The sequence below is a fragment of the Blautia schinkii genome, assembly GCF_013304825.1.
Lineage (GTDB): Bacteria > Bacillota > Clostridia > Lachnospirales > Lachnospiraceae > Blautia_A > Blautia_A schinkii_B.
On the sequence record NZ_JAAWUO010000015.1, the window covers coordinates 1 to 110,779 of the forward strand.

The 110,779-nt window shown below is 43.9% G+C and carries 96 protein-coding genes, 1 other RNA gene, 2 pseudogenes and 1 riboswitch; of the genes and pseudogenes, 84 read left to right on the forward strand and 15 right to left on the reverse strand.

Going from position 1 to position 110,779, the window contains the following annotated elements:
• Positions 1-67: 67 nt before the first annotated feature.
• The 6 genes from HFM85_RS11855 (at position 68) to HFM85_RS11880 (ending at position 4,841) form a co-directional block, all read left to right on the forward strand.
• Positions 68-595, forward strand: coding sequence for a DUF2318 domain-containing protein (locus HFM85_RS11855; RefSeq protein ID WP_173738395.1), 528 nt, complete (start codon positions 68-70; stop codon positions 593-595).
• A 146-nt stretch (positions 596-741) separates the two neighbouring features.
• Positions 742-1,578 carry a YitT family protein gene (locus HFM85_RS11860; protein WP_119240602.1) on the forward strand — a complete coding sequence of 279 codons (837 nt, stop codon included), beginning with the start codon at positions 742-744 and terminating at the stop codon, positions 1,576-1,578.
• A gap of 81 nt (positions 1,579-1,659) precedes the next feature.
• The gene (locus tag HFM85_RS11865; protein ID WP_173755404.1) at positions 1,660-2,169 is read left to right on the forward strand and encodes a GNAT family N-acetyltransferase; all 510 of its coding nucleotides are present in this window, start codon (positions 1,660-1,662) and stop codon (positions 2,167-2,169) included.
• 176 nt (positions 2,170-2,345) lie between these two features.
• Entirely contained in the window at positions 2,346-2,813 is a 468-nt protein-coding gene (locus HFM85_RS11870) for a hypothetical protein (protein WP_173738397.1), read from the forward strand.
• A gap of 182 nt (positions 2,814-2,995) precedes the next feature.
• Positions 2,996-3,808 carry a purine-nucleoside phosphorylase gene (locus HFM85_RS11875; RefSeq protein WP_173738398.1) on the forward strand — a complete coding sequence of 271 codons (813 nt, stop codon included), beginning with the start codon at positions 2,996-2,998 and terminating at the stop codon, positions 3,806-3,808.
• A 43-nt stretch (positions 3,809-3,851) separates the two neighbouring features.
• Entirely contained in the window at positions 3,852-4,841 is a 990-nt protein-coding gene (locus HFM85_RS11880) for a nucleotidyltransferase family protein (RefSeq protein ID WP_173738399.1), read from the forward strand.
• 147 nt (positions 4,842-4,988) lie between these two features.
• On the opposite strand, the gene HFM85_RS11885 is transcribed toward HFM85_RS11880, so the two are convergent.
• A complete protein-coding gene (locus HFM85_RS11885; RefSeq protein ID WP_173738400.1) occupies positions 4,989-5,480 on the reverse strand; it encodes a DUF2798 domain-containing protein in 492 nt (163 codons plus the stop codon).
• Positions 5,481-5,942: 462 nt separating this feature from the next.
• Between HFM85_RS11885 and eno the strand changes: the two genes are divergently transcribed.
• From eno to rlmD, 19 genes are all read left to right on the forward strand, one after another.
• Positions 5,943-7,238 (forward strand): phosphopyruvate hydratase, encoded by a 1,296-nt coding sequence (eno, locus tag HFM85_RS11890; protein ID WP_173738401.1) that lies wholly within the window; start codon positions 5,943-5,945, stop codon positions 7,236-7,238.
• Between the two features lie 151 nt (positions 7,239-7,389).
• On the forward strand, positions 7,390-8,166 hold the full coding sequence (locus HFM85_RS11895) for an ABC transporter permease (protein ID WP_119240596.1): 777 nt from the start codon (positions 7,390-7,392) through the stop codon (positions 8,164-8,166).
• Positions 8,167-8,189: 23 nt separating this feature from the next.
• Entirely contained in the window at positions 8,190-8,927 is a 738-nt protein-coding gene (locus tag HFM85_RS11900; protein WP_119240595.1) for an ABC transporter ATP-binding protein, read from the forward strand.
• 120 nt (positions 8,928-9,047) lie between these two features.
• Positions 9,048-9,791, forward strand: coding sequence for a nickel pincer cofactor biosynthesis protein LarB (larB, locus tag HFM85_RS11905; protein ID WP_119240594.1), 744 nt, complete (start codon positions 9,048-9,050; stop codon positions 9,789-9,791).
• The gene (gene larC / locus HFM85_RS11910) at positions 9,792-11,168 is read left to right on the forward strand and encodes a nickel pincer cofactor biosynthesis protein LarC (RefSeq protein ID WP_173738402.1); all 1,377 of its coding nucleotides are present in this window, start codon (positions 9,792-9,794) and stop codon (positions 11,166-11,168) included.
• A gap of 109 nt (positions 11,169-11,277) precedes the next feature.
• Positions 11,278-12,306 (forward strand): LacI family DNA-binding transcriptional regulator, encoded by a 1,029-nt coding sequence (locus HFM85_RS11915; RefSeq protein ID WP_173738403.1) that lies wholly within the window; start codon positions 11,278-11,280, stop codon positions 12,304-12,306.
• A 436-nt stretch (positions 12,307-12,742) separates the two neighbouring features.
• Positions 12,743-13,777 (forward strand): 5-dehydro-2-deoxygluconokinase, encoded by a 1,035-nt coding sequence (iolC, locus tag HFM85_RS11920; protein WP_173738404.1) that lies wholly within the window; start codon positions 12,743-12,745, stop codon positions 13,775-13,777.
• An 18-nt stretch (positions 13,778-13,795) separates the two neighbouring features.
• On the forward strand, positions 13,796-15,727 hold the full coding sequence (gene iolD, locus HFM85_RS11925) for a 3D-(3,5/4)-trihydroxycyclohexane-1,2-dione acylhydrolase (decyclizing) (RefSeq protein ID WP_173738405.1): 1,932 nt from the start codon (positions 13,796-13,798) through the stop codon (positions 15,725-15,727).
• A gap of 16 nt (positions 15,728-15,743) precedes the next feature.
• Entirely contained in the window at positions 15,744-16,529 is a 786-nt protein-coding gene (locus tag HFM85_RS11930; protein WP_173738406.1) for a 5-deoxy-glucuronate isomerase, read from the forward strand.
• Between the two features lie 180 nt (positions 16,530-16,709).
• A complete protein-coding gene (locus HFM85_RS11935) occupies positions 16,710-17,861 on the forward strand; it encodes an iron-containing alcohol dehydrogenase (protein ID WP_173738407.1) in 1,152 nt (383 codons plus the stop codon).
• Between the two features lie 123 nt (positions 17,862-17,984).
• A complete protein-coding gene (locus HFM85_RS11940; RefSeq protein WP_173738408.1) occupies positions 17,985-18,929 on the forward strand; it encodes a substrate-binding domain-containing protein in 945 nt (314 codons plus the stop codon).
• 246 nt (positions 18,930-19,175) lie between these two features.
• Positions 19,176-20,543 carry an MFS transporter gene (locus tag HFM85_RS11945; RefSeq protein WP_173738409.1) on the forward strand — a complete coding sequence of 456 codons (1,368 nt, stop codon included), beginning with the start codon at positions 19,176-19,178 and terminating at the stop codon, positions 20,541-20,543.
• 125 nt (positions 20,544-20,668) lie between these two features.
• Positions 20,669-22,408 carry a cache domain-containing sensor histidine kinase gene (locus HFM85_RS11950; RefSeq protein ID WP_173738410.1) on the forward strand — a complete coding sequence of 580 codons (1,740 nt, stop codon included), beginning with the start codon at positions 20,669-20,671 and terminating at the stop codon, positions 22,406-22,408.
• Positions 22,408-23,994 (forward strand): response regulator, encoded by a 1,587-nt coding sequence (locus tag HFM85_RS11955; RefSeq protein ID WP_173738411.1) that lies wholly within the window; start codon positions 22,408-22,410, stop codon positions 23,992-23,994. The genes HFM85_RS11950 and HFM85_RS11955 overlap by 1 nt, the downstream gene beginning before the upstream one ends.
• Positions 23,995-24,071: 77 nt before the next feature.
• Positions 24,072-25,115, forward strand: a complete 1,044-nt coding sequence (locus tag HFM85_RS11960) for a LacI family DNA-binding transcriptional regulator (RefSeq protein WP_173738412.1) — start codon at positions 24,072-24,074, stop codon at positions 25,113-25,115.
• Positions 25,116-25,386: 271 nt separating this feature from the next.
• Positions 25,387-26,400, forward strand: a complete 1,014-nt coding sequence (gene iolG, locus HFM85_RS11965) for an inositol 2-dehydrogenase (RefSeq protein WP_173738413.1) — start codon at positions 25,387-25,389, stop codon at positions 26,398-26,400.
• Between the two features lie 26 nt (positions 26,401-26,426).
• Complete coding sequence (gene iolE, locus HFM85_RS11970) at positions 26,427-27,326, forward strand: myo-inosose-2 dehydratase (RefSeq protein ID WP_119240084.1); 900 nt, start codon at positions 26,427-26,429, stop codon at positions 27,324-27,326.
• A 102-nt stretch (positions 27,327-27,428) separates the two neighbouring features.
• Positions 27,429-28,274 carry a class II fructose-bisphosphate aldolase gene (locus tag HFM85_RS11975; RefSeq protein ID WP_173738414.1) on the forward strand — a complete coding sequence of 282 codons (846 nt, stop codon included), beginning with the start codon at positions 27,429-27,431 and terminating at the stop codon, positions 28,272-28,274.
• Between the two features lie 106 nt (positions 28,275-28,380).
• On the forward strand, positions 28,381-29,550 hold the full coding sequence (rlmD, locus tag HFM85_RS11980; RefSeq protein ID WP_173738415.1) for a 23S rRNA (uracil(1939)-C(5))-methyltransferase RlmD: 1,170 nt from the start codon (positions 28,381-28,383) through the stop codon (positions 29,548-29,550).
• 137 nt (positions 29,551-29,687) lie between these two features.
• Here the strand turns inward: rlmD and eutJ are convergent, their stop codons facing one another.
• The gene (eutJ, locus tag HFM85_RS11985; RefSeq protein ID WP_173738416.1) at positions 29,688-30,512 is read right to left on the reverse strand and encodes an ethanolamine utilization protein EutJ; all 825 of its coding nucleotides are present in this window, start codon (positions 30,510-30,512) and stop codon (positions 29,688-29,690) included.
• 13 nt (positions 30,513-30,525) lie between these two features.
• Entirely contained in the window at positions 30,526-32,658 is a 2,133-nt protein-coding gene (locus HFM85_RS11990) for a glycogen debranching protein (RefSeq protein ID WP_173738417.1), read from the reverse strand.
• A gap of 165 nt (positions 32,659-32,823) precedes the next feature.
• Here HFM85_RS11990 and HFM85_RS11995 point away from each other — a divergent pair, with 165 nt between their 5' ends.
• From HFM85_RS11995 to HFM85_RS12005, 3 genes are all read left to right on the forward strand, one after another.
• Complete coding sequence (locus HFM85_RS11995) at positions 32,824-33,510, forward strand: Crp/Fnr family transcriptional regulator (RefSeq protein WP_173738418.1); 687 nt, start codon at positions 32,824-32,826, stop codon at positions 33,508-33,510.
• A gap of 102 nt (positions 33,511-33,612) precedes the next feature.
• Positions 33,613-34,356 carry an ATP-binding protein gene (locus HFM85_RS12000; protein ID WP_173738419.1) on the forward strand — a complete coding sequence of 248 codons (744 nt, stop codon included), beginning with the start codon at positions 33,613-33,615 and terminating at the stop codon, positions 34,354-34,356.
• Between the two features lie 19 nt (positions 34,357-34,375).
• Positions 34,376-35,560 carry an ATP-binding protein gene (locus HFM85_RS12005; RefSeq protein WP_173738420.1) on the forward strand — a complete coding sequence of 395 codons (1,185 nt, stop codon included), beginning with the start codon at positions 34,376-34,378 and terminating at the stop codon, positions 35,558-35,560.
• Here HFM85_RS12005 and HFM85_RS12010 read toward each other — a convergent pair.
• Positions 35,548-35,913, reverse strand: a complete 366-nt coding sequence (locus HFM85_RS12010) for a hypothetical protein (protein WP_119240076.1) — start codon at positions 35,911-35,913, stop codon at positions 35,548-35,550. The genes HFM85_RS12005 and HFM85_RS12010 overlap by 13 nt on opposite strands.
• A gap of 273 nt (positions 35,914-36,186) precedes the next feature.
• Here HFM85_RS12010 and pap point away from each other — a divergent pair, with 273 nt between their 5' ends.
• Entirely contained in the window at positions 36,187-37,659 is a 1,473-nt protein-coding gene (gene pap / locus HFM85_RS12015) for a polyphosphate:AMP phosphotransferase (RefSeq protein WP_173738421.1), read from the forward strand.
• A 169-nt stretch (positions 37,660-37,828) separates the two neighbouring features.
• On the opposite strand, the gene sigG is transcribed toward pap, so the two are convergent.
• Both sigG and HFM85_RS12025 read right to left on the reverse strand, forming a co-directional pair.
• On the reverse strand, positions 37,829-38,608 hold the full coding sequence (gene sigG, locus HFM85_RS12020; protein ID WP_173738422.1) for an RNA polymerase sporulation sigma factor SigG: 780 nt from the start codon (positions 38,606-38,608) through the stop codon (positions 37,829-37,831).
• 114 nt (positions 38,609-38,722) lie between these two features.
• A complete protein-coding gene (locus HFM85_RS12025; protein ID WP_173738423.1) occupies positions 38,723-38,977 on the reverse strand; it encodes a YlmC/YmxH family sporulation protein in 255 nt (84 codons plus the stop codon).
• A gap of 139 nt (positions 38,978-39,116) precedes the next feature.
• On the opposite strand from HFM85_RS12025, the gene nrdR reads away from it, so the two are divergent.
• A complete protein-coding gene (gene nrdR, locus HFM85_RS12030) occupies positions 39,117-39,566 on the forward strand; it encodes a transcriptional regulator NrdR (protein WP_021976805.1) in 450 nt (149 codons plus the stop codon).
• A 195-nt stretch (positions 39,567-39,761) separates the two neighbouring features.
• On the opposite strand, the gene gdhA is transcribed toward nrdR, so the two are convergent.
• Entirely contained in the window at positions 39,762-41,096 is a 1,335-nt protein-coding gene (gene gdhA, locus HFM85_RS12035; protein WP_118063057.1) for an NADP-specific glutamate dehydrogenase, read from the reverse strand.
• Positions 41,097-41,318: 222 nt separating this feature from the next.
• On the opposite strand from gdhA, the gene HFM85_RS12040 reads away from it, so the two are divergent.
• The 5 genes from HFM85_RS12040 (at position 41,319) to efp (ending at position 45,822) form a co-directional block, all read left to right on the forward strand.
• A complete protein-coding gene (locus HFM85_RS12040) occupies positions 41,319-42,536 on the forward strand; it encodes an aminotransferase class I/II-fold pyridoxal phosphate-dependent enzyme (RefSeq protein ID WP_173738424.1) in 1,218 nt (405 codons plus the stop codon).
• Positions 42,537-42,754: 218 nt separating this feature from the next.
• Positions 42,755-44,116 (forward strand): citrate/2-methylcitrate synthase, encoded by a 1,362-nt coding sequence (locus HFM85_RS12045; protein ID WP_173738425.1) that lies wholly within the window; start codon positions 42,755-42,757, stop codon positions 44,114-44,116.
• Positions 44,117-44,165: 49 nt separating this feature from the next.
• On the forward strand, positions 44,166-44,672 hold the full coding sequence (locus tag HFM85_RS12050) for a YqeG family HAD IIIA-type phosphatase (RefSeq protein ID WP_173738426.1): 507 nt from the start codon (positions 44,166-44,168) through the stop codon (positions 44,670-44,672).
• The gene (locus HFM85_RS12055; protein WP_173738427.1) at positions 44,669-45,178 is read left to right on the forward strand and encodes a shikimate kinase; all 510 of its coding nucleotides are present in this window, start codon (positions 44,669-44,671) and stop codon (positions 45,176-45,178) included. The genes HFM85_RS12050 and HFM85_RS12055 overlap by 4 nt, the downstream gene beginning before the upstream one ends.
• A gap of 86 nt (positions 45,179-45,264) precedes the next feature.
• Entirely contained in the window at positions 45,265-45,822 is a 558-nt protein-coding gene (gene efp / locus HFM85_RS12060; RefSeq protein WP_015524430.1) for an elongation factor P, read from the forward strand.
• A gap of 49 nt (positions 45,823-45,871) precedes the next feature.
• Here efp and HFM85_RS12065 read toward each other — a convergent pair whose 3' ends face one another.
• Entirely contained in the window at positions 45,872-47,386 is a 1,515-nt protein-coding gene (locus HFM85_RS12065) for a response regulator transcription factor (protein ID WP_173738428.1), read from the reverse strand.
• 159 nt (positions 47,387-47,545) lie between these two features.
• Here HFM85_RS12065 and HFM85_RS12070 point away from each other — a divergent pair, with 159 nt between their 5' ends.
• A complete protein-coding gene (locus HFM85_RS12070) occupies positions 47,546-49,861 on the forward strand; it encodes a glycoside hydrolase family 95 protein (protein WP_173738429.1) in 2,316 nt (771 codons plus the stop codon).
• A gap of 31 nt (positions 49,862-49,892) precedes the next feature.
• Here HFM85_RS12070 and HFM85_RS12075 read toward each other — a convergent pair whose 3' ends face one another.
• Positions 49,893-51,731 (reverse strand): cache domain-containing sensor histidine kinase, encoded by a 1,839-nt coding sequence (locus HFM85_RS12075; protein ID WP_119240068.1) that lies wholly within the window; start codon positions 51,729-51,731, stop codon positions 49,893-49,895.
• Positions 51,732-51,938: 207 nt separating this feature from the next.
• On the opposite strand from HFM85_RS12075, the gene HFM85_RS12080 reads away from it, so the two are divergent.
• From HFM85_RS12080 to feoB, 34 genes are all read left to right on the forward strand, one after another.
• Positions 51,939-53,207, forward strand: a complete 1,269-nt coding sequence (locus tag HFM85_RS12080; protein WP_173738430.1) for an ABC transporter substrate-binding protein — start codon at positions 51,939-51,941, stop codon at positions 53,205-53,207.
• 76 nt (positions 53,208-53,283) lie between these two features.
• The gene (locus tag HFM85_RS12085) at positions 53,284-54,153 is read left to right on the forward strand and encodes a carbohydrate ABC transporter permease (protein ID WP_148446671.1); all 870 of its coding nucleotides are present in this window, start codon (positions 53,284-53,286) and stop codon (positions 54,151-54,153) included.
• Position 54,154: 1 nt separating this feature from the next.
• Entirely contained in the window at positions 54,155-54,976 is an 822-nt protein-coding gene (locus HFM85_RS12090; RefSeq protein WP_173738431.1) for a carbohydrate ABC transporter permease, read from the forward strand.
• A gap of 29 nt (positions 54,977-55,005) precedes the next feature.
• Positions 55,006-56,334 (forward strand): alpha-L-fucosidase, encoded by a 1,329-nt coding sequence (locus HFM85_RS12095; RefSeq protein ID WP_173738432.1) that lies wholly within the window; start codon positions 55,006-55,008, stop codon positions 56,332-56,334.
• Positions 56,335-56,557: 223 nt separating this feature from the next.
• Positions 56,558-56,903, forward strand: a transfer-messenger RNA (tmRNA) gene (ssrA, locus tag HFM85_RS12100).
• A gap of 99 nt (positions 56,904-57,002) precedes the next feature.
• On the forward strand, positions 57,003-58,163 hold the full coding sequence (locus tag HFM85_RS12105; protein WP_173738433.1) for an FtsW/RodA/SpoVE family cell cycle protein: 1,161 nt from the start codon (positions 57,003-57,005) through the stop codon (positions 58,161-58,163).
• A gap of 141 nt (positions 58,164-58,304) precedes the next feature.
• On the forward strand, positions 58,305-58,538 hold the full coding sequence (gene acpP, locus HFM85_RS12110) for an acyl carrier protein (protein ID WP_119240064.1): 234 nt from the start codon (positions 58,305-58,307) through the stop codon (positions 58,536-58,538).
• Between the two features lie 175 nt (positions 58,539-58,713).
• Complete coding sequence (gene gltX, locus HFM85_RS12115) at positions 58,714-60,165, forward strand: glutamate--tRNA ligase (RefSeq protein ID WP_173738434.1); 1,452 nt, start codon at positions 58,714-58,716, stop codon at positions 60,163-60,165.
• Positions 60,166-60,172: 7 nt separating this feature from the next.
• Positions 60,173-61,999 (forward strand): ATP-dependent helicase, encoded by a 1,827-nt coding sequence (locus HFM85_RS12120; protein ID WP_173738435.1) that lies wholly within the window; start codon positions 60,173-60,175, stop codon positions 61,997-61,999.
• Positions 61,996-62,544: a 4'-phosphopantetheinyl transferase family protein gene (locus tag HFM85_RS12125; protein ID WP_173738436.1), complete on the forward strand. Its 549-nt coding sequence runs from the start codon at positions 61,996-61,998 to the stop codon at positions 62,542-62,544. The genes HFM85_RS12120 and HFM85_RS12125 overlap by 4 nt, the downstream gene beginning before the upstream one ends.
• Positions 62,545-62,564: 20 nt before the next feature.
• The gene (locus HFM85_RS12130) at positions 62,565-63,716 is read left to right on the forward strand and encodes a YncE family protein (RefSeq protein ID WP_173738437.1); all 1,152 of its coding nucleotides are present in this window, start codon (positions 62,565-62,567) and stop codon (positions 63,714-63,716) included.
• A gap of 84 nt (positions 63,717-63,800) precedes the next feature.
• The gene (spoIIIAA, locus tag HFM85_RS12135; RefSeq protein ID WP_173738438.1) at positions 63,801-64,733 is read left to right on the forward strand and encodes a stage III sporulation protein AA; all 933 of its coding nucleotides are present in this window, start codon (positions 63,801-63,803) and stop codon (positions 64,731-64,733) included.
• The gene (locus HFM85_RS12140; RefSeq protein WP_173738439.1) at positions 64,718-65,236 is read left to right on the forward strand and encodes a stage III sporulation protein AB; all 519 of its coding nucleotides are present in this window, start codon (positions 64,718-64,720) and stop codon (positions 65,234-65,236) included. Before spoIIIAA ends, HFM85_RS12140 begins: the two co-directional genes overlap by 16 nt.
• A 12-nt stretch (positions 65,237-65,248) precedes the next feature.
• Complete coding sequence (gene spoIIIAC, locus HFM85_RS12145; RefSeq protein WP_173738440.1) at positions 65,249-65,443, forward strand: stage III sporulation protein AC; 195 nt, start codon at positions 65,249-65,251, stop codon at positions 65,441-65,443.
• 15 nt (positions 65,444-65,458) lie between these two features.
• Positions 65,459-65,845, forward strand: coding sequence for a SpoIIIAC/SpoIIIAD family protein (locus HFM85_RS12150; RefSeq protein ID WP_173738441.1), 387 nt, complete (start codon positions 65,459-65,461; stop codon positions 65,843-65,845).
• Positions 65,842-67,038 (forward strand): stage III sporulation protein AE, encoded by a 1,197-nt coding sequence (locus tag HFM85_RS12155; RefSeq protein ID WP_243251574.1) that lies wholly within the window; start codon positions 65,842-65,844, stop codon positions 67,036-67,038. Before HFM85_RS12150 ends, HFM85_RS12155 begins: the two co-directional genes overlap by 4 nt.
• A 2-nt stretch (positions 67,039-67,040) precedes the next feature.
• Positions 67,041-67,628 carry a stage III sporulation protein AF gene (locus HFM85_RS12160; protein ID WP_173738443.1) on the forward strand — a complete coding sequence of 196 codons (588 nt, stop codon included), beginning with the start codon at positions 67,041-67,043 and terminating at the stop codon, positions 67,626-67,628.
• The gene (locus tag HFM85_RS12165; RefSeq protein ID WP_243251572.1) at positions 67,570-67,908 is read left to right on the forward strand and encodes a hypothetical protein; all 339 of its coding nucleotides are present in this window, start codon (positions 67,570-67,572) and stop codon (positions 67,906-67,908) included. Before HFM85_RS12160 ends, HFM85_RS12165 begins: the two co-directional genes overlap by 59 nt.
• Before the next feature lie 11 nt (positions 67,909-67,919).
• Positions 67,920-68,690: a SpoIIIAH-like family protein gene (locus HFM85_RS12170; RefSeq protein WP_173738444.1), complete on the forward strand. Its 771-nt coding sequence runs from the start codon at positions 67,920-67,922 to the stop codon at positions 68,688-68,690.
• An 88-nt stretch (positions 68,691-68,778) separates the two neighbouring features.
• Positions 68,779-70,368, forward strand: coding sequence for a peptide chain release factor 3 (locus HFM85_RS12175; protein WP_173738445.1), 1,590 nt, complete (start codon positions 68,779-68,781; stop codon positions 70,366-70,368).
• Positions 70,369-70,447: 79 nt separating this feature from the next.
• Complete coding sequence (locus HFM85_RS12180; protein WP_173738446.1) at positions 70,448-70,834, forward strand: Asp23/Gls24 family envelope stress response protein; 387 nt, start codon at positions 70,448-70,450, stop codon at positions 70,832-70,834.
• A 32-nt stretch (positions 70,835-70,866) separates the two neighbouring features.
• Complete coding sequence (gene nusB / locus HFM85_RS12185) at positions 70,867-71,343, forward strand: transcription antitermination factor NusB (protein WP_173738447.1); 477 nt, start codon at positions 70,867-70,869, stop codon at positions 71,341-71,343.
• Positions 71,340-72,545: an exodeoxyribonuclease VII large subunit gene (xseA, locus tag HFM85_RS12190; protein WP_173738448.1), complete on the forward strand. Its 1,206-nt coding sequence runs from the start codon at positions 71,340-71,342 to the stop codon at positions 72,543-72,545. Before nusB ends, xseA begins: the two co-directional genes overlap by 4 nt.
• Positions 72,545-72,769, forward strand: a complete 225-nt coding sequence (xseB, locus tag HFM85_RS12195; RefSeq protein ID WP_119240048.1) for an exodeoxyribonuclease VII small subunit — start codon at positions 72,545-72,547, stop codon at positions 72,767-72,769. The genes xseA and xseB overlap by 1 nt, the downstream gene beginning before the upstream one ends.
• Positions 72,759-73,646, forward strand: coding sequence for a polyprenyl synthetase family protein (locus HFM85_RS12200; RefSeq protein WP_173738449.1), 888 nt, complete (start codon positions 72,759-72,761; stop codon positions 73,644-73,646). The genes xseB and HFM85_RS12200 overlap by 11 nt, the downstream gene beginning before the upstream one ends.
• Positions 73,647-73,668: 22 nt before the next feature.
• The gene (dxs, locus tag HFM85_RS12205) at positions 73,669-75,555 is read left to right on the forward strand and encodes a 1-deoxy-D-xylulose-5-phosphate synthase (protein WP_173738450.1); all 1,887 of its coding nucleotides are present in this window, start codon (positions 73,669-73,671) and stop codon (positions 75,553-75,555) included.
• 84 nt (positions 75,556-75,639) lie between these two features.
• On the forward strand, positions 75,640-76,449 hold the full coding sequence (locus tag HFM85_RS12210; protein WP_173738451.1) for a TlyA family RNA methyltransferase: 810 nt from the start codon (positions 75,640-75,642) through the stop codon (positions 76,447-76,449).
• 24 nt (positions 76,450-76,473) lie between these two features.
• The gene (locus HFM85_RS12215; protein ID WP_173738452.1) at positions 76,474-77,334 is read left to right on the forward strand and encodes an NAD(+)/NADH kinase; all 861 of its coding nucleotides are present in this window, start codon (positions 76,474-76,476) and stop codon (positions 77,332-77,334) included.
• Between the two features lie 16 nt (positions 77,335-77,350).
• The gene (gene argR, locus HFM85_RS12220) at positions 77,351-77,812 is read left to right on the forward strand and encodes an arginine repressor (protein ID WP_173738453.1); all 462 of its coding nucleotides are present in this window, start codon (positions 77,351-77,353) and stop codon (positions 77,810-77,812) included.
• A gap of 34 nt (positions 77,813-77,846) precedes the next feature.
• Positions 77,847-79,532 (forward strand): DNA repair protein RecN, encoded by a 1,686-nt coding sequence (recN, locus tag HFM85_RS12225; protein WP_173738454.1) that lies wholly within the window; start codon positions 77,847-77,849, stop codon positions 79,530-79,532.
• 96 nt (positions 79,533-79,628) lie between these two features.
• The gene (gene spoIVB / locus HFM85_RS12230) at positions 79,629-80,837 is read left to right on the forward strand and encodes a SpoIVB peptidase (RefSeq protein WP_173738455.1); all 1,209 of its coding nucleotides are present in this window, start codon (positions 79,629-79,631) and stop codon (positions 80,835-80,837) included.
• Between the two features lie 266 nt (positions 80,838-81,103).
• Entirely contained in the window at positions 81,104-81,910 is an 807-nt protein-coding gene (gene spo0A / locus HFM85_RS12235; protein ID WP_173772928.1) for a sporulation transcription factor Spo0A, read from the forward strand.
• Between the two features lie 56 nt (positions 81,911-81,966).
• Positions 81,967-83,412, forward strand: coding sequence for a glycogen synthase GlgA (gene glgA, locus HFM85_RS12240; protein ID WP_173738457.1), 1,446 nt, complete (start codon positions 81,967-81,969; stop codon positions 83,410-83,412).
• A 271-nt stretch (positions 83,413-83,683) separates the two neighbouring features.
• On the forward strand, positions 83,684-86,062 hold the full coding sequence (gene feoB / locus HFM85_RS12245) for a ferrous iron transport protein B (protein ID WP_173738458.1): 2,379 nt from the start codon (positions 83,684-83,686) through the stop codon (positions 86,060-86,062).
• A gap of 4 nt (positions 86,063-86,066) precedes the next feature.
• Here feoB and HFM85_RS12250 read toward each other — a convergent pair whose 3' ends face one another.
• Positions 86,067-86,942: a LysR family transcriptional regulator gene (locus HFM85_RS12250; protein WP_173738459.1), complete on the reverse strand. Its 876-nt coding sequence runs from the start codon at positions 86,940-86,942 to the stop codon at positions 86,067-86,069.
• Between the two features lie 165 nt (positions 86,943-87,107).
• Between HFM85_RS12250 and HFM85_RS12255 the strand changes: the two genes are divergently transcribed.
• The 3 genes from HFM85_RS12255 to lpdD are packed head-to-tail and all read left to right on the forward strand — an operon-like array spanning position 87,108 to position 89,502.
• The gene (locus HFM85_RS12255; RefSeq protein WP_173738460.1) at positions 87,108-88,574 is read left to right on the forward strand and encodes a UbiD family decarboxylase; all 1,467 of its coding nucleotides are present in this window, start codon (positions 87,108-87,110) and stop codon (positions 88,572-88,574) included.
• The gene (locus tag HFM85_RS12260; protein WP_173738461.1) at positions 88,571-89,140 is read left to right on the forward strand and encodes a UbiX family flavin prenyltransferase; all 570 of its coding nucleotides are present in this window, start codon (positions 88,571-88,573) and stop codon (positions 89,138-89,140) included. The genes HFM85_RS12255 and HFM85_RS12260 overlap by 4 nt, the downstream gene beginning before the upstream one ends.
• Positions 89,125-89,502 (forward strand): prenylated flavin chaperone LpdD, encoded by a 378-nt coding sequence (lpdD, locus tag HFM85_RS12265; RefSeq protein WP_173738462.1) that lies wholly within the window; start codon positions 89,125-89,127, stop codon positions 89,500-89,502. Before HFM85_RS12260 ends, lpdD begins: the two co-directional genes overlap by 16 nt.
• Positions 89,503-89,512: 10 nt before the next feature.
• Here the strand turns inward: lpdD and HFM85_RS12270 are convergent.
• Positions 89,513-89,989 (reverse strand): annotated as a pseudogene (locus HFM85_RS12270) (MATE family efflux transporter); the annotation flags it as partial.
• A 392-nt stretch (positions 89,990-90,381) separates the two neighbouring features.
• On the opposite strand from HFM85_RS12270, the gene HFM85_RS12275 reads away from it, so the two are divergent.
• From HFM85_RS12275 to HFM85_RS12285, 3 genes are all read left to right on the forward strand, one after another.
• Positions 90,382-91,872, forward strand: coding sequence for an AAA family ATPase (locus HFM85_RS12275; RefSeq protein ID WP_173738463.1), 1,491 nt, complete (start codon positions 90,382-90,384; stop codon positions 91,870-91,872).
• A 118-nt stretch (positions 91,873-91,990) separates the two neighbouring features.
• Positions 91,991-93,022 carry a LacI family DNA-binding transcriptional regulator gene (locus HFM85_RS12280; protein WP_173738464.1) on the forward strand — a complete coding sequence of 344 codons (1,032 nt, stop codon included), beginning with the start codon at positions 91,991-91,993 and terminating at the stop codon, positions 93,020-93,022.
• A gap of 31 nt (positions 93,023-93,053) precedes the next feature.
• Complete coding sequence (locus HFM85_RS12285) at positions 93,054-93,557, forward strand: gamma carbonic anhydrase family protein (RefSeq protein ID WP_173738465.1); 504 nt, start codon at positions 93,054-93,056, stop codon at positions 93,555-93,557.
• Positions 93,558-93,601: 44 nt separating this feature from the next.
• Here the strand turns inward: HFM85_RS12285 and HFM85_RS12290 are convergent, their stop codons facing one another.
• Both HFM85_RS12290 and HFM85_RS12295 read right to left on the reverse strand, forming a co-directional pair.
• Positions 93,602-94,981: an alanine/glycine:cation symporter family protein gene (locus HFM85_RS12290; RefSeq protein ID WP_408609592.1), complete on the reverse strand. Its 1,380-nt coding sequence runs from the start codon at positions 94,979-94,981 to the stop codon at positions 93,602-93,604.
• A 245-nt stretch (positions 94,982-95,226) separates the two neighbouring features.
• Positions 95,227-96,612, reverse strand: a complete 1,386-nt coding sequence (locus HFM85_RS12295; RefSeq protein WP_173738467.1) for an MATE family efflux transporter — start codon at positions 96,610-96,612, stop codon at positions 95,227-95,229.
• A 301-nt stretch (positions 96,613-96,913) separates the two neighbouring features.
• Positions 96,914-96,989: riboswitch (cyclic di-GMP riboswitch) on the forward strand.
• A gap of 117 nt (positions 96,990-97,106) precedes the next feature.
• Here HFM85_RS12295 and HFM85_RS12300 point away from each other — a divergent pair.
• The 7 genes from HFM85_RS12300 (at position 97,107) to HFM85_RS12330 (ending at position 109,218) form a co-directional block, all read left to right on the forward strand.
• Complete coding sequence (locus HFM85_RS12300; RefSeq protein WP_173738468.1) at positions 97,107-97,922, forward strand: substrate-binding periplasmic protein; 816 nt, start codon at positions 97,107-97,109, stop codon at positions 97,920-97,922.
• Complete coding sequence (locus HFM85_RS12305) at positions 97,906-100,071, forward strand: ATP-binding protein (protein WP_173738476.1); 2,166 nt, start codon at positions 97,906-97,908, stop codon at positions 100,069-100,071. Before HFM85_RS12300 ends, HFM85_RS12305 begins: the two co-directional genes overlap by 17 nt.
• 27 nt (positions 100,072-100,098) lie before the next feature.
• Positions 100,099-101,949: an ABC transporter substrate-binding protein gene (locus HFM85_RS12310; RefSeq protein WP_173738469.1), complete on the forward strand. Its 1,851-nt coding sequence runs from the start codon at positions 100,099-100,101 to the stop codon at positions 101,947-101,949.
• Between the two features lie 5 nt (positions 101,950-101,954).
• Positions 101,955-104,906 carry a response regulator gene (locus HFM85_RS12315; RefSeq protein WP_173738470.1) on the forward strand — a complete coding sequence of 984 codons (2,952 nt, stop codon included), beginning with the start codon at positions 101,955-101,957 and terminating at the stop codon, positions 104,904-104,906.
• Between the two features lie 105 nt (positions 104,907-105,011).
• On the forward strand, positions 105,012-105,239 hold the full coding sequence (locus HFM85_RS12320; RefSeq protein WP_173738471.1) for a hypothetical protein: 228 nt from the start codon (positions 105,012-105,014) through the stop codon (positions 105,237-105,239).
• On the forward strand, positions 105,226-108,120 hold the full coding sequence (locus tag HFM85_RS12325) for an ATP-binding protein (protein ID WP_173738472.1): 2,895 nt from the start codon (positions 105,226-105,228) through the stop codon (positions 108,118-108,120). Before HFM85_RS12320 ends, HFM85_RS12325 begins: the two co-directional genes overlap by 14 nt.
• Positions 108,121-108,435: 315 nt before the next feature.
• Entirely contained in the window at positions 108,436-109,218 is a 783-nt protein-coding gene (locus tag HFM85_RS12330; protein WP_202020365.1) for a ZIP family metal transporter, read from the forward strand.
• Between the two features lie 411 nt (positions 109,219-109,629).
• On the opposite strand, the pseudogene HFM85_RS16850 reads toward HFM85_RS12330, so the two are convergent.
• Together HFM85_RS16850 and HFM85_RS12335 are read right to left on the reverse strand one after the other, a co-directional pair.
• Positions 109,630-109,905 (reverse strand): annotated as a pseudogene (locus HFM85_RS16850) (IS1634 family transposase); the annotation flags it as partial.
• Between the two features lie 64 nt (positions 109,906-109,969).
• Complete coding sequence (locus HFM85_RS12335; protein ID WP_055057071.1) at positions 109,970-110,206, reverse strand: DUF6061 family protein; 237 nt, start codon at positions 110,204-110,206, stop codon at positions 109,970-109,972.
• A 339-nt stretch (positions 110,207-110,545) separates the two neighbouring features.
• Here HFM85_RS12335 and HFM85_RS12340 point away from each other — a divergent pair.
• On the forward strand, positions 110,546-110,779 hold a 234-nt coding region (locus HFM85_RS12340), incomplete at its 3' end, for an LPS biosynthesis protein (RefSeq protein ID WP_173738474.1).

Consider the following 110,779-nt stretch of genomic DNA (forward strand, 5'->3'; position numbering starts at 1 on the left):
CAAAACAATATATGGTGAAAGGATGTGAAAAAGTCGAGACAAAGTCTACTCGACGTAAATAATGAAGATGAAAAAAATTATAGCAACAGGTATGGCGTTTCTTGCAGCGATGACAGTATTTGCAGGCTGCGGAAGTGCAGGAAAAGAAGAGACAAACATTGCAGAAGAAGCTTCCACAGCAGGTGAAAATGAAAATCAGGAAGTCAGCATCAGCTCCGGTGAGAGTTTGACCATATCGGTTTCTGAACTGACGGAAAATGCGGCTTTTTATCCTCTAAACGTAGATGGTACAGAGATGGAAGTGATCGCAGTGAAGACTTCTGATGGAACGATCCATACTGCGTTTAACACCTGTCAGGTCTGCTATGATTCCGGAAATGGTTATTACAAACAAGAAGGTGATAAACTGGTCTGCCAGAACTGCGGAACCTCTTTTACCATGGATCAGGTAGGGGAAAGCGCAGGCGGCTGCAATCCCTGGCCGATCCTGGAAAGTGACAGGACACTTGCTGATGATGAGATCCAGATATCCTATGATTTTCTGAAGGATTCTGCCGATATTTTTGCAAACTGGAAGGGCGTATACCAGAGTTAAGGTGGCATTGACAGGAAAAAGAAAACATAATATAATAAACCCATTCCAAAAGAGGGAAAACGAAGCTGTTACAATAGAAAAAGTCTATTATAACAGCTTTTTTGTTACTGTTGACAAACAATTTTGCTTACAAAGAGGAGGCCTTTATGAACAAAAAAATCAAGACAGTGTTTTCGTATCTGATGATCATCATAGGGGCGATATTGGCCAGCTTTTCGGTTGCCTGTATCCTGCTTCCCAATGATGCCATTGATTATGGAACTGCCGGAATCGCCATTATCATAAGCAAGCTGACCGGGTATAATCTGTCACTGTGTGTATTACTTGTTTTTCTTCCGTTTCTTGTTGCCGGGATCATTCTGATCGGCAAATACTTCTTTGCGAAAACATTCGTGGGTTTTGTTGTCTATACTATAGGCCTGTCGTACTTTGAAAAAATTCCCTTTGAACTTAATACGGAGCATTTTATTGCAGTGGCTTTCGGCGGTGCGATCCTTGGCGTGGGACTTTCCCTGATCCTTCGAAATGGCGGCTGTATTGACGGCTCTGAGATCTTTGCTAATATTATTGTAAAAAAAATCTACAATCATTCCGGCAAGGATTACAGTATTTCCTACATATTAATTGCATTCAATGCCTGTGTATACGGAGCTGTGTTCGTTCTTCTTGACCGGGATTCTGCACTGTTAAGTCTTCTTGTGTATATTGTGGCAACTTCCATTATCGATCATTTCACTGATCATTTCGAGGCATTGAAACAGGTAACGATCATCACAAAAGATCCGGATGCCATTATCCACGATATCAGGGAAGAACTGAACAAAACCTGTACCATTATCAATTCTTCAGGGGTGATCGCAGGGGAAAACAAAACGCTGATCTGTTATGTGAATTATTTTGAGCTGCAGAAAGTGAAAGAGATCATTTCCAGAAATAAAGGATCTTTCAGCACTGTTTCAACCATTGATGAGATTCTGAGATAAGAGTTTACAATAAAAGATAGGCTTTTCTCCGAAAAAATGTTATCCTGTATAAGGATGAGGAAAAAACAAAGGAGAAGGATTATGAATTTATCAGAGAAATATGAATTTCGTTCCATACGCAGGGAGGAAGCAGAGCAGGTGGCAGAACTCGAGCAGATCTGTTTTCCTCCGGCAGAGGCGATAAGCAGAGAGGATATTATAGACCGGGTGGAAAAAATCCCGGAGCTGTTTCTTGTGGCAGAAGACCGGGAAACAGGAAAACTGGCAGGATATCTTACGGGCCTTGCAACAGATGAGGAAGTTTTTCAGGATAAATTCTTCACAGATGCAGATCTGAGCACACCGAATGGTAAGAACAATATGCTCCTTGGACTGGGAGTTCTTCCGGAATACCGTGGACAGGGACTTGCCAGAGAACTAATGATGCGCTATCTCGCCAGGGAGCAGGCAAGGGGAAGAAAGAGAGCAATCCTTACCTGTGTGGATGGTAAAATTGGAATGTATGAGAGGATGGGATTTCAATATATGGGAACTTCTGCTTCTGTTCTCGGAAATGCGAAATGGAATGAGATGGGGTATATTTTTTCATAGAAACCGATAAATGTTATATTTCAGATAGTATGAGATGTGCTGTACTGTAAAATATCAAAAGGTGAAATATTTGAACATTTTCATCAAAAAAGTGCATAGCAATGCGGAGATAAAAATGCTATATTGAGTGCATCAAAAACGTGCGAGAAAATATAATATTTGGAGGTAGACTGAATATGAGAAGGGTAGAAGAGGTTATTTATGTTGTACCGGAAGAGAGAAAAGCATTCCTTGAGAAACAGCTGAATCCATCAGAGAAGACACGTAAATTTATGTGGCAGCATGGAATCCGCAATCAGTTTTTCTATGAGCTGGAGGAATTCATTCTGATGACATTTGAGTATGTCGGAGATGATTTTTACAAGGATATGGCAGTGCTCAGTGCAACTCTTGAGGATGAAGGCTATTTTATCAAAGAGAGAAGAAGAGATGTTGCCCCGGGGCAGTTGAAAACTACCAACTGGTGGGCACCTCTTAAGATTCTTGGCAGCAATTTTGTACAGACACCGTTCTCAAGTGAAGAGGATGTTGAGGCAGATGAGCTTGCATCAGAGGCTAAGAACGGATGCATTCATGATGAAGATGATATCCGAAGCAATATTGCTTTTGATGCTGATGACTGGAGTGAATCCATTCATTTTTAAACAGATGTAACCAACTAACGGAATCCCTGAAATAAACATGATAAATCCCAGGACAGGCTCTGCTTTTCTTAAATGGAAAACAGAGCCTGTTTCCCATATCCGGATTGTAAAAAAACAGGCAGCATGGTATCATAAGGGCAGAAGAAAAAGGAGAGGCTAAATTAAGAAAGGAAGCGGAAACTATGTATCAGAAATTAATGACATGTCTGGAAAGTGTAAGAAAGAAAACAGATTTCAAACCGGAAATCGCACTGGTTCTTGGATCTGGACTTGGTGATTTTGCAGAGCGGATCCAGATCGAACAGATCATTAAATATACAGATATTGAGGGATTTCCGGTATCTACAGTAGAAGGGCACAAAGGATGCTTTGTATTCGGCTATGTAGAGAAAACGCCGGTTGTGATCATGCAGGGTCGTGTTCATTATTATGAAGGATATCCAATGTCTGACGTAGTTCTTCCGATACGTCTGATGGGGCTGCTTGGGGCAAAAAAACTTCTTCTTACCAATGCGGCCGGAGGTGCAAATCCATCTTTTCATCCCGGCGATTTTATGCTGATCACAGATCATATCACAACAGGAGTTCCAAGTCCTCTCATCGGACCCAATATTGATGAACTGGGAACAAGATTTCCGGATATGAGTGAAGTATACAGCCGCCGTCTTCAGGACGTGATCCGCAAATGTGCGGCAGAATGCGGAATCAAACTCCAGGAAGGCGTTTACGTGCAGTTTACAGGCCCTAACTATGAGACTCCGGCAGAGATCAGGCTTGCTCAGAGGTGGGGCGGAGATGCTGTTGGAATGAGTACAGCATGCGAGGCTATGGCTGCACGCCATATGGGAATGGAAGTCTGTGGAATTTCCTGTATCACTAATATGGCAGCAGGAATTTCGAAAGAGGCACTGAATCATGAAGAAGTGCAGGAGACAGCAGACCGTGTGGCAATATATTTCCGGAAACTGGTTGAGAAAGTTGTTGTGAATATGTGATCCTGCAAAAGAAAATCAGAATAAAAGGAAAAGAGAAACACAAATGATAACATTAAATGATTACCTGTATTCCGGAGATACACTTCTTCGGATACTGAAAAGATATATCCGGAATCTGAGAGCAGAAGCAAAAGAAAAGCACAATGAGATTGATCTGGTGCACTGTAATTTTCTGATTCAGATTCAGGAACTTCTGGAGCATAATGATTTCCTTACAGCCCAGTCTCAAAAGATCCGGGAATTTTATAAATATATGGCCGGAGAGTATCCGTTTCTTGCATTTACATTCAAAGGCAGGATCAAATCACTGATCCGTGCAGAGGAGAAATTCAACGGATATGTTGTGGAATATATTTATGATTATTATAAAGATCACGGGAAATATCCGTCTGTATCCCAGATCAAAGAACGGTTAAGTTGCTTTCGGGATTTCATTGCATACAGGATTGTTATTGCAATGCCGAGATGTCACCTGAAAAATGGAGAGAATGCACAGGATGAGGAACTCCATTATCTTTATGAGATCGCGAACGTGCTTCCTGGATTTCTGGAGGAGAGAGGATTTACCGCGGAGCCTGCCAGAGGCGTTCAGGAAAGTACTTCTCCATTGCTCAGCGAGGATGCAAAACCTTATTACAGAGACTATGTCTGTCATAATAAAGAGGATGATTATCAGTCTTTACATATTACATTTTATGATAACAGTTCCAGAAGCTACATGGAGGTGCAGCTTCGCACAAAGGATATGGACGATGTGGCGGAGATCGGTTCTGCCAACCATTTAAGCTACGAGAAAAAACAGGAAAGTGAACGCAGAAGAAGAGATGCGATTCCGGAAGGGGAATGCATCTATTTTGATGAGGCCTATGAGAGGGGCATGAAGCTTCTTGGACTGGATCTTGCAAAGCTGGATGTGAATATGTTCGGTGCAGTGAACAACAGCCTGATCAATGATGGCTGCGGGCTTTTCCGCGGAAGGATGATCCTTCCCTATGAGCATCTTTCACGTTTTCAGAATGATATCATTGACTGAAGAAAAACTTTCACGCGGATCCTTTTGTCTGCGTTTCTTATTTTAGGGAGATCAGAGAAGAAAACTATTGATAAAAGAAATCAGCACATTGCTGCGGAACGAATCATTCCATAACATTGTGCTGATTTCTGTTTCTTTATATTGTAATTACATATTCAATGTAGCTTCTTTTGCATTTTCTTTCTCAGGAAAGATATGTCTGAAGATGAAGCGTACGATCGGGCCGGCGTAGATCAGCTGCCAGAAAAATGCTACCGGGAAGTTCATAAAAGTTGTCTGCAGCCAGACGGCGATAAACTGATTTCCTGCATGCTTAAAGAAAAGTGTTGCAAAAAAGCTCATCATCGGACACATGAAAGCAACAGAAGCAACGGAAATCGCAAGGATCATGCTGAACGGATGGCAGCTGCGGAAATCTACCATGCGGCTTGCGCAGGCAAAAGCAAGCTTGGATACAATAAAGAAATCAAGAACAAATGCAATCGGTCCCATAAATGTCAGTTCATGAAAAGCGGAAAGGAAAACCTGATTTGTCATTGCACCTGTGTTCAGTACAATGTTGTAGCAGATCATGGCATAAACCATGAAAAATACCATGATAATAGTAAAAATAACTTCCTGGAATTTGTTTTTTGGCATAAAAAATCCTCCTTTAAAATGATTAAATAATAATGTAAACCTTAGAGCATGTGTTGTTCGTTAATCATTCAGGAGAATGTGCGTTTCCAATATATGACAGGATTTTTGTCATAAACCATATTCGATTTTTAACCAAATTATATTTGGTTACAGGTAAGCAATAAAGTGGCCGGCATATACTGCCTGACATCGGCGATTATATTATCATAACAGGGAAAGAGTTGTCAATACGTAAAATTTACACGATTTCTTTAAATATTCTGATAATACTAAAGGACGTAAATGAGAAAAAACAGACAATAACTCCTCTTGACTGCGAGAGTTAGATTTGATAAACTTATAACTGGTTAGCAGGTTCTAACTATTGCGTGAATAATTGTGGCGGGCCGTATCCCTTGACAATAACGGCCGGGCAGTATTTGCGGACAGGGCGAAAAGGCCGGACAGGAGGATAAATATCAAATGGAATATTTAGAGATCGAGAAAGTCATTGGAAGAGAGATCATTGATTCAAGAGGAAATCCGACCGTAGAGGCGGAAGTATATCTGGCAGATGGAACTATCGGAAGAGGAGCAGCACCGAGCGGAGCGTCCACAGGAGAATTCGAGGCACTTGAGCTGAGAGATCAGGATAAGAGCCGTTTCGGAGGAAAAGGTGTTTCCAAAGCTGTTGAAAATATCAATACAGTTATCAACAATGCGTTGACAGGAATGGACGCATCTGATATTTATGCTGTAGACGCTGCCATGATCAAGGCAGATGGAACAAAAGATAAATCCAAACTTGGCGCAAATGCCATTCTTGCTGTATCTATCGCATGTGCACGTGCAGCAGCAATATCCCTTGACATTTCGCTTTACAGATTCCTTGGCGGCGTGAACGGAAACAGACTTCCTGTTCCGATGATGAATATCTTAAACGGCGGTGCACATGCTGCAAACACTGTAGATGTTCAGGAGTTCATGATCATGCCTGCAGGAGCACCAAGCTTCAAGGAAGGACTTCGCTGGTGTACAGAGGTTTTCCATGCACTTGCAGCACTTCTCAAAGAGAAAGGTCTTGCAACAAGCGTTGGTGATGAAGGTGGTTTTGCGCCAGATCTTGGAAGTGATGAGGAAGCCATCGAGTACATTCTTGAGGCAATAAAGAAAGCAGGATATGAGCCGGGAAAAGATTTCGTTCTTGCAATGGATGCTGCATCCAGTGAGTGGAAGGGAAGCCAGAAGGGCGAGTATGTTCTTCCGAAATGCGGAAAGAAATTTACCTCAGCCCAGCTTGTTGAGCACTGGAAGAACCTGATCGAGAAATACCCGATTTACTCCATCGAGGATGGTCTTGATGAGGAAGACTGGGAAGGATGGCAGATCATGACAAAAGAGCTCGGCGGAAAAGTGCAGCTTGTAGGTGATGACCTGTTCGTTACAAATACAGAGCGTCTTGAAAAAGGTATCAGCCTTGGCTGCGGAAACTCTATTCTGATCAAACTGAATCAGATCGGTTCTGTATCTGAGACATTGGAAGCAATCAAGATGGCACACAAGGCAGGCTACACAGCAATTTCTTCCCACCGTTCCGGCGAGACAGAAGATACAACTATCGCAGATCTTGCAGTAGCACTGAATACCTGCCAGATTAAGACAGGAGCACCGTCCAGAAGCGAGCGTGTTGCTAAATATAATCAGCTTCTCCGCATAGAGGAAGAGCTTGGTGAGGCAGCTGTATATCCGGGATTCCAGGCCTTCAATATTAAGCGATAATTCAGAAAGCTGCAAAGAATAACATATTTTTGAAAAAGGTGCGCTTTGGCGCATCTTTTTTTGGCAAAAATAAGGTTGCCAGATTTGTAAAAATGGTATATTATGTTTTACAGCCGCGTGAAAAAATATAAAATTGAATATTGGAGATGCTATGAAAGAATACGTAAATACTTTTCTGCATTACAGGTTTCTTTTGAAAGAACTTGTAAAAAAAGGAATCAAACTGAAGTACAGACGTTCCTATCTTGGTATCGTCTGGTCCCTTTTGGAGCCATTGCTTACCATGATGGTACTGACGATCGTGTTTGGTACTCTGTTTGGAAATAAGGATAAGACATTCCCTGTATATATCCTTACCGGACGTCTGATGTACAGCTATTTTTCAAGTTCCACAACACGGGCTCTGAAATCAGTCAGGGCAAATGCGGGAATGATCAAAAAAGTTTATGTGCCTAAGTATATTTACCCGTTGTCAAGTGTACTTTATAATTATGTGATCTTTTTGATTTCATTGATTGTGTTAGCTATCGTCAGTGTTGTATTAGGAATACAGCCTACTATTTACATGCTGCAGATACCAGTTGCACTGATATTGCTGCTGCTGCTTTCATATGGATTTGGAATGATACTTTCTACTATCGGTGTCTTTTTCAGAGACATGGAATATTTATGGTCAGTAGCGTTGATGATTATTATGTATACATGTGCGATTTTCTACTATCCGTCTAAACTCTTAAAAAGTGGATTTTCATGGATACTGAAATTCAATCCTCTGTATTGTACAATCAGCATTTTTCGTTCCGCTATGTTTGGCGAGATGATGAATATGCATTATTTTGCATATGCACTGGGATTTAGTGTAGTGTCGATTCTGATCGGAATGATCTGTTTCAAAAAGAAGCAGGATGAATTTATACTTTATATATAATTGCGGATCTACAGGAGAGAAAAATGGGAAAACCGGCAGTTGTAGTAGACAATGTGAGTATGAAATTTAATCTCAGCAAGGAAAAGGTTGATAACCTGAAAGATTATCTGATTAAATTCATAAAAAAAGAAATTAAATATAATGAATTCTGGGCTCTTCAGAATGTGAATTTTGAAGTCCAGAAGGGAGACCGTGTTGGAATCCTGGGACTGAACGGAGCTGGAAAAAGTACTCTGCTTAAAGTAATCGCAGGTGTATTCAAGCCTACTGAAGGCAAGGTTATCAGGAATGGAAGACTGGTACCGCTTCTTGAACTTGGGGCAGGATTTGATCCACAATATACAGGTCGTGAGAATATTTACCTTTATGGAGCAATGCTTGGATATTCCAAAAAGTTTATTGAAGAGAAATTTGATGAGATCGTTGAGTTTTCAGAGCTGAAGGAATTTATTGATGTACCGATCAAGAACTATTCTTCCGGTATGAAGGCGAGACTTGGATTTTCCATTGCAACGCTGATATCACCGGACATCCTGATTCTGGATGAGGTACTTTCCGTAGGAGATGCCAAATTCAGGAAAAAGAGTGAAAAAAAAGTTCTCAGTATGTTTGATAAAGGTGTGACTGTTTTATTTGTATCACATTCCCTGCAGCAGGTACAGCGCCTGTGCAATAAGGCGATGATCCTGGAAAAGGGAAAACTGATCGCATACGGTGATATTGATGAAGTTTCAGAAAAATATGAGAAAATGATTGAGTGATCGAAATTAAACAAAAGGGCAGGAATGCCCGACAGGCAGATAGCCAGACAATTTGCAGAAGTTTATGCAAAGGTCTGGCTATTGTGTTATGATATCGTGAAAGAACAGGGAGGAAAAATAATGACTTTACAGCAGATTCTTGAAGAAGTAAAAAACGGACAGCTCTCTGTGGAGCATGCAGAAAACCTTCTGAAAAAAGAAGGATACGAAGAAATGGATTATGCGAAACTGGATACCACAAGGAAAGAGCGTACCGGTTTTGCAGAAGTAGTTTACTGTGCGAGAAAAGCAGACGAACATCTTCTGAACATTTATCAGAAGCTTTATAAAGAGGATGGGGAGGTCTTTGGCACCAGGGCATCCCAGCATCAGTATGAGCTGGTGAAAAGTGTTCTTCCCCAGGTTGTCTATGATCCTGTTTCCGGGATACTGAAGATCGAGAAGGAAAGGAAACGTATCGGAAAAGTGGCAGTTTGTACAGCAGGAACTGCAGATATTTCTGTTGCCGAGGAAGCTGCCCAGACAGCAGAGTATTTCGGAACTCATGTGGAGCGGATCTATGATGTGGGAGTCAGTGGCATGCACAGGCTTTTTTCCAGGCTGGATACGATCCGGAATGCAAACTGTGTTGTTGCAATTGCCGGAATGGAAGGAGCACTGGCCAGTGTGATAGGTGGTCTTGTGAAACGCCCGGTGATCGCAGTTCCTACATCTGTAGGATATGGAGCCAGCTTCCACGGACTTTCGGCACTTTTGACCATGATTAATTCCTGTGCCAATGGAATTGCAGTAGTAAACATTGATAATGGATATGGTGCAGGATATCTTGCAACACAGATCAACAGACTTGCGGAGGGAAAATAGATGAAAAATAAATTATATCTGGAATGTACTTCCGGAATCAGCGGAGATATGGCAGTTGCCGCGCTTCTTGACCTGGGTGCAAGCAGGGAGAAACTTAAGAAAGCTTTAAAGAGTCTTCCTGTAAAAGGTTTCGATATTAAGATCAGCCGTGTGGTGAAATCCGGGATCGATGCCTGTGATTTTGATGTAGTGCTGGATAAAGAACATGAGAATCATGATCATGATATGGGATATCTGCATGGACACGAGCATGGAGAGCATAGCCGTGAACATGAAGAAGCACATGCCTGCAGGGCAAACCATCATCATGAGACAACAGGGTATGTCCATGAGCATGAAAACCATGATACTCATGCACATGCAGCAGAATCACATTCCCATCACGGACATCATCACCATGAGCACCGCGGACTTAACGAGATCATGGCTATTATTGATCATGCAGACATGACAGACCGTGCCAGATCTTATGCGAAAAAAATCTTTACCATCCTTGCCACAGCAGAAGCGAAAGCCCATAATGTACCGGCAGATCAGGTGCATTTCCATGAGGTAGGTGCAGTGGATTCCATTGTGGATATTCTTTTCGTGGCGGTGTGTATGGATGATCTGGACGTGGAGGAAGTGATCATTCCGAGACTTTGCGAGGGAAGCGGAACCATCCGCTGTCAGCACGGAATCCTTCCGGTGCCTGTTCCGGCAGTAAGCAATATTGTAAGTGCCCATCATCTGAAGCTGCATATCACGCCAGTTCAGGGCGAACTGGTGACACCTACCGGTGCAGCCATTGTGGCAGCATTTCTTACATCAGAGAAGCTTCCGGAAGATTTTACAGTGGAAAAGATCGGTATCGGAGCAGGCAAGCGCCAGTATGAATGCCCGGGCATCCTCCGTGCCATGCTGATCCGGGAAGCAGAGAAGAATACAGAGATACAGAAGTTTTCAGATACAGAATCCGATACGATTATCAAGCTGGAATCAAATATTGATGACTGCACAGGAGAAACTCTCGGCTATGTGATGGAGCTTCTTTATGAGGCAGGAGCCAGAGAAGCTAATTACATGCCTGTATTTATGAAGAAAAACCGTCCGGCATGGCTTCTCACAGTTATCTGTAAGGAAGATCAGGTTTCCGGGATGGAGAGGATCATTTTCAAAGAGACCACAACCATTGGGATACGCCGTCAGAAGATGGAGCGCACTGTCCTGAAAAGAGAAAAGAGAACAGTTGTAACACCACTGGGAGACGTAGAAGTAAAAGTATGCATCTTTGATGGCCAGGAATATATTTATCCGGAATATGAAAGCGTAAAAAAACTCTGTAAAAAAACAGGAGTTTCTTACAGGGAAGCTTATCATATGGCTGTTTGCGGATAGCGTTTTTTTCTATTGACACATTTTCAAAAAAACTATATAAATGTATATAGAACAATCATTGCAGATAAAAAGGCAGTGATGCAGTAAGGCGGAAGCAGGAGAATGATTTATGGCGGTAACGATACAGCAGATTGCAGAACGGGCAGGGGTTTCCAGAGGAACCGTAGACAGGGCATTGAACCACAGAGGACGGATCAATCCGGAGGTAGCAGAGAATATTTGCCGGCTGGCAGAAGAGATGGGCTATGTGCAGAAAGAACGGAAACGTTCCAGAACAGCGAAAGATCAGCAGGTAAAGATTGGAGTTGTCACTCAGCTGGCAAGATCTTCCTTTATGCAGGAAGTGAACAGAGGCATTGAGAAAGCCGCTCAGGAGCTTAAGGAGAAAGGAATCCAGCTGATCCTGAAAGAAGGGTTGTCTGTTGATGAGGAAGAACAGCTTCAGGCGATTGAAGAGCTGGAAAAAGAAGGGATTCGAGGCCTTGCAGTGATGCCTGTGGACAGTGAGGCTGTCCGCGAGAAGCTGAATTCTCTTATTGAAGAGAAAAATATTCCGGTAGTAACTTTCAACTCTGATATTGTTGGAACTAGAAGAGCATGTTTTGTGGGGATGGATAACCGCAAGAGTGGCCGTACAGCAGCAGGTCTTCTGGGAATGCTTACAAGAGGCAGCGGCAAGATTCTTATTATCACCGGATATTTCAGCAACCATGTTGATAACCAGCGTGTGGATGGTTTTGTAGAAGAAGTTAAGAAAGCTTTTCCGCATCTGGAGATTGCAGGTGTTCACGGAAGCTTCGATGAGGCATCTGAAGTGGAGCATATTATAGAGAATTCCATGATGAGCACATCAGGGATCAGCGGGATCCTGGTGGTATCCGGCGGCCAGGCAGGTGTTGGGAAAGCTTTTGAAAAGCTAAGACTGGATCGCAGGCCTTATGTTGTGATCTATGACCAGACACCGAAGAATGAACGCGCCTTAAAAAATGATTCTGTTGATTTCCTGATCGACCAGAATGGATATGTCCAGGGCTACGAACCGCCAAGGATCCTGGCGGATATCCTGACAAAAGGTCAGGAACCGGAGAGAGAATATCTTTTTACAGATATCAAGATCAAAACCAAATATAATCTGTGATTATAAGTTGCATTAAGTGAAAGATCACGTAGGAAAAATAGGAAAAAGTCTGCAGAATAAAAACTGCAGGCTTTTTTTGCGCTTTAAAAGAGCGGGGAATCATGGGGATTATAGCACTCACAGAAATTATTATAGTTAAACGGATATTCGCAATAGAAACAGGGGGCTTTAGGTATATGCCTGAAATGCGTGCTACTGGCGTGCTGTAATTTAAAACACGCAAAAGCACATATCAACAATATCTACTTTTACCAAAATAAAACCCATAAAATTGTACAGAATAACAGAAAACGAAGAAAATACAAAGAAGTACTTGCTCAATTTTAAAAAGAATGCTATATTAACATCATAAGGAAACACGCAAGAAAGCACGCATAACAAAATAAAGCACGCAAGTAAGTAAAAAACAATCATCAAACAAAACGGAGGTAAGATCATGAAGTATATCGAATTTGATGAATCCAGACCAATGGACCTGGTACTCCTTGGAAGAGTTGCCATTGATTTCAACCCTGCTTATAACGACCAGGTGAAAGAAGAGTTCAAGCCCCTGAAGAAGGTACATATGTTTGAGAAATTCGTAGGAGGCTCTCCTGCAAACATCGCTGTAGGTGTTACCAAACATGGCATGAAAGCAGGATTCATCGGAAAGGTTTCTGATGATCAGTTCGGTGAGTATGTTGTAGATTATTTTAATGAGAGAGGAATCGATACCTCACAGATCACCAAATGTACAAACGGAGAGAAACTGGGACTTACCTTTACAGAGATGCTTTCTCCGAAGGAAAGCAGCATCCTCATGTACCGTAACCGTATCGCAGACCTGCAGCTTCATGTAGACGACATCCACGAGGACTACATCAAAAATGCAAAAGCGATTCTCATCTCCGGAACTGCTCTTGCGGAGAGTCCGTCCAGAGAAGCAGCGATCAAAGCAGTTATGCTTGCAAAGAAAGTAAACACAAAGATCATCTTTGATATCGATTACAGAGAATACAACTGGAAGAACGCAGATGAGATTTCCATCTACTATTCCATCGTAGCAAAAGAAGCAGACATTATCATGGGCTCCAGAGAAGAGTTTGATCTTACAGAGAAGCTGATCAAAGAGGGCATGACTGACGAGGAGAGTGCAGCTTACTGGCAGGCAAAAAATGCAAAGATCGTTGTCATCAAACACGGTATGAAGGGTTCCACAGCATACACAGTTGACGGACAGAAGTTCAGCATTAAGCCTTTCCCGGTTGATGCAAGAAAAGGCTTCGGCGGCGGAGACGGATATGGCTCCGGATTCCTGTATGGACTGTACCAGGGCTGGGAGATCATTGACTGCCTGGAGTTCGGTTCCGCAGAGGCATCCATGATGGTTAAGAGTAACAACTGCTCCGATTCCCTTCCGGGACCGGATGAGGTTCACGCATTCATTAAAGATGAAAAAGAAAAATTCGGCGAAATGATCGCAAGAGTATAAAGAAAAGGAGTGGAAAAAATGGCAAAGACAGTAAGAATGACAACTGCACAGGCAATTGTAAAATTTCTGGATAATCAGTACGTTTCCATGGACGGAGTGGAGACAAAATTTGTAGAAGGCTTTTTCACGATCTTCGGACACGGCATTGCTGTAGGACTTGGAGAGGCACTGGATACCAATCCTGGCCAGTTAAAAGTTCTTCAGGGAAGAAACGAGCAGGGCATGTGCCACGTTGCAACCGCTTTTGCAAAACAGAGCAACCGTAAGAAAATTATCGCTTGTGCATCTTCCATCGGACCTGGAGCAGCAAACATGGTAACAGCATGTGCGACAGCGACAGTAAACAACATTCCGCTTCTTGTGTTCCCGGCAGATACTTTTGCATCCCGCCAGCCTGATCCGGTTCTTCAGCAGCTGGAGCAGAGCAGCAGCCTTGCCATCAGCACAAACGATGCATTCAAGCCAGTCTGCAAATACTGGGACAGAATCACAAGACCGGAGATGGTCATGACAGCTCTTATCAACGCAATGAGAGTTCTTACAGATCCGGCTGAAACAGGCGCATGCTGTATTGCACTTTGTCAGGATGTTGAGGGTGAATCCTTTGACTTCCCGGAGTACTTCTTCAAGAAGAGAGTACACAGGATCACAAGACCGGTTGCAGTAGACGAAGAGCTTGAGGATGTAGCTGAGATCATTGCAGGAGCTAAAAAACCTCTTATCGTTGTAGGCGGCGGTGTCCGTTACTCAGAGGCTGGAGAAACTGTTGAGAAATTCTGTGAGGAGTTTAAGATCCCGTTCGGCGAGACACAGGCTGGAAAGAGTGCCTGCCAGTCCGGCAATCCATACTGCCTTGGTGGTATCGGTGTAACAGGTACCTACGCTTCCAACATCATCGGTAAAGACGCAGATGTGGTAATCTCTATCGGTTCCAGAATGTCTGACTTTACAACAAGCTCCAAGCATCTGTTCCAGAACGAAGATGTTCAGTTTGTAAGCATCAACAACTGCAGATTCCACGCATACAAGATGGATGCAGTAAAAGCAGTGGGCGATGCAAAAGCTACTGTAGAGGCACTTGCAGAGAAACTTCGTGCAAGAGGATATAAATCCGCATATACAGACGAGATTGAGAAAGCAAAAGCTGCATGGGATAAAGAGATGGAGCGTCTGGGAAGCATCGAGTACACAGGAGATGATTTTGAGCCGTTAATTAAGGCAAGAGATCCTCGTACAATTCCGGAGTATGTAAAACTTACAAACGGAAAAATCACACAGACAGCAGCACTTGCAGCGATCAACAGAACAATTGATAAAAATGCAACCATTATAACAGCAGGCGGTTCTCTTCCAAGCTGTATGCAGCGTATGTGGAGAACAGACAAACGTGGCGGATATCATGCAGAGTACGGATATTCCTGCATGGGATATGAGGTTGCTGCTACCCTTGGTGTGAAATTCGCAGAGCCGGATAATGAAGTATATTGCGTAGTTGGTGACTCCAGCTTCCAGATGCTCCACAGCGAGATTATGACTATCATGCAGGAGAGGCAGAAGGTCAATATCATGGTATTTGATAACTGCGGATTCGGCTGTATCAACAACCTTGAGATGAACCATGGAATCGGAAGCCTTGCAACAGAGTTCCGTTACACAGATGGCAAGAAACCGACAGGAGACCTGATTCCTGTAGATTATGCAAAGATCGGCGAAGGCTATGGCCTGAAGACATACACCTGCCGCACCATCCAGGAGCTTGTTGACGCTCTGGAAGATGCTAAGAAACAGGAACTTGCATGCCTCTTTGATCTCAAAGTTATTCCTAAGACCATGACAGACGGATATGAGTCCTGGTGGGATGTAGGAATTGCAACAACATCTGAGAAGGAAAGTGTAAGAAAGGCCTGCGAGGGAGTTATGAAAGGCCGCGAAGAGGCAAGACTGTACTAATCTGGGAGGTAAGAAAATGAGTAAAGTATTTGGTTATCCGGAATATGACGAAAAAGGCGAAAAGATTCTTACAACATACGATAATGAGTACAAGGCCATGATGATGGACATCCGTGTTTACCGTATGAAAGCAGGAGAGACAAAAACATTTTTTAGAGAGGGTGAGGAGACAGCAGTTCTCCTTCTCTCCGGAAATATTACCTATAAATGGAACGGAAACGAAGCTGCAGCAACCAGAAAGGATGTATTCACAGAGGGACCATGGTGTGTTCACGGATGTACAGGAACTGAGATCACAGTTGTGGCAAATGCAGAGTCACAGATCCTTGTCCAGTGTACAAAGAATGAGAAAGATTTTGGTGCGAAACTCTACAAACCGGAAGATGCTCCGTGGGGATATTCCAGCGTAGGTAAATTCGGAAACGTGGCAAAGAGAAGAGTGAATACCATCTTTGATCATGACATTTCACCGGAATCCAATATGGTACTTGGTGAGGTTCTCAATGACAGAGGAAACTGGTCCGGATATCTGCCACACAGACATCCGCAGCCGGAGACATACTTCTTCAAATTTGACCATCCGGAAGGATTCGGAGCAAGCTTTGTGGGAGATCAGGTGTTCAAGAGCACTGACGAGAGCTTTTCCGCAATTCCAGGAGGAGAGCTTCATCCGCAGGCAGTTGCACCTGGATATCAGATGTACACATGCTGGATGATCCGTCACATTGATGGAAATCCATGGCTGCAGACAGATCGCTGTGAGGATGAGAGATATACCTGGCTTCATGATGCTGAGTTTTAAGAAATCGGAGAATCAGAATACTGATATGTAAATAACCGGCAGCAGAACGAGGAGAAATCGTTGCTGTCCTCAAAAACGGACAGCAGCGAACCTGCTGCTATTATGAAAGAAATTGTAGTGACTGATTAAGAAGCTGCTGATAAGATACAGCAGTGATTGCATAGAAGGGAGATTTTGACAATGGCAAGAGAATTTATTGTACCTGGAGAAATTATTTCCGGTTCCGGAGCACTGGATATGGCGGAGAGCGCACTGAAGCTCCTTGGTAAAAAAGCCCTGATCGTGACCGATAAAGTAATGATCGACCTGGGAAACTGTGCAAAAGTTGAGAAAGCTCTGACAAATCAGGGAATCGAATACAGCATTTATTCTGAGATTTCCGGTGAACCGACAGATACCATGATCGAAAAAGGACTGAAGCTTTATAAAGATGAGAACTGTGATTTCCTGGTAGCACTGGGAGGAGGAAGCCCGATCGACTCCATGAAAGCCATAGGCTCTCTGGTAGTAAATGGTGGAAATATCTCTGATTACATGGGAAAAGTGATCGATGTAAAAATGCCGCCTATGGCTGCGATTCCAACAACTGCAGGAACAGGATCTGAGGCAACTCAGTTTACTATCATCACAGACACAAAGAAAGATATCAAAATGCTTCTCAAAGGCAAAGTTCTCATGCCGGATCTTGCCATTATTGACCCGCAGTTTACCATGACAGCACCGCCTAAGATCACAGCAGCAACAGGTCTTGATGCGCTCTGCCACAGTGTAGAGGCTTATACATCCAGAAAAGCACAGACACTTTCTGATACTTTTGCGGTATCTGCAGTAAAGAGAATCTTCAAATACCTTCCGATTGCATACAAAGACGGAAAGAATGAAGAAGCCCGCGTACAGATGTCTGTAGCAGCTCTTGAGGCTGGAATCGCATTCAACAATGCATCTGTTACCATTATCCACGGAATGAGCCGTCCGATCGGAGCACTGTTCCATGTAGCACACGGACTTTCCAATGCAATGCTTCTCAAAGAGTGTCTTACATTTGCACTTCCTGGAGCATATGACAGATTTGGAGCTCTTGGCCGCGATATCGGAGTAGCTGACGCATCCGATTCCGATCAGGAGGCTGCTGAGAAATTCCTGAAAGCAGTAGAAGCACTTGTAAAAGAGCTGGATACCCCAACTCTGGAGCAGTTTGGAATCAACAAAGAAGAATTTTTCAATGTCATTGATAAAATGGCACATGATGCTATGGACAGTGGAAGTCCGCAGAATACCATGCGTGATGTAACAGAAGAAGAAGTAAAAGAAATCTACAGAAAACTCTGGTAAAATGTGCATGTAAACCCATATTGCCAGTTAAGAAAAGACTCCGGACCGGAGAAAAAGGCTCCGGAGTCTTTTTTCCGGTTGGAAGAACAAGGGCAGCCGCAGAAGAAAGGAGGCAGATTGCCTGTGAGAAAAAAACACATCTGTATGCTGGTGGCAGTTTCAGGTCTTTTAAGTCTTTCCGGCTGCGGGCAGTCAGCAAAAAACACAGAAGAAGAGGTAACCATTGGTGTTGTTACAAAATCAAAAAGCAGTGAATACTGGCTGTCAGTCTGTGACGGAATGGAGGATGCGGCAGAAAAATACAATGTGAATGTGGTGATTCTTTCTCCTGATGCCGAAACAGAGGAGAATGTCCAGAAAAACATGATCAGAGATCTTCTGAAAACAGATATTCAGGCACTTGCAGTTTCTCCCATAAATTCTTATGACAGTGAGACATATGTGAAGGAAGCCAGAGAAAAAGGAATCTCTGTATATGCCTGTGATACCCCAATGCAAGATTCTGATGTGCCCTATATCGGAATCGACAATGAAAAACTGGGCTATGAGCTTGGGGAAAAGCTTGCCGAGGCACTGAACCACGAGGGAAACATCGGCGTGATCGCCGGAGACTTCCAGCAAGCCGGACACAGGATGCGTGTCGCCGGATTCGAAAAATATATGGAAAAAGAGACTGGGATAAATATAGAGATGGTGAGGAACGGCTATAGCAATATGCGTGTATCCCAGAAGGATGTGGATAAGATCCTTGCGAAATACCCGGATATTGACGGAATCATGACGACCAGTGCAGTGACAGCTCTGGGACTTTCAGAAGCTGTGGAAGGGATAGGAATCTCAATTGTTTCCGTAGATGCCCAGGAGGATGCGCTGAAAGCTGTTCAGGATGGACAGATCGTAGCGCTTGGAGCGCAGTCCGGCTATACGATCGGTTACGAGACGATCCGTTATATTGTAAAAGATCTGCAGGGAGAAGGAACAGGAGAGGATGAGATCCTGGATTCGCAGGTGCTTACTGCAGAAAATATTGATGCATACATAAAAGAAGACAAATATTCTTCCTCTTAAAATGTACAGATATGAAGCTGAAAGGATTTTGCCAAAAATAAAACACATAATATAAAAATAGAACACAGAAAAAACAGAAATAAAATAACTTTGGCATATATTTAACAGATAGGTAAAAATAATACCGAAAAAACTAAAATTTATCATACTTTGATAATCCCTGATTTTCGATAAAATATAATCATCAAAAGGAAATCGGAAACGAAAACAAAAATGAAAAGAAAATGAAAGGGCGGGATTATTAAGATGGAGAAGAAAAAACTTTCGGTATCAACGAGGCTGTGTTATGCTGGAGGAGATGTAGGATGCAATATCGTGTTCGGAATGATCGGAACACTGCTGACACTGTTTTACACAGATTATGTAGGAATCAGCGCAGCGACAGTCGGACTTGTCATGCTGCTGTCCAGATGTTTTGACGGATTTTCAGATCTGGTAATGGGAGTAATTGTAGAGAGGACCAACTCCAAATGGGGTAAATCAAGACCCTGGCTTTTATGGATGAGCGTTCCGTTCGCACTTTCAGCAATACTGCTTTTCACAGTACCACATACAACTGGAATGATTCAGTTTCTGTATCTGTTTGTAACTTATAATTTCTGTACAACCATATGCTATACGGCAATAAATCTTCCATATGGAAGCCTTTCTACAATGATGATCCGCGAGTCATCTGAGAGAGATAAACTCAGCGTTATGCGAATGGGACTTTCCCCTCTGGGAAGGATCATCGCAGCAACCTGCACGCTTCCTCTTGTAAAACTTGTCGGAAACGATCAGGCTGCATGGATCAAGGTTATGAGCGTATGGGCAGTACTTGCGTTGGTTCTTCTTATTCTCTGCTTCTTCAAATGTGAAGAGAAAGTGCAGATCGAGGCAAGAAAGAAAGACGAGAAACTTCCGGTTCCTACAATGCTGAAAGCACTTTTTACAAACCAGTATTTCTGGTCAGTAATGCTTCTGTGGACAGTACAGAGTGTATCCTTTACTATTACAGGAACCATTCTTCCGTACTACTGTAAATATATCTTCAACAATGATACATGGATGTACAGTGCGCTGTATCTTACAGAGACACTGGTTCTGGTAGCGGGAATCTTCGTTTGCTCACCGTTAATTAAAAAATTCGGAAAAAGAAACATCGCATTTGTCGGTGGATTTATCGCACTTGGAGGCCAGATTCTGTTCTTCCTGAACCCATATAGCTTCGGATTCATGGTTATGAGCTGTGTAACACGTGCTATCGGACTTGCACCACTGAACGCAGTTGTATTCAGTATGGTTGGTGATGTAGTTGAGTTTGGACAGTGGAAACATCACATCCGTCAGGAGAGTCTGATTTTTGCAGGTGGTTCTATTGGAACAAAAGTTGGTGCAGGCCTTGCATCAGCAGTGATCACAGGTCTGTTAAGCAGTTCAGGATATGTAAGTTCTTCCACTGGAATTTCCGCACAGCCGGAGACAGCACTTGAGATGATCGTTTCTCTTTATAAATTCGGACCGATCCTCATTGCGGCAGTGATCATCGTAACACTTTTCGGATACAAGCTTGATAAAATGTATCCGGCAATCATGAAAGAACTTACAGAACGTGAGGCACATGGTCAGTTATAATCGACTTGTAAGCATATATTCAATCGAAAAGGGAAATCCGGCAGGGGTAAAACACTCCTGCTGTTTCCTGCGTTTATAGATAACAGTGGAATACGAATATCCGCTTTACAGAAGGGAGGAGTCATATGCTAAAAAGCATCCGGGGAAAGATCATGCTGGCGATCCTGGCAGTTACCATGTTTACAGCATGTTCCATCACAGTGGTATTTTATTTAAGGGCAGCAGGAATGATCGAAGAAAACTATTCCGGAATCCTCTACGGCCGGATGCAGCAGACAGTGAAAGATCTGGACGAATCCCTGAAAGAGATATACTATGTAGATACGAGAGCAGCCTGGGATGAAGTCCTCCGGGAAAATGTCAGGTCTTATATCAGCACGAAGAATGAGGACAATCTGGAGACTGTGGCAGAGCTTCTTCGGAATCACAGCCGGGAATATAAAGATATCAATTCTCTGTATTTCGTTTTCCCGGGGGAAAAAATGGCAGTGACATCAGAAGAATTTCCGGTGAACAAGCAGGGGCTTGCCAAAAAAGATATTCAGAAGCTGGAAGAAGAGCAGGCTGAAAATTCCTTCCCTATTGTTGTGGAATCACTGATCCACGAAGGAGACAGTTTTCTTTCTGTGGTCCAGAAAGTAGAAGATGATAACGGAAATGTGCTTGGATATGTGGCAGCAGATATCAAGGAAAGAACCATTTATTATGAATATCTGGAATCCGTGAATGATGAAAAGATCACGACGATCCTGCTTGTAGACAGAAATAATGAGATCATCACCTCCGGGGATTACAGTGATCTCGGAAAAACATTTCCGGAGATTACAGATCATGATGTTCCAGATGGAAACGGATATTTCGAAGAGAATGGTGTGATCTCATTTTTCAGCAGAGGAGGATTTTCCAGTTGTGGACTGTATCTGGAAGTGCCGAAAAAAGAAGTGCTCAGTGGACTTTCTGAAATGAGACTTTTTTTGATTGGAATTTTTGGTGCATTTTTTGTGACGGCAGTGCTGCTGGCACTGTGGCTTTCCAGAGTTGTATGCGGACCGCTGAAGTCCATGACCAGTACAGTGGAAAAAGTTGGTGAAGGAGATTTAAGTCTCCGTACAGAAGTGGTGACTTCAGATGAGATCGGAACTCTTGGAAAAGAGTTCAATCATATGTTAGACTATATTGAAGATCTGATAGCAAAAGTGATCGAGGAAGAACAGCAGAAAAAAGATGCGGAGTTGGAGGCTTTGCAGTATCAGATCACGCCGCATTTTATGTATAATACTCTGAACTCCATTAAATTTGCCGCATTTTTAAAAGGTGAGAAGGAACTGGCAGGACTGATCGGGGATTTTGTGGAACTTCTTCAGGCAAGTATCAATAAAAAGGGAAGCTTTCTTTCTGTGGCAGATGAGATCCACATTCTGAAAAATTATATCCATCTTCAGGATTTTCGCTATCAGGGAAGTTTCCAGGTGGAGTATAATATTTCCGAGGAAGCATACAGCTGTTATATTCCAAGGCTGATCCTCCAGCCGCTTGTGGAGAATGCGCTTCTCCATGGGATTGATATCAAGAGGCAGAAGGGAAAGATCTGGATCAGCGGAAATGTGGAGAGTGGAAAACTGACTCTTGTTGTGGCAGATAACGGACGGGGAATGACCCGGGAGCAGATCCGAAATCTTTTTGACAGCCATACAAAAAAAACAAACGGACTTTCCGCAGTGGGAGTCCCCAATGTAAAAGAGCGTCTGAAGCTTTATTATGGAGAGAAAGGCGGAATGAAATACGACAGCAGCAGTGAAGGTACAACAGTTACTGTTTTTCTGCCTGCGATCTACGATATACCGGAAGAAAGGAGGAGAAACTGATGTACAGAACACTTGTGGCAGACGATGATTTTCTTGTGAGAAGCTATCTTAAGACACTGGATTCCTGGGAAAAAGCAGGATATGAGATTGTGGACGATGCGGAGGATGGTGAAGAAGCTTACAACTTCCTTCGGAAAGAAAAGGTAGATGTGCTTGTGACAGATCTTTCCATGCCGGTAATGGATGGAATAGAGCTGATCAGAAGAATCAGGGAAGAAAACAGGGAGGTCTACATTATCGTGCTCAGCTGCCACGATGATTTTGAATATGTAAAAGAAGCCATGCGTCTTGGCGCAGATGAATATGTGCTTAAGAACAGTCTGGACGAGGACAGCCTCTACGAAACTCTGGAAAAATCTGCTCGTTTGATTGAGAAACGCAGAAGAAAAAGTCAGGAGCAGGCTCAGACAAGGAAACTGATCCGGTTTGGCAGCCATGCGCTGAAATACTATTTTTTCAACGGACTGATCTCTGGGACGCTGAAAGGACAGGCCCGTGAGGAGAAACGTGTGGAAGCCGGGATCACGGGAAAATTTTTTAACAGTGCTGTGATCTGCATGTTTATGGAAAAATGGGCAGAGAGGGAACGGCAGTGGACCTCTCTTGAGGTCGAACAGTATTCCCACAATTTCCGGCACAGGCTTCTGGAACGGACAGAAGAACTTCTGGGAACGGAGAATGAAGCGTCTGAGGTGATCTATCTTGGCGCAGGAATCTTCTGTTGCTTTCTGGATCTCTCAGAAGACTGCAGGACATCAGTGATGCAGCAGAGACTGACAGAAGCGGCTGCCTCCTGTTACCGTCACTGTCAGGAAGATCTCTGTGAATTTGGGATCAGCGTCAGCAGTGTGTGTATGGGAGAAGAAGGAATCCGCCAAGCTTACCAACAGGCCAGGGAGATGATGAAGATCCGTTTTTATGAGAAAAAAGATATTCTCTATTTTGAAGGCTGTAAAAAAGTTGACAGTGTTCTGCCGGAAAGTGCAGAGAAACTTGCCGGCAATATGCTTTCCATGAAGGCGGGTAATGAGCGGAAGAAAGCCGAAGAACTGTGGGAGCAGGTTCTTACAGATTGTCGTAAGCGATATACAGACGGAAGGATTCTTGTGCAGTGGTTAAAAAAAATGAATCAGACAGCAGGAATCGAAAGAGACTCCATCTGGTATGATGAGATTGAAGATATTGAGGAACTGGCAGAAAAAGGAAGCTCCTGCATTGCAGAACTTTTTGCGGGAGGTGCAGAGAAAGTTCCGGAAGGGATTTCTTCTGCTGTGAAAAAAGCACTTGAGTTTATCCGGGAGCACTACGAAGAGCCGATCAGCCTTCAGGATGTAGCAGATGCGGCAGAGGTGAATCCTGCATATTTAAGTTATCTTTTCAAGCAGGAAATGAAGATCGGTTTTTCTAATTATGTACAGGAACTTCGCATTGACTGTGCGAAGAAACTTCTTTCCGGAACCAACTGCAAGGTGAAGGATGTAGCTTTGCGTTCCGGCTTTGGAGATTATCATTATTTTTCCAAAACATTTAAGAAGATCACAGGGATGAGCCCGGCAGAGTACCGGAAAGGCTCAGAGGTATCATAAGGCGTATCAGTGGGGCGAAAGCATGAGACAAAAAGGAATACGAAAGTCCGCTTTACAGAAAGACGAGGAACAAGACCATGGGTGTAACCATAAGACAGATTGCAGAGGCTGCAGGTGTTTCCAGAGGAACAGTTGACAGAGCGCTGAATAACAGAGGAAGGATCAGGCCGGAAGTGGCAGAAAGGGTACGGCAGATCGCAGAGGAGATGGGGTATAAACCCAATCAGCTGGGACGTGCGCTGTCTATGAGCAGGAATAATATCAAGATCGGCGTGATCCTTCAGGGGGCAGAGACTCCTTTTATGAAAGAAGTTATGAAGGGCATCAAGGAGGCCGGAGCGGAAGTTGATAATCTGGGAGGCACGGTGCTAATTCATACCATTGAGCATCAAAGTGCGAAGGATGTTCTTCTTGCCATGGAAAAAATGCGGCAGAAAGAAGTCAGCGGCATTGCAATGGTTCCTCTTGAAGCCGAAGAGGTGAAGAATGAAATCAATCGGTTTGTGGAAGAGTACCATATTCCTGTGGTGACTTTTACCTCAGATGTGGAGGATACGAAGCGGCTGTGTTTTGTGGGTCAGAATGGTGTGCAGTGCGGTCGTGCGGCTGCAGGTCTTATGGGAGAGCTTACCGGGGGAAAAGGCAGAGTTGCAATTATCTCCGGCTACAGCACCAATACTTCTCTCAGCAGTCGTGTGGCAGGCTTCCAGTCTGAGATAAAGAAGAAATATCCGGGGATCAAAATCATCGGGCCGGAATATTGTTTTGAGGAAAATGCCCTGGCAAAAGAGGTTGCAGAGAAAATATTTAAAGACGTTCCGGATCTTGAAGGAATATATCTCACATCTCATGGTGAAGAAGGTGTCTGTCAGGCCATTGCAGAGGCAGGAAAGACGGGACAGATAAAAATGATAGCCAATGATTTTATGGGACGGAACTATGAACTGATGAGAGAAGGTTTTATTCATTTCCTTATTGGACAGGATGCCAGGATCCAGGGATATGAACCTGTGATGATCCTGTTCCGGCTACTTTTCAATGGAGAGAAACCGGATCGGGAGAAGCTGTTTACGGAAATATATATAAGAAATGAGTATACGATTCCGGAGAGGAGACGCTGAATATGGCGTCTCTTTTTTATATGTGCAGTTATTTCTGTGTGAAAGAAAAATGAATATGTATTGGATATATTATGGCAAACTAAACCTAAAAATATTACATATTTTGGCTAAAAATAGTTCTCGTCATTTTTAATAGAAAAAAGATGGTAATATTGTTCAATATTAGGTCTTGCGATTTATGGTATGCGATGATATTATATTAAACATAAAGAGCGTGTTCGGACACGCAAAGAGAACACATTGGGAAAATAAATCAAAAGGAGATCAAAAAATGATTAAAGTTGGTATTATCGGAGCAGGAAGAATTGGAAGAGTTCACATCACCAGTATCACAACAAGAGTACCGGATGCAGTGATCAAGACAGTGGCAGATCCGTTTTTAAATGACGAGACAGCTGCATGGGCTAAGAGCATGGGCGTTGAGCACACAACGAAAGATTACAAGGAGATTATCGATGACCCGGAGATTTCCGCAGTGCTGATCTGTTCTTCTACAGATACACATTCTCCGATCTCTGTTGAAGCGATCAAAGCCGGAAAACATGTATTCTGCGAAAAACCGATCGATCATGATATCGCTAAGATCAAAGAAGTTATCAATGCGCTTGAAGGTACAAACCTGAAATATCAGGTAGGTTTCAACAGAAGATTTGATCACAACTTTGAGTCTCTTCAGCAGGCTGTTGCAGCTGGTAAGGTTGGTAAACCGGAGATCATCAAGATCACATCCCGCGATCCTGAGCCGCCAAGCATTGACTATGTTAAAGTTTCCGGAGGAATGTTCCTGGATATGACAATCCATGATTTCGATATGGTTCGTTACCTTGCAGGCTGCGATGCAACAGAGGTTTATGTACAGAGCGCGAACCTTGTTGATCCGGCTATCGGCGAAGCAGGCGATGTTGATACAGCTGTTATCACACTTCAGATGGAGAACGGAGCGATCGCAGTAATTGATAACTGCAGAAGAGCTTCCTATGGATACGATCAGAGAGCAGAAGTATTCGGTTCTGACGGAATGGCTGCAATCTCCAACGACAGCCAGTCTTCTACAGTGATCAGCAATGCAGAGGGCGTTACCGGTGAGAAACCAATGTTCTTCTTCCTTGAGAGATACATGGATGCTTACGGTAAAGAAGTTGCAGCATTTATTGATGCTATCGTAAATGACAAAGAGACACCACTCAATGTATACGATGGACTGAAACCGGTATTAATGGGACTTGCTGCCAAGAAATCAAGCGAGGAGCACAGACCTGTTAAAATTTCCGAGATTATGGAATAATCGAGATAATAAAGGAGAATTGACTGATGTTTGATAAGAATAAAGTAAAACTTGGAATTGCACCAATTGCATGGACCAATGATGATATGCCTGATCTTGGCAAGGAGAATACTTTTGAGCAGTGCGTCAGTGAGATGGCACTTGCAGGATTTACAGGCTCCGAGGTTGGAAACAAATATCCGAAAGATCCGGAAGTCCTTAAGAAAGCGCTTGAGCTTCGTGGTGTTGAGATCTGCAACCAGTGGTTCTCAAGCTTCCTTATCACAAAACCATTTGAGGAGGTAGAGAAAGAGTTCCGTGCACAGCTTACATTTCTGAAAGCTATGGGAGCGAAGGTAATCGGTGCTTCCGAGCAGAGCCACAGCGTTCAGGGTCAGCTGGATACCCCGATCTTTGGTCATAAATATGTAATGAATGATGAAGAGTGGGATACATTCTGCACAGGCATGAACAAGCTTGGCAAGATTGCAAAGGAAGAGTATGGTATTGCACTGACCTTCCATCATCATATGGGAACTGTCGTACAGAGCCTTGAGGAAGTTGACCGTATGATGGAGAATACAGATCCTGAATACGTAAGCCTTCTTTTTGATACAGGCCATTTTACATACTGTGGAGAAGATCCTCTGGAAGTTGTAAAGAAATATGTACACAGAATCAAACATGTACATCTGAAAGATATCCGTCCGGAAGTTGTTGAGCAGGTTAAGAAAGAGAACATGAGTTTTCTTGCTGGTGTAAGAGCTGGTGCTTTCACAATTCCTGGAGATGGATGCATCAATTACGATCCGATTTTTAAGGTTCTTGAAGATGCAGGATACGAAGGGTACATGGTCGTAGAGGCAGAGCAGGATCCGGCTAAGGCTAATCCGCTTGAATATGCGATCCGTGCAAGAAAATTCATCGCAGAAAAAACAGGACTGTAAGTAATAAATAAAAATCAAACGGAAAAAGCGGTATCGGCCATAAGTGCGTGGACACCGCTTTTTCTGTAAACAGTGTACGATAAACAGGACAGGAGGATCGTCATGGCACTTGTAAAAATGAAAGATCTGCTGAAGCGTGCCGAGGAGAAAAATATTGGATGTGGTGCTTTCAGCGTTGGTAATATGGAAATGGTGAAAGGTGCGATCCGTGCTGCTGAGGAGCTGGAAACACCGATCATCCTTCAGATCGCGGAGGTTCGTCTTAAGAATTCCCCTCTTCATCTGATGGGACCGATGATGGTACAGGCTGCAAAAGAGGCTAAGGTGGATGTGGCTGTCCACCTGGATCACGGTCTTACTTTTGAGACCGTTGATAAGGCTCTGGAGCTTGGATTTACTTCTGTAATGCTGGATGCTTCCACGCTTCCTTTTGAGGAAAATATTGCAAAAGTGAAGACTGTTGTGGAGAAGGCGCAGAAGTATGGTGCAACTGTAGAGGCAGAGCTTGGCCTGGTAGGTGGAAGTGAAGATGGAAGCTGTGATCATGGAATTCGCTGCACAGATCCGGACGATGCAGTTGTTTATGCAAGAGAGACAGGCATTGATGCACTTGCAGTTGCCATCGGTAATGCACATGGTAATTATCCGGTAGCACCGACACTTGCTTTTGATGTTCTTGAGAAAATTCATGAAAAAGTAGATATCCCGCTGGTGCTTCATGGCGGAAGTGGTATCACAGACAAAGATTTCCAGAGAGCGATCTCCCTTGGAATCCGCAAGGTGAATATTGCAACAGCAAGTTTTAACAGCCTGACTGCTCATGTGAAGAAATATATGGCTTCCACAGACAAGCATAATTTCTTTGACCTTAATGAGGCAATGGTACAGGGAACCTATGAAAATGTGAAGCGACATATTCTTGTATTTAACGAGCAGTATCAGAAATAAAGGATTTCTCACGAAACCTTGTAAAAAAAGACAAGGTCTGTTAAGATGTTCTCAGTGAAAATACTGGGAACATCTTTTTTGTGCCCGCGAAAGAGGAGAGAGAATCATGGAACAGAAAGAACAGGTCTGTTCAGTTGCGAAAAAGTGCGGTGGCTGCCGTTATCAGGGCGTACCGTATGAAGAACAGCTTCGCAAAAAACAGAGATATACAGAAGGACTTCTGAAGAAATTCGGCAAAGTTGAGCCAATCATTGGTATGGAGGATCCCTATTATTATAGAAACAAAGTTCACGCAGCTTTTGGACGTGACAGAAAGGGCAATGTTATCTCCGGAATTTATGAGGAGAAGAGCCACCGGATTGTTTCTGTGGATGACTGTATGATCGAGGACAAAAAGAGTCAGGAGATCATCCGTACGATCCGCGGCATGCTGAGATCCTTTAAGATCAAGACTTATGACGAGGATACCGGATACGGACTCCTCCGTCATGTGCTTGTGAGAAGAGGCTTTTCCACAGGGGAGATCATGGTGGTACTGGTAACAGTTTCCCCGATCTTTCCATCCAAGAATAATTTTGTGAAAGCTTTAAGAAAAGAACATCCGGAGATCACCACAGTTGTTTTGAATGTAAATGATAGACAGACCAGTATGGTTCTTGGAGAACGAAATATCGTACTCTATGGTCCCGGATTTATCAAAGACCGTCTTATGGGATTGACCTTCCGCATTTCTCCGTCTTCCTTCTATCAGGTAAATCCTGTGCAGACAGAAGTTCTTTATGGAAAAGCCATGGAGTTTGCCGGCATGACAGGGAAAGAGCGCGTGATCGATGCTTACTGCGGAACGGGAACCATCGGAATCATTGCATCCAGAGATGCAAGGGATGTGATCGGTGTGGAACTGAACCGGGATGCTATCCGTGATGCCAGAATGAATGCAAGAGAGAACAGAATCCGTAATGTTCGCTTTGTTCCGGGAGATGCAGGCTGGTTTATGGAAGGAATGGCAGCGGAAGGGGAGAAGGTTGACGTTGTTCTTATGGATCCACCCCGTGCAGGCAGTGACCGCAAATTCCTGCACTCTTTATTAAGCCTTTCACCGGATAAGATTGTTTACGTATCCTGTAACCCGGAGACCCTGGCAAGAGATCTTGTATACCTTACAAAAAGAGATTATCAGGTAAAGAAGATCCAGCCCGTAGATATGTTTCCTGTCACAGATTCTATAGAAACCGTTGTTTTGCTGGGCAACCGGAGAAACAGACCACGAAGATGAAATGAAATATTTCAGGGGCATTTTTGAGTGATAAAAAATATGTTGAACAGAAAATAGAATAAATAAACAGGCATCTGCCAGGGAATGGATTCGATAACCGGTTTCGGAGCAGATACCTGTTTTTTATTTGACTTTTTTTAGGCTTTCGGAAGTTCGCAGTGATATGCGATGCCAAGTGGTGTGACAAGAAGAGGATGTACAGGTCTGTATACAGGAAGCTTCAGTTTCTTTTCGAATACAGTTGTGAATTCCTTGAACATGCAGGAGCCGCCTACAACGTAAACAGCAGGAACCTGGTAGCCCTGCAGGAATTTTTCTGTGATGACTGCCATTTTTTCTACTGTGGCTTTGATCACCGGAAAGATTTCTTCTTCTTTTTCAGGTGTTGTTTTAAGAACTTCTGCTTCTTCGTAAGGAATCTTATAATGACCGGCTACAGTCATGGTCATGTGGCTTCCGCCTGTAGCTTCGTCATCTGTGTAGATTACTTTTCCGTCTTTCAGGATGCTGATGCCGGTTGTGCCGCCGCCCACGTCTACAACGGCTCCGTCTGTGATTTTTAACACAGCAGCTGCAGCAGTTGGTTCATCGACGATCTTTGTAACTTCCAGTCCTGCTCCTTCCAGGACATAGCCGATGCTCTTGGTGCTTCCTTCGGAAACTCCGGGCGGGATGGCAGCAGCTCCGTAAAGGAGTTCTGTGTCAAGCTTTTCCTCAAGCTCCTGTTTGAGTTTCGTTACAAGCTGAACAGATTCGTAATAGTTTACGATCACGCCGTCCCGGATTGCATGGGAAGGTGCGGAAGCTCCGGCAACAGGACGGTTGTTGCGGTCAACAACTGCAAGGACAGTGTTGGCTGTACCAAGGTCAACGCCGACTTTAAGCCGTCCGCGGAATTTTTTGCATTCACCTGTCTGTACAAGCTCTGCGAAATTGGACAGAGTTCTGTTTTTTAATTCCATTTAAAAATCTCCTTTAATAATTACGTCCTGTGAAGATGGCAACGGATCTTGGGCGCATGCAGAATTCATGTTCAATGCGCGGTGCCTGATCTTCTTCGTAGAAATAACGGCCGTTGCCGTCGCCGAAGGTATTGACGCAGAGATACCATGCGCCGGGACGGGCCAGATCAGGAAGAGTGATAGTCACATCTTCCCAGTAAGCATTGATGGCAATGTAGATCAGATCATCAGCACCTTTTGCTTTATCATAGCCTGCAAAACTTACGGCAAATGTATGGGCATCTCTTGGAATGGTTACATCTCTTGCATCGATATTGTGAGTGTGGATGTTCTCCATGCCGCAGACAGCGTTTGGAAGCTTGCGGGAGATAACCGGGTGATCTTTTCGGAACTGGATCATATATTTGAAAAATTCAAAAAGATTATGATTTTTCTCCAGAAGGTTCCAGTTGATCCAGGAAGTTTCATTATCCTGGCAGTAAGTGTTGTTATTTCCGCGTTTGGTATTTCCGAATTCATCACCTGCAAGGAACATAGGTGTTCCACGGCTTGACATCAGTACGGCACAGGCATTTCGGATCATGCGGAAACGAAGGGATAGGACTTCCGGATTGGTGGAATCACCTTCCTCTCCGCAGTTCCAGCTGCGGTTGTCGTTGGAACCATCTGTATTGTTCCATCCGTTTGCTTCGTTGTGCTTCTCATTGTAGGAATAAAGATCATACATGGTAAAACCGTCGTGGCAAGTAAGGAAATTGACACAGGAATTGTAGCCTGCGTAATTATCGTTATGGTCAGAATAGAATCCGCCGTAAAGGTCACCGGAACCGGAAATACTCCAGGCTGCATCCCAGGCATTCCAGAAATCACCTTTCAGGAAGGAGCGGAGACAGTCGCGGTAACGGCCGTTCCACTCAGCCCATCTGCGGCTGGCAGGGAAAGAACCGACCTGATACAGTCCGCCGGCATCCCAGGCTTCTGCGATCAGCTTGACGTTTCGAAGAACCGGGTCATAAGCAAGAAGCTCCAGAAGAGGCGGATTGTTAAGAGGAGATCCATCCTCATGTCTTCCGAGGATGCTGGCAAGGTCAAAACGGAAGCCATCTACACGGTAGTTGATAGTCCAGTAGCGTAAACATTCCAGGATCATCTGACGGACGATGGGGTGGTTGCAGTTTAATGTATTTCCGCAGCCGCTGAAATTATAGTAATTTCCCTCAGGTGTGAGCATATAATAAACTTTATTGTCAAATCCTTTAAAACAGAATGTTTTTCCAAGCTCGTTGCCTTCGGCTGTGTGGTTAAATACAACGTCCAGGATCACCTCGATCCCGTTCTCATGGAGCTCACGGATCAGTTCTTTCAGCTCAGTTCCCTCGCAGTTATGCTCAGCCTTGGAAGCGTAGCTGGTGTTCGGGGAAAAGAAATTGACGGAATTGTATCCCCAGTATTCCAGGAGACGTCTGCCATTCACAGTACGGGCATTCATGTTTTCATCGAACTCGAAGATCGGCATGAGCTCCACAGCGTTGATTCCCAGCTCTTTCAGATAAGGAATCTTTTCCCGGAGGCCTGCGAAGGTTCCGGGGTGAGTAACACCGGAAGAGGAGTCCTGTGTAAATCCACGGACATGAAGCTCGTAGATGATAAGATCGCTGATCTTACGTGTGGATTGGGGCATGTCTTCCCAGTCAAAAGTTTCACGTACAACGCGGGCGTGGTAGCTTCCGATCTTTTGCTGGCCCCATTCGCGCTGACCTGCAACAGCCTTGGCATAAGGGTCAAGAAGAACTTTTGTCTTATCAAAGATATGGCCTTTTTCCGGTTCATAAGGACCGTCAACACGGTATCCGTATTCCAGGTCTTCAATGTCCAGCCCCATGACGATCATGGAGTAGACATCACCGATACGACAGGCGTTAGGAAACGGAAGAATTGCGAAAGGCTCCTCTTCACCGGAGTGGAAAAGAAGTAGTTCACAGGATGTACCATGACGGGTATGTGCAGTGAAGTTAACTCCATTGGAAAGAGGAGTAGCACCATTTAATTCAAAAAGACCGGGACGCACAGGAAATCCCGCGATAATATCTGTTGGCCGGGAAGTCAGTGTATTCTCAGAAAGCAGAGTCTGATTCTTTGTTTTCATTTCCGGTATCCTCCTTGGTAATATATATATGGCAGAAGATGACCTGCCGGATAGTCACAAAAAATATTATAACTTATTTTCTGAAAAAAGTACAGGTTGCGTCAGGCAAAGTTGACAGATAATATAGAAATATGGTAAAAGCTTGTATTAGGGCGAGGTGAAAATATGAATGACAAAGAGAAAAAAGAACTCCTGGGTGTTTTAAAAAGAAGCCGGCTGTGCAGGAACCTTGAAGAAGGTGAGATGGAAAGACTGCTGGTAAAAGAAGGAACAGTGAGATCTTTTTCCAGGGGAGAACGGGTTTTTCAGGAAACAGACCGACCCGAAGCAGTATATGTTCTGCTTGACGGCAGCGTGATCATTGCAAAGGAGACTTTTTCCGGAAAGAGGATCCTTCTGACACAGCTGGAAATGCCAGGGGTTCTGTTCGGGGAAGTATATGCCTTTATGGAAAAATCCTCTTATGATATGTATGTGGAAGCAGCAGAGAAGACACAGGTACTGATACTGGATAATCAGATTTTTAGAGAAAAAGGGGATGTTTTGAGCAGAAAACTCCGTGAAAATCTTCTTGAGGTTTTTGCAGAGAAGGCTTACAATATGAACCAGAAGCTTCGGATTCTGGGAAGCGGTACTTTGCGGGAGAGGATTGTCCGTTTTCTTGTGGAGTGCCAGGATAGTGAAGGCGTGATCCATATGAGCCTGTCCAGAGAAGAGATGGCAGATCATCTGAATATCACCAGACCATCTCTTTCAAGGGAACTGGGAAAGATGCAGGAAGAAGGAATCCTGGAATTATCCAGGCGGCAGATCCTTGTGAAAGATCAGGAAAAACTTGAATTTTATCTCTGAGCGTAACGTATGTTACCGAATATTTTCGCTGGTTTTTATATGATATAGCTGTAAAACAGATAACAGTTATAACACATATGGAAATCAGGGAGAGATGATATTATGATAAGAAAGATCGTGCACATTAATGAAGAGAAATGTAACGGCTGCGGAGCCTGTGCAGCTGCCTGCCATGAAGGAGCCATTGCCATGACAGATGGCAAGGCAAAACTGATTCGGGATGATTACTGCGACGGGTTGGGAGACTGCCTTCCGGTCTGCCCTGCAGATGCGATCCGTATCATAGAGCGTGAAGCAGCAGACTATGATATGGAAGCGGTAGAACAGAGAATGAAGCTTAAAAAAGAGAAAACTTCCGGAGGCCTGGCTGCACATGTATGCCCTGGAAGTATGGCAAGAAGCCTGAAACCGAAACAGGAACAGCCGGCTTTATCGGAGAAACAGAGAACAGACACAGCCCCTGATATGGGACAGCAGAGCTGCCTTGGCCAGTGGCCAGTGCAGATTAAATTAGTTCCTGTAAATGCACCATATTTTGAAAATGCACAGCTTCTGATCGCGGCAGACTGCACAGCATATGCTTACGCAGGATTTCATGAGAGATTCATAAAAGATCATGTAACACTGATCGGATGCCCTAAACTTGATGAGGGAGATTATGCAGACAAGCTTACGGAAATCATACGGAATAATTCCATCCGCAGTATCTGCATCGTTCGTATGGAAGTTCCCTGTTGCGGAGGCATTGAGAAAGCAGTGATCCGCGCCATGCAGAGAAGCGGAAAGATGATCCCGTGGCAGGTAGTTATCATCGCACGTGACGGCACGATCAGAGAGGAGCTGTAAGGAAAGGAATAAAAACAGCATGAGTGAAGAAACACTGGAGATTTCTTACGACCAGGTAGAAAAAGAGAGGGAGAAATATCTTCTGGTTGATACCCGCGATAAAGTAACTATTGAATACGGAATGATCCCGGGAGCTATTTCTGTCCCGGAACCGGATCTTAAAGAGAGGGCAGAAGAGCTGAAGGGAGAAAAAATTCCTGTTCTTTACTGCACGAGAGGACTTTTCAGCCAGGAGGGAGCGCAGATGCTTCGGGAAAAAGGTATTCCTGCACTCAGTTTAAAGGGCGGTTATACAGGATGGCTTTTTGAGCAGATGCAGAAAGATATGTCCAATAAAGAGGATAGTGATCTGAGTGAAGAAGAAGCACTGGAACAGCGCAGAAAGGATATTGAGCTGAGTATCCGTAAGAAATTCCACAAGCAGTTGTTTTCCAGATTTGCCAGAGGAATCAATGATTATGAGCTGGTGAAGCCGGGAGACAAGATTGCTGTTTGTATCTCAGGCGGCAAGGATTCCATGCTTATGGCAAAACTCTTCCAGGAATTAAAACGTCACAACAAGTTTCCGTTTGAACTGGTATTCCTTGTGATGGATCCTGGTTATAATGAAGCGAACCGTGCCATAATCGAGCATAATGCAAAGCTCCTGGGAATCCCGATCACGGTTTTTGAGACAGAGATCTTTGATGCTGTCTACAATATTGAGAAATCTCCTTGTTATCTCTGTGCCCGCATGAGAAGAGGATATCTTTACAGCAAGGCGAAAGAACTGGGATGCAACAAGATAGCACTTGGGCATCACTACGATGATGTGATCGAGACCATTCTTATGGGAATGCTTTACGGAGCGCAGGTTCAGACGATGATGCCGAAACTTCACAGTACCAATTTCGAAGGAATGCAGCTGATCCGTCCCATGTATCTGATCAGGGAAGCTGATATCAAGCACTGGAGAGATTATAATGATCTTCATTTTATCCAGTGTGCATGTAAGTTTACAGATACATGTACAACATGCCGTACAGACGGTACCAGTGTTTCCAAGCGCATGGAGATCAAGAATCTGATCGCAGAGTTAAAGAAAGTTAATCCACATGTTGAGAGTAATATTTTCCGGAGTGTGGAGAATGTTAATCTTCATACTGTGATCGCTTATAAAAAAGATGGTGTGAAACATTCCTTCCTGGAAGGTTATGATGACTGACGTGCATGCGTCTTTTCGCGCTGTTTTGTAAGATCATAATATTCACCGGAAATGATCCCCCGGCAGGAGAGTGCCTCGAAAGTATTCTGCTGTTCGGGGGTCATTTTCATTCCAATCGTAGAGTTTACATCTGTTAGGACGCAGCCTGTTTTTTCCACCAGCCAGAAGAGGGCGGAATCATCTTCCGGAATCATCTTCCAGAGTTCATTTTCTGTATATGGCAAAAGGGACATAAGGGTTTTTAAGTGTCCGTCCTGGATCAGGCGGTAATCTCCGTCAGGCATGATGATGCCGTCCCCGTAAAGTTCTTTTTTCTGTTCCATTTTATTCAGAAGTTCTTCTGTGAGTTTCATGATGTTCTCCTTGCTTTTTTGCTGTTTGGCACGGCTTTGTTCTACTGTTTTCAATGAAGTTAAAAAAATAACAATAGGCGCATTTATTGTATGTATCAGTGGGAAAAATGTCAATAGTCTGAGCTGTGTTTTCAGATTTTTTTGAGAAGATTTATTATAGTGTAAAATGTTGAATTTGCAAAATTACGTTAAATCAAGGAGGAATTCATCGTAAAACAGAAATGAATGTGATATAATATAAATATTCAAATAATTTCAGGAAGGACGATGTAGATGTTAAAAAACTGGAACCCGGAGCAGATTCCGGAAAAAGAAGATGTCAAGGCACGGCTCAGTACTGCAAGAGCGAGATTATATGAACTGCAGATGGCTCTTAAGGAGCATAAGATCCCGGTGATCGTTCTGTTTGAGGGATGGGGAGCTTCCGGAAAAGGAAGTACCATAAGCAAGGTCATCAAGAATATTGATCCGCGTTTTTTCAAAGTTGCTACCATGTCGGCTCCAACAGAGGAAGATTTAAGGAGACCGTTTCTTTACCGGTATTTCAAGGAAATTCCGGAAAATGGAAAATTCACATTTCTGGATTCCGGATGGATGGACCAGACCTGCCGCGACCGTATGGACAAGAAACTGAAAGGTGACAGTTATGTGAAGCGGATCGACAGTATTCGCAGATTTGAGCGTCAGCTGACTGATAACGGATATGTTCTCCTGAAATTTTTTATGCAGATCGACCGTAAAGAACAGGAGAAACGAATGGAATATCTCCTGGGGAGCAAGGATACACGTTGGAGAGTGAATGAATATGATCTCTGGCAAAATGATCATTATAAAAAATGCAGAAAAATTTTTGATCAGTATATGAGAGATACCAATACTTCCTCTGCGCCATGGTATATCATAGATGCCAGTGACCGGAAATGGGCAGAGCTGCAGGTACTGGAGACGATGATCGGCAATATTGAGATCGCTATGGAAAACAGCAAACATTCGGTTCCGATCCTGCAGAATGTTTTTCCACTGGTGGAGATGCCAAAGCTCAATGAGATCCCGCTTGAAGGAAAAGAAGTGGAAGAGGAGCAGTACAAGGCAGAGCTTAAGGAACTGCAGGCGAAGCTTGGAAGTCTTCACAACCGTCTGTACAGAAAGAGAGTTCCTGTGATCATTACCTATGAAGGATGGGATGCAGCAGGCAAGGGAGGCAATATCAAGCGGATCACAGAGGCGCTTGATCCTCGCGGTTTTGAGGTGCATCCGATCGCAAGCCCGGAGCCGCATGAGAAGGCCCGTCATTATCTGTGGCGTTTCTGGACAAGGCTTCCGAAAAATGGCCATATCGCTATTTTTGACAGAACCTGGTACGGCAGGGTGATGGTTGAGAGACTGGAAGGGTTTTGCAGTGAGAATGACTGGCGGCGTGCATATAATGAAATCAATGAATTCGAGAAAGAACTTTCAGACTGGGGAGCAGTGATCGTGAAATTCTGGGTGCAGATTGATAAGGATACCCAGCTTGCCAGATTTAATGACAGGCAGAATAATCCGGAGAAACGCTGGAAGATCACAGATGAGGACTGGAGAAACCGCGAGAAGTGGGATCAGTATGAGGTTGCAGTGGATGAGATGCTGCAGAAAACAAGTACAACATATGCACCATGGCATATCCTTGAGTCCGTAGATAAAAAGTATGCAAGACTGAAGGCTCTTCGTATTGTGATAGAGGAGATTGAGAAGGCGTTGAAATAGTGTGTTGGATCGATGAATAAGGATTTGAACGGATGGCCTTTAGCGATATTTTGCGGCTGATAGAACCCCGAAATGACAGCTGATTTGAGACGAAACAGAATGCGGCAAGATGTATGGGAGAATATACATCTTGTCGCATTTTACTGCTTTGGGAAACTGGTAGTGAAATCTAATTCCTTAGATAATTCCGCATACAACGCAGCGCATTTTTTTCCAGGCGGCTGACCTGGGCCTGGGAGATGCCGATCTCTTCAGCGACTTCCATCTGGGTTTTTCCCTCGTAGAAGCGAAGGTCAATGATGTGCCGTTCCCGTTCACCAAGACGAGAAATGGCATCCCTGAGGGAAATATCCTCGATCCAGTGTTCCTCCCGGTTCTTTTTGTCACTGATCTGGTCCATCACATACAGGGTGTCCCCGCCTTCGGAATACACAGGCTCAAAAAGGCTCACAGGGCTCTGAATCGCATCCATGGCGTAGACGATCATCTCTTTGTCAATGCCAATCTCCTGGGCAATCTCTGCAATCGTAGGCTCTTTTAAGTGCTGGCGCATATAATTTTCCCTGGTATAAATGGTTTTATAGGCGATATCCCGCAGAGAGCGGCTGACCCGTATGCTGTTGTTGTCCCTGAGATACCGGCGGATCTCCCCGATGATCATAGGAACAGCGTACGTTGAGAACTTTACCTGAAGGGTAGTGTCGAAATTGTCAATAGCTTTGATAAGGCCGATGCAGCCGATCTGAAAAAGGTCATCCGGATTTTCACTGCTGTTCTGAAAACGGCGGATCACGCTTAAAACAAGCCGCAGATTACCTTTGATGTACAATTCTCTGGCTTCGTTATCACCAGCTTTGATTCTTTTGAAGAGCTCCTCTTTTTCTTCCTGCTTAAGGACCGGAAGGGTTGAGGTATTTACTCCGCAGATTTCAACTTTATTTAGTGCCATCTTAGAATCCTCCTTGTCTTGTCAGTACATTAAGATGATTCTCAGAGGGCAGGGGAAATATACTTTTTTTACAAAAATATAAAAAATAAACAGCCTTGACAAAAGAAGAATCTTTTATTCTCCGGAGAGCCTTTTTTCATTCCGAAAGTCTACAAGGATGATATCTTCTCCAATCTGACGGATGCAATCCCAGGGGATGATACACTCGCTTTCCCTGGAAAAACACCAGCAGAATTTCCCAGGCTCCGGCATGATCAGAGCTTTCAGCCGGGCAGTTTCGCAGCAGAACTCCACATCAATGGGACAGCCAAGGCTCCGACAGGTGTGGATATTGATTACTTCTTTCTGTTTCAGTTCGCAGATACGCATAAAATTCATCACCTGGTATGATTTTATGGAAAATAGGTAAAATTTATGCAAGTCCAATTATTGACACATTATATAAATTTATTTTATAATAAAAACAAGTTTAGTAATGAAAATATGGATCCTGAAAGGGGAGAGTTCTGTGAGATGTCCGTTCTGTAACCAGGATAATACAAGAGTTGTAGATTCCAGACCTGTGGAAGATACCAATTCTATCCGCCGCCGTCGTCTCTGTGATGCCTGTGGGAAAAGATTTACTACATATGAGAAAGTGGAGACGATTCCACTGACTGTGATCAAGAAGGATCAGAACCGTGAGAGCTATAAGCGTTCCAAGATCCAGGACGGGGTTTTGCGTGCCTGCTATAAGAGGCCGATCCCCATTGAGAGAGTGGAGGAGATGATTGACTCCATAGAGGGAGATATTTTTCGTTCCGAGGATCGTGAGATCAGCAGCACCAAGATCGGAGAGATCGTTATGGAACATCTGAAGGATCTGGATGCAGTTGCCTATGTGCGTTTTGCATCTGTGTACAGGGAATTTAAGGATGTCAGCACATTTATGGATGAGCTGAAGAAGCTGATTAACTGATCGATTAATAAATCAGGGAAGTCCCCCATGGCTGTAATAAGCGATAAGCAGTGGAGAGACTTAAGGATATCAGAAAAAAGAGAACCGGCTGTCTGCGGATGGTCGGATTTTTTTATAAAAACAGGACCGCAGAGAAAAAATTCCTCTGCGATCCTGCTATAAGATCTTACGTTAAAGATTCAGGAAACTTGAAGATTAAACAATACCCTGAGCTTTCATAGCGTCGACAACTTTCTCGAATCCGGCGATGTTAGCGCCTACAACATAGTTGTCTTCCATGCCGTAACGTTTAGCGGCGTCATCAGCTTTATGGAAAATGTCGATCATGATGTTGTGAAGCTTCTCATCAACTTCTTCTCTTGTCCAGGAAAGTCTCATGGAGTTCTGGCTCATCTCCAGTGCAGATGTGGCAACACCGCCAGCGTTTGCGGCTTTACCAGGCATGAAGAGAACGCCGTTCTCCTGAAGGTATGTTGTTGCATCAAGAGTAGTAGGCATGTTAGCACCCTCAACTACATATTTGCAGCCGTTTGCAACAAGTGTTTTAGCTCCGTCAAGGCCAAGCTCATTCTGTGTAGCACATGGAAGATAGATATCACACTTGATGTTCCAGATGCCAAGTCCCTCTGTGTAGGTAGCACCCTCAACACGGTCAGCGTACTCTTTGATACGTCCACGTTTAACTTCTTTGATGTCTTTTACAACGTCGAGGTTGATTCCGTTCGGATCATAGATGTATCCGTTGGAGTCGTTCATTGCAACAACCTTGGCACCAAGCTGTGTGGCTTTCTCAACAGCGTAGATAGCTACATTACCGGAACCTGTTACAACAATTGTTTTTCCTTCTACAGAATCATTGTGAGCCTTAGCAATCTCATTGAGCATGTATACAACACCATAGCCGGTAGCCTCTGTACGAATCAGAGAACCGCCGAAGGAGAGACCTTTACCTGTGAGTACACCCTCATAGAGTCCGCGGATTCTCTTGTACTGTCCGAAGAGATATCCGATCTCACGTCCGCCAACACCGATATCACCAGCCGGTACATCTGTGTCTGCACCGATATATTTGCAAAGTTCTGTCATAAAGCTCTGGCAGAATGCCATAACCTCTCTGTCAGATTTACCCTTAGGATCGAAGTTGGAGCCACCTTTTCCGCCGCCGATCGGAAGACCTGTAAGAGAGTTTTTGAAGGTCTGCTCAAAACCAAGGAATTTCAGGATACCCTGATTTACAGAAGGATGGAATCTTAAGCCGCCCTTGTATGGTCCGATCGCACTGTTGAACTGGACACGGTATCCTTTGTTAACCTGTACAGTTCCGTTGTCATCGATCCACGGTACTTTGAAAGAGATGATTCTCTCTGGCTCTACAAGACGCTCAAGAATGGAAAGCTTACGATACTCTTCCTCATTTTTGTCAATTACGACTTTAAGGGAGTCAAGAACTTCCTTAACTGCCTGATGGAATTCTGGCTCGCCAGGATTCTGTGCTACAACTCTTTCATAAACTTCTTCTGTGTAAGACATAGTTGTTTCCTCCTCATCACGTATTGAATTGTGTTTGAAATATAAATTCGAGTGCTATTATACATTAACATGCTAAAAAAGGGAAGTGCTAAAATAAAATTTTTTAAATTTTTATTTCTTGCGTTGAGGGAGCAAATGTGAGAAGATATAGAAATAAATATTTTTTGACTATGAACACAAAAAGTTAAAATAATAGTGAAAATAGGTAAAGGAGTGGTTTTTATGAGAACATTCGGGAAATCATCAAAGCTTGACAACGTACTGTATGACGTGCGAGGACCGGTTGTAGATGAGGCGGCCAGAATGGAAGAGGACGGAATGGAGATCCTGAAGCTTAATATAGGTAATCCGTATCCTTTTGGATTTTCTGCACCGCAGGAAGTCATTCTTGATATGCTGAGCAATGTACGTACGTCCCAGGGATATTCTGATTCCAAGGGTATTTTTTCCGCAAGGAAGGCGATCATGCAGTATGCACAGCTTCGCGGGATCCCGGGAGTTACCATTAATGATATTTATACAGGAAATGGTGTCAGTGAGCTGATCAACCTTTGTATGCAGGCACTGCTTGATAACGGGGATGAGATCCTGATCCCGGCGCCCGATTATCCGTTGTGGACAGCTACTGCAACACTGGCAGGCGGAAATGTAGTTCATTATATCTGTGATGAACAGTCTGACTGGTATCCGGATATTGAGGATATCAAGAGCAAGATCACACCAAGGACCAAGGCGATCGTTATCATTAACCCGAATAATCCTACAGGTGCAGTATATCCGAAGGAGATCCTGGAGCAGATCGCAGATATTGCAAGAGAACATGAACTGATCATCTTTTCTGATGAGATCTATGACCGTCTTGTTATGGATGGATATAAACATACATCTATTGCATCTCTTGCACCGGATGTATTCTGTGTTACTTTTTCCGGACTGTCCAAGTCCCATATGATTGCGGGATTCCGTATCGGCTGGATGATCCTAAGTGGTGCAAAGAATAAGGCAAAAGGTTATATTGAGGGAATCAACATGCTTTCTTCCATGCGTCTGTGTTCCAATGTTCCGGCACAGTCTATCGTACAGACTGCACTGGGTGGATATCAGAGCGTCAATGAATATATCCAGCCGGGCGGACGTGTGTATGAGCAGAGAGATTTTATTTACAAGGCTCTTAATGATATTCCGGGAATTTCAGCAGTGAAGCCACGTGCGGCATTCTATATCTTCCCGAAGATCGATACAGAAAAATTCAATATCTTCAATGATGAACAGTTTGCACTGGATTTCCTGCATGATAAACAGGTTCTTATCGTTCCGGGAAAAGGCTTCAACTGGCATCAGCCGGATCATTTCCGTATTGTATATCTGCCGGATATTCGCCAGCTGGACAAGGCCATGAAGAAGATGAAAGAGTTCTTTGCTACATATAAGCAGAGGTGATCATCAATAGAATTTTCATCATAGACCAATAGCGAAAAAAATGTTATAATCATTTATGAAATATCCCGGCCGGTTATGCCGGGATATGTGGAATAAGACCAGAAATGCTGCCATTCATGCCCATGGAGTGAACAGCAGCATAAGAATTGCTTGAGAGGGGAATGAGGAGGGACCGCTATCGAACAGCAATAAACAGAAAGCGAAAGGGGAATTTATTAATGAGCAGATTTAACATGAAAGTGACACCTGAGATTGAGAAACTGACCCAGATCTGTCTGGAGAATGATAAACTGGATTTATCCCTTTATGGTAAATATGATGTCAAACGAGGCTTGCGTGACCTTAATGGAAAGGGTGTTCTTGCAGGACTGACCCAGATCTCCAATGTACAGGCAACGAAGATCGTAGATGGAAAGGAAGTTCCCTGTGCTGGCAAGCTTTCCTACAGAGGATATGATATCAAGGATCTGACCAAGGGATTTATCAATGACAGACGGTTCGGCTTCGAAGAAGTGACTTATCTGCTTCTTTTCGGCAAGCTGCCAAACCAGGAAGAACTGAATGAGTTTTCCGGTATTCTGGCCAATCAGAGGACATTGCCGAGAAATTTTGTGAGAGATGTCATTATGAAGGCACCGTCCAGGGATATTATGAATGCTTTGTCCAGAAGTGTCCTTACACTTTATTCTTATGATAAGGATCCGGACAATATCCAGCTTGATAATGTGCTTCGTCAGTGCATTAATCTTATCAGTGTTTTCCCGCTGTTATCTGTTTATGCTTATCAGGCCTACAACCATTATGAGAAGGGCAAAAGCCTTTATATCCATCAGCCTAAGAGAGAGCTTTCCACAGCAGAGAATATCTTGCGCCTTTTAAGACCGGATAAGAAGTATACGGCTCTGGAAGCGGAGATCCTTGATATTGCCCTGATCCTTCATATGGAGCATGGCGGTGGTAACAACTCTACCTTTACCACTCACGTAGTTTCTTCCTCCGGAACAGATACGTATTCAGCCATTGCAGCAGCACTTGGTTCCTTAAAAGGACCGAAGCATGGCGGTGCCAATATCAAGGTTGTGAAGATGTTTAACGATATGCGCAAGCATGTTCATGATTACAGTGATGAAGACGAGATTCGCGATTATCTTCAGAAACTTCTTCACAAAGAAGCTTTTGACAAGAGAGGCCTTATCTATGGTATGGGCCATGCGATCTATTCTGTTTCCGATCCCCGTGCAGAGGTATTTAAAGGCTATGTGGAGCAGCTTGCCAGAGAAAAAGGCAGGATGAAGGATTATCAGCTGTATGAAGCAGTGGAGCGCCTTGCACCGCAGGTTATCGCAGAGGAACGCAAGATCTACAAGGGTGTCAGCGCAAACGTGGATTTTTACAGCGGATTTGTTTACAGCATGCTGGATCTGCCGCTGGAGCTGTATACACCGATGTTTGCCATTGCACGTATCGTAGGATGGAGTGCACACCGTATGGAAGAGCTTATCAATGTGGATAAGATCATCCGTCCTGCATACAAGAATGTTCTTCCGGAAGCGACATACGTTCCTCTTGCAGAGCGATAAAAAAACTGGCATTATTACGAAATGACGAGAGAAAACTGAGGTGTAATAGATGTTCAGAAGCTTTTTTCCAGATGAATATCTGGATTCTGCATATGTGATCAATTATGAGAAACTTTATAAAGAGGGATACAGAGGGCTTCTTTTTGATATAGACAATACAATTGTTCCACATGGCGCACCGGCAGATGAACGTACAAAGAAACTGTTTGAGAGGCTTCGTAAGATAGGATTTCAGTATTGTTTTGTATCCAATAATCAGAAACCGAGAGTGGAGCCTTTTGCCCGTGCTGTGGAGGGGAATTTTATAGAAAATGCCCATAAACCGGCTGTGAAGAACTACAGAAAGGCCTGCCGGGTGATCGGAACAGATCCTGACAGGACTATCTTTGTAGGGGATCAGCTGTTTACGGACATTTATGGAGCGAAGAGGGCCGGGATCCGGACGATCCTTGTGAAGCCCATTCATCCAAAAGAAGAGATCCAGATCGTGCTCAAGCGCTATCTGGAGAAAATAGTATTACATTTTTACCAGAAAGAGGAGGGAAAGAATTCATGAACCATATTGTAATTATCGGCTTTATGGGTTCAGGAAAGACACGAGTTGGAAAGAGACTGGCGAAGGACCTGGGACTTCCGTTTATTGACGTGGACAGACTGATCGTGAAAAAAATGAACATGTCAGTAAAGGAGGTATTTGAACGTTTCGGAGAACCGTTTTACCGTGCACTTGAGACAATGGCAGTAAAAGAACTTTCTACAGACAGTGAGAGAAAGGTAATCTCCGTCAGTGCAGGACTGCCACTGCAGGAGCAGAACCAAAAGTATCTTGCAGAAATGGGAACGATCATCTATTTGAAAGGATCTGCTGCAACTCTGATCAAGAGACTGGAAGGAAGCAATAATCCGACACTGGAAGGGGCTGAGAATAAAGAGGATAAGATCAAGAAGCTCCTCAAGCAGAGAGATCCTGTTTATGAGAAGTTTGCAGACATTAAAGTTGTCACAGGAGTGAAGCCGTTTGACGAATTAATTGCCGAAATTGAAGAAAAATTAAAGGCATAAATAAAAAAACAGTTGAAAAATGACAAAAGGTATTATAGAATAATTCATAGCGAAAAAGAAGCGCACATATTAAGGAGGAAATATTTATGATTTCAGCAGGTGATTTCAAAAATGGTATCACACTTGAAATTGATGGAAACGTATGTCAGATCGTTGAATTCCAGCATGTAAAACCAGGAAAAGGCGCAGCCTTTGTAAGAACAAAATACAAAAATATCATCACAGGATCTGTAGTAGAGAAATCTTTCCGTCCTACAGAGAAATTTCCAGCAGCACGTATTGAGCGTGTAGATATGCAGTATCTGTATCAGGATGGTGGTTTATACTACTTCATGAACACAGAGACATATGACCAGGTAGGTCTTACAGAGGAGCAGGTTGGCGATTCTCTGAAATTCGTTAAGGATAACGAGATGGTTAAGGTTTGCTCTCATAACGGCGAGGTATTTGCTATCGAGCCGCCACTCTTTGTAGAGCTTGAGGTTATTGAGACAGAGCCGGGATTCGCCGGAAATACAGCACAGGGTGCTACCAAACCTGCAACTGTTGAGACAGGTGCACAGGTTCAGGTTCCGCTGTTCGTAAACCAGGGCGACAAACTGAAGATCGATACAAGAACAGGAGAGTATCTCTCCCGTGTATAATGCGATACATTAAAAAACCCGCTTACGCGGGTTTTTTTATATCTGACTATCAGTCTTTTAACTGCTTCAGAAACTGGCTGGGAGATATTCCTTCGTGGGATTTAAACACCCGGCTGAAATAGAAAGCATCGGAGAAGCCTACCATCTCAGCCACATCTTTGGTAAGGATATCCGGATTGTTCTGCATTAATGTTTTAGCCATTTTCAGGCGAAGTTCACTGATATATTTGCTGGGAGAAATCCCGAATTCTGATTTAAAAAGTGTGGAGATATATTTCTCATTATAGCCAAAAATATCCTGAAAAGATTTCGTGGTGATCTGCTGGGTGAAATTCTTATCCAGGTAATTGCGCACCTGACGGGCCAGAGACGGTAGTTCTTCTCCAGGTATGGTTTTGTGAAAACCGCAGATCTTGGAAGTTTCATACTGCAGTTCCCGTTCCAGTTCCTCGTAGGAATGACAGGTGGAAACGATTTCAGCGACATCCGGATAAATGATGTCTTTGTGGCAGTTCTGGATTACAGTGGAGATATAGTATCTCAGGTTTGCAGTTATCTGAAACTGGGAAAGATTCGGCTGGTTCTGTATGGTAATCAGGGAATGAATCATATGGTACAGGCTTTCCTGATCAGAATGAGAAGAGATTCCTGCGCAGAGCTGCTGAACATCCTGGGAAACACGGATCTTCTGATCTGATAATGTGGTACATGTCTGAAAAGAACTGGCTCCAAATCTGTTTTTGAACAGTGCAAAAAGATAGGTATCTTTTATAAGGTCGGAAACAGAACCGGAATCTGGAGACTGCAGAGACAGAATCGTGTTAATCCAGGAGTCCGGCTGCTGATCAGATATATCCAGTATACTGTGGATTCTCCTGGCAAGTCCTTCCGTATCCGGCTGACTGGAGGAAGGATAGATAACTGCATATACCTGCTCATTGAAATGTTTTCCATGGAGAAGAAAAAGCGAAACCTGATATTCTTTTTCCAACTGAGTCAGATATCCGGGAGAGACCGGCGCGAAAACGGAATCCGGGATAGTCTCGCTGTATATGTTAGAACGTAATGGACCCTGAAAAACGAAGATAAAGGAGCAGGAAACTTCGTTCATAAAAACAGGGGCAGGATCGGTCAGATTATCGCTATGCAGTGCACATTGCAGGTATTCTTTCTGGAGCAGGCACGTCTGGGCATTCTGCTGTGCCATACAGGAACAGAGGATATCGTCCAGAGTTTTAAGGTCAATCGGTTTGAGAAGATAATCGGAAACACCAAGGTGGATCGCTTTTCTGGCATATTCGAAATCCGCATATCCGGTAAGAATAACAAAGCGGGTATGAAACTGGGATTTCTGAACTTTTTCGATCATATCGAGACCGTTCATCACAGGCATGGTGATATCAGTAAATACCAGCTCCGGTTTCTGCTCCAGGATTTTCTGCAGGCCGTCCCTGCCGTTTTTGCAGATGCCAAGAACCTGGAAATCAGGGTAGTTTTTGGTGATGAGAAGCGAGAGACCTCTGGCAATGGCTGGTTCATCTTCAATGATAAGTACGTGTATCATGATTTCTCCTTTGTATGTGAAAGAAATTTTTTGCATATGTTTTAATTATAGCATGAATAGACGTGGAAACAAGAAAAAAGTCCATACGAAAGTCGCTTTTTTTCCATGTTGTGTATACAGAAGGTATGATATGATAGGAAAAAAACAGGGAGGAAGAATATGAACTGTTTATGGTATACAGAAGCAGCAAAAAGCTGGATCGAAGCATTGCCTCTTGGTAATGGCAGGCTGGGGGCTATGATATCCGGAGAGCCTTTTTGCGGACAGATCCAGATGAATGAGGAGAGTATTGTCTATGGAGGACCGCTTGACCGCATCAATCCGGACGCGGCGAAGTATTTCCCGGAGATCCGGAAACTGGTTCTGGCAGGAAAGATTCGGGAAGCCCAGAAACTGGAGCTTTTTGCATTGTCTGGAACACCTCAGAGCGAACGGCCATATCAGACCATGTGTGATGTGAATTACAGCATAGATCACGAAGCGGGTGAGATCCAAAATTACAGAAGAGAACTGGATCTGGAAAAAGGTGTTGTAAGTACTTCATTTGTACATAATGGAGCACAGTACAGAATGCGTTGTCTGATCTCTGAAAAAGAAGATTTGATGGCAGCGGAGTTTTTTACAGACAGAGAAGAAGGTCTTACAATGTCTGTTCTGATAACAAGGGGACGATTTTACAACTGTGCAGGAAAAGCCGGCGAGGATAGTATTTATATTGATGGAGATCTGGGAAAGGGCGGAAGTGAATTCGGCATTCAGGCTCGCGCGGTGTCAGAAGGCGGAAGCGTGCAGGTGATCGGAGAACATCTGGTGATCCAAAATGCTTCCAGGGTGATTTTTTATGTAAACGGAGTGACTACTTTCCCTTACCGAAAAAAGAAGGTCGAGGATCCATACAGCTACCTCAAAGAACAGCTGGCTTCTTACACAGCAGAGGATTTTGGCCGGATACTGGCAGAACATGTGGAGCAACACAGCAAGGTGTTTAACCGTTCTGTTCTGAAACTGAAAGAGGATGAAGGTCTATCCGAACTTCCAACAGATCAGCGTCTGAAACGACTCCGGGAAGGTAAAAAAGACAAAGGGCTGGCAGCTCTTTATTATGGATACGGAAGATATCTTCTTATGGCGAGCAGCCGCCCGGGAGGACTTCCTGCCAATCTTCAGGGAATCTGGTGTGAGAAGCTGGAGCCTACCTGGGATTCCAAATATACCATCAATATCAACACAGAAATGAATTACTGGCCTGCAGAAATCTGTAATCTTTCCATGTGTCATGAGCCGCTTTTTGATCTTCTGGAACGTATGGTGAAAAATGGCAGAAGAACAGCCATGGAAATGTATGGATGCAGAGGTTTTGTGGCACATCATAACACAGATATCTGGGCAGATACTGCACCTCAGGATCTGGCACTGGCAGCGTCATACTGGGTAATGGGCGGCGCATGGCTGGCAGCACATATCTGGAAACATTACCGTTATACGATGGATCAGGCTTTTCTTGATCGTATGATGCCGGTTCTGGAGGAATGTGTACTGTTTTTCAGAGATTTTATGATCGAGGATCATGGAGAGATGATCGTCTGTCCGTCTGTTTCTCCGGAGAATACCTATTATCAGGCAGATGGAACAACGGGAAGTGCCTGCGCAGGCTGTACCATGGATACCGGAATCCTGAGAGATATTTTTCATGCCTATCTGGAAGGAAACAAGATCCTTGGGAAAAAAGCATCTCAGGAAGACTGGGTGCGTGAAACTCTTGATAAGCTCCCTTTGTATAAGATTGGAAAATACGGTCAGCTGTTGGAATGGAGAGAAGATTATGAGGAGTGGGAACTTGGGCACAGACATTTTTCTCATTTATATCCCCTGTTTCCGGCAAACCAGATTAATGAATATGAGAATCCGGAGCTGGTAAAAGCATGTGAGAAATCTCTGGAGAGACGAATGGAATTTGGTGGCGGTCACACAGGCTGGAGCTGTGCATGGCTGATCAATCTGTATGCAAGACTTCGGAATGGAGATAAAGCAGAGGAATATATCGATTATCTTCTCAACCAACTGACAGCACCGAATATGTTTGATCTGCATCCGCCGCTTGAGCGGATTTCAGGTATTCCGTGGGTATTCCAGATCGATGGAAATTTCGGCGGTACGTGCGGAATCGCCCAGATGCTGCTGCAGAGCCATCTGGATGAGATATTCCTGCTTCCGGCTCTTCCGAAAAACTGGCAGGAGGGAAGCATCACAGGTATTTGTGCAGAAGGCGGTTTTGAGGTGGATATGACCTGGGAAAAAGGCAGATTTTCTCATGGGTGGCTTCTTTCGAAACATGGGGAAAAAGCAGTTCTCAGATGCAGAGAGGAACTGGAGATCTCAAAAGATGGAATAAAAGTTTCTGTGATCAGAGATGAAAAAGAAAGATACGTATTTGATACAGAGAAAGATGCGATCTATCAGATCAGGAGTAAATAAAGTTTAAGGAAAAAAGCCGGAGGCTTCCCTGTCAGGAAGTGCTCCGGCTGAATAATTTTTCAGGCTTTAACGGGCCGCCGATGGTGACGGTCGTAAGGTTGTCAGAATCATTTCTGGAAACATGGAAATATTCTTCGCCGCGGTAATAAATATGAAAACGGAGAATGGTATTTTCCAGACCATAGCCCTGATGGCGAAAGGTGTTTTCGTAATCCATATCCTGGTTTCCGGTAAAGGTGAAGCCTGAGAGTTTCTGGTGAAGAGCTGCAAACTTTTCTTCAGGAAACGGCGCTCCGTTGTTGGAGATTGACAGATACCACCGGGTGTCGTCACAGTGGGAACGTATGGAAATCTTCCAGGGAGGAGAAATCTCCACGCCTGCCTGGTGGAAGCCATGCTGAAAACAGTTTTCAATAAGAGGCTGAAGAATCAGCTTTGGCACAGTAATGGAATTCAGGGAATCATCAAGCTGCCATTCGTATTCCAGATCGTCTTCGTAGCGTATTTTCATAATATAGAGGTAATGCCTTGCATTGTCGATCTCCTGGGACAAAATAACGGACTGTCCTGTGTAGGAGAGGGAGTAGCGAAGAAGCTGGGAAAGTTCTGTGCACATGTTGGAAACATCCATATTTCCGGAGGCCAGCCCTGTCATTCCGATGACAGAAAGAGTATTGTACAGAAAATGCGGGTTCAGCTGTGCTTCCATGGCGTCATAGTGGGCAATCAGCGTCCGTTTCCGTTGTTCTGTAAGACGCTGGTTCTGGTCGTAAATCTCAGAAAGATATCCCTGGATCGCATTGGTGAGAAAGATGATCTCATTATCGCTGCTTCCGGGTATAGCAGAAATATTTTCCCCGGGCTCAAGAACTGTCAGCTTATCTGTCAGCTGTCGAAGTGGCTGTGTGAGGTTTCGCGTCAGTACCATAAGAAAGGTGGACATAATTATGAACATGATTACAAAAAGCAATGTGCTGATTATGAGAAGCCGTTTTATGGAGGCTGCAAATATGGAAGAATTCTCACTGAGGATCACCGTCCATCCGGTCTTATCGGAAAGGTGATAGCTGGAAACAGAAAGATTTCCATAGGAAAAGCTGCCACTGTCAGGAGAAATCTCGGAAGCGGAACGCCAGCTGGCCAGAAAAGCCCGGCGGTTCAGTGTGGATGCACTTGTGTAAACCAGATTATCAGCATCATCCAGAATGGTAATATCATAATCTTCCGGAGTATCAAAACCGGAGAGAAGTTGTCTGGTCAGGGTATCCATATCAAAATCAGCAATAAGAAGCCCGTACTGATGATAAATATCCCGCATGGAACGTACAACAGAAATTACAGTTCGGTTGTTTTTCCAGTAATCCTTGTGAGGAGGAACATATAAAACATAATTAATGCTGTCCATAACGCCGGTAAGATTGGGATTGTTCTCCAGAACAGCTTTTTTTGTATAACTGGTACCGTTTGGGGAAGAAATTCCCAGATGGTCGTAATATTTGCTGACATAATTAAGGGATACATCCAGGTCTGAAGATATCAAAGTAGTACGGAACCGGTCCTGAAAAGCAGATCTGGCTGCGATATGGGTGGGCAGGTAGTTGTTTTCGCTCTCTGGGATATTTCTGGCAGTATCAAGGAGTGCGGTGTTTAGCTGCAGCTCTTTCAGCGTATTATCTGCATCATTGAGAAGGGTGTCCAGATTGTTCTGTATCATGGATGTACTGCCGCTTAATGTACTGCGCATGTTCTCCCGCAGGGAATTTGCCGAATAATAATAGAAAAACAGCGAAAAACCGACAAGCAGAAGGGAATTTAGCAGGATGCAGGAAATGAACAGCTTTTTTTGAAAAGAAAATTCATGGAATTTCATGATCGTTCCTCCGGAAAATTTCTTGTATCTATTTTATATGAACAGCGAAAAAGAAACAAGAAAAATTGTACAAATAGATGGAAAAATATAAAAAAGGAAAAAAGTGCATGTTGGATTAAACAAAAGTCCATGGATTTTCCAGAGCCGGTTTTATATAATATGACCATATTAAGAACGAAAAAACATACAAAGGGAGGAATTTTTACAATGAAGAAAAAAATGTTTGCAGCACTTATGGCAGCGTGCATGACAGTATCAGTATTCGGAAGCGTGGTAACAGCCAGCGCAGCAGATGGAGTAACACTGACACTCTACGGAAATGCAGATGACCTTGCAAAACCGTACATGCAGAAGATCATTTCTCTGTGGGAGGAATCTTCCGGAAACAAGATTGACCAGCAGGGCCTTGATACAGATAATGCAGAGACCATTGCACTGACAAAATTTACAACAGGTGATATCCCGGATCTTTACATTCATTTCGGAAACAGCAACCTGAAAAACTTTAATCCGGAAGAGAATTTTGTAGACTGGTCCGATGCTGACTGGGTGTCCGATATTCAGGACTCAGTTCTTCCGCAGGCAACCTACAATGACAAAGTGATCGGACTTCCGTTCTGGGAAGCATCCAACTCCGGCTGTTTCTATAACACAAAGATCTTCGAAGAACTGGGAATTGAGCAGCCTACAACACAGGAAGAATTCAATGCAGCCTGCGATACACTTCTGGAGAACGGAGTACAGCCGATCTACCTTGCAGCAGCTGATGCATGGCCAATCCTTTATCAGTTCGCACTGGATCCTGTACTTGAGGAGCATCCGGAATATATCGAGAAACTGAATGCAGGAGAAATGTCCTACGCAGATATCCCGGAATTCACAGATATGTGTACCTGGTTTAAAGAAGCAGCAGATAAAGGATACTTTGGAAAGAACTTTGCATCTGATACATGGGATTATACAAGTGAGGTTCTTGGAACAGGTGAAGCTGCAATGCTCTTCTGCTGGGATACCTGGTTTGATACAGATTATGACAGTGAATCTTATGATTATGTAGGCGATGATTTCGGAATCATGCCGGTATTTATGGGAACCTGCGACGAGGGAACTTATGAAGGCGGAAATGTAAACCTGATGCTTGTAAACAAAAATGGTGATAATGTAGAGGCAGCCAGCGATTTCGTAAACTTTATGGCAGATCCGGAGAATTACAACCAGGCATTTGATGGTGTTTCCACAGCAGCAGTATTTAAACAGGAGACAACAAATGTAAATTCCGCTCAGTATGATGGAAACAAAGATAGCGTAGATAAACTGATCCGTGCATCTTCCGCACAGCCGAAGATTGTTGGTTTCAACCAGCAGGAAGGTGGCAAGGCTCTGCTTCAGCTTATGAACGGAGACATCAGCGTAGAAGAATGTGTAAAACTGATCGATGATGACAGAGTTGCAACACTTGAGTCTTTTGCCCAGTAAATAAACATCCGTTTTAAAGATGGTTTCAGGTTTGAGGGTAAAACTTCAAACCTGAAATTGTTTAAGGAGGAAATTCATGAATCGAAAAAAAATATATCCGTTGTATCTGGCACTGATCCCTGCTGTGGTATTTTTTATCTTCTTTATTGTACCGTCCACTGTGGGTTATTATTATGCATTTACCAACTGGAGTGCAGCCAGAACAACCAATCTGAAATTTGTAGGATTTGAAAATATCATGTCAGTTCTTACGAGTACGAAAGTGCCGGTAGCCTTTGTAAATACCCTGATCTACGCAGGCGTAAAAACCATTACCGTAACACTTCTGGGCTTTGTATTTGCCTATATCCTGAACCGTGAGATCAAAACACGGACTGCTCTGAGAACGGTTTATTTTATCCCGTCTATCTTTTCCTGCCTTGTTGTAGGCCTTATCTTCAGTGCTGTATTCCAGACACGCCACGGTACGATCAATAATATCCTGAACCTTATGGGAATTGCAAATATACAGTGGCTGGGAAAACGAGGCACAGCAGTTTTTGCTATCTGCGTAGCTGAGGTATGGAGAAATGTGGGATATGCGATCATCATCACACTTGCGGGTCTGCAGTCAGTTTCTTCTGATTATCTGGAGGCAGGTAAACTTGACGGTGCATCTGAATGGCAGCTTTTCCGCCATATCACACTTCCGCTGATCATGCCTACTGTAAACGTTAATATTCTGTTCAGCCTGATTTATGGATTGAAAATGTTCGATCTGATTTACGTTATGACAGGCGGCGGCCCCGGAAATGCGACTGAGAGTTTCGGAACGCTGATGATGAATGAAATGTCTGCAGGACGTTATTCGCAATCTGTAGCTGTCAACCTTGTATTCACAGTGCTTCTGGTCATTGTTTCAGTTGTATATCAGAAGTTTTCATCAAGATGGGAGACGGTGTTATAATATGAATAAGAAAAAAACTAGGATCAATCTGATACTGGAGATCATTCTCTGGCTTGTGAGCATCGTGACGATCTATCCGATGCTGATGGTACTTCTCACTTCCTTTAAAAACAAAGGCGAAGCTGCTTATATGAATGTCAGCCTGCCAAGTGAGTGGCATCCGGAAAACTATATAACAGTTCTGGAAAAAGATTTTATACGTTCTCTCGGGAACAGTGTGTTTATCACCTTTATATCAGTGGCACTGATCGTTTCTCTTTCTGCATTCTTAAGCTTTATCATTGTGCGAAGAGATACAAAAGGATGCAGGATCGGGTATAAGATCATCACTCTTGGAATCATTGCACCTTTTGCTGCGCTTCCAACGATCCAGCTGATGCAGAAAATGGGGATTTATGGATCAAGGATAGGTCTCTGTCTTGTATATTCTTCTCTGTACATGCCGTTTACAACAATGATGTTCAGTGGATTTATTAAAGGAATCCCGAAAGAACTGGATGAGGCAGCAGTTATGGACGGTGCAGTAGGCGGAAGACTGTTCTGCACAGTGATCATGCCGCTTTTGAAGCCGGTTCTTGCAACAACAGGCGTTCTGAATTTTATGTGGGTATGGAATGAGCTTCAGATTCCGATGTATCTTCTGAACTCTTCGTCCAAGTGGACGCTGCCGCTTTCTGTATACAATTTCTACGGACAGTTCAGCAGAAGCTGGAACCTTGTATGTGCAGACGTTGTGCTGGTTTCTTTGCCGGTAATCCTGGTATACATTTTTGCACAGAAATGGGTGATCGCAGGTATGACAGCCGGTGCTGTAAAGGGCTGATCCTGATAATATCAAGGAGGATATGAAGAATGTCAAAAAAATATACAGGAACATGGAATTCTGTAAATGAGCATGAGGTACCGAAATGGTATGACGGCTGTAAATTCGGAATCTTTATCCACTGGGGAATCTATTCAGTTCCTGCTTTCGCACCAAGAACATGGGAGCTTGGCGCAGTGGAGACCAATGAAGAATGGTTCTGCAACAATCCTTATGCGGAGTGGTATTATAATTCCATAAATGTTGGAAAAGGACCTTCTTATGAACATCACATTGAGAAATACGGCAAGGATTTTTCCTATGAAGATTTCCTGCCAATGTGGAAGGCTGAGAACTGGCAGCCACAGAAGTGGGCAGAACTTTTCCGCAAAGCAGGGGCAAAATATGTTGTGCTGACAACGAAGCATCATGATGGTTTCTGCCTGTATCCCAGTGAATATACAGATTTCAACTGTGAAGAGCTTGGTCCGAAGAGAGATATCACAGGAGAGCTGACAGATGCTGTGCGCAGTGAAGGACTGAAAATGGGACTTTATTATTCAGGGCTGATCGACTGGCAGTTTGCCAATGATCCGATTTTCAAGGAAGAGGACAATTTCGGAAATGCCTGCCCGACTTTTGAGTATGCAGACTATTCTTATAACCAGATGAAAGAGCTGGTAGACAAATATCATCCGTCCGTATTCTGGAATGATATTGGATGGCCAAAGCAGAGTGAGCATATGATGCCGTATTTCCTGGCACATTATTACAATGTGGTGGAGGAAGGCGTAGTCAATGACCGGTTTAATGGACTGTATCATGACTTCAGCACAAAAGAATACAAACAGGGCGAAGCTAATCGCAAGGAAAAGTGGGAAATGTGCCGAGGTATGGGACTTTCTTTCGGATACAATGAAAATGAAGGAGACGATCAGCTGATCAGTGTTCCGGATCTGATTCATCTTTTGGTTGCAACAGTATCTGATAACGGAAACCTGCTTCTCAATATCGGTCCGAAACCAGACGGAACTATTCCGGCTGAGCAGGAAAAACGTCTTCTTGCGCTTGGAAAATGGCTGGAGATTAACGGAGAAGGTATTTATGATACCAGTTGTTCCGCACATCTTCCGGAAACAGCAGGAGATGGTGTACAGCTGTTCTTTACAGCAAAAGAAAAAGATCTTTATGTATTTATAGAGGGACTTTCCAAGGAAGAGAATACAGTGCTGATTCCGGGCGTAAAAGGAAGTGCAGAGACACTGGACTCAACGCTTAATGTACAGTGCGAAGAGACAAAAGAGGGAATGAAGGTCCGTATTAACGGATATGACAAAGAGAAGCATATCATCTGTCTGAAAGTAAAAGACGGCGAATGAATATGATGCAGAGCATATAAGGCTGACAGTTTCAGACTTGGGTTCCAGGCTGTGAGGGTAAGAAAAACCGTGCACAGCCCGGAACCTTTTTTGCAAATATCCTTGACACGAAAAAACATTCTGGTATAATTAAATCCAGTCAAAAAACAACTGGCTTAGAGTTCGTCTGTCCACCAGAGATGACTTGAAGAGAATGAAGTCATCAGAAGTCTTTTTTATACAAGGGCTTGTACTGGTTTCGACGGGGGCTTTGAAGTTAGGGAAGCCATCCGCAGACTCCTGGACTGCGTACCAACCGGGAACTAAATATAAACGCAGACGAAAAGTTAGCGTTAGCAGCCTAAGCTGCTCGTCAGTCCCGTTGCACTCACACATCGGGAATCTGGCGTCGACCATGTGAGAAACCTTGCCGGGTAAGCTTTGCCCCGGTAGATGTATCATGAAGCTACTGAAGCGGTAAGCCTGTCGGTGGGCGTGCAGCCGAGGGAATGTTAAAACAGCGACTGTGATGGGAGATGCCTTAAGGGATAGGCTTTCGGACAGGGGTTCGATTCCCCTCAGGTCCATTTATGGAACGTCCCGGAAAGACAGCATTTATGCGGCTTTCCGGGAATTTTTTTTACCTTGTCAGATAATTCTTCGCAAGTTAAGAAAGCGTTGGTGATAGAATGGGAAAATCGCTGAACAGCAAAAAAAAATATAAAAAAAAATCAGATTATTATGATTACAGCCTGGTTGCTGTCATTGTACTTCTGGTATGCTTCGGTCTGGTCATGCTTTACAGCACCAGTTCCTATATGGCGGAAGTAAATTACGGCAGCGACATGTTTTATTTTAAAAAGCAGGCACTGATCAGTGCAGCCTGTCTGATCGTGGCACTGGTTGTTTCAAAAATATTGGATTATCATATCCTGGTGCCGTTTACAACATCTTTGTATGTACTTTCCCTTATCCTCATGGGGCTGGTACGTACACCCCTTGGACATTCATCCCATGGTGCTACCAGATGGCTGTATATTGGACCGATCAACTTTCAGCCGGCTGAGATAGCCAAGATCGCAGTCATCATTATGATGGCATATATGATCTGTAAGATGGGACGTAAGGTTAAGACTTTGAAGAGCTGTATGATCCTGGGACTTCCGGGTGCTGGTCTTGCGTTTGCTGCGTATATACTGACGGATAATCTGAGTACAGCTTTGATCATTCTTGGTATTACAGTGGGAATGGTTTTTGTTGCACATCCGGATATGCGGCCGTTTATTATTATTGGTGTGATAGGTCTGGTACTGATCGTGATCGGTGTACTTTTTCTGGTTGCGACGACCAAGAGCAGCGACAGTTTCCGTATTATGAGAGTTCTTGTGTGGCTCCAGCCTGAGAAATATTCCGATGAGGGAGGATATCAGACTCTGCAGGCACTTTATGCCATTGGTTCCGGAGGATTTTTTGGCCGGGGGCTGGGAAACAGTATCCAGAAACTTGGCAGTGTTCCTGAGGCACAGAACGATATGATCTTTTCCATCATCTGCGAAGAGCTTGGGATCTTCGGAGGGATTTTTGTGCTGATTCTGTTCGGATATCTTCTGTACAGACTGTTCTTTATTGCACAGAATGCACCGGATCTGTTCGGATCACTGCTTGTTACGGGAATTTTTATACATATTGCACTGCAGGTAATATTAAATATTGCAGTTGTGCTGAATCTGATGCCCAATACGGGCGTCACCTTGCCGTTTATCAGCTATGGCGGAACGTCCATTGTGTTCCTGATGTCGGAGATGGCACTGGCCCTCAGTGTGGCCCGTCAGATAAAATTTCAAGACTAAAATAGTTTTAAAATCAAAATATTTTCGCCAGATGGACATTTTTTGGGAAAATCCTCTTGACAACTGTATTTACAGACTATATACTTTGCTCAAAAAGAGGAAACAGATTCGATCTGTAATGATTAAAGGAGAAAATAAGACATGTTAGAAAAAATGAGCGAAATGCTTGCAGAGCAGTTAAATTGTGAAGCATCTACAATTACACCGGAGACTTCTTTCAAGGATGATCTTGGAGCAGATTCCCTTGACCTGTTTGAGCTGGTTATGGCTCTTGAGGATGAGTACAATGTGGAGATCCCGGCAGAGGAGCTTACAGATCTGAACACTGTCGGAGATGTAATCGAGTACCTCAAGAACAAAGGTGTAGAAGCATAAGATCTGCTGAAGGTAAATGCAGGAATAAGGATCCTCTGGAACAATGGTGTTCCAGGGGATTTTTCTGTCTGCCGGGGAAACCAGGGGTATTCCGTCGGAAAAGCTATGGACATTTTGAAGGATTTAGGTATATAATATCACCTATAATGAGAAACAAAAAACGAGGAGAAAAGAAATGACAAAGATCAGAACAAGATTTGCACCGAGCCCTACAGGCAGAATGCACGTGGGTAACTTAAGAACAGCTCTTTATGCTTATTTGATCACAAAACATGAAGGCGGAGATTTTATCCTCCGTATTGAAGATACAGACCAGGAACGTTATGTTGAGGGAGCTGTAGATATTATCTACCGTACTCTTGAGAAGACAGGCCTTCTCCATGATGAGGGACCGGACAAGGACGGTGGATTTGGACCGTATGTACAGAGTGAGCGTCAGGCAACAGGAATGTATCTGAAATATGCGAAACAGCTGATCGAGCAGGGTGATGCATATTACTGCTTCTGCGGCAAGGAAGAACTGGAGAGCATGAAACGTACAGTTGCCGGCAAGGAGATTTCCATCTATGATAAGAGATGCTTTCACCTTTCCAGGGAAGAGGTTCAGCGTCGTCTGGATGCAGGCGAGCCGCATGTTATCCGCTTCAATATGCCAACAGAAGGAACGACTACATTCCATGATGTAATTTACGGAGATATCACCGTTAACAATGAGGAGATGGAGGATCTGATCCTTATTAAATCTGACGGATATCCGACATACAACTTTGCCAACGTTATCGATGACCACCTTATGGGAATTACACACGTAGTAAGAGGTAATGAGTATCTTTCATCTTCTCCGAAATACAACCGTATTTACGAAGCATTCGGATGGGAGATTCCGACATACGTTCACTGTCCGCTGATCACAGATGAGACACATCAGAAGCTTTCCAAGAGATGCGGTCATTCTTCCTATGAGGATCTGATCGATCAGGGATTTGTTACTGAGGCAGTGATTAACTATGTTGCACTTCTTGGATGGAGTCCTGCTGATAACCGTGAGATTTTTTCACTTCCGGAGCTTGTGGAGGCATTTGATTACCATCATATCAATAAATCACCGGCAGTATTTGATATTGCCAAGCTGAAATGGATGAACGGCGAGTATATCAAGAAAATGGATCCGGAAGCATTTTACGAGAGAGCGCTTCCGTATCTGAAGGAAGTTCTTAAGAAAAATTTTGATCTTAAGAAGATCGCAGGAATGGTCCAGACAAGAATCGAAGTATTTCCGGATATCCCGGAGCTTGTAGATTTCTTTGAGGCAGTTCCGGAGTACGACAGCGCAATGTACCGTCATAAAAAAATGAAAACAACAGAGGAGACATCTCTTGCAGTCCTCAAAGAGGTACTTCCTGTACTTGAGGCTCAGGAGGATTATACCAATGATCCGCTGTTCGCTTCTTTAAGTGCATTTGTAAAAGAGCATGGATATAAGAACGGTTATGTGATGTGGCCGCTTCGTACAGCAGTATCCGGCAAGCAGATGACACCGGCCGGCGCTACGGAGATCATGGAGATCATCGGCAAGGAAGAAACTCTGAAACGTATTCATGCAGCAATCGCTAAACTCGAGAACTGATCCGGTCATGAAACGAAATCCATCTCAAATAAGGGCAATCGCCCACCTGTCAGGACCTATGATGGTTCTGGCAGGCCCCGGTTCGGGGAAAACTTCCGTCATTGTAGAGAGAACAGCACATATGATCCAGGATGGGAAGATACCAGCTTCCTCTATTCTTGTTGTGACTTTTTCCAGGGCAGCGGCAGTAGAAATGAAAGAACGTTTTCTGAAATTCACAGGTGTCAGTCGGACTGCGGTCACATTTGGGACATTCCATGGAGTATTTTACGGGATTCTGAAACAAGCATATGGCCTGGATGGGGGAAATATCCTGTCTGAAGAGGAGAAATATGCAATCCTTCGGGAAATTGTGGTAAATTGTGCTTCTGAACAGTCCCAGGAAGGTGATTTTGTAGAGGATGTGGCCAAAGAGATCAGTGTTGTAAAAGGCGGCAGAATTGCTCTGGAGCATTACTATTCCTCCTGCTGTCCGGATGAAGTGTTCCGTCAGATTTTTAAAGGATACCGTAAGGTTCTTAATGAGCGCAGAAAACTTGATTTTGATGATATGCTTTTAAGCTGCTACGAACTTCTCAGAAAAAGAAAAGATATCCTGGAAGCCTGGCAGAGGAAATTTCGTTATATTCTTGTGGATGAGTTTCAGGACATCAACTATCTTCAGTACGATATTGTGAAGATGCTTGCAGCACCGGAGAACAATCTGTTTGTAGTGGGGGATGATGACCAGTCCATCTACCATTTTCGCGGTGCCCGGCCGGAGCTTATGCTGAATTTTCCGGAAGATTTCAGGAATGCGGAAACTGTACTTTTGAATATCAATTACCGGTGCAGCGGAAATATTCTGAATACAGCTATAAAGGTGATCGATAACAACGAGAACCGCTATGCAAAAAAACTTTCCACTCCCAATGAGGTGGGAGATCCTGTAAGGGTGCTGGAATTTCCAAATCCCAGAGAAGAGTATATGGCAGTAGCCGGTACACTGAAAAAACGCATGGAAGACGGGGAGAATATTGAGGATACCGCTTTTCTTTTCCGTACTAATCAGGAAGCAGAGGGACTTGTGGCAGCTTTGATGGAATACGGAGTTCCTTTTACCATGAAAGAGAAACTGCCCAATCTGTTCCGACATTGGATCTGCAGGAATATGATCGCATATCTGAAAATGGCTCAGGGTGACAGGAGCAGAAGTACTTTTCTGGAGGTTATGAACCGTCCTAACCGATATATAGCCAGAGATGCCCTTACAGAAAAAACAGTGGATTTTCGTGCTCTTGAAGAGTTTTATAAGGATAAAGACTGGATGTGCGACCGTATTACAACCATGGAGACACATCTTCGTATCTTAAAAACCATGGCTCCTTATGCTGCTGTTAATTTCATCCGAAATGGAATGGGATATGAAGAGTACTTGCAGGAATACGCAAGGTATCGTAAAATAAAACCAGAAGAGCTCTGGGAAACCCTGAACCGGATCCATGAAAGTGCAAGGGGAATGAAATCCCTGGAAGAATGGTTGGCTTATATGGATGAATACACCAGAAAGATTGAAGAACAGGCGAAGAAACAGGATGTGAAGAGGGAAGGTGCAGTGATTTCTACCCTCCATGCAGTAAAAGGCCTTGAATATGACAGGGTCTATATACTGAATGTCAATGAGGGCAGCATGCCCTACCGGAAAGCTGTTCTGGAGGCTCATCTTGAGGAAGAACGGAGGCTTTTCTACGTTGGAATGACACGGGCAAAAAAGCAGCTTTGTCTGTGTTATGTGAGGCAGCAGTATGAGAAGGAACGGGAGCCGTCCCGGTTCCTTGAGGAGGCCGGATTATGAATGGAATCATATATTATACAAAAATAAAAGATGAGTATTACAACAAGAACATGGAGCATATGATCGGAGAGAAGCTTCTGGAGATCGGACTTGAGAAAGAGTTTGGAAGGAAGCTTAAATACGAGCCACGTTCAAAAGGAGAGCACGGGAAGCCTTTTTTTACCCTGCTTCCAAGAGTGCATTATAATATCTCCCACTCCGGAAGATATGTGATGTGTCTGTTTGCGGGAGAAGAAGTAGGAATTGACGTGCAGATCCACAGGAAAGTGAATTATGAGAGAGTTCTTGAACGGATGGTGCCGGCAGATATGGTACGGGAGATCCTGGAAGCTGATGATATGGAGAAAGCTTTTTTTGCCCAGTGGGTATTAAGAGAAGCTTATATCAAATGGACCGGTGAGGGACTTTCCAGGGATTTAAGGACAATTCCAATGGACAAGGGTAATTATATGATGCTGGAGATGGAGCCCGGATACAGCGGAGCAATCTGGTCCAGAGATAATCTGGAATTGCGTTTTGAATATGAAGACATCATACTGAAATAGCGAACAGAGAAACAAAAGAAATGAACAATGAGATGAAACGCAGCTTCAGGATCTTCATATTGAAGATTCTGGCAGTTGTTTTTGTGCTGACTATGTGTTATTTTTTATATGCGTTTGTCTACAGAGCCAGGACAGAACTGCCTACAAAGGCAGTGGTAACGAACAGAGCTTCCGCAGTGTATACATTACGGGGACAGATGCAGATGCTTTCCCAGAAGGAAGCATTTTCCTATTTTGCATTTGACGGGCGCGAGAAAGAGAAAGAATACGGAACTTATGTGATTCCGGGATTGAAGAATACCCGGACGCTGCTTACAGAGAAAGGTGCCACACAGGCTATGTGTACATCCATGACACCTCAGGGACTGGCTGTTACGGAAGATTATGTGATGGTCAGTGCGTATTGCAGCACGCAGAAGCACAATTCGGTGATCTACGTGATCGACAAGGAAACACATAACTTCATTAAAGAAGTGATACTGCCTGGACAGCCTCATGTAGGTGGCCTTGCCTATGATCCGGATCATAAGCTCCTTTGGTATTCTTCCAATATTAACGGAATCGCACAGGCAGTCAGCGTAAAGATGGATACAATAGAAGCCTACGATTATGATGAGAGCCATCTGCCTGTGGATAGCCAGCAGACAGTCAGCCTTTACGGAATCGTAAGAGACTCCTTTATGACCTTCTATGAGGGGTGTCTGTATGTAGGCTGTTTTGAAAAATATAACGAAAGTGTAATTGCACGATACGGAATTGACGCAGAAGGAAATCTGATCAATACCATGGATAAAGAACTGGGCATGAATTTTGAGATGGCAGTGCCGCTTGATTATTCCACTATATCGGAACAGGTTCAGGGAATTGCCTTTTATAATGACAAGCTTCTGATATCCCATTCTTTTGGTATCCTGCCATCCAGACTGGTAGTGTATGAGCAGTCAGATAAACGTTTGTATGTAAATGAAAATTCAGCCAGGACTTACCGTTTTCCGGAACGGCTGGAGCAGATCGTAGTGGAAGGTGATAACCTTTATGTGATGTTTGAGTCCTGCGCTTATGCATACCGTGTGTCTTCCGTGAATATTGTAGATAGAGTACTGAAACTGAGCCTTCCCAAAATGGAAGCGTATGAAGAAGAAAGTGACAGCCTGTTTTCTCTGTCGGAATAAGGGAAAAACAAAAAAGCATTACCTGAGACAAGGGGTACTAAATCAGGGTCGTCTGCAATATATTTAAGTGTAAGAGGTGAAAAAATGGAAGCAAACCAGATTCAGAACCTGTTTGCCAGTAATGTTCGTCAGCTTCTGGTGGATGCAGACCTTGATTATGATAAATTATATGAGATACGTCTTCGGGTGGGAAGGCCATTGTTTCTGACTTATGACGGCGGGGAGTGTTTTCTCAGACAGAAAGATACAGAACCATATCTGGTGACAAGGGAAGATCTGAAGGAGACGCTGGAATATGTCAGCGGATATTCTCTGTATGCCTATGAAGATGAAATCCGGCAGGGTTTTTTAAGCGTTCAGGGAGGACATCGCGTAGGAGTTACCGGTAAAGTGATCCTGGATGGAAACAGGATCAGAGGAATGAAGTATATTTCCTGCATTAATGTGCGTCTGGCTCATGAGATCCGGGGTTGCGCAGAGAAAGTAATGCCTTATATCCAGACAAAAGAACAGATCATGCACACATTGATCGTTTCACCGCCAAGATGCGGAAAGACTACCCTTCTTCGGGATATCATCCGGCAGATGAGTAATGGCTGGGGAAATATTTCCGGGGTTACAGTAGGCGTAGTGGACGAGCGCAGTGAGCTTGCAGGCTGCTACCAGGGAATTCCCCAGAATGATCTGGGAATGCGCACTGATATCCTGGATGGATGTCCGAAAGCAGAAGGCATGCAGATGCTGATCCGTTCTATGTCGCCGGTAGTGGTGGCTGTAGATGAGCTTGGAAAAGAAGAGGATTTCAAAGCTGTGGAGTCTGTGATCCACTGCGGCTGCCGACTGATCGCCACAGCCCATGGAGATTCCATGGAAGAGACTTTAAGCCAGCCGTTTTTCCGGAAACTGTGGGACGCGCGGGTATTTCAGAGATATATTTTTCTGGGGAAACGTGACCGTGCGGGAGTTGTGGAAGGAATTTATGATGGGGACGGAAATTGCCTATGTTCAGAATTGTAGGGTGTCTTCTGATCATAGCTGCAGGAACGGGCCTGGGATTTTCAGAAAGCCTGCGACTTTCAGAGAGGATATGCACATTGGAGATGCTTCTTCAAATGGTGATCTGCCTGAAAGGGGAGATCAGCAGTGGGAATGCCTCCTTGCCGGATGCTTTTTGCGGCACAGCCGGAAGAATGAATGGAAAATACAGAGAATTTCTCATAAATGCCGCAAACAGGATGAAAGCGGGAAACGGAGAAAAACTCTCACAGATATGCAGGGAATGCGCAGAAGCATCCCTGAAAAAAAGCTGCCTTACCCATGGGGAAAAGGACGCTTTTTTTTCTATCGGAAAATATCTGGGATATCTGGACCGGGAGATGCAGCTGCGTCAGCTTTCCCTGTATGAGAAAAATCTGGAAGTGGAGATCGGAAATCTGAAAAAGGAGGCTTCCGGAAAAAAGAAATTGTACCGGGGATTAGGGGTTTTTGGCGGATTGCTTCTGGCGGTATTGCTTGTGTGAGGGAGGGGTCGTTTGGAGGTCAGTATCATATTTAAGATCGGAGCAGTGGGAATCCTGGTCTCTGTTCTTTCCCAGATCCTGAAGCACAGCGGAAGGGAGGAACAGGCGTTTCTGGTAAGCCTTTCGGGGCTTTTGATCGTGCTGTTCTGGATCGTGCCGTATATTTATCAGCTTTTTGAGAATATTCAGAGGCTTTTTGTTCTGTAGGGGAAAGGGAAGACCATGGATATTTTAAGAATCTCTGTTCTGGGAGTAGGAGGCGTGCTTCTCGGAATTTTTCTGAAAGACAGAGCACCGGAATATGTGAGTCTGATCACCATGGGAATCGGTCTTGTGATCCTGGGGCTTGCAGTGGGAAAGATTGGTTATCTTTTTGATTCGCTGGAGCGGTTAAGGGAGAACTTGCCGGTAGACGGAAGCTATATTACTACTCTTCTGAAAATGATCGGAATCACATATATTGGACAATTTTCATCTGGAATATGCAAGGATGCCGGATATGCTTCTACAGGGGCACAGATAGAGCTGTTCTGCAGATTGTCTGTGATGGTTCTTTGTATGCCAGTTCTCCTGGCTTTGTTGGATACCATACAGGGCTTTCTTGCATGAGGACAAGAAAGAGTATGATCTGTGTCTGGGTGATCCTGTTTCTTTGGGGGATCAGTGCATGTGGAGAGTCTGCGCAGGCAGTTCGTGCAGAGACAATACAGGCAGCCGATATATCAGAAGCTGTTTCATCAGGTGATGCCAGTGCAGCAGAAATCCAGATCACTGATCAGCTGGAACTTACCAGGCTGCAGGATATGGTGGATGCTATGCTGGGTGAGAACAGTTTTTCTGTTACAGATGCTTTTCACAGGCTGCTGTCAGGAGAGGACGTGCTTTCAGAGGAGAGTGTGCGGGAATTTCTGCACAGTCTCTTTTTTTCCGGACTGGAACAGGAAAAAGGTCTTCTTGTGAAAATTCTCCTCCTTTTGCTGTTCGCAGCAGTTTTCTCCGGATTTGCGGGGGTATTTGACAATGGGCAGATCGGTGAGATCAGTTTTTATGTGGTGTATCTTCTTACATTCACCCTTCTGATGAACCGTTTTTCCAGTCAGAGCGAATCTCTGATGCAGGTGCTTGGATGGATCACAGAGTTTATGAAAGAACTTTCGCCAGTGTACTTTATGGCTGTGGCAGCAGCTTCCGGCGCATCTACCGCAGCCGTTTTTTATCAGGGAGTATTGCTTCTGGTGTGGCTGATCCAGTGGCTTTTGGAGAGTGTGCTGCTTCCTGGGGTCAGTCTCTACATTCTTCTGAAATTTGTGAATCATCTTTCAAGGGAAGAGATGCTGGGAAAAATGGCAGAGCTTATTGAGACGTTGATCTCCTGGGGGCTTCGTACGCTGCTGGGAATGGTGGCAGGCCTGCAGATTGTGAGGGGACTGGTAACACCGGTGATGGATTCCCTCAAAAGAAGTGCCATCGGAAAAACAGCAGGAGCCCTCCCTGGTGTCGGAAATGCAGTTAATGCGGTGACAGAGCTGGTTATGACAACAGCAGTGCTGGTAAGGAACAGTCTTGGGGTGGCTCTGCTTCTTGTGATCGTGGCTGTGGGAGCCGGACCTGTGATCCACTACGGACTTCTTTCTGTTATCTATCGTTTCCTTGCGGCAGTGTCGCAGCCGATATCTGACAAAAGGCTGGTAGAGGCATTCAGTACTATGGGAGAGGGCTGTGCACTTCTGATGAGGATACTGTTTACTGCGGAAGTGCTTTGTATGCTGACGTTTCTGATCCTTATGGCAGGAGGGGGATGAAAATGAGGACAGAGATTTATCAGTGGATGAAAAATCTGGCTTTTTTTCACGTGTTGACAACGACAGTTCTTCATATTCTGCCGGATAAAAGGTATGAGCAATATATCCGGCTGTTTATGGGACTTCTTCTGGCACTTATGATCTGTACGCCTGTTTTTGCACTTGTGGGAAAAAGCAGTGAGCTTCTGAACGGGTTTCAGAAGTATTACGGGGAAGAGGAACAGGCAAGGATGGAAAATGAGGCAGAAGGGATCCGGAAAACATTTCTCAGAGAAGCATATAAAAAAGAACTGGAAAAACAGATCCGCAGGCTCCTTTCCGATGCAGGGATTTTTTCGGAAAAAATATCAGGTGTGGAAGCAGAGATCACAGCAGAAAAAAAGCTCCTGGTAAAAATAAATCTTAAGGCAGCAATTACAGAATCCCAGAAGGAGGCGGTAAAAAATGGACTCGAAAGAATCTGCGGACTGGAAGAAACCCAGTATCAGATCCTGGATTCTGGAAATGGGGTGGAAGGAGTGGGGAATCCTGTTGCTTTTGGGAATTCTTCTTCTGGTGGCAGGACTTCCGGTATCCCGGAAAACAAATAAAACCATCCAGACACAAAGTACAGAAAAAACCAGACTGGAAAGCCGCCTGGAGGAGCTTCTTTCCGGTGTGGAAGGAGTGGGAAAAGTGGAAGTGATCATCATGACCGGTGATGAAGGAAATGACAACAGTTTTTCCATGAATGGTCAGATATCTGTAACCGGAGTACTGGTTTCGGCAGAAGGAGCAGGCAGTGCTGTGGTTGTTCAGGATATTCAGCAGGCAATTATGGCATTATTTCAAATTGAAGCTAATAAAATTAGAGTGATGAAGATGAAATGAGGAGAGTAGAAGTGAAAAAGATCATGAAGAAAAACCAGGTAATCATCACCTCTCTGGCCATTCTCATTGCAGTGGCCGGATATCTGAATTTCGCAGACGTAAATCTGGGATTTAAGGATAAGGAGGCAAGCACGGACAGCAGCAGTATCCTGGACGACGTAAACTATGATCTGACAGATGAAACAGCCCTTCTGGATGAGAACGGGGCAGATGGCACATCCCAGTCGGAGGTGATGGATACTGCATCTCCAGGTGAGGCCGTACTTACGGGTGCATCGGATTTTGCAGCACAGGCGAAAGTGAGCAGGGAACAGGTACGCTCACAGAACAAAACGGACCTGCAGTCCATCATCAGCAACAAAGATATCAGTGATGAGGAAAAACAGAATGCGATCAATACCATGGTGTCCATGACAGAACTTACAGAAAAGGAGGCTGCAGCAGAACTTCTTCTGGAAGCAAAAGGTTTCGAGAATGTGATCGTGAACCTTACAGGAGAAACCGCAGATGTGGTAGTGCCCGATGCTGATCTTGAGGATGCCAGTCGTGCCCAGATCGAGGACATTGTGAAGAGGAAAACAGGTGTGGCAGCAGAGAGTATTGTGATCACACCATTAAGTCAGAGCAAAAATACAGAAGATACTGCAGCTACGACGGCATCTGATGCTTCAGATACATCAGCTGCGGCAGCAGAAAGCGATACCACACCAGCAGAAGACACTGAGACATCAGCTGACGTGCAGGATGGTTCCACCATTGATACAGAGGGAATTTACGATTGAATTGCCTTGACAGCAAAGCCTTGTCTATACTAGAATAGGAAAGGTTATATAAAAATAAGAGTTATAAGAGAATATACAGGAGGCTCACGTGTCGAAGTATACGAAAGAAATAGAAAAAAGAAGAACTTTTGCCATCATCTCCCATCCGGATGCCGGTAAGACAACATTAACAGAAAAATTCCTGCTGTATGGAGGGGCCATCAACCTGGCCGGAAGCGTTAAGGGTAAGGCTACGGCCCGCCATGCAGTGTCCGACTGGATGGAGATCGAGAAGGAGAGAGGTATTTCCGTTACCTCATCTGTACTTCAGTTTCACTATGACGGATATTGCATCAACATTCTGGACACACCGGGACATCAGGATTTCTCCGAGGATACCTACCGAACCCTGATGGCAGCAGATTCTGCAGTTATGGTTATCGACGGATCAAAAGGTGTCGAGGCACAGACCCGAAAGCTTTTCAAGGTCTGTGTAATGAGACATATCCCGATATTTACTTTTATTAACAAAATGGACAGAGATGCCAACGATACTTTTGATCTTCTGGATGAGATCGAGAAAGAGCTTGGCATTGCGACATGTCCGATCAACTGGCCTATCGGTTCCGGTAAGAAGTTCCGAGGTGTTTTTGACCGTAATACAAGAAAGATCCTCACTTTCTCAGATACACAGAAAGGTACCAAAGAAGGAGTGATCGAGGAGATCGATATTGATGATCCTCATGCAGATGAGGTTATGGATCCTGAGCAGAAAGAACAGCTGATGGAGGAGATCGAACTTCTGGATGGTGCCAGTGCCGAGTTTTCACAGGAAGAAGTCAGCAAAGGACAGCTGACACCTGTATTCTTCGGTTCAGCTCTTACAAACTTTGGTGTGGAGACATTCCTGGAGCATTTCCTTAAGATGACCACATCACCGCTTCCGAGAACAGCAGACTGCGGACCAATCGATCCGATGAGTGATGATTTTTCAGCATTTGTATTTAAGATCCAGGCAAACATGAACAAAGCTCACAGAGACCGTATTGCATTTATGCGTATCTGTTCCGGAAAATTCGATGCCACCAGGGAAGTTTATCATGTGCAGGGCGACAAGAAGATGCGTCTTCTCCAGCCACAGCAGATGATGGCAGAATCCCGCCACGTTGTAGATGAGGCTTATGCAGGAGATATTATCGGTGTGTTTGATCCGGGTATCTTTTCCATCGGAGATACCATCTGCGCACCTGGAAAAAAATTTGCGTTTGAAGGAATCCCGACTTTTGCACCAGAGCATTTTGCCCGCGTGCGTCAGATCGATACCATGAAAAGAAAGCAATTTGTTAAAGGTATCAACCAGATTGCGCAGGAAGGTGCGATCCAGATTTTCCAGGAGTTCAATACAGGTATGGAAGAAATCATAGTGGGTGTTGTCGGCGTACTGCAGTTTGATGTTCTGAAATACCGTCTGGAGAATGAATATAATGTAGATATCCGTCTGGAGCCTCTTCCGTATGAGCACATCCGCTGGATTGCAAACAAGGAAGCGGTTAAGGTGGACAAGATTGTGGGAACTTCTGACATGAAGAGAGTTACAGATCTGAAAGGAAATCCGCTGCTTCTCTTTATCAACGCATGGAGTGTTGGTATGGTAGAAGACCGAAATCCGGATCTGGTACTGACAGAATTCAGTAAATAAGCCCTTTTATTTCATAGTTTTTTTTGGTATAATAATAGAAAATTACGAACAAAAAATTATATCCGTAGGAGGGTTTCCCATGGCAGAAAAAAGAACAACATATAAGATACAGGATCTGGGCGGAATCGGTGAAGTTCATATTGCAGATGAAGTGGTTGCGATCGTTGCAGGACTTGCAGCAACAGACGTGGATGGCGTTGCTTCCATGGCAGGAAACATTACCAACGAGCTGGTAAGCAAGCTTGGTAAGAAGAACCTGTCCAAGGGAGTAAGGGTAACAATTCTGGAAGGAGTTGTCACTGTAGATCTTTCACTGAACATCGAATATGGAAGAAACATTCTTGAGACAAGCAAGAAGGTTCAGGAGAAGGTTAAGACCGCTATTGAGAATATGACAGGACTTGAGGTTGCAGATGTGAACATTCATATTGCCAGCGTGGATATGGAGAACGAAAAAGGAAAGTAAACCTTTCCTTTTTTCCGTCTTAGGAGGAAATTATGAGAAGAAGAGAACAGAGAGAACATGTATTTAAACTTATGTTTATGACAGAGTTTAATTCGGAGGAAGAGATGACAGAACAGCTCTCTCTTTATTTTGAAGGTCTTGGTGAGCTTTCAGAGCAGGACCAGGAGTATATGAAGAAGAAATACGCTCATGTGAAAGAGCATTTGGAAGAGATCGATGCTCTTTTGAATGGTGCAAGCCGCGGCTGGAAGACCAAACGTATGAGCCGGGTGGATCTTGCGGCACTTCGTCTTGCAGTGTATGAGATGGAGTATGATGCTGATGTGCCTACGGGAGTAGCTATCAATGAGGCTGTAGAACTTGCCAAAAGATTTGGCGGTGATGCTTCCGGCTCCTTTGTAAACGGAGTTCTTGGTAAGATCGCATCTGAGAAAGAAGAGAAGAAACCTGAAGAGAAGTCTGCTGACGCAGAAGAGAAGGCAGCAGAAGTATCTGAGCAGAACGCATGAAAAATGTCTATTCTGTCGGCCAGATAAATCATTACGTCGGGAATATGTTTACCCAGGATTATTTTCTCCGGAAGGTTTATGTGAAAGGAGAAGTATCCAACTGCAAATATCACACGAGCGGGCATATCTATTTTTCCCTGAAAGATGAGACAGGAACATTGAGCTGCGTGATGTTTGCAGGGCACCGCCGCGGTCTGGCTTTCCGCATGAAGGATGGCGACAAGGTGGTTGTTGGAGGAACTGTGGATGTTTATGAGAGAGATGGCCGCTATCAGCTCTATGCGAAAGAGATCACACTGGAGGGAGCAGGTGCCCTTTATGAGAAATATTTGACTCTGAAACAGGAGCTTGAGGATATGGGGATGTTTGCGCAGGAGTATAAGCAGCCAATCCCTCATTTTATCAGGACTCTCGGTGTGGTGACAGCACCTACAGGTGCGGCAGTGCAGGATATCCGCAACATTGCAGGACGGAGGAATCCCTATCTGCAGATCATTCTTTACCCGGCACTTGTCCAGGGAGAAGGAGCAGCTGAGAGCATTGTAAAAGGAATCCGGATGCTGGATGATGCAGGGGTAGATGTGATCATTGTTGGCCGTGGAGGCGGTTCCATTGAGGATCTCTGGGCTTTCAATGAGGAGATTGTGGCCCGTGCTATTTTTGAGTGTAGGACACCGGTGATCTCAGCAGTGGGACATGAGACAGATTTTACCATTGCGGATTTTGTGGCAGACTTAAGAGCCCCCACACCTTCGGCAGCAGCAGAGCTTGCAGTGGATGATTTCCGCAGTGTGATGGAGAGCTTGCGTATATACAGAGAGCGGCTGCAGCGTGGAATGAACAGCAAGGTTGAACTTTTTGCCGCAAGGCTTACTGCATATGAAACGAAGCTTAAATATCTGAGCCCGGAGTCCATGCTCCGCGAGAAACGGCAGTATGCAGCAGATCTTGAGGAACGTCTGCGCTCATCTATGGAATGCAGGCTTACAGAGAAACGTCATGAGCTTGCAGTATGGATTCAGCGTTTTGAGGGGCTTTCTCCACTTAAAAAGCTGAATGGAGGCTATGCTTTTGTGTCCGCGCCGAACGGACATGCTGTGACGAAGATCAGCCAGGTAAAAAAGGGTGACCGTCTTTCCATTGCGGTGACAGACGGAACCATAGAAGCAGTTGCGGACAGTATCAGAAGGGAAGAACGATAATGGCAGAGACAGAAGAAAAGAAAGAAGCGAAATCCATAGAAGAGACCTTTGGCGAGCTTGATATTCTGGCGCAGAAGCTGGAGGATCGGGATACACCTCTGGAAGAATCTTTCCGTCTCTACAGACAGGGAATGGAGCTTCTTAAGGATTTAAGCGGAAGACTTGATACCGTAGAAAAAAAGATGCTTCAGATGAATGAGGATGGGACATTTCGTGAATTTTAAAGATGAACTGAAAAAAAGAACGGAAGAAGCAGAAAGCACTCTCCGAAAATATCTTCCGGAGGAAGGCGGTTTTGCGAAGACTATGGCAGAGGCCATGAATTACAGTATGACAGCAGGCGGAAAGAGACTCCGGCCGATCCTGATCCGGGAAATGTATCGGCTTTTCGGGGGAGAGGGGGAACTCTGCGAACCTTTCATGGCTGCCATGGAGATGATACATACACATTCTCTGGTCCATGATGATCTTCCGGCACTGGATAATGATGATTACAGGCGGGGCAGACTGACGACTCATAAGGTATATGGGGAAGCCATGGGTGTATTAAGCGGCGTGGCACTTCTGAACAGAGCCTATGAAGTTATGCTTATGGCCTTTGATCTTACAGAAGACAAAGAACGTGTGATATCTGCCATGAAGATCATGGCAGATAAGACCGGTATAAACGGAATGCTTGGCGGACAGAGTGTGGATGTGGAGAATGACGGCAAGCCTCTGAAACGTGAAATGCTGAATTATATATATAAAAACAAGACTTCCGCACTGATCGAAGCTTCCATGATGACAGGTGCAGTACTTGCAGGTGCATCAGAGGAAGAGATCAGGATCGTGGAGCAGGCTGCAGAGGACATCGGACTGGCTTTCCAGATTCAGGATGACATCCTGGATGTGACCAGCACCCAGGAGGAACTGGGGAAACCGATCCACAGCGATGAGAAGAATAATAAGGTAACATACGTGAGTCTTATGGGAATTCAGGCAGCAGCCGGCAAGGTAAAAGAACTTTCTGACCATGCGGTAGAACTGCTGAACAGTCTTGACAGGGAGAATGAATTTCTTGATCTTCTTGTTGAGAGTCTGGTAAGCCGCAGGAAATAGAAAGAACGAAGGAAGGATACGAATGATTCTGGAAAAAATAAAAAAGCCAAATGATATTCATAAAGTTTCATTGGAAGATTTTCCCCGTCTTGCCGAGGAAATCAGGAGCTTTTTGATCCAGACAGTAAGTGAGACAGGCGGGCATCTGGCGTCCAATCTGGGTGTGGTAGAACTGACGCTTGCTTTGCACAATGTGCTTGATTTTCCCCAGGATAAGCTGATTTGGGATGTAGGACACCAGGCCTACACACACAAGATCCTTACAGGCAGGAAAGACGGCTTCAAGAAGCTGCGTAAAGAAGGTGGATTAAGCGGTTTCCCAAAGAGAAATGAGAGTGACTGTGATTCCTTTGATACAGGACACAGCTCTAATTCTATTTCCGCAGGACTGGGATATGTCCGTGCAAGAGATCTTCTGGGAGAAAAATACACGGTTGTTTCTGTGATCGGAGATGGTGCGCTCACAGGCGGAATGGCTTATGAAGCCCTGAATAATGCCGCAGAGCTGAAGACGAATTTTATTATCATCATCAATGACAATAATATGTCTATTTCCAAGAATGTAGGTGGAATGGCCACATATTTAAGTGCTCTGCGCACAGCTGAGACTTACACAGGGATGAAGATCGGAGTCACCAAGACACTGAAGAAAATTCCGCATGTGGGAACGGCAGTGGTAGATACTGTCCGCAGGACTAAGAGCAGCATCAAGCAGCTGATCATTCCCGGAATGCTTTTTGAGAATATGGGACTGACTTATCTGGGACCTGTAGATGGACATAATATGCGTCAGATGATGAAGCTTTTTAATGAAGCCAAGAGAGTGGAGGGACCTGTTATTGTTCATGTGCTTACAGAGAAGGGAAGAGGTTATGAGCCGGCATCCTCTCATCCGGAGCGTTTTCATGGTACCGGGCCTTTTGAGATCCGAAGCGGTAAGCCTCTTGCTGAGAAAAAAGCACTTACGTATACAGACTGCTTTTCCAGAGCGATATGTTCCGTGGCGGAAAAGAATCCCAAAGTAGTGGCTGTTACAGCAGCCATGCCGGATGGAACCGGCCTGAACCAGTTCAGGCAGAAATTCCCGGAGCGTTTTTTTGATGTGGGTATTGCGGAAGAACATGCAGTGACTTTTGCAGCAGGAATGGCTCTTGGAGGAATTATTCCGGTATTTGCGGTGTATTCCTCTTTTTTGCAGAGAGGGATCGACCAGATCCTTCATGATGTGTGCATGCAGAATCTGCACGTGATTTTTGCCATTGACAGAGCAGGATTTGTGGGAGCAGATGGTGAGACTCATCATGGATGTTTCGATCTTTCCTATCTGTCCATGATTCCGAATATGACAGTTATGGCACCGAAGAACGGAAAAGAGCTTGAAGAGATGCTGAAGTTTGCAGTGGAAGAGCTTGACGGTCCCTGTGCGATCCGTTACCCGAAGGGAACGGCCTGTACAGATATGGAAGAATGTGATAAGCCGTTACAGAAAGGTATAAGTGAAGTAATCTGCCAGGGCAGCGAGATCGCAGTTCTTGGAGTGGGCAGTATGGTTTCTGTCTGTCAGAAAGTCTGTGAAGAGCTGAGAGACCACAAAACAGCAAGAGCTACATTTGTCAGTGTACGTTTTGTAAAGCCCGTGGACACCTGTCTTCTTGATCAGCTTTCAAAGAATCACAGTCTTTTGGTTACTGTGGAAGAGAATGTAAAAAGTGGTGGTTTTGGAGAGCATGTATCTGCTTATATGGAGGCCTGTCATCCGGAAGTAAGAGTACTGCCTCTGGCAATCGGGGATCACTTTATCGAACATGGAACTGTAGACAGTCAGCGTGTAAAAACCGGTCTGAATGTACAGGAAATCGTAGATGCAGTGGAGCAGAGCTGGGCAGACCTTGTGCGTAACAAAAAATAAAAGATACAGCCTTTTCGGGAGAATTACAACCTGCAAGGCATTATACAGCCCGGCACTCAAGGAGCCGGGCTGTTGGAGGATAACATGAAAAAAAGACTTGACATCATGATGGTGGAACAGGGACTTGCACCGTCACGTGAAAAAGCAAAAGCATATATCATGTCCGGTGAAGTATATGTTAACGGACAGAAGGAAGACAAAGCAGGCTCCATGTTTGCGGAGACTGCGAAACTGGAAGTAAGAGGTAAGACTCTGCCATATGTGAGCAGAGGCGGCCTGAAGCTTGAAAAAGCCATGAAGAATTTCGGCGTGACACTGAAAGATAAAGTATGTATGGATGTAGGGGCATCCACAGGCGGTTTTACAGACTGCATGCTTCAAAATGGAGCGGTTAAAGTTTATTCTATTGATGTAGGATACGGCCAGCTGGACTGGAAACTGCGCAATGACCAAAGAGTTGTCTGCATGGAAAAAACTAATATCCGTTATGTAGTACCGGAAGATCTGGAGGAACCGGCCGCATTTTCATCCATTGACGTTTCCTTTATTTCCCTGACAAAAGTTCTTCTCCCTGTAAGAAATCTTCTCACAGAGGACGGAGAGATCGTATGCCTTATCAAACCACAGTTTGAGGCTGGCAGAGAAAAGGTTGGAAAGAAAGGAGTTGTCCGTGATCCGAAAGTTCATGAGGAAGTGATTGAGAAAGTCAGGGATTATGCCATGAGTATTTTCATGGAGCCATGCCATCTTTCTTTCTCACCGATCAAAGGCCCGGAAGGAAATATCGAATATCTGCTCCATCTGAAGAAACATCCGGAAGGAACAGATGTACCTATGAGTCTGGAAGCTTCTGTACAGGATGTGGTAAAGGAAGCTCACGGCCAGCTGGACTGATGCTTGGAAAGGACTTAAAGCAATATGGACAGATTTTATATAATTCCAAACAGTGCGAAAGATCCGGAACTGGCTTTTTCAGGTATGATCATTAAATATCTGGAACAGAGAGGGGCCAGATGTCATGTTCAGCCGATCACAGAGAAGATGGAGGGACCTTATCATTATACAGATCCTGACGGGATCCCGGAGGATACTCAGTGTATTATTGTGCTGGGTGGTGATGGAACTCTTCTTCAGGCTGCCAGGGATGTAGTGCATAAAGATATTCCTCTTCTCGGAATTAATCTTGGGACACTGGGGTTTCTCGCAGAGGTTGATAAAAATTCCGTATATCCGGCACTGGACCGTCTGCTTTCTGATGATTATGAGCTGGAAGAGAGGATGATGCTGGAAGGCAAGATCTATCATGGAGCTGACCTTATCGGAAAAGATGTTGCGCTGAATGACATTGTAATCGGAAGAGAGGGACATCTTCGAGTCATCCGCTTTAAGAACTATGTCAACGATGCCTATATGAATTCCTATAATGCAGACGGAATCATTATCTCCACTCCAACAGGATCTACAGGCTACAGTCTGTCGGCAGGCGGACCGGTGGTATCTCCAAGTGCCAGTATGATGATCATGACCCCGATTGCGCCTCATACTATGAACACCAGAAGTATTATTCTTTCCGGAGAAGAGGCGGTTACTGTGGAAATCGGTGAGGGAAGACATAATACCATTGAGAATGCAGTGGCCTCATTTGACGGAGATACCCAGATTTCCATGGTGACAGGAGATCGGATCGTAATCCGTAAGGCCATAGCCAGAACGAAGATCCTTAAACTGAACCATCTGAGTTTTGTGGAGGTTCTGAGACAGAAAATGAGCAACAGCTGATGCAGGAGGTTCAATTTTGAAAGTAGCAAGACATGAGAAAATAATCGAATTGATCCGTCAGTACGAGATCGATACACAGGAAGAACTTGCGGCAAGGCTGAATGAAGCCGGCTTCAAGGTAACACAGGCTACCGTTTCCAGAGATATCCGTGCACTGAAAATGACCAAGGTTGCAGGCCGCAATGGAAAATCCAGATATGCCATCCTGGAAGAGCATACACCGGATTTGTTAAGCGACAAATATGCCCGTGTTCTGAAAGAGGCTGTGGTCTCGATGAATATCGGACAGAATATCATAGTAGTAAAAACAATATCCGGAATGGCAATGGCTGCTGCAGCTGCGCTGGATTCCATGAAGTGGCCGGAGATTTTAGGTTGCATTGCAGGAGATGACACCATTATATGCGTGGTAAAGACCTCTGAGCAGGCACCTGGTGTTGTACAGAAACTCAGCGGCATTTTATCCGGAAATAAATAAAATCGACAGTATAAGCAAAACAGAAAGGAAACGAATGTTAGTACATCTGCATGTAAAAAATCTTGCACTGATAGAGGAAACAGAGGTGGAATTTGGTCCGGGACTTAATATCCTAACCGGTGAGACCGGAGCCGGAAAGTCCATCCTGTTAGGATCCATACAGCTCATCTTGGGTGGAAAAACTTCCAGAAGCATGATCAGGGAGAATGCTTCCTATGCCCTGGTAGAGCTGTTATTTCAGGTTGAAAATACAAAAGCCAGGGAGTCCCTTGCTGCACTCGACATCTATCCGGAGGACGGGCAGGTGCTGATGTCACGTAAGATCATGGACGGCAGAAGTATCAACAAGATCAACGGAGAGACAAGCACAGTCAGCCAGATGAAAGCAGCAGCAGCCTGCCTTCTGGATATTCACGGACAGCATGAGCACCAGTCTCTTCTTTACGGAGACAGACAGCTTGCCATCCTGGATGTGTACGGAAAGGAGCGTATCCTTCCTGCCAGGGAAAAAGTGCGCAGAGCATATCGTGATTACAGGGAATGCCTGAACCAGCTGAACGCGTTGGATATGGATGAGGAACAGCGCAACAGGGAAAAGGCATTTCTGGAATTTGAGATCAATGAGATTCAGGAGGCAGCTCTTATTTCCGGCGAGGATGAGAAGCTGGAAGATAAATACCGGAAGTTAAGCAATGCCAGAAAGATCATGGAGTCAGTCCGGAATGTTCACAGCCTGACCGGCTATGACCGGGGTGCGGCAGACATGACAGGGACTGCGCTGAAAGAGTTTTCCAGAATATCTGATTATGATAAAGAGCTGGCACCTCTTATGGAAACACTGACAGAGATCGATTCTCTTTTAAGTGATTTCAGCAGAGATCTTTCTTCTTATATCGACAGCCTGACATTTGATGAGGAGACTTTCTTTGAGACTGAGAAACGGCTGGATCTGATCAATGGGTTGAAGGCAAAATACGGACAGACGATTGAGGAGATATTATCCTATCAGGAAGAACAGCAGGAAAAACTGGAAAAGCTTCAAAAATTTGAAGAAAATTTCCAGGAGCTGAAGGAAAAATTTGCCAGTTCAGAAGAAGTTCTTGAAAAAGCTTCGCATGAACTTTCGGTGATCAGGAAAGAATACAGTAAACAGCTGGATGAAAAGATCATCGAGGGATTAAAAGAACTGAATTTTGCTGATGTTGATTTTTCCATCCGTTTTGACCGCAGAAAAAATTATACAGATAATGGTTATGATACTGTGGAATATGAAATCTCCACGAATCCGGGCGAAAGCAGAAAGCCGCTAGGACAGATCGTATCCGGCGGTGAGCTTTCAAGGATCATGCTTGCGATCAAGGCAATTCTTGCAGATAAGGATCAGATCGATACACTGATCTTTGATGAGATCGACACAGGAATCAGCGGCCGCACAGCGCAGAAGGTTTCTGAGAAGATGGCAGTGATCGGTCAGCACAGACAGGTCTTGTGCATCACTCATCTGCCACAGATTGCAGCAATGGCAGATACGCATTTTGAAATTGAGAAACATGTGGAAGGAACAGAAACAATCACCCAGATCCATCCGCTTGAGGGAGAAGAATCTGTGCGGGAACTTGCAAGGCTTTTAGGTGGTGCGGAGATCACTCCGGCTGTTCTGGGAAATGCAAGAGAAATGAAGGAATTGGCACAGCACCAAAAAAATACAAGACTGAAATAATTCATACGTTACATACTAAGAGAGGACAGCCGAAATGGCAAAGTCCTCTCTTTTTTACTTTCTATCATGAAAAAAATACAAAGGATGTGGCGTAAGATGAACAGAAAAGCAAAGTACAGATGTTTCCTGCTTTTGTTTCTGCTTCTGGATCTGGCACTGATGGGATGGCTGGGATACCGTCTTCTGGACCGCAAGATCCCGGACCAGATCCTGGTGGACCATGAAAGCAGCCAGGAAGTGACAAAGCTTCTGGAACGGCCGCTAGTTACTTTTGATGATGCCATCACAGTTTCCGGGAAAGACTGTTACACCCTGCATTGCCGGTTTCTGGGAATGATTCCGTTTAAAGATGTTAAGGTAAAAAACACTCCTGCAAAAGATGTATATGTAAGCGGAAATGCAGTAGGGATCTACATGCAGACAGAAGGCGTTCTGATCATTGATACAGGTGAAATCCGTTCAGAAGGCGGAAAAACACAGGATCCGGCCAGGGATATCGTAAAGCCCGGAGACTACATTGTCGCTTTTAATCAGGAAGTAGTAAGATGCAAACAGGATCTTTTGGATGACCTGAAAGATCTGAATGAAACTTCTGTGACACTTAAGGTACGCCGGGACGAAAAAACAATCCCGCTGTCTGTAACTCCGGTAAAAGATGAATCGGGAACGTATAAGCTGGGTATCTGGGTGCGGGATGACACCCAGGGGATCGGGACGCTGACCTATGTAGATGAGAATGGCAGATATGGGGCTCTGGGACACGGAATCAGCGATGTGGATACAGGAGAACTTCTGGATATTTCAGACGGAAACCTCTATACTGCCCAGATTCTTGGAATCCGGAAAGGAGAAAAAGGAAATCCGGGAGAACTTTCCGGTCTCATCCGGTACGAAAACAGAAATATCCTGGGTTCAATTACAGAAAACTGTGAAAATGGAATTTTTGGAACAATGCAGCCGGATCAGCTGGAATCTCTCACATTGAAGAAAATTCCCATAGGATACAAACAGGATCTGAAAACAGGACCTGCATCGATTCTCTGCTGTACAGATGGAGAGGTAAAAGAGTATACAGCAGAAATTTCAAAAATCGACATGAATCACGAAGACTCCAACAAAAGTTTTGTGATTCAGGTGACAGACAAGGAACTGCTGGAAAAAACAGGTGGCATTGTCCAGGGAATGTCAGGAAGTCCTGTGATTCAGAATGGAAAGCTTTTTGGTGCAGTAACTCACGTTTTTGTGCAGGATTCTACAGGAGGATACGGTATTTTCATTGAGAATATGATGGAAAACGGGAAATAGAAACAGTACCTTTTGACACGAAAACATGGGAAAATGGTATGCGTAAAGTGAATTTTGTCATAGAAACAAAAGTAATTGTCGAAAAATATCGTACGAAAGTGGGGAAAAATACCCACTTTCATCTTGATTTCGCCATAGGATTTCTACTATAATAATTTTGTTACCAGTGAAGGAGTAAAAACGCAGACAGCGAATAAGTGAATGGCTGCCGGGTGACAAAGGGGTATGTCTGAAAACCCAAGGAGATAGAAGTTAGGAGGATCCTCATGGACAAATTAAATGTTGCAATTGCTGATGATAACACTAAGATGACAGACATGCTGGGTCAGATGATCGAAGAAGATAAAGACCTTGAACTGGTCGGAAAAGCACATAATGGAGAAGAAATTTGTAGTATTATAAAGGACAAGGAACCAGACGTGGTGGTTCTCGATATCATCATGCCGAAGATGGATGGGCTTTCCGTTATGGAGAAATTCTCCCACGATGCAAATGTTAAGAAGGTTCCGGTATTTATTGTACTATCTGCAGTTGGACAGGAGAGGATTACAGAGGATGCGTTCAGTCTTGGAGCAGACTACTATGTGTTGAGGCCTTTTGACAATACCACACTTTTAAACCGGATCAAACATATCCGAAAGCTAGGAGACAGAAGAGTGAGGGAAATCAGCAGATCGAATCACGCAGAGAACAGGAAACCTCAGCCGGAGAGGAATCTGGAGACTGATGTGACGAATATCATTCACGAGATCGGAGTTCCGGCACATATTAAGGGATATCAATATTTAAGGGATGCTATTATCCTGTCTGTCAATGATATGGAGATGCTTAATTCCATCACGAAAGTACTGTATCCGACCATTGCGAAACGGCACCAGACAACACCGAGCAGAGTGGAACGGGCGATCCGTCATGCCATTGAGGTAGCATGGAGCCGTGGAAAGATGGATACCATTGATGAATTATTTGGATATACTGTGAGTACCGGGAAGGGTAAACCTACCAATTCAGAATTCATAGCATTGATTGCAGATAAAATCAGACTTGAATATAAAAATCAGTCTTTTAATTAAATGAATTTTGGAGTATAATTAAACAAAAACGGGTGTACCCAGGGAGGGGAATACTGATGAAAAAAATTCTGTTTGCTACATCAGAAGCAGTACCTTTTATCAAAACAGGAGGACTTGCTGATGTTGCCGGCTCACTGCCTAAATGCTTTGACAAAAAATATTTTGATATCCGCGTGATCTTGCCGAAATATGCCTGCATGAAACAGGAATGGAAAGATAAAATGGAGTATGTTACTCATTTTTATATGGATCTTGGATTTAAGAACTGCTATGTAGGAATCATGCAGATGGAGTATGACGGGATCCAGTTCTATTTCATCGATAATGAATACTATTTCAGCGGACCGAAACCATATGACAGTGCACCATGGGATCTTGAGAAATTCGCGTTCTTTTCCAAGGCTGTCTTATCAGTGCTTCCGGTAATCGGATTCAGACCAGATATCATCCACTGCCACGACTGGCAGACCGGTCTTGTTCCGGTTTACCTTCATGATTCTTTCCAGGAGAACGAGTTCTTCCGCGGAATTAAGACTATCATGACAATACATAACCTGAAATTCCAGGGTGTATGGGATGTTAAGACTGTCAAGGATATCACAGGACTTTCTGATTACTACTTTGCACCGGATAAACTGGAGGCATACAAGGATGCCAATTTCCTGAAAGGTGGTATGGTATTTGCAGATGCCATCACTACGGTAAGTAATACCTACGCAGAGGAGATCAAGACACCGTTCTACGGTGAGAAGCTGGATGGCCTTCTGAATGCCAGAGCCAACAGCCTCCGTGGTATTGTAAACGGTATTGATTATAATGAATTCAATCCGGAGACAGATCCGAATATTACAAGAAACTACAACGCAAGAAACTTCCGAAAAGAGAAAGTTAAAAATAAGCTCCAGCTGCAGAAAGATCTTGGACTTGAGCAGGATCCGAAGGCTATGATGATCGGTATTGTTTCCCGTCTGACAGACCAGAAGGGATTTGATCTGATTGCTTACATTATGGACGAGCTCTGTCAGGATGCAGTGCAGATCGTTGCTCTTGGTACTGGTGAGGAACGTTATGAGAACATGTTCCGTCACTTTGACTGGAAATATCATGGAAAAGTTTCCGCACAGATTTATTATGATGAGGCAATGTCTCATAGAATCTATGCAGCTTCTGATGCGTTCCTGATGCCTTCACTGTTTGAGCCATGCGGCTTAAGCCAGTTGATGAGCCTTCGTTACGGAACACTTCCGATCGTTCGTGAGACAGGCGGACTGAAAGACACGGTTGTACCGTACAATGAATTCGAAGGAACAGGAACAGGATTCTCATTTGTGAATTATAATGCACATGAGATGCTCGCTACTATCCGTTATGCGGAGAGCGTATATTATGATAAGAAACGTGAGTGGAATAAATTGGTTGACCGTGCAATGGCAGCGGACTTCTCCTGGAATAATTCTGCAAGACAGTATGAGGAGATGTATAACTGGTTGATCGGAGAATGATTCTTCTTTCCGGGCACGCTAAAAGCAATAAGCTGGTGCAGACGATAGTTTTGTCTATTGTCTGCACCTTTTTTGTAAAAAAAAAATGTTTGGTAATGAGAAAAAAACACTGTGTTAATGATAAATAACTTTATAAAATATGTTATTTTCACTAAACTTTATAATTTATTCGGTTATTGTCAAATAACTTAAACTGTGATACATTTATACCAGTGGATGATACATATACAGGTATTGGACATTTAGATTGTACTTATGATGAGGTGACGAAATGACACTGGATAAATTAAAGACTGGAGAGTGTGGCAGGATCATCAGTGTTTGTGGTGAGGGGGAACTGAGACATCATCTTCTGGATATGGGGCTTACGCCTGGAACTGAGGTATTGCTTCGGAAAACGGCTCCTATGGGTGACCCGGTTCAATTGGTTTTGCGCGGGTATGAGCTGACGCTGCGGCTTGCGGAGGCTGCGAAGATTGAAATTGTAAAGATTGAGAAGGAACAGGCGATACCTCGTGATGATAAGAGACATATGTCTATTGCACATCCGGGAGTGGGTGAGCTTGGTAAGGCTAAGGATTACAGGAAGAACAGGATCGGAAATGTGATTGCCAAGGGTGAACCGCTCACTTTTGCACTTGCCGGTAATCAGAACTGCGGTAAGACTACACTTTTTAATCAGCTGACAGGATCGAATCAGCATGTGGGGAATTTTCCGGGAGTGACGGTAGATAAGAAGGAAGGAACGATCCGAAGGCATCCGGAGGCTACGGTAACGGATCTTCCGGGTATTTATTCCCTTTCGCCTTATTCCAATGAGGAAATTGTGACGAGAGATTTTTTGTTGAATGAGAAACCTACGGGGATTATCAATATTGTAGATGTTTCCAATATTGAGAGAAATCTCTATCTGACCATGCAGCTAATGGAGCTGGGAATTCCTATGGTCCTGGCACTGAATATGATGGATGAGGTGCGGGCCAACGGCGGTTCTGTGAGAATCAATGAACTGGAAGAAATTTTGGGAATTCCGGTAGTTCCTATTTCAGCAGTAAAGAATGAGGGAATTGATGAACTGATCGACCATGCGGTGCATGTAGCCAGATACAGAGAAGCACCTGGCAGGATTGATTTCTGTGCAGATAATCAGTCGCCCCAGGATCCGGTGGGATCTGTCCACCGATGCATTCATGCAGCCGTTCATTTAATAGAACCTTATGCGAAAAAAGCAGGACTTCCGGTGCGTTTTGCAGCAACCAAAATTGTGGAAAAAGACCCTCTTATCGAAGAACGTCTGGCTTTGCCGGATGGGGAGAAGAGAGTTCTCAATGAACTGATAGCTGTAATGGAAAAAGATGGTGGTCTTGACAGAGAAGCAGCACTTGCAAACATGAGGTTCAGTTTTATTGAACAACTTTGTGATAAAACAGTAGTAAAACCTGCTGAAAGCATAGAACATAAACGCAGCGTTGCGATTGACCGCATACTTACCGGTAAATACACAGCTATTCCCTGTTTTGTGGGAATCATGGCATTTGTGTTTGTGATGACGTTTAATTATCTTGGTGCGTGGTTGTCCGACTGGATGACCATGGGAGTAGACTGGGTGATCGGACTGATCGGAAGTGGTCTTCAGGCAGCAGGAGTCAGTACAGTGCTCCAGTCACTGGTAGTAGACGGAATTTTAAGCGGTATTGGAAGCGTGATCGGATTTTTGCCGACAATTGTTACATTGTTTTTCTTTTTGTCCATTCTGGAAGACACAGGATATATGGCGAGGGTTGCATTTGTAATGGATAAGCTTCTTCGCAAAATCGGACTCTCAGGAAGAAGCTTTGTACCGATGCTTATCGGATTCGGATGTTCTGTGCCGGCAATTATGGCAACAAGAACACTGTCCAGTGAAAGAGACCGTAAGATGACTATTTTGTTGACACCTTTTATGAGCTGTAGCGCGAAGCTTCCTATTTACAGTCTTCTTACCAGTGCATTCTTTCCGAAACAGTGGCGTGGTATTGTAATGATCAGCCTGTATTTTGCAGGAATTCTCTGTGGAATCCTTTATGCACTGATTCTGAAAAAGACCCGGTTTAAGGGTGAACCGGTACCTTTTGTCATGGAACTTCCGAATTACCGCCTTCCTTCATCCAAAAGTGTTGGACAGCTGATATGGGAAAAGGCGAAAGGCTTTATTCAGAAAGCTTTTACAATTATTTTTGCGGCAACCCTGATTGTGTGGTTCCTGGAGAATTTTGATGCAAGCTTACATCTGGTATCCAGTGCAGATCAGAGTCTTCTGGCAAAAGTAGGAAGCATTGTGGCTCCGCTTTTTGCTCCGCTTGGATTTGGTGACTGGAGAGTATCCACAGCACTGATCACAGGATTTATGGCAAAAGAGAGCGTTGTTTCTACTCTGACAGTGCTTCTTGGGGGAAAAACAGCTCTTTTGACAACCTTATTTACACCGTTCACAGCTTATGTATTTCTGATCTTTACACTTCTCTATACTCCATGTGTTGCAGCTATTGCAACTGTACGGAGAGAGATGGGAACTGTACGGGCAGCCCTTGGGATCGCACTTTTACAGTGTGCAACTGCCTGGGTCGTGGCCTTTGTAGTGCATGGTATCGGAATGCTGCTGGGATTCTGATATATTATTTATGACTCTCTACAAATCGCAGAAAACACTCTGCCGATGATGTGAGAGTCATATTTTTTTTGCAGGCAATTCCAATTGATAGTTTATCCAGTCCATTAATTGGGACAGCAACAAGAGAAGGCTGTCGAAAAAGATGGAAGCTGCTTTCTGCAAGCAGGCTGATCCCTTCCCCGATTTCCACTGCACTGACAATGGATTCTGCACGTGCAGTACGCAGGATCTGCGGATGGATGCCTGCATTGTGAAAACTGTGCATACATAGTCTGTAAATAGAGGTGTGCGGCGGCATCAGGATAAAGGAATCTCGTTTCAGCTCTGTAAGGTTAAGAGATTTTTTTGCAGAAAGAGGATGTCCGGCTGGAAGGACAGCAACCAGTCGGTCTTCTGCAAGAAGATGAAAAGTATAAAGATCAGGGTCTACCATGTTTTTCCGAATAAAAACCAGCTGGAAATGATCATTTTCAAGTCCTGTCATCAGTTCCTGGTCTTCTACCTCTTTCAGGGAAAAAGGAATCTCCGGGTGCTCAGAGCAGAAACTGTGGATCTGAGAAGTCAGATGATACTGGGAAAGAAACGGAAGTGTCCCGATATGGAGTGCCTGAGTTTCATTATCCTTAAAATAGGATACTGCTTTCAGGGAACGATGATACTGTCTGGATATTTTCAGTGCCTCTTTATAAAAAAAATCTCCAGCAGGAGTTAGGACGGCAGAACGCTTGCTTCTGTCCCATAAAACGAGATCCAGTTCTTTTTCCAGTTTCATGATCTGCTTGGAAAGCGCAGACTGGGAAATATGCATTGCTTCCGCAGCTTCAAAAAAAGTCCGGGACTGAGCTGCGCAGATAAAGTAATCAATTTGTTCGAAAGTCATAGGTAATACCTGCCTTTTGAGAAATAAACAATTGTTGATGGTCGAGAAGATAACATGAACCAATCATTCCATATTGGAAACAATTATAGCATAGAAAGAATTGATTTACCATGTGGAAAAGAGATAAAATGTTTGCAGGAATGAAGAATATACAGGAGGTTTATTATGGCAGCGAAGGTAAGAGATTTAAGGAGTGCACTTGCACTTTTGGAAGAAATGCCGGATCAGCTGATCGAGACTGACGTGGAAGTTGATCCAATGGCAGAGCTTGCAGGTGTATATCGTTATGTAGGAGCAGGTGGAACTGTAAAACGTCCTACAAAAGAAGGTCCGGCCATGATCTTCAATAATGTGAAAGGACACCCGGATGCAAAAGTAGCAATCGGACTTCTGGCAAGCCGAAAACGAGTGGCCGCTTTATTGGATACTGAGTCTGAAAATCTTGGAAAGATGCTCTGCAAAAGTGTGGAGAATCCTGTCCCACCCGTAGATTTTACAGGAGATGCACCATGCCAGCAGGTGGTACATAAAGCAACAGATCCGGAGTTTGACCTTTACAAACTGGTACCTGCGCCGACCAATACACCAGATGATGCAGGTCCGTACATTACACTTGGCATGTGTTATGCCACACATCCGGATACAGGCGTTCATGATGTGACGATCCATCGCCTTTGTATTCAGGGAAAAGATGAGCTTTCCATCTTTTTTACACCGGGAGCCAGACATATCGGAGCTATGGCAGAGCGCGCAGAGGAGTTAGGACAGAAACTTCCGATTTCCATCAGCATAGGAGTAGATCCGGCGATTGAGATCGGTTCCTGTTTTGAGCCGCCTACAACACCGCTTGGATATGATGAGCTCTCCGTAGCAGGGGCACTTCGCGGAGAACCTGTAGAACTTTGTAAATGCGTTACAGTTAATGAGAGAGCAATCGCAAATGCAGAATATGTTATTGAGGGAGAAGTGATCCCGGGTGTGCGTGTAAAAGAAGACCAGAACAGCAATACCGGTTATGCAATGCCGGAATTTCCGGGATACACAGGTCCTGCAAGTGACCAGTGCTGGCTGATCAAGGTTACAGCGGTAACACATCGTGAACATCCGATCATGCAAACCTGCATCGGACCAAGCGAGGAGCATGTATCTATGGCCGGAATTCCTACAGAAGCCAGCATTTACGGTATGGTGGAAAAAGCAATGCCGGGAAGACTTCAGAATGTATACTGCAGCAGTGCAGGCGGTGGAAAATATATGGCAGTCCTTCAGTTTAAGAAGCTTTCTCCAAGTGACGAGGGAAGACAGCGTCAGGCTGCACTTCTTGCATTTTCTGCATTCAGTGAGCTGAAGAATGTATTTCTTGTTGATGAAGATGTGGACTGTTTTGACATGAATGATGTGCTCTGGGCTATGAATACAAGATTCCAGGGTGATGTGGATGTGATAACCATTCCAGGTGTAAGATGCCATCCGCTTGATCCATCTAATGATCCGGCATTTTCCCCGGGTATCAGGGATCATGGAATTGCATGCAAGACTATTTTTGACTGTACTGTGCCATATGATCTGAAAGCTTGTTTCCACAGAGCACGTTTTATGGAGTTGGATCCTGAGAAATGGACAAAAAAATGAAAAAAAGAATTGTAGTTGGTGCGACAGGTGCAAGTGGCCTGCCGCTCCTTGTAAAATGCCTGGAGATCATCAGGGAGAATCCGGATTATGAATCATATCTGATTATGAGTTCCAGTGCAGAATTAACACTCTGTCAGGAGACAACTCTTACGCCGGAGGATGTAAAGAAACTGGCAGATTACACTATGTCACCAGAAGAGATCGGAGCAAAACCTGCCAGCGGGTCTTTTAAGACAGAAGGAATGCTGATCGTTCCCTGCAGCATGAAAACCATAGCGGGAATACACAGCGGCTATGCGGATAATCTTATTCTTCGTGCAGCGGATGTGACGATCAAAGAGCAGAGAACGTTAGTGCTGGCTGCCAGGGAGACACCGCTTAGTGGTATTCACCTTCGAAATCTCTATGAGCTTTCCATGCTGACTGGTGTGAGGATCATTCCGCCGATGATGACCTTTTATCATAAGCCTGCGACGATTGATGATATGGTGTATCATGTTGTAGCGAAGCTTTTGGAGCCTTTTGGAATCGAAGCAAAGGAGTACCGAAGATGGAATGGATTGTAAGAGAGTGTGTGGATGCCGCGGGATGCCCGCTGGAGATTAGTGCTGCTTTCGTAGGCGCAGATGTTCTTGTTTGTCTTCAGGGGGGAGATCAGCCGCATATTGGATGTGTTGTTCAGACAGAACCCAGGGAGTCTCTCACTGGAAATGGCAGTGTGAGTGCGACTTCTTCAGTCTTGAATTATCCGGGGCATAAGGACGAGGTTATTTGCAGGTATGTGGCAGAGAAGGTTTCCGGGGAATTGAACAGGAGAGTTGTCTGTACGGGAGGATTTCATAAAGATAGGATTACGGCTGAGGAAATCAGGGAGGTGCAGATAGTGTTGGAGACTGTGACAGAAAAGATAGTCGGGCAGTTGCGATAGGGCTGCCGGCCTATTTTTTCTCAAATATATTTTCTCTGGTTATATTCTTAGCCCATTTTCCACTGAGATATCTTTTAATAACCCAGGGACACTTCACAAACTCATCGGTACAGAGGAGAAAATAAACCCAGAGTACCGGCAGCTTCAGTACGAATGCAGCAAAGAATCCAAGGGGTACTGCATATACCCACATATCAATGGTATCGCAGATCAGTCCGAATTTCGTATCACCGCCAGCACGGAATACACCTGCGATCACAGTCAGCTTTAAAGTTTTGGAAGCATATCGCCTGGATCTTTCCAGATCTCCCTGTCCCATTACATTGCCAAGAAGAATGCCTCCTGCACTTGCGATTCCGAAACAGAAAACAGTGCCGATATTACGGACAACCACAACCAGGGAATTGGCGGCAACTGCATCTGTTCCAAGATGTCCAAGGATCACGGAATACATGGAAAAACCAACACTCCATGCGATATCGTTGCCAGGGATACTGCGGAGATAGATGACTGGCCTACGAAGTTCAGCAGTATGAACATTGCGAAATTCGCAGAAACTGTAACTGTGTCAGCTTTTGTAAAGAATAAAAAAGCGAACATAGTTGCACGATAACATAGTTTGCAGGCAGTGTCAATCGGCAAACTATGAAATTGTTTAAACAACTTACGGGAAAATGACGAAGTAAAATACGCGAAGTAAATAATACCGTTTTATGCAAAAAAAATGTATAAAAAATCATATCACCGGTTGTTGAGATTTCCAATCCGTGATACACTGAATGCAAATCGTGAGCCAATCATGTTCATGAACATACAGCAAAGCGGAACAGAGATATCCGCCTTGCGAATGATATTTTCAGAGAAAGAGGAGTAAAGCACATGCCAGTTTTTGATTTCAGTGCAGCACCGGCAGATAATAATGAGAAAAAAAGCCAGTGCACATATACAACATTCCATTCCAATGAAACAACAGCAACACCGGAGAAACCGGTGCTGATCCTGGATAACAGCAAGAGAGAGTGGAAACATCATTCCTGCGGATATTTTTCAAATCCGGCGAAACAGACAGCTTTTGAGTTTAAAGAAGATGACGGTGTTTTTCCGGCAGATATCCGAAAGATTGATTCCCGTTTCACAAGCCTGATCAAATGGCTCGGGGAAAACCACATCAACATCCGCCTTTCCGGAAAGAATACAGATGAAGGATATGCAGTCTACAAGATCCGGGAGATTGCGTTTGGCGGAGGAACCAAGCTTTCTGCTGAGGATGGATTTCTTCAGTTTATGATCGACCGTCTTTTTGCAAGTAGCGCACCTGCAGAAGGAAAGGAGGATGATGAGGATGATGAGGACGGCGATGATATGAAGCTGACCAGCATCCAGAGTATCACGGATTTTATGACCTGTGCGGGAAAGACCATGCCTGACAACATCCGTCTCTGGGCAAGACGTAATCTTGCAGTTGCCCGTTCTCACGAGGTTTCCCAGGAGGAGAGACGTCATGCACAGCGTGCACTTTCTATTATGATGAACATTCAGTGGAAGCATAATTATTTTGAATCCATTGATCCCGAGGAAGCACGTCGTATACTGGATGAGGAACTTTATGGAATGGAGCGTGTAAAACAGAGGATCATTGAGACGATCATCCAGATCAACCGTACCCATACACTTCCTGCATACGGACTTCTTCTTGTGGGACCGGCAGGAACCGGTAAATCTCAGATTGCTTATGCAGTTGCAAGAATCCTCAAGATGCCGTGGACAACACTGGATATGAGTTCCATCAACGATCCGGAGCAGCTGACAGGAAGTTCACGTGTCTATGCCAATGCGAAACCTGGAATCATTATGGAAGCTTTCTCCATGGCAGGAGAGTCCAACCTTGTATTTATCATTAACGAGCTTGACAAGGCTGCATCAGGAAAAGGTAACGGAAATCCGGCAGATGTGCTCCTGACTCTTCTGGATAATCTTGGGTTTACAGACAATTATATGGAATGCATGGTTCCGACTGTTGGCGTTTATCCGATCGCGACAGCTAATGACAAAGCTCAGATCAGTGCACCTCTGATGTCCCGTTTTGCAGTGATCGACATTCCGGATTACACACCGGAAGAAAAGAAGATCATATTTTCAAGATTTGCACTTCCGAAAGTGCTGAAACGCATGAGCCTGAAACAGGAAGAGTGTATTGTAACAGAGGAAGCACTGGATGCAGTAATCGAAAAATTTGCAGATACCACAGGAATCCGTGACCTTGAGCAGGCAGCAGAGCACATTGCGGCAAATGCACTGTATCAGATCGAAGTGGATCATGTAAAAGCTGTTACCTTTACACCTGAGATGGTAAGAGATCTTCTTGATTAAAAATATCAGGATAATATCGCAATCAGGGATTGCCTCCGGCGAAGGAAAAGAGTATAATGGAATAAATATATGTGCGCGTGAACGCAAAATGCAAAAATAAACGCTTGGAGGATAAGATATGGCAGTTACATTACAGCAGATTGCAGAAGCTGCGGGGGTTTCAAGAGGTACTGTGGACAGAGCATTGAACAACCGCGGCCGCATCCGTCCTGAAGTAGAAGAGAAGATCAAGAGGATCGCCCAGGAAATGGGATATCAGCCCAGTCGTGCAGGCCGTGCCCTTGCTATGGCGAAACGAAAGATCCGGATCGGTGTGATCCTTCAGTATATGAAAACACCTTTTATGCAGCAGGTTTTAAAAGGAGTTATGACAGCTAAAGAAGAGGTAGAGAGCTTTGGCGGAACAGTAAAGATCTATGAGATCGAAGGTGTGGAACCTGAGAAAGTAATGGCGGCTATGGAAGAGCTGAGAGAAGAAGGGTTTAATGGAATTGCCATGACTCCGTCTGAAGATCAGCTTCTGAAAGCCAGGATCAATCAGTACAGTGAAGAATATGGGATTCCTGTGGTAACATTTAATGCGGATCTGGAAGACACAAAGAGGCTTTGTTTTGTGGGTCAGGATACATTTCAGTCCGGCCGTGCGGCGGCAGGCCTGATGAATGAGATGACAGGTGGAAAAGGACAGGTGGTCATTATTTCAGGACAGGTGGCCAACCCTGGACTTATCAGCAGGCAGAAAGGTTTTACTACGGAGATCAAGGATAGCTTTCCAGGGCTTGAGGTCGTTGATATACGATATTCTTATGATGATGAGTGGGTTGCATCCAAGATCGTGGAAGAACTTCTGGAGATTTATCCGGAACTTACCGGTATTTATATCACGGGTCATGGTGTAAAGGGTGTTTGCCAGACTTTGAAGAAACTGGAAAAAAACAGCTCCATACATGTGATCGCCAATGATTTTCTGGAAGAAAATAAAAAATGGCTTCAGGATGGCACAATCAATTTCCTGATCGGGCAGGATGCAGCAGTTCAGGGTCATTCACCTGTAATGATCCTGTTTCAGCTTCTGTTTGACAGTAAAAAGCCGGAGAAGGAATTTCAGTATACAGATATTGTGATCCGAACGAAATACAATATGAGCTGAACCGAAGCTGATAATAAATGAGGGAACTTAGATGAATTATAAAAATGTAAAAATTGCAGAGGGTGCCAGGATTGCCAGGCAGTCTGTGATCGTAGGTGATGTAACGATTGGGCGTGACAGCTGCGTGCTGTACTATGCAGTGATCCGGGGTGATGATGCTCCGGTTGTGATTGGTGAGGAGACTAACATTCAGGAAAACTGTACTATCCATGTCAGCCACAACATGCCGACACATATTGGAAATAATGTCACAATAGGACATAACGCGGTAGTTCACGGCTGCACCATCGGAGACCGCACCCTGATCGGGATGGGTGCGGTGCTTCTTGATGGCGCGAAGATCGGCAGTGACTGCATCATAGGTGCAGGAAGTCTTGTTACCAAAAATACCGTGATTCCCGACGGTTCTCTTGTAATGGGAAATCCGGCAAAAATCAAACGTAATCTTACCTGGGAAGAGAAACTTGGGATTATGGAAAACAGCAAGGAATATCTTACTGTGTCTGAGGAAATGAAGAACCAGGAAATATTGTAAAACATTTATGATATTACCCGGATCGGATAAATTCCTTTTAATTTTTATTTATCAATTACTTCAATTGGTGTATCATCCCGGGCATCCAGATCATTGATATATTTCTTTGTTTCCTTTACGATTACATTGGACAGAAGCAGTACCGCGATCAGGTTTGGAATGGCCATCAGTGCATTCAGGATATCAGCGATTGTCCATACCAGATTCAGGGAGATCACCGGTGCAATGGCAGCTACCACAATGTACAGCACACGATAAGGGATGAGCCCTTTTTTTCCGGAAAAATACTCTACACATCGTTCACCGTAGTACGCCCAGCCAAGAACTGTTGAATAGGCAAAAGAAATAATTCCGACAACCAGGATCACAGGGCCAAGTACCGGGATCTGTTGAAAAGCAAGAGTTGTGAGAACACCGCCATCTGTGATATTGCCCATATCAATAGAAGGATTTTTCATAATGCTGGTGACAAGAACAAGGCCTGTCATGAGGCAGACAACAACGGTATCCCAGAAAGTTCCGGTGCTGGAAACAAGAGCCTGACGGACAGGATTTCTTGTCTGGGCAGCAGCGGCAGCAATAGGAGCAGAACCCATACCGGATTCATTGGAAAAAAGTCCTCTTGCGATTCCATACTGCATGGCCATCATAATGCCTCGTCCAACAAGACCACCTGCAGCAGCACCCGGGGTAAATGCCAGTTTACAGATGGTTTTTACTGCAGGAATAATAAAGTCAGAATTGATTCCCAGGATGATGATGCATCCGATCACATAGAAAAAAGCCATAAACGGAACAAGACGTTCACAGACAGTTGCAATGGATTTGATTCCGCCGAAAATAACAAGGGCAGTGAGAATGGCAACTGCAATTCCAATCGCTGCAGGCGGGATGTGAAGATTTTCATTGCATACTGTTGCAATGGCATTAACCTGTGTGGCACATCCGATACCAAAAGAAGCGAAACCTCCGAAGAATGCAAAGAGAAGGCCCAGCCAGCGCATATTCAGGCCACGTTCCAGTGCATACATGGCGCCGCCCTGCATACGTCCGTCTTTTGTTTTGACACGGTATTTTACTGCAATAAGGGATTCACTGTATTTGGTAGCGATTCCGAAAACACCGGTAAGCCAACACCACAGCACCGCACCAGGGCCGCCAAGTGCAATGGCCGTTCCGACACCAATGATATTTCCCGTTCCGATAGTGGAAGCCAGAGCAGTTGTCAGAGCACCAAACTGGCTGACTTCGCCTTCGGAATTTGTGTCCTTGGTAACTGACAGGCGGATGGCAGTGCCGATCTTTCGCTGGATCACTCCGGTACGGATTGTCATAAAAATATGCGTTCCCAGAAGCAAAATGATCATCCACCAGCCCCACACCAGACTGTCTATCTGGTTTATTACATTTCCGATTGCATTCATCATAGAAATCTCCTCCCTTTCTCAAAGCGAAATTCCTGCAGAAATAACATAAGGGCGTACAGACACAGGAAAACATGTGCTGTACGCCCTTGTACGTTACGCTCTTTTGTTGTAGTTATTACGATGATTATACAGGAATCCGAAACAGGATGCAACTGAAAAAACAGAAATTACGCCGAAAATTTGTGGCAAGTGTTTGGTGATTTTCTCAAAGTTATCACGGCAAAGAGAGATGCAGGATATTTTTATGCTTCCGGGATTTTCTGAATGATCGTTCTGTTTATAACGACCAGGAATATAACTGATACGATCAGTGAGCAAATCTCAGCGATCGGGAATGACCACCATACTGCATGGAGTCCGCCGATAGAAGACAGAATATATGCTGCAGGTACCAGTACGACCAGCTGACGCATAATGGATACGATCATGCTGAAAATAGCTTTTCCAAGAGCCTGGAAAACAGTTCCTGCAATAATGCAGAACCATGCGATCAGATAATGGATTCCAATAATACGCAGGGCAGGAATTCCGATAGCAAGCATATCTTCAGATGCACTGAACAGTCCCAGGAGAGTCTTTGGTATAAACTCAAAGGCAAGGAAGCCGATGAAGGTAAAACAGAATGCGATAAACATGCTGACTTTGACAGTCTGGATCATACGTTTTCTATGACGTGCGCCGTAGTTATAGGCGATGATCGGTGTGATACCGTTATTGAGGCCAAATACAGGCATAAAGAAAAAGCTCTGCAGTTTAAAGTAAACGCCAAATACAGCGGTTGCTGTTACTGTAAAGTTTACCAGGATCAGGTTCATGGAATAGGTCATGACAGAGCTGATGGACTGCATGATAATGGATGGAATACCTACTGCATAAATATGACCGATAATCTGCGGCTCCGGGCGGAAGCCATGGAAACTGAGACGGACCTCATGATTAAATTTATGGTTGCAAAGCCCGGCAACGATACAGGCGATACACTGACCAATCACAGTAGCAACAGCAGCACCTGTTACGCCCATTTTCGGAGCACCAAGAAGACCAAAGATCAGGATCGGGTCAAGGATGATGTTGGTGATGGCACCGCATAACTGGGAGGTCATGCTGAAAATGGTTTTTCCGGTGGATGTAAGCAGTCGTTCAAAGAAGAACTGACCAAAAAGGCCAAAGGAAAAGATCATAACTGTGCTTAAGTATTCGATTCCGAATTTCATGATCTCAGGATCGGAACTGTGTAGCTGGCTGGCATAAAAAGGTTTTACTACAGTAAGTCCAAGAACCAGGAATACCAGATAGCTTAATGCGTAAAGAAAAGCTGCATTGCTGGCTGTGCGGTTGGCTTTGTCAAAATTCATTTCCCCAAGTGATTTGGAAAGCAGCGCGTTCATACCAACTCCGGTTCCGGCACCTACCGCAATAAGAAGTGTCTGCAGCGGGAAAGCCATGGAAACTGCAGTCAGTGCATTCTCGGACAGCATGGCTACAAAGACGCTGTCCACAATGTTGTATAAAGCCTGCACCAGCATGGAGATCATCATAGGCAGGGACATGTTCAGCACAAGCTTCCCTACGGGCATTGTGCCCATCTTGTTTTCTGCTATGGGAGCAGATGTACTTTTTTGATTCATACTTCCTCCGGTTTAGTGTTTGATAAATATTGGCTAAATAGTGCAGCGGACAAAGAATATCCGCTGCACTGTCTAATTGGATATATTAGCATGAAAATGGACAGCTTTCAATAGTGAAATAAGGTGTCCTGTGAAACAGGCATTTTTTCTTTCTGGAAATCAACTGCTGCAGAACGGTTCTGTGATGAAAAATAAGAGGCATTTTTAAGCATTAAAATGGTAATGTTTTTCTTGTGTACAGTGGAACATGAGAGTATAATAACATTACATTAATGCTTTGGAATAAGTGTAAAAGCTATAATAGGAAAATCGGCAAAGCAGACGAAAGTCTGTGACGCAAAGCTACAGGGCCTGTAAAATGGTAGCCAGTTGCATGAAATGGTGTGCGCTGTCTGTGGGACAGCGTTTTTTTTGACGATGTCATTTCATAAACATAACCATAATGATTTTAGCAGGAATTTAAGTTTGAAAAAATAGCAGGAGATAGAAGGAAAATGAAAGGAAAAAGAGTGATCGCAGGCATTCTGCTTGTGGGAATTTTAGCGGTCACCCTGACAGGGTGTAAAAATACAGACAGCAGTAAAAAAGAAACCGAAAAGCCGGTCATAACGCTTGGAAGTGACAATTATCCGCCATACAATTACCTGAATGAGGATGGTGTACCGACAGGTATAGATGTAGAACTGGCTACAGAAGCCTTCAAAAGAATAGGCTATCAGGTGAATGTTGTCCAGATTGACTGGGAAGAGAAAAAAGAACTGGTGGAGAGCAGAGAGATTGATTGTATCATGGGCTGCTTTTCCATGGAAGGACGCCTTGATGATTACCGTTGGGCAGGACCATACATAGCAAGCCGTCAGGTGGTAGCAGTAAACGAGAACAGCGATATTTATAAGCTGAGCGACCTGGAGGGAAAGAATCTTGCAGTCCAGTCTACAACCAAACCGGAAGGCATCTTTCTGAACCGTACGGATGAAAGAATCCCAAAGCTTGGAAATCTGATCAGTCTTGGTCACAGGGAACTGATCTATACGTTTCTGGGGAAAGGGTATGTGGATGCAGTTGCCGCACATGAGGAATCGATTGTCCAGTATATGAAAGATTATGATGCAAGCTTCCGTATCCTGGGAGAACCTCTGATGATCACCGGGATAGGAGTTGCTTTTGCAAAAAATGATGACAGAGGAATCTATGAGCAGTTGGAACAGACTCTGGAAGAAATGCGTCAGGATGGTACATCCCTGAAAATTATTGGAAAATATCTGGATGATCCGGAGAAATATCTGGAGGTGGATAATCTTGGATATTAAGAGAAAGACAAAAGAAAAACGAATCCAGCTGGTTGGTGGTCTGATTGGAATTTGTGTGGTTGTAGTTTCTCTGTTTTATTTTTTTTACGCGGAAAAAGCGGAAGCAGAGAAAAGAATGGTGGAGATTGTAAACTATGTCAAAGTGCAGTGCTCCACCTACACCCATTATAATGAGTCTTCGGAATCCAAAAGTCTTCTCCGTGCCATTGAAAGTGCCAGACAGATGAGTACAAATATTAACATGGAAACAGAAAACGGAGGTCAGTTAAGCCGGAATTTTCTGAAAGAAAATATTCAGACTCTCTGGGTGGATGGTATCCTTGTGCTGAATACAGAAGGAAAGACGGAATGTGAATACAGCATGGATGAATCTCTGAGCGATGAGATTACAGAGTATCTGCAAAAAGACATTATCATGGATTTTGCAGGATATGAAGAAAGAACTTATTCAGAACGGTTTACCAGGGGAGACGGGTCTCGTATTGACATTGCAGCCTGTGCCAGAAAAGATGCACCGGGTATCGTTGCAGTTTATTATTATACACCACCGGAATTTATCAGAAATTATACACTGACGATACAGGGTCTTTTAAATGGCTATAGTGTCCAGAAAGATGGAACGATTATTGTTGCCGACAATGGGATAGTTGTTGCCAGCAATGATGATAGCCTGTTGGGACAGAATACAGCCGACAACGAAGTTGTTCAGGCAATGAAAAAGCATACAGATAGTCAGCACATTTATCATTTGAAGAATGAAGGAACCGGATGTTATGGAATTATGCTGAAGCAGCGTGATTACTATATTTATGCGTATCTTCAGGATACGGAAGTATTCCATAATTTTCCATTAAGTGTGACAGGTGTCATTTTTCTTTATTTCCTGATATTCAGTATATTCCTGTTCTGGGGATACAAAACTAATCAGGCACATCAGAAACAGGAGCTGGAAAAAGAGGAAAAATATAAAGATGAGCTTCTGATAGCAGCAAAAAAGGCAGAGGCAGCCAATCGGGCGAAGACAGAATTTCTTCAAAGGATGAGTCATGATATCCGTACACCGATCAATGGAATCTGCGGCATGGTCGATATTGCTGACCATTATGCCGACGATGTGGAGAAACAGTCAGAATACAGGGGAAAAGTCAAATCGGCTTCTCATCTGTTGTTGGAAATGCTAAACGATGTTTTGGATATGAGTAAACTGGAGTCTGGAGAAGTGACGCTGGAAGAAATTTCCTTAAATCTGAGCTGTATTTTTGAGGAAGTACTTGTTGTGATCAAGCAGATGGCAGCAGAACGGAATATCCGTATCATTTGGGAAGAAAAAGAAATCATACACTGGAATCTTATTGGAAGTCCGAGTCATATGAAACGTATTCTGATGAACATCCTGTCAAATGCAGTGAAATATAACAAAGAAAATGGAGATATCTATATCAGTTGCAGGGAAATTGTGTCGGATCAGCCAGAAATGACGACGATAGAATTTACCTGCCGGGATACTGGAATCGGGATGACAGAAGCATTCCAGAAACAGATTTTTGAACCATTTGCACAGGAACACACAGGAAGCCGCACAAGATTTGCAGGAACAGGTCTGGGAATGCCGATCACAAAGAAGCTGATCGAGAAAATGGGTGGAACCATTACCTTTGAAAGTGAAGAAGGTGCAGGAACTACATTTGTGATCCGGGTTCCGTTCCGGATTGATACAGACAAGGGCTGCAGATCTGAAATCGAAGAAAAACCGGGAGTTTCTATCAGTGGACTGCGTATTCTTCTGGCAGAAGATAATGAGATGAACATGGAAATCGCAGAATTTGTGCTTCAGAATGAAGGTGCTGTCGTGACCAAAGCATGGAATGGACAGGAAGCTGTTGAAATATTTGGAAAAAGCAGACCTGATGAATTTGATGTGATTCTTATGGATATTATGATGCCGGTTATGAATGGTTATGAAGCAACAAAGAGAATCCGCTCTCTGGACAGAGAGGATGCAAAGGTGATTCCGATCATTGCAATGACAGCAAATGCGTTCACGGAGGACAGAATGAGAGCAAAAGAAGCAGGGATGAATGAACATATTGCCAAGCCCGTTGATGTGGAATTACTGGTAAAGGTAATTTATGAATGGGTGAATCGGTGAAAGACAATTTAAGAAAGGGAAGACGTAATGAAAAAGAAAAAATGGAACAGAGTTTTGTCTGTACTTTTGGCGATGATGACAGCTATATCACTTTTGTCAGGCTGTGGTGGTAAAAGTGTGGAAAAAGAAGATGCAGAAACGGTTACAGTGTATCTGTGGAGCACAAGCCTGTATGAGAAATATGCACCATATATCCAGGAACAGCTCCCGGATATCAACATTGAATTTGTAGTAGGCAATAATGACCTGGATTTTTATAAGTTTCTTAAGGAAAACGGTGGATTGCCGGACATTATAACCTGCTGTCGCTTTTCCCTACATGATGCCAATCCCCTGAAAGACAGTCTTATGGATCTTTCCACAACTAATGCGGCAGGCGCTGTCTATGATACATACCTCAACAATTTTATGAATGAGGATGGCAGCGTAAACTGGCTTCCTGTGTGTGCGGATGCACATGGATTTGTGGTTAATAAAGATCTTTTTGAAAAATATGATATTCCTCTTCCGACAGACTACGAAAGCTTTGTCTCTGCCTGCCAGGCATTTGAGAAAGTGGGTATCCGCGGGTTTACGGCAGATTATTATTATGATTATACCTGTATGGAAACACTGCAGGGGCTGTCAGCATCAGAGCTGTCTTCTGTGGACGGACGTAAGTGGCGCACCACCTACAGTGATCCGGATAATACAAAGAGGGAAGGTCTGGACAGTACAGTCTGGCCGGAGGCTTTTGAACGTATGGAACAGTTTATCCAGGATACAGGTCTGAGTCAGGACGATCTGGATATGAATTATGATGATATAGTTGAGATGTACCAAAGTGGTAAGCTTGCCATGTACTTCGGCAGCTCTGCCGGTGTAAAAATGTTTCAGGATCAGGGTATTGACACAACATTTCTTCCATTCTTTCAGGAAAACGGTGAAAAGTGGCTGATGACTACACCATATTTCCAGGTAGCCTTAAACCGTGATCTGACACAGGATGAGACACGTCGAAAGAAAGCAATGAAGGTACTGAATACAATGCTTTCAGGAGATGCACAGAACCGGATTATTAGTGATGGACAGGATCTGTTAAGCTACAGTCAGGATGTGGATATTCATCTTACGGAATATCTGAAAGATGTGAAATCTGTGATTGAAGAAAACCATATGTATATCCGCATTGCGTCAAATGATTTTTTCTCTGTTTCCAAGGATGTGGTTTCTAAGATGATCTCGGGAGAATACGATGCAGGGCAGGCCTATCAGTCATTTAATTCTCAGCTGCTTGAGGAGAAATCCTCTTCTGAGAGTATTGTACTGGATTCACAGAAGTCTTATTCCAACCGTTTTCATAGCAGTGGAGGAAATGCAGCATATTCTGTTATGGCAAACACTCTGCGTGGCATTTATGGGACGGATGTGCTGATCGCAACCGGAAACAGCTTTACGGGAAACGTGCTGAAAGCTGGTTATACGGAAAAAATGGCGGGAAGCATGATCATGCCAAACAGTTTTTCAGCTTACAGCAGCAAGATGAGCGGAGCCGAACTGAAAGAGACTGTGAAAAATTTTGTAGAAGGCTACCAGGGAGGCTTCATGCCGTTTAACCGTGGCTCTCTGCCTGTGGTCAGTGGCATTTCTGTGGAAGTCAAAGAAACAGAGGATGGTTATACATTGAGTAAAGTTACGAAGAACGGAAAAAAAGTTCAGGACAATGATACTTTTACAGTAATCTGTCTTGCGATACCAAAACACATGGAAGCTTATCCCGCAGATGATAATATTGTATTTGACGGAAAGGATACTTTTGTGAAAGATACCTGGACAGGATATATTTCAGATGGTGATGCCATTCTTGCAGAGCCTGAAGACTACATGACTCTGAGGTGAGAAGAATGGATATTAAGAATCATGATACAGACAGAAGGAAGCCTGTTATGAGAAAAGGATTCAGGATATCTGTCTTTATAGCTGTTTCTCTTGGAATTATTCTGATGGTTTTTCGATATTTCGGATTTGTGTCGAAAACTGTTTATGAGGAAAGTGTTTCTCATCTGACGGAGGTTTTTCATCAGTCTGATAATATGCTGAGGGAACTGGCAAATAAGAATCTGACCTATCTTCATATGTGGGGTGAGAATCTGCAGAATACATTCGGTGAAAACGAAATTCGTAATTACATCGAGAAAGCGCAGGAAGATGCCGGATTTTTGGATTTCTATTTTCTGTCAGCTGACGGGAACTATAAGATGGTAACAGGGGAAACAGGTTTCCTTGGATTACAGGAAAATATTGAAGAGGATATCCGGCAGGGAAATGATGTGATAACGAATGCAGCAGTTCCCGGAAAATCCCAGCTGCTTATTTTTGCCACTCCCAGGGCTCATGGAAGCTATCAGGGATTTGAATATGATGCGATCGCTATTGCCTATGAAAACGATGATATCGTAGATGTACTGGATATTTCTGCCTTCAATGGAAATGCAAAGAGCTATGTTGTTCATCCGGATGGCCGTGTTGTGGTCGATCATTCCTTTGAGTCATGGGGGAATACATATAATTTTCTGGGAGTTCTGAGAGAGCATTCCAATATGTCTGAAAAAGAGATCCTTGAACTTTCGGAAAAGTTTAAAGCGGGCCATACCGATGCGATGATGGTAAATCTGGATGGAAGAAATTATTATCTGGTCTATGAAAAATCGGATATTCAGGACTGGATGTTTCTGGGACTTGTAAAGGCAGATATCGTCAATGCCAGTATGAACAGCCTGCAGCGTAGTACGATAGTCCTTGTGGGGGCAGTCGTACTCTGTATTGCCGCCTTCCTTATCAGTCTTGTTATTCAAAAAAGCAGGACAAACCTTAAGAAAAAGGATACGGAGATCCTGTACAGAGATGAGCTGTTTCAAAAGCTTTCAATGAATGTGGATGACGTTTTCCTGATGCTGGATGCAAAAACATATCAGGCAGATTATGTCAGCCCAAATGCGGAAAAACTGTTGGGTGTTACGGTAGAACAGATATGCAAAGATGTTTGGACCCTGGGAAAACTAAATCCCGGGGAAGCTGATGATCTGGAGAAGAATCATCTGGAGGGAATCCAGGTTCATGAACAGAGGGAATGGGATTTCGAATATGTTCATCAGAAAACCGGGGAAAAACGCTGGTTTCATAATGTTGCAATGGGCAGCGAGGTAAACGGAAAAAAGAAATATATCCTGGTTCTGTCAGATCGTACCTCTGACAGAAAAATGAACCAGGCGCTTTCTGAGGCAGTCCGTGCTGCGGAGACTGCAAACAAGGCAAAGAGCACCTTCCTTTCCAATATGTCTCACGATATCCGGACACCAATGAATGCGATCATTGGTTTTACCACACTGGCTGTAAGCAATATTGATGATAAAGAAAGGGTAAGGAATTATCTGGGTAAGATCCTTTCCTCCAGTAATCATCTGCTCTCACTGATCAATGATATCCTGGATATGAGCCGTATTGAGAGCGGAAAGATCCATCTGGAAGAAACGGAAGTCAGTCTGTCAGAGGTTCTTCATGATCTGAAAACCATTATCAGCGGACAGATCCATGCGAAACAGCTGGAGCTTTACATGGATGTCATGGATGTTACCAATGAGGATGTTTATTGTGACAAGACACGACTGAATCAGGTGCTGCTGAATCTTTTGTCCAATGCGATCAAGTTTACTCCTGCAGGCGGAACTGTTTCTGTCCGGCTGAGAGAGTATCCGGGTACACAGAGAGGCTGTGAACTGTACGAAATCAGGGTAAAGGATAATGGAATCGGCATGAGTCAGAAATTTGTACAGAAGATCTTTTCTCCTTTCGAGAGAGAGCGGACTTCCACTGTAAGCAGGACTCAGGGTACAGGACTTGGCATGGCTATTACCAAGAACATCGTGGATATGATGGGCGGAACCATCGAGGTTCAGACAGAACAGGGAAAAGGTACGGAATTTATTATCCGTCTGTCATTACGGATTCAGCCTGAACATCATCGCACAGAGAAGATCGCAGAGCTGGAAGGTCTTAAGGCACTGGTTGTAGATGACGATTTCAATACCTGTGACAGTGTAACAAAGATGCTTGTAAAGGTTGGGATGCGTTCGGAATGGACACTTTCCGGCAGGGAGGCTGTTCTCCGTGCACGCCAGTCTGTGGAAATGGCAGATGCATTCCATGCTTATATCATCGACTGGCGTCTGCCGGATATGAATGGTATTGAGGTCACCCGCCAGATTCGTAGTCTTGGAGATGATACACCGATCATTATCCTGACTGCATATGACTGGTCAGATATCGAAGCGGAAGCCAGGGCAGCAGGGGTAACTGCATTCTGCTCGAAACCTATGTTTATGTCAGATATCAGAGAGACCTTGATGGCTGCGATCGGTCAGAAACAGGACAGACAGGAGGATTCGATTTTTCCGAAAGCAGGTTCAGACTTCAGAGGCAGATCCATACTGCTTGTGGAAGATAATGAACTGAACAGTGAAATTGCAGTGGAGATCCTTAATGAATATGGCTTCCTGGTTGATACCGCAGAAAATGGAGCAGAGGCAGTGGAGAAGATTAAAAATTCAATACCAGGTAATTATGATCTGGTGCTGATGGATGTGCAGATGCCTGTAATGAACGGATATGAAGCTACTCAGCAGATCCGTGCGTTGGATGATCCGGCACTGGCGGGAATTACCATCCTTGCCATGACGGCAAATGCCTTTGATGAAGACAGAAAGAAAGCACTGAAATGCGGTATGGATGGCTTCTTATCCAAGCCAATTGTTATAGAGGAATTGATTTCTGCTTTACAAGATAATCTGTATGAATAAAACCTAACATCCGGATGATCAGCAAATTGTAGAGGAATCCGTGAGAAGCTTTAATATAGAGTATCCCCATGCAAATATTGCAAGATTAATCTTAGCAGGAATATAGTGCCAGGGAACATGTATCAGCTTAAACGTCATATTGCAATGACAGAGGCTCTCAGTGGTATGTATGATAAAATGTACTATATTGAGCTGAGGGAAAATTTTATAAAAAGTATCTCGTCAACAGATCCAGTCCAGGAAGTATCCTATCAATCCATTATGCGTCAGATTACAGGGTATCTGATGCCAGTTATGATGAGTTTTGGAGAAAAGAACAATGTACAAAAGTAGAAAAAAATCAGTCATATTATGTGCAGTTATATTTGTGATCCTGGTAATTTGGATGATGTTGTCAGTACATTGCCGGGCTGCTGAGACGAATAATGATGAAAAGCTGTCACAGACGGCAGTACAAAATGAATCAACACAACAGAAGATTATCCGTGTCGGTTCATTTGAGGATACCTTCAATTATGTCGATAAAAACGGTATCAGACGAGGATTTGGCTATGAACTTATGCAGGCTCTGGCAGGCTATACCGGATGGAAATTTGAGTATGTGAAATGTGACTGGTCCAACTGTTTTGATAAGCTTGAAAACGGTGAGATTGATGTCATGGGAGATATCTCTTACACTGATGAACGTGCAGAAAAGATGCTTTTTTCAGAGGAACCAATGGGAGAGGAAAAATATATTCTTTATGCTGATTTGTCAGATATGGATATTGTGTCCTCTGATTTCAGGTCTCTGGATGGGAAACGTGCAGGTGTGCTATTAGGTACAGAGCCGGAAATTATGCTGACAGAGTGGGAGAATAAGAATGGTATACATACAGAGCATGTAAATGTGTACAATAATGATGATGTCGAAAAGAAATTAGCGAATCATGAGATAGACTGTTTTGTATCCTTGGAGGAATCTATCTGGTCTGAACAGGGAATATCATCTGTTACCAGTATTGGTAAATCAGGCATATATTTTGTAATAAACAAAGAGCGCAGCGATATCAAGACGGAGTTGGACCGGGCTATGCGTCAGTTGGAACAAGACAGTCCTTTTTTTCAGGCAGACCTGTATAAGAAGTATTTTACCCTTGACTATAATCAGATTCTTACAGGTGAAGAAAAATCCTGGCTGAAAGAACATGGTGACATCAGGATAGGATTTTTAAACAATGATCCGGCAATCTTTTGCATGGATGAAGAGACTGGAAAACTCACCGGTACGCTGGCAGAATATATCTCCTATGCCAAAGACTGTCTGGGAAATCAGATACTGGAATATAATATACGGACGTATGATAAATATGACGAAATGCTTCAGGCACTGCAGGATCGTGAGATTGACATGATTTTTTATGCCGGCAGAAATCCCGATTTTGTAGAAGAAAAAGGATGTGCACTTACAAATACAGCCTGGACCTACAGTCTGATGGCAGTAACTGATGAGAAAAATTTTGACGAAAATGATGTGTATACAGTAGCTGTGCCCAAGGAAAAAGATGCCTTAAAACAGCATATTGCTTTCAGTTATCCCCAATGGAAGCTTGTAGATTATGATTCGCTTGATGATGCGGCAGATATGGTCATTAATGAAAAAGCAGATTGTTTCCTCATGGGAGCAAGTCAGGCGATGATATATGATAACGATCAGAATTTCAAGAGTGTTCCGCTTACAAAAACAATGGAGGCATGTTTTGCAGTAAGAGGTGGAGAAGCAGCTCTTTTGTCGATACTGAATAAAACTTTGAAGACCATGCCGTCTGATATGCTTACAAGTGCACTTGCTATCTATGACAGTACAGCAGATAAGGTGACATTTTTTGATTTTGTAAAAGACAATATGCTTGTTTTTTTTGTCACAGCCGGGTTTTTTGCACTCAGCATAATTGGCATTATCCTTATATTTTTAAGAAGGGCAAGAAAAGCTGAAGCTGTTGCAAAGCTTGCGGCAAATGACACACAAAAGCTCAATGATAAGCTGGAGATTGCTCTGAAAAAAGCAGAGAATGCCAGTCTTGCCAAGACCAATTTCCTGAATAACATGTCTCATGATATTCGCACACCAATGAATGTTATACTGGGATATAATCAGTTGATGAAGGAAGATCTGACAGATTCGAAGCTGCTTGATTACCAGAAAAAAATAGAGCAGTCAGGAAAGCTTTTGTTATCCATTATCAACAATGTTCTTGATATGGCTCGCATTGAGAGCGGAAAGATGGAAATTGATGAGAATATTGAAAGAATGGGTGATATACTGGAAGAAATTTGTGGAGTGTTCGAATCTGTCGCAAAAGAAAAAAACATACAAATTAAGAGTGAAATATGCGTAACACATAAGAATGTAGTGTGTGATGGAACAAAAGTCAGAGAAATTGTGATCAATCTTGTAAGCAATGCACTCAAATATACTCCGGATGGTGGAATTGTGACGATTAAAGTACATGAGCTTCCGGGAGATAAAGAGGGGTATGTAAAGATAAAAACAGAAGTGGCTGACACGGGGATTGGTATGAGCAAAGATTATATCCCAACCATATTTGATTCATTTAGTCGTGAACGTAGCACGACAATTGGAAAAATCGGCGGGACAGGACTTGGTATGTCTATCGTGAAGCGAATGGTCGATATGATGGGTGGAACGATTGAAGTGAACAGTGAACTTGGAAAGGGAAGTTGCTTTACTGTGATTCTTCAACACAGACTTGCTGATGATAGATATTATGAGAAAAAATCAAGTCCAAAACAAGCTGTATCAAAAGCAGTGTTAAAGGGAAAACGAATTTTATTTGCAGAGGATAATGATCTGAATGCAGAGATTACAACAACTATTTTAGAGAATGAAGGGCTGCTGGCTGACCGGGTGGCAGATGGTGTACAATGTGTGGACAAGATTGATCGGATGCCTGCCGGGACATATGATCTGATTCTTATGGATATTCAGATGCCGAATATGGATGGATATCAGGCAACAAAACTGATCCGTCAGTTTGCTGATAAAGAAAAGGCTGATATTCCAATTATTGCAATGACAGCAAATGCATTTGAAGAGGATAAGAGAAATGCACTTGCAGCAGGAATGAATGGTCATATGGCAAAGCCAATTCACGTTGATAAGCTGTTACTTACCTTGGCGGAAAGTATAAGGGAACAAGAAAAGGAAAGATAAAAATGCAGTTGAGTTTGTTCCTTTTTGAGTAAAATATTAAAACATTGTGAAAGAATTCTATTGTTATATGATTTCGTAAGTGATATACTTAAACACAAGAAGAAACCGTGTGAAATTACAGAGTGCTTTTTGCACGGTTTTTTTACATACGGAAGTTAGTTACTACTAACAAAAGAGCCGGTATGAAAGATTATAGCATAATAGATTTTAGGAAATATAATCAACAAGATATAGAACTGTAACTATACTGCCAAAAAAGATTACCATTGTCATATATATGAAGTATATATTCGTTTACAAAGAAAGGAAAAAGTAATGCAAATGAATATTTTTGAAGGTATACTGATTCCGTTTGCTGGAACAACGCTAGGTGCGGCATGTGTTTTTTTTATGAGAAAAACACTTAGTAAATCAGTGCAACGTGCACTTGCAGGATTTGCAGCAGGCATAATGGTTGCTGCTTCAATCTGGAGTCTTCTGATTCCGGCTATCAAACAATCTGAGGATATGGGAACATTATCATTTGTTCCGGCAGCTGTTGGGTTCTGGATTGGCATATTGTTTTTACTTGCACTCGATCATTTGATTCCTCATCTTCATGTTGGAAGTGATCAGGCAGAAGGACCAAAAAGCAAGCTTGGCCGTACTACAATGATGGTGCTGGCAGTCACACTGCATAACATCCCTGAAGGTATGGCAGTCGGTGTAATGTATGCAGGATTTCTTGCTGAAAATGCACAGATTACAGCAACAAGTGCTCTCGCTTTATCAATTGGAATTGCCATTCAGAATTTTCCTGAAGGAGCAATTATATCCATGCCGCTTAGGGCAGAGGGAGAAAGTAAGGGAAAGGCATTTCTCGGAGGTGTACTTTCAGGAGTGGTTGAACCGATTGGAGCAGTACTGACGATTATTGCTGCACAGTTGGTAATCCCGGCATTACCTTATTTACTGAGTTTTGCAGCAGGAGCCATGTTATATGTCGTGGTTGAAGAATTAATTCCAGAAATGTCGCAGGGACAGCACTCGAATATTGGTACGCTTTTCTTTGCACTTGGATTTAGCTTGATGATGATCCTGGATGTAGCACTGGGGTGACAGGAGCAAACTGATTTTTATGAGAACTCGCATATACCATATCAGAAAGTACAGGATCTGCATTTGTGGCAACTATGCCATCTTGTCATGGTGGCGCCGATTGCAGATGCATATTATAAATCAGACTGTCCGGGAAAAAACAAGGATTTTGCAGATATCAGAAGCCAGCCAGAAGGCTGGAAAATCGGCTAAGGAGGAAGGACAAAATTATTTGGTATGGTTATGCAGAAAGGAAAACAAATCAGAAGAGTGCCAGGTCGATTTGATTAATGCTGTAAAACAGCCAGATGCAGATCTGAGCAGTTATGATCCCATCTTTGAAAGTTGTAAGGTAACAAAGCGGCTACAAACCCAGTAAATATGGGCATTGTAGCCGTTTTTCTCTTTGCAGTGATATGTACTATATTTTTCTTATTTTAATTTTATCTGTTTTGTATCCTTGATGAGAGTTCGCATATCTGCTTTAGTAATAAATTCGTAATCCGTTCTAAAACCAAATGTTTTATGTAATGCATCAGTTAATTCGGTTCTTGTATAAGAGGGAATATATCCACTCGCTTTACTTAGAAGTGTCACTTGCATAGAACGTAAAGTTTCCAGTATCTGCTCCGTTGTATAAATATTTCCGAGTTTCTTTTCCAGTAAACGGTAGAGTAGAAGGCTGATATAGCAAGTCATGAAATGAGCGGGGCTGTCCACTGAGAGGACGGCGGTTAGTCACTGCCTCCTACTCAATTTTTAACAGGAAATATTAAAGTTCAAGTGAATCTTCTGCATCAACCCACATCTGTAAATTTCCATCAAGATATAATCTTGCATATTCCAGTGGTTCGTCAATAGCAAGTGTATTTAATGCACAGTCTGATCCAGGCGTGGTTTTTAAGTCCTTCTCAGCTTCCCAGCAGTCAATGCGAAGCATATAGCCGGCACTGGTATAAACATCAATACTGTTGCATTGTGGATTATATTCTGCAAATATTGTTCTCATCGTATCTTATCTCCTTATCGATCAATAAATCATCAGTTACAAAAATCAGAAGCATTTCAATCAGTTCACCATGTCACTTTTATTTTGTGTTATACTGTTTTATATGATTTTCTTGCCCTTGTATTTTCCCTTATCAGAGTTTGTAAACACTGGCGGGACGATATAACACAAGGGAAACAATAAGGGAAAGCTCACCTGCGACAAATCCAGTGTTTTCAAGGGTTTACAGAGAATTTAATAACAAAATATAACAGTTATTAAATCTCTTAAAACAGGTGAAATCTCAATCGGAATTTATCAGAAAATGAGGAATAGTTGAAATGGAGGCGCTATAATAACATGAAGATTGAAGGGAACCAGAAAGAACTGGATGCAATGGTAGAATTTCATAAGGGAAACCGTGTCGAGGGACTGAGACTGCAAGAAGAATTTGCAGCGGAATTTCGTAAGGAGTATAAAGACAAAGATCACTGTCCTTGCCTGAAAGTCTGTCGTTATCACGGAAACTGTAAGGAATGTGTAGCAATCCACAGAGCGCATCAGGAACATGTTCCTAATTGTATGCGACCATTG

What these genes read in the sequence shown, in the direction of transcription:
- HFM85_RS11855 (WP_173738395.1), top strand. Translation starts at nt 68, where the DNA reads ATGAAAAAAATTATAGCAACAGGTATGGCGTTTCTTGCAGCGATGACA.
- HFM85_RS11860 (WP_119240602.1), top strand. Translation starts at nt 742, where the DNA reads ATGAACAAAAAAATCAAGACAGTGTTTTCGTATCTGATGATCATCATA.
- HFM85_RS11865 (WP_173755404.1), top strand. Translation starts at nt 1,660, where the DNA reads ATGAATTTATCAGAGAAATATGAATTTCGTTCCATACGCAGGGAGGAA.
- HFM85_RS11870 (WP_173738397.1), top strand. Translation starts at nt 2,346, where the DNA reads ATGAGAAGGGTAGAAGAGGTTATTTATGTTGTACCGGAAGAGAGAAAA.
- HFM85_RS11875 (WP_173738398.1), top strand. Translation starts at nt 2,996, where the DNA reads ATGTATCAGAAATTAATGACATGTCTGGAAAGTGTAAGAAAGAAAACA.
- HFM85_RS11880 (WP_173738399.1), top strand. Translation starts at nt 3,852, where the DNA reads ATGATAACATTAAATGATTACCTGTATTCCGGAGATACACTTCTTCGG.
- HFM85_RS11885 (WP_173738400.1), bottom strand. Translation starts at nt 5,480, where the DNA reads ATGCCAAAAAACAAATTCCAGGAAGTTATTTTTACTATTATCATGGTA.
- eno (WP_173738401.1), top strand. Translation starts at nt 5,943, where the DNA reads ATGGAATATTTAGAGATCGAGAAAGTCATTGGAAGAGAGATCATTGAT.
- HFM85_RS11895 (WP_119240596.1), top strand. Translation starts at nt 7,390, where the DNA reads ATGAAAGAATACGTAAATACTTTTCTGCATTACAGGTTTCTTTTGAAA.
- HFM85_RS11900 (WP_119240595.1), top strand. Translation starts at nt 8,190, where the DNA reads ATGGGAAAACCGGCAGTTGTAGTAGACAATGTGAGTATGAAATTTAAT.
- larB (WP_119240594.1), top strand. Translation starts at nt 9,048, where the DNA reads ATGACTTTACAGCAGATTCTTGAAGAAGTAAAAAACGGACAGCTCTCT.
- larC (WP_173738402.1), top strand. Translation starts at nt 9,792, where the DNA reads ATGAAAAATAAATTATATCTGGAATGTACTTCCGGAATCAGCGGAGAT.
- HFM85_RS11915 (WP_173738403.1), top strand. Translation starts at nt 11,278, where the DNA reads ATGGCGGTAACGATACAGCAGATTGCAGAACGGGCAGGGGTTTCCAGA.
- iolC (WP_173738404.1), top strand. Translation starts at nt 12,743, where the DNA reads ATGAAGTATATCGAATTTGATGAATCCAGACCAATGGACCTGGTACTC.
- iolD (WP_173738405.1), top strand. Translation starts at nt 13,796, where the DNA reads ATGGCAAAGACAGTAAGAATGACAACTGCACAGGCAATTGTAAAATTT.
- HFM85_RS11930 (WP_173738406.1), top strand. Translation starts at nt 15,744, where the DNA reads ATGAGTAAAGTATTTGGTTATCCGGAATATGACGAAAAAGGCGAAAAG.
- HFM85_RS11935 (WP_173738407.1), top strand. Translation starts at nt 16,710, where the DNA reads ATGGCAAGAGAATTTATTGTACCTGGAGAAATTATTTCCGGTTCCGGA.
- HFM85_RS11945 (WP_173738409.1), top strand. Translation starts at nt 19,176, where the DNA reads ATGGAGAAGAAAAAACTTTCGGTATCAACGAGGCTGTGTTATGCTGGA.
- HFM85_RS11950 (WP_173738410.1), top strand. Translation starts at nt 20,669, where the DNA reads ATGCTAAAAAGCATCCGGGGAAAGATCATGCTGGCGATCCTGGCAGTT.
- HFM85_RS11955 (WP_173738411.1), top strand. Translation starts at nt 22,408, where the DNA reads ATGTACAGAACACTTGTGGCAGACGATGATTTTCTTGTGAGAAGCTAT.
- HFM85_RS11960 (WP_173738412.1), top strand. Translation starts at nt 24,072, where the DNA reads ATGGGTGTAACCATAAGACAGATTGCAGAGGCTGCAGGTGTTTCCAGA.
- iolG (WP_173738413.1), top strand. Translation starts at nt 25,387, where the DNA reads ATGATTAAAGTTGGTATTATCGGAGCAGGAAGAATTGGAAGAGTTCAC.
- iolE (WP_119240084.1), top strand. Translation starts at nt 26,427, where the DNA reads ATGTTTGATAAGAATAAAGTAAAACTTGGAATTGCACCAATTGCATGG.
- HFM85_RS11975 (WP_173738414.1), top strand. Translation starts at nt 27,429, where the DNA reads ATGGCACTTGTAAAAATGAAAGATCTGCTGAAGCGTGCCGAGGAGAAA.
- rlmD (WP_173738415.1), top strand. Translation starts at nt 28,381, where the DNA reads ATGGAACAGAAAGAACAGGTCTGTTCAGTTGCGAAAAAGTGCGGTGGC.
- eutJ (WP_173738416.1), bottom strand. Translation starts at nt 30,512, where the DNA reads ATGGAATTAAAAAACAGAACTCTGTCCAATTTCGCAGAGCTTGTACAG.
- HFM85_RS11990 (WP_173738417.1), bottom strand. Translation starts at nt 32,658, where the DNA reads ATGAAAACAAAGAATCAGACTCTGCTTTCTGAGAATACACTGACTTCC.
- HFM85_RS11995 (WP_173738418.1), top strand. Translation starts at nt 32,824, where the DNA reads ATGAATGACAAAGAGAAAAAAGAACTCCTGGGTGTTTTAAAAAGAAGC.
- HFM85_RS12000 (WP_173738419.1), top strand. Translation starts at nt 33,613, where the DNA reads ATGATAAGAAAGATCGTGCACATTAATGAAGAGAAATGTAACGGCTGC.
- HFM85_RS12005 (WP_173738420.1), top strand. Translation starts at nt 34,376, where the DNA reads ATGAGTGAAGAAACACTGGAGATTTCTTACGACCAGGTAGAAAAAGAG.
- HFM85_RS12010 (WP_119240076.1), bottom strand. Translation starts at nt 35,913, where the DNA reads ATGAAACTCACAGAAGAACTTCTGAATAAAATGGAACAGAAAAAAGAA.
- pap (WP_173738421.1), top strand. Translation starts at nt 36,187, where the DNA reads ATGTTAAAAAACTGGAACCCGGAGCAGATTCCGGAAAAAGAAGATGTC.
- sigG (WP_173738422.1), bottom strand. Translation starts at nt 38,608, where the DNA reads ATGGCACTAAATAAAGTTGAAATCTGCGGAGTAAATACCTCAACCCTT.
- HFM85_RS12025 (WP_173738423.1), bottom strand. Translation starts at nt 38,977, where the DNA reads ATGCGTATCTGCGAACTGAAACAGAAAGAAGTAATCAATATCCACACC.
- gdhA (WP_118063057.1), bottom strand. Translation starts at nt 41,096, where the DNA reads ATGTCTTACACAGAAGAAGTTTATGAAAGAGTTGTAGCACAGAATCCT.
- HFM85_RS12040 (WP_173738424.1), top strand. Translation starts at nt 41,319, where the DNA reads ATGAGAACATTCGGGAAATCATCAAAGCTTGACAACGTACTGTATGAC.
- HFM85_RS12045 (WP_173738425.1), top strand. Translation starts at nt 42,755, where the DNA reads ATGAGCAGATTTAACATGAAAGTGACACCTGAGATTGAGAAACTGACC.
- HFM85_RS12050 (WP_173738426.1), top strand. Translation starts at nt 44,166, where the DNA reads ATGTTCAGAAGCTTTTTTCCAGATGAATATCTGGATTCTGCATATGTG.
- HFM85_RS12055 (WP_173738427.1), top strand. Translation starts at nt 44,669, where the DNA reads ATGAACCATATTGTAATTATCGGCTTTATGGGTTCAGGAAAGACACGA.
- efp (WP_015524430.1), top strand. Translation starts at nt 45,265, where the DNA reads ATGATTTCAGCAGGTGATTTCAAAAATGGTATCACACTTGAAATTGAT.
- HFM85_RS12065 (WP_173738428.1), bottom strand. Translation starts at nt 47,386, where the DNA reads ATGATACACGTACTTATCATTGAAGATGAACCAGCCATTGCCAGAGGT.
- HFM85_RS12070 (WP_173738429.1), top strand. Translation starts at nt 47,546, where the DNA reads ATGAACTGTTTATGGTATACAGAAGCAGCAAAAAGCTGGATCGAAGCA.
- HFM85_RS12075 (WP_119240068.1), bottom strand. Translation starts at nt 51,731, where the DNA reads ATGAAATTCCATGAATTTTCTTTTCAAAAAAAGCTGTTCATTTCCTGC.
- HFM85_RS12080 (WP_173738430.1), top strand. Translation starts at nt 51,939, where the DNA reads ATGAAGAAAAAAATGTTTGCAGCACTTATGGCAGCGTGCATGACAGTA.
- HFM85_RS12085 (WP_148446671.1), top strand. Translation starts at nt 53,284, where the DNA reads ATGAATCGAAAAAAAATATATCCGTTGTATCTGGCACTGATCCCTGCT.
- HFM85_RS12090 (WP_173738431.1), top strand. Translation starts at nt 54,155, where the DNA reads ATGAATAAGAAAAAAACTAGGATCAATCTGATACTGGAGATCATTCTC.
- HFM85_RS12095 (WP_173738432.1), top strand. Translation starts at nt 55,006, where the DNA reads ATGTCAAAAAAATATACAGGAACATGGAATTCTGTAAATGAGCATGAG.
- HFM85_RS12105 (WP_173738433.1), top strand. Translation starts at nt 57,003, where the DNA reads ATGGGAAAATCGCTGAACAGCAAAAAAAAATATAAAAAAAAATCAGAT.
- acpP (WP_119240064.1), top strand. Translation starts at nt 58,305, where the DNA reads ATGTTAGAAAAAATGAGCGAAATGCTTGCAGAGCAGTTAAATTGTGAA.
- gltX (WP_173738434.1), top strand. Translation starts at nt 58,714, where the DNA reads ATGACAAAGATCAGAACAAGATTTGCACCGAGCCCTACAGGCAGAATG.
- HFM85_RS12120 (WP_173738435.1), top strand. Translation starts at nt 60,173, where the DNA reads ATGAAACGAAATCCATCTCAAATAAGGGCAATCGCCCACCTGTCAGGA.
- HFM85_RS12125 (WP_173738436.1), top strand. Translation starts at nt 61,996, where the DNA reads ATGAATGGAATCATATATTATACAAAAATAAAAGATGAGTATTACAAC.
- HFM85_RS12130 (WP_173738437.1), top strand. Translation starts at nt 62,565, where the DNA reads ATGAACAATGAGATGAAACGCAGCTTCAGGATCTTCATATTGAAGATT.
- spoIIIAA (WP_173738438.1), top strand. Translation starts at nt 63,801, where the DNA reads ATGGAAGCAAACCAGATTCAGAACCTGTTTGCCAGTAATGTTCGTCAG.
- HFM85_RS12140 (WP_173738439.1), top strand. Translation starts at nt 64,718, where the DNA reads ATGTTCAGAATTGTAGGGTGTCTTCTGATCATAGCTGCAGGAACGGGC.
- HFM85_RS12150 (WP_173738441.1), top strand. Translation starts at nt 65,459, where the DNA reads ATGGATATTTTAAGAATCTCTGTTCTGGGAGTAGGAGGCGTGCTTCTC.
- HFM85_RS12155 (WP_243251574.1), top strand. Translation starts at nt 65,842, where the DNA reads ATGAGGACAAGAAAGAGTATGATCTGTGTCTGGGTGATCCTGTTTCTT.
- HFM85_RS12160 (WP_173738443.1), top strand. Translation starts at nt 67,041, where the DNA reads ATGAGGACAGAGATTTATCAGTGGATGAAAAATCTGGCTTTTTTTCAC.
- HFM85_RS12180 (WP_173738446.1), top strand. Translation starts at nt 70,448, where the DNA reads ATGGCAGAAAAAAGAACAACATATAAGATACAGGATCTGGGCGGAATC.
- nusB (WP_173738447.1), top strand. Translation starts at nt 70,867, where the DNA reads ATGAGAAGAAGAGAACAGAGAGAACATGTATTTAAACTTATGTTTATG.
- xseA (WP_173738448.1), top strand. Translation starts at nt 71,340, where the DNA reads ATGAAAAATGTCTATTCTGTCGGCCAGATAAATCATTACGTCGGGAAT.
- xseB (WP_119240048.1), top strand. Translation starts at nt 72,545, where the DNA reads ATGGCAGAGACAGAAGAAAAGAAAGAAGCGAAATCCATAGAAGAGACC.
- dxs (WP_173738450.1), top strand. Translation starts at nt 73,669, where the DNA reads ATGATTCTGGAAAAAATAAAAAAGCCAAATGATATTCATAAAGTTTCA.
- HFM85_RS12210 (WP_173738451.1), top strand. Translation starts at nt 75,640, where the DNA reads ATGAAAAAAAGACTTGACATCATGATGGTGGAACAGGGACTTGCACCG.
- HFM85_RS12215 (WP_173738452.1), top strand. Translation starts at nt 76,474, where the DNA reads ATGGACAGATTTTATATAATTCCAAACAGTGCGAAAGATCCGGAACTG.
- recN (WP_173738454.1), top strand. Translation starts at nt 77,847, where the DNA reads ATGTTAGTACATCTGCATGTAAAAAATCTTGCACTGATAGAGGAAACA.
- spoIVB (WP_173738455.1), top strand. Translation starts at nt 79,629, where the DNA reads ATGAACAGAAAAGCAAAGTACAGATGTTTCCTGCTTTTGTTTCTGCTT.
- spo0A (WP_173772928.1), top strand. Translation starts at nt 81,104, where the DNA reads ATGGACAAATTAAATGTTGCAATTGCTGATGATAACACTAAGATGACA.
- glgA (WP_173738457.1), top strand. Translation starts at nt 81,967, where the DNA reads ATGAAAAAAATTCTGTTTGCTACATCAGAAGCAGTACCTTTTATCAAA.
- feoB (WP_173738458.1), top strand. Translation starts at nt 83,684, where the DNA reads ATGACACTGGATAAATTAAAGACTGGAGAGTGTGGCAGGATCATCAGT.
- HFM85_RS12250 (WP_173738459.1), bottom strand. Translation starts at nt 86,942, where the DNA reads ATGACTTTCGAACAAATTGATTACTTTATCTGCGCAGCTCAGTCCCGG.
- HFM85_RS12255 (WP_173738460.1), top strand. Translation starts at nt 87,108, where the DNA reads ATGGCAGCGAAGGTAAGAGATTTAAGGAGTGCACTTGCACTTTTGGAA.
- HFM85_RS12260 (WP_173738461.1), top strand. Translation starts at nt 88,571, where the DNA reads ATGAAAAAAAGAATTGTAGTTGGTGCGACAGGTGCAAGTGGCCTGCCG.
- lpdD (WP_173738462.1), top strand. Translation starts at nt 89,125, where the DNA reads ATGGAATGGATTGTAAGAGAGTGTGTGGATGCCGCGGGATGCCCGCTG.
- HFM85_RS12275 (WP_173738463.1), top strand. Translation starts at nt 90,382, where the DNA reads ATGCCAGTTTTTGATTTCAGTGCAGCACCGGCAGATAATAATGAGAAA.
- HFM85_RS12280 (WP_173738464.1), top strand. Translation starts at nt 91,991, where the DNA reads ATGGCAGTTACATTACAGCAGATTGCAGAAGCTGCGGGGGTTTCAAGA.
- HFM85_RS12285 (WP_173738465.1), top strand. Translation starts at nt 93,054, where the DNA reads ATGAATTATAAAAATGTAAAAATTGCAGAGGGTGCCAGGATTGCCAGG.
- HFM85_RS12290 (WP_408609592.1), bottom strand. Translation starts at nt 94,981, where the DNA reads ATGAATGCAATCGGAAATGTAATAAACCAGATAGACAGTCTGGTGTGG.
- HFM85_RS12295 (WP_173738467.1), bottom strand. Translation starts at nt 96,612, where the DNA reads ATGAATCAAAAAAGTACATCTGCTCCCATAGCAGAAAACAAGATGGGC.
- HFM85_RS12300 (WP_173738468.1), top strand. Translation starts at nt 97,107, where the DNA reads ATGAAAGGAAAAAGAGTGATCGCAGGCATTCTGCTTGTGGGAATTTTA.
- HFM85_RS12310 (WP_173738469.1), top strand. Translation starts at nt 100,099, where the DNA reads ATGAAAAAGAAAAAATGGAACAGAGTTTTGTCTGTACTTTTGGCGATG.
- HFM85_RS12315 (WP_173738470.1), top strand. Translation starts at nt 101,955, where the DNA reads ATGGATATTAAGAATCATGATACAGACAGAAGGAAGCCTGTTATGAGA.
- HFM85_RS12325 (WP_173738472.1), top strand. Translation starts at nt 105,226, where the DNA reads ATGTACAAAAGTAGAAAAAAATCAGTCATATTATGTGCAGTTATATTT.
- HFM85_RS12330 (WP_202020365.1), top strand. Translation starts at nt 108,436, where the DNA reads ATGCAAATGAATATTTTTGAAGGTATACTGATTCCGTTTGCTGGAACA.
- HFM85_RS12335 (WP_055057071.1), bottom strand. Translation starts at nt 110,206, where the DNA reads ATGAGAACAATATTTGCAGAATATAATCCACAATGCAACAGTATTGAT.